Source organism: Herbiconiux daphne (assembly GCF_024979295.1).
Classification (GTDB): Bacteria; Actinomycetota; Actinomycetes; order Actinomycetales; family Microbacteriaceae; genus Herbiconiux; species Herbiconiux daphnes.
The window spans coordinates 113284-225335 of record NZ_JANLCJ010000001.1 but is presented as its reverse complement, the minus strand read 5'-3'; the positions used below and the strand labels follow the sequence as shown (position 1 = coordinate 225335).

Annotated in this window: 115 protein-coding genes and 3 tRNA genes (2 of these 118 only partly in view); 63 read left to right on the top strand and 55 right to left on the bottom strand. The window is 69.5% G+C overall.

Features of this window, described 5'->3' with window-relative positions; all coding sequences use genetic code 11:
- The 11 genes from N1032_RS01150 to N1032_RS01100 form a co-directional block, all read right to left on the bottom strand.
- Positions 1-344 carry the beginning of a Rossmann-like and DUF2520 domain-containing protein gene (locus N1032_RS01150; RefSeq protein ID WP_259536943.1) on the bottom strand. Its footprint begins 361 nt before the window's first position, so only the first 344 of its 705 coding nucleotides appear in the window; the start codon lies at positions 342-344; the stop codon falls past the left edge of the window.
- A 51-nt stretch (positions 345-395) separates the two neighbouring features.
- The gene (locus N1032_RS01145; RefSeq protein ID WP_259536942.1) at positions 396-2018 is read right to left on the bottom strand and encodes a PH domain-containing protein; all 1623 of its coding nucleotides are present in this window, start codon (positions 2016-2018) and stop codon (positions 396-398) included.
- Positions 2015-2533, bottom strand: a complete 519-nt coding sequence (locus N1032_RS01140) for a PH domain-containing protein (protein WP_259536939.1) — start codon at positions 2531-2533, stop codon at positions 2015-2017. The genes N1032_RS01145 and N1032_RS01140 overlap by 4 nt, the downstream gene beginning before the upstream one ends.
- Before the next feature lie 7 nt (positions 2534-2540).
- Positions 2541-2993 carry a DUF3180 domain-containing protein gene (locus tag N1032_RS01135; RefSeq protein WP_259536937.1) on the bottom strand — a complete coding sequence of 151 codons (453 nt, stop codon included), beginning with the start codon at positions 2991-2993 and terminating at the stop codon, positions 2541-2543.
- Entirely contained in the window at positions 2990-3535 is a 546-nt protein-coding gene (gene folK / locus N1032_RS01130; RefSeq protein WP_259536936.1) for a 2-amino-4-hydroxy-6-hydroxymethyldihydropteridine diphosphokinase, read from the bottom strand. The genes N1032_RS01135 and folK overlap by 4 nt, the downstream gene beginning before the upstream one ends.
- On the bottom strand, positions 3532-3963 hold the full coding sequence (gene folB, locus N1032_RS01125) for a dihydroneopterin aldolase (protein ID WP_259536935.1): 432 nt from the start codon (positions 3961-3963) through the stop codon (positions 3532-3534). The genes folK and folB overlap by 4 nt, the downstream gene beginning before the upstream one ends.
- Positions 3960-4781 (bottom strand): dihydropteroate synthase, encoded by an 822-nt coding sequence (folP, locus tag N1032_RS01120; RefSeq protein ID WP_259536934.1) that lies wholly within the window; start codon positions 4779-4781, stop codon positions 3960-3962. The genes folB and folP overlap by 4 nt, the downstream gene beginning before the upstream one ends.
- Positions 4778-5401, bottom strand: coding sequence for a GTP cyclohydrolase I (gene folE, locus N1032_RS01115; RefSeq protein WP_259536931.1), 624 nt, complete (start codon positions 5399-5401; stop codon positions 4778-4780). The genes folP and folE overlap by 4 nt, the downstream gene beginning before the upstream one ends.
- Positions 5402-5408: 7 nt before the next feature.
- A complete protein-coding gene (ftsH, locus tag N1032_RS01110) occupies positions 5409-7421 on the bottom strand; it encodes an ATP-dependent zinc metalloprotease FtsH (RefSeq protein ID WP_259536930.1) in 2013 nt (670 codons plus the stop codon).
- 127 nt (positions 7422-7548) lie between these two features.
- Positions 7549-8103, bottom strand: coding sequence for a hypoxanthine phosphoribosyltransferase (hpt, locus tag N1032_RS01105; protein WP_259536928.1), 555 nt, complete (start codon positions 8101-8103; stop codon positions 7549-7551).
- A 16-nt stretch (positions 8104-8119) separates the two neighbouring features.
- Entirely contained in the window at positions 8120-9346 is a 1227-nt protein-coding gene (locus N1032_RS01100) for a tRNA lysidine(34) synthetase (protein ID WP_259536926.1), read from the bottom strand.
- Positions 9347-9415: 69 nt separating this feature from the next.
- Between N1032_RS01100 and N1032_RS01095 the strand changes: the two genes are divergently transcribed.
- Positions 9416-9910, top strand: coding sequence for an inorganic diphosphatase (locus N1032_RS01095; RefSeq protein ID WP_259536925.1), 495 nt, complete (start codon positions 9416-9418; stop codon positions 9908-9910).
- Positions 9911-10108: 198 nt separating this feature from the next.
- Here N1032_RS01095 and N1032_RS01090 read toward each other — a convergent pair whose 3' ends face one another.
- Together N1032_RS01090 and N1032_RS01085 are read right to left on the bottom strand one after the other, a co-directional pair.
- Positions 10109-11398, bottom strand: a complete 1290-nt coding sequence (locus N1032_RS01090; protein ID WP_259536924.1) for a peptidoglycan DD-metalloendopeptidase family protein — start codon at positions 11396-11398, stop codon at positions 10109-10111.
- Positions 11399-11411: 13 nt separating this feature from the next.
- Positions 11412-12680, bottom strand: coding sequence for a M23 family metallopeptidase (locus tag N1032_RS01085; RefSeq protein WP_259536921.1), 1269 nt, complete (start codon positions 12678-12680; stop codon positions 11412-11414).
- Between the two features lie 212 nt (positions 12681-12892).
- Here N1032_RS01085 and N1032_RS01080 point away from each other — a divergent pair.
- From N1032_RS01080 to N1032_RS01060, 5 genes are all read left to right on the top strand, one after another.
- Positions 12893-12965 (top strand) — tRNA-Glu (locus N1032_RS01080).
- Positions 12966-13008: 43 nt separating this feature from the next.
- Positions 13009-13085: transfer RNA gene (locus tag N1032_RS01075), tRNA-Asp, on the top strand.
- A gap of 79 nt (positions 13086-13164) precedes the next feature.
- Positions 13165-13237: transfer RNA gene (locus N1032_RS01070), tRNA-Phe, on the top strand.
- Positions 13238-13386: 149 nt separating this feature from the next.
- The gene (locus N1032_RS01065; RefSeq protein WP_259536920.1) at positions 13387-13818 is read left to right on the top strand and encodes a hypothetical protein; all 432 of its coding nucleotides are present in this window, start codon (positions 13387-13389) and stop codon (positions 13816-13818) included.
- A 314-nt stretch (positions 13819-14132) separates the two neighbouring features.
- Entirely contained in the window at positions 14133-14348 is a 216-nt protein-coding gene (locus N1032_RS01060) for a multidrug transporter (protein ID WP_259536919.1), read from the top strand.
- Between the two features lie 48 nt (positions 14349-14396).
- Here N1032_RS01060 and N1032_RS01055 read toward each other — a convergent pair whose 3' ends face one another.
- From N1032_RS01055 to N1032_RS01040, 4 genes are all read right to left on the bottom strand, one after another.
- Positions 14397-15194 (bottom strand): M15 family metallopeptidase, encoded by a 798-nt coding sequence (locus N1032_RS01055; RefSeq protein WP_259536918.1) that lies wholly within the window; start codon positions 15192-15194, stop codon positions 14397-14399.
- A 311-nt stretch (positions 15195-15505) separates the two neighbouring features.
- Positions 15506-15976, bottom strand: coding sequence for a GbsR/MarR family transcriptional regulator (locus tag N1032_RS01050; RefSeq protein WP_259536917.1), 471 nt, complete (start codon positions 15974-15976; stop codon positions 15506-15508).
- A 19-nt stretch (positions 15977-15995) separates the two neighbouring features.
- Complete coding sequence (locus N1032_RS01045) at positions 15996-17627, bottom strand: ABC transporter permease (RefSeq protein WP_259536915.1); 1632 nt, start codon at positions 17625-17627, stop codon at positions 15996-15998.
- Positions 17624-18748: an ABC transporter ATP-binding protein gene (locus tag N1032_RS01040; RefSeq protein WP_259536914.1), complete on the bottom strand. Its 1125-nt coding sequence runs from the start codon at positions 18746-18748 to the stop codon at positions 17624-17626. The genes N1032_RS01045 and N1032_RS01040 overlap by 4 nt, the downstream gene beginning before the upstream one ends.
- Positions 18749-18923: 175 nt before the next feature.
- Between N1032_RS01040 and N1032_RS01035 the strand changes: the two genes are divergently transcribed.
- The 4 genes from N1032_RS01035 to N1032_RS01020 all read left to right on the top strand — a co-directional run bounded on the left by N1032_RS01035 (position 18924) and on the right by N1032_RS01020 (position 22603).
- On the top strand, positions 18924-19442 hold the full coding sequence (locus N1032_RS01035; protein WP_259536910.1) for an anthrone oxygenase family protein: 519 nt from the start codon (positions 18924-18926) through the stop codon (positions 19440-19442).
- Between the two features lie 160 nt (positions 19443-19602).
- Complete coding sequence (locus N1032_RS01030) at positions 19603-21105, top strand: winged helix DNA-binding domain-containing protein (protein ID WP_259536908.1); 1503 nt, start codon at positions 19603-19605, stop codon at positions 21103-21105.
- Positions 21102-21968: a spermidine synthase gene (locus tag N1032_RS01025; protein ID WP_259536907.1), complete on the top strand. Its 867-nt coding sequence runs from the start codon at positions 21102-21104 to the stop codon at positions 21966-21968. The genes N1032_RS01030 and N1032_RS01025 overlap by 4 nt, the downstream gene beginning before the upstream one ends.
- A gap of 53 nt (positions 21969-22021) precedes the next feature.
- Positions 22022-22603, top strand: coding sequence for an SOS response-associated peptidase (locus N1032_RS01020; RefSeq protein WP_259536905.1), 582 nt, complete (start codon positions 22022-22024; stop codon positions 22601-22603).
- 114 nt (positions 22604-22717) lie between these two features.
- Here N1032_RS01020 and N1032_RS01015 read toward each other — a convergent pair whose 3' ends face one another.
- Positions 22718-23740, bottom strand: a complete 1023-nt coding sequence (locus N1032_RS01015; RefSeq protein WP_259536904.1) for a LacI family DNA-binding transcriptional regulator — start codon at positions 23738-23740, stop codon at positions 22718-22720.
- Between the two features lie 240 nt (positions 23741-23980).
- Between N1032_RS01015 and N1032_RS01010 the strand changes: the two genes are divergently transcribed.
- The 7 genes from N1032_RS01010 (at position 23981) to N1032_RS00980 (ending at position 31705) form a co-directional block, all read left to right on the top strand.
- A complete protein-coding gene (locus N1032_RS01010; protein WP_259536903.1) occupies positions 23981-25042 on the top strand; it encodes an ABC transporter substrate-binding protein in 1062 nt (353 codons plus the stop codon).
- 90 nt (positions 25043-25132) lie between these two features.
- Positions 25133-25966 carry an ABC transporter ATP-binding protein gene (locus tag N1032_RS01005; RefSeq protein WP_259536902.1) on the top strand — a complete coding sequence of 278 codons (834 nt, stop codon included), beginning with the start codon at positions 25133-25135 and terminating at the stop codon, positions 25964-25966.
- Positions 25967-25968: 2 nt separating this feature from the next.
- Positions 25969-27633, top strand: coding sequence for an ABC transporter permease (locus N1032_RS01000; RefSeq protein ID WP_259536901.1), 1665 nt, complete (start codon positions 25969-25971; stop codon positions 27631-27633).
- 51 nt (positions 27634-27684) lie between these two features.
- Entirely contained in the window at positions 27685-28383 is a 699-nt protein-coding gene (locus N1032_RS00995) for a purine-nucleoside phosphorylase (RefSeq protein ID WP_259536900.1), read from the top strand.
- Entirely contained in the window at positions 28380-29564 is a 1185-nt protein-coding gene (locus tag N1032_RS00990; protein ID WP_259536898.1) for an adenosine deaminase family protein, read from the top strand. The genes N1032_RS00995 and N1032_RS00990 overlap by 4 nt, the downstream gene beginning before the upstream one ends.
- Positions 29565-29634: 70 nt before the next feature.
- Entirely contained in the window at positions 29635-31038 is a 1404-nt protein-coding gene (locus tag N1032_RS00985; protein ID WP_259536897.1) for a M24 family metallopeptidase, read from the top strand.
- A 157-nt stretch (positions 31039-31195) separates the two neighbouring features.
- Positions 31196-31705 (top strand): GNAT family N-acetyltransferase, encoded by a 510-nt coding sequence (locus N1032_RS00980; RefSeq protein WP_259536896.1) that lies wholly within the window; start codon positions 31196-31198, stop codon positions 31703-31705.
- A gap of 7 nt (positions 31706-31712) precedes the next feature.
- On the opposite strand, the gene N1032_RS00975 is transcribed toward N1032_RS00980, so the two are convergent.
- Positions 31713-32624 carry a LysR family transcriptional regulator gene (locus N1032_RS00975; protein WP_259536895.1) on the bottom strand — a complete coding sequence of 304 codons (912 nt, stop codon included), beginning with the start codon at positions 32622-32624 and terminating at the stop codon, positions 31713-31715.
- Between the two features lie 77 nt (positions 32625-32701).
- On the opposite strand from N1032_RS00975, the gene N1032_RS00970 reads away from it, so the two are divergent.
- From N1032_RS00970 to N1032_RS00955, 4 genes are all read left to right on the top strand, one after another.
- On the top strand, positions 32702-33769 hold the full coding sequence (locus N1032_RS00970; protein ID WP_259536894.1) for a diaminopropionate ammonia-lyase: 1068 nt from the start codon (positions 32702-32704) through the stop codon (positions 33767-33769).
- A complete protein-coding gene (locus N1032_RS00965) occupies positions 33766-34902 on the top strand; it encodes an amidohydrolase (RefSeq protein WP_259536892.1) in 1137 nt (378 codons plus the stop codon). The genes N1032_RS00970 and N1032_RS00965 overlap by 4 nt, the downstream gene beginning before the upstream one ends.
- 256 nt (positions 34903-35158) lie before the next feature.
- Positions 35159-35635, top strand: a complete 477-nt coding sequence (locus N1032_RS00960) for a hypothetical protein (RefSeq protein ID WP_259536891.1) — start codon at positions 35159-35161, stop codon at positions 35633-35635.
- A gap of 468 nt (positions 35636-36103) precedes the next feature.
- Positions 36104-36280, top strand: a complete 177-nt coding sequence (locus N1032_RS00955; protein WP_259536890.1) for a hypothetical protein — start codon at positions 36104-36106, stop codon at positions 36278-36280.
- Positions 36281-36717: 437 nt separating this feature from the next.
- Here the strand turns inward: N1032_RS00955 and N1032_RS00950 are convergent, their stop codons facing one another.
- Positions 36718-36924, bottom strand: coding sequence for a hypothetical protein (locus tag N1032_RS00950; RefSeq protein WP_259536889.1), 207 nt, complete (start codon positions 36922-36924; stop codon positions 36718-36720).
- A 151-nt stretch (positions 36925-37075) separates the two neighbouring features.
- Here N1032_RS00950 and N1032_RS00945 point away from each other — a divergent pair, with 151 nt between their 5' ends.
- On the top strand, positions 37076-37528 hold the full coding sequence (locus tag N1032_RS00945; protein ID WP_259536888.1) for a hypothetical protein: 453 nt from the start codon (positions 37076-37078) through the stop codon (positions 37526-37528).
- A 379-nt stretch (positions 37529-37907) separates the two neighbouring features.
- On the opposite strand, the gene N1032_RS00940 is transcribed toward N1032_RS00945, so the two are convergent.
- From N1032_RS00940 to N1032_RS00920, 5 genes are all read right to left on the bottom strand, one after another.
- Positions 37908-38432, bottom strand: coding sequence for a DUF4265 domain-containing protein (locus tag N1032_RS00940; RefSeq protein WP_259536887.1), 525 nt, complete (start codon positions 38430-38432; stop codon positions 37908-37910).
- A 326-nt stretch (positions 38433-38758) separates the two neighbouring features.
- Positions 38759-38995, bottom strand: a complete 237-nt coding sequence (locus N1032_RS00935; protein WP_259536886.1) for a hypothetical protein — start codon at positions 38993-38995, stop codon at positions 38759-38761.
- Between the two features lie 306 nt (positions 38996-39301).
- Positions 39302-40162 (bottom strand): hypothetical protein, encoded by an 861-nt coding sequence (locus N1032_RS00930; protein WP_259536885.1) that lies wholly within the window; start codon positions 40160-40162, stop codon positions 39302-39304.
- A 104-nt stretch (positions 40163-40266) separates the two neighbouring features.
- On the bottom strand, positions 40267-40623 hold the full coding sequence (locus tag N1032_RS00925) for a hypothetical protein (RefSeq protein ID WP_259536882.1): 357 nt from the start codon (positions 40621-40623) through the stop codon (positions 40267-40269).
- 410 nt (positions 40624-41033) lie between these two features.
- Positions 41034-41615, bottom strand: a complete 582-nt coding sequence (locus N1032_RS00920; RefSeq protein WP_259536881.1) for an RNA polymerase sigma factor — start codon at positions 41613-41615, stop codon at positions 41034-41036.
- 481 nt (positions 41616-42096) lie between these two features.
- On the opposite strand from N1032_RS00920, the gene N1032_RS00915 reads away from it, so the two are divergent.
- From N1032_RS00915 to N1032_RS00900, 4 genes are all read left to right on the top strand, one after another.
- Positions 42097-42324 carry a hypothetical protein gene (locus tag N1032_RS00915; RefSeq protein WP_259536879.1) on the top strand — a complete coding sequence of 76 codons (228 nt, stop codon included), beginning with the start codon at positions 42097-42099 and terminating at the stop codon, positions 42322-42324.
- Positions 42325-43830: 1506 nt separating this feature from the next.
- Positions 43831-44421, top strand: a complete 591-nt coding sequence (locus tag N1032_RS00910) for an RNA polymerase sigma factor (protein WP_259536878.1) — start codon at positions 43831-43833, stop codon at positions 44419-44421.
- The gene (locus N1032_RS00905; protein ID WP_259536877.1) at positions 44418-45191 is read left to right on the top strand and encodes a DUF4179 domain-containing protein; all 774 of its coding nucleotides are present in this window, start codon (positions 44418-44420) and stop codon (positions 45189-45191) included. Before N1032_RS00910 ends, N1032_RS00905 begins: the two co-directional genes overlap by 4 nt.
- 163 nt (positions 45192-45354) lie before the next feature.
- Positions 45355-46101 carry a hypothetical protein gene (locus N1032_RS00900; protein WP_259536876.1) on the top strand — a complete coding sequence of 249 codons (747 nt, stop codon included), beginning with the start codon at positions 45355-45357 and terminating at the stop codon, positions 46099-46101.
- Between the two features lie 423 nt (positions 46102-46524).
- Here the strand turns inward: N1032_RS00900 and N1032_RS00895 are convergent, their stop codons facing one another.
- Together N1032_RS00895 and N1032_RS00890 are read right to left on the bottom strand one after the other, a co-directional pair.
- Entirely contained in the window at positions 46525-46977 is a 453-nt protein-coding gene (locus tag N1032_RS00895; RefSeq protein WP_259536875.1) for a GNAT family N-acetyltransferase, read from the bottom strand.
- Between the two features lie 97 nt (positions 46978-47074).
- Entirely contained in the window at positions 47075-47791 is a 717-nt protein-coding gene (locus N1032_RS00890) for an alpha/beta fold hydrolase (protein ID WP_259536874.1), read from the bottom strand.
- A 109-nt stretch (positions 47792-47900) separates the two neighbouring features.
- On the opposite strand from N1032_RS00890, the gene N1032_RS00885 reads away from it, so the two are divergent.
- Together N1032_RS00885 and N1032_RS00880 are read left to right on the top strand one after the other, a co-directional pair.
- A complete protein-coding gene (locus tag N1032_RS00885; protein WP_259536873.1) occupies positions 47901-48521 on the top strand; it encodes a TetR/AcrR family transcriptional regulator in 621 nt (206 codons plus the stop codon).
- Positions 48522-48605: 84 nt separating this feature from the next.
- Positions 48606-49250: an ester cyclase gene (locus N1032_RS00880; protein ID WP_259536871.1), complete on the top strand. Its 645-nt coding sequence runs from the start codon at positions 48606-48608 to the stop codon at positions 49248-49250.
- Here the strand turns inward: N1032_RS00880 and N1032_RS00875 are convergent.
- Positions 49192-50379, bottom strand: coding sequence for a PucR family transcriptional regulator (locus N1032_RS00875; RefSeq protein WP_259536868.1), 1188 nt, complete (start codon positions 50377-50379; stop codon positions 49192-49194). The genes N1032_RS00880 and N1032_RS00875 overlap by 59 nt on opposite strands.
- A gap of 144 nt (positions 50380-50523) precedes the next feature.
- Between N1032_RS00875 and N1032_RS00870 the strand changes: the two genes are divergently transcribed.
- On the top strand, positions 50524-51012 hold the full coding sequence (locus N1032_RS00870) for a VOC family protein (RefSeq protein ID WP_259536865.1): 489 nt from the start codon (positions 50524-50526) through the stop codon (positions 51010-51012).
- Between the two features lie 2 nt (positions 51013-51014).
- On the opposite strand, the gene N1032_RS00865 is transcribed toward N1032_RS00870, so the two are convergent.
- A complete protein-coding gene (locus tag N1032_RS00865) occupies positions 51015-51923 on the bottom strand; it encodes a helix-turn-helix transcriptional regulator (protein ID WP_259536864.1) in 909 nt (302 codons plus the stop codon).
- Between the two features lie 181 nt (positions 51924-52104).
- Between N1032_RS00865 and N1032_RS00860 the strand changes: the two genes are divergently transcribed.
- The 4 genes from N1032_RS00860 (at position 52105) to N1032_RS00845 (ending at position 56191) form a co-directional block, all read left to right on the top strand.
- The gene (locus tag N1032_RS00860) at positions 52105-52935 is read left to right on the top strand and encodes an SDR family NAD(P)-dependent oxidoreductase (protein WP_259536863.1); all 831 of its coding nucleotides are present in this window, start codon (positions 52105-52107) and stop codon (positions 52933-52935) included.
- Positions 52936-53000: 65 nt separating this feature from the next.
- A complete protein-coding gene (locus N1032_RS00855; RefSeq protein WP_259536862.1) occupies positions 53001-53840 on the top strand; it encodes an alpha/beta hydrolase in 840 nt (279 codons plus the stop codon).
- Positions 53841-53885: 45 nt separating this feature from the next.
- Positions 53886-54734, top strand: a complete 849-nt coding sequence (locus N1032_RS00850) for an oxidoreductase (protein WP_259536860.1) — start codon at positions 53886-53888, stop codon at positions 54732-54734.
- A gap of 92 nt (positions 54735-54826) precedes the next feature.
- Complete coding sequence (locus tag N1032_RS00845; protein WP_259536859.1) at positions 54827-56191, top strand: MFS transporter; 1365 nt, start codon at positions 54827-54829, stop codon at positions 56189-56191.
- 136 nt (positions 56192-56327) lie between these two features.
- Here the strand turns inward: N1032_RS00845 and N1032_RS00840 are convergent, their stop codons facing one another.
- The 4 genes from N1032_RS00840 to N1032_RS00825 are packed head-to-tail and all read right to left on the bottom strand — an operon-like array spanning position 56328 to position 60493.
- Positions 56328-57107 (bottom strand): creatininase family protein, encoded by a 780-nt coding sequence (locus N1032_RS00840; RefSeq protein ID WP_259536858.1) that lies wholly within the window; start codon positions 57105-57107, stop codon positions 56328-56330.
- Between the two features lie 31 nt (positions 57108-57138).
- A complete protein-coding gene (locus N1032_RS00835; RefSeq protein WP_259536857.1) occupies positions 57139-58701 on the bottom strand; it encodes an amidohydrolase in 1563 nt (520 codons plus the stop codon).
- The gene (locus tag N1032_RS00830; RefSeq protein ID WP_259536856.1) at positions 58698-59453 is read right to left on the bottom strand and encodes a glutamine amidotransferase; all 756 of its coding nucleotides are present in this window, start codon (positions 59451-59453) and stop codon (positions 58698-58700) included. Before N1032_RS00830 ends, N1032_RS00835 begins: the two co-directional genes overlap by 4 nt.
- Positions 59450-60493 (bottom strand): LacI family DNA-binding transcriptional regulator, encoded by a 1044-nt coding sequence (locus tag N1032_RS00825; protein WP_259536855.1) that lies wholly within the window; start codon positions 60491-60493, stop codon positions 59450-59452. Before N1032_RS00825 ends, N1032_RS00830 begins: the two co-directional genes overlap by 4 nt.
- Before the next feature lie 64 nt (positions 60494-60557).
- Between N1032_RS00825 and N1032_RS00820 the strand changes: the two genes are divergently transcribed.
- Entirely contained in the window at positions 60558-61775 is a 1218-nt protein-coding gene (locus N1032_RS00820; protein WP_259536854.1) for a metal-dependent hydrolase family protein, read from the top strand.
- Between the two features lie 15 nt (positions 61776-61790).
- Here N1032_RS00820 and N1032_RS00815 read toward each other — a convergent pair whose 3' ends face one another.
- On the bottom strand, positions 61791-62843 hold the full coding sequence (locus tag N1032_RS00815; protein ID WP_259536853.1) for an ABC-2 transporter permease: 1053 nt from the start codon (positions 62841-62843) through the stop codon (positions 61791-61793).
- A 110-nt stretch (positions 62844-62953) separates the two neighbouring features.
- Between N1032_RS00815 and N1032_RS00810 the strand changes: the two genes are divergently transcribed.
- Positions 62954-63712, top strand: coding sequence for a tryptophan-rich sensory protein (locus tag N1032_RS00810; RefSeq protein ID WP_259536852.1), 759 nt, complete (start codon positions 62954-62956; stop codon positions 63710-63712).
- Complete coding sequence (locus tag N1032_RS00805; RefSeq protein ID WP_259536851.1) at positions 63709-65358, top strand: MFS transporter; 1650 nt, start codon at positions 63709-63711, stop codon at positions 65356-65358. The genes N1032_RS00810 and N1032_RS00805 overlap by 4 nt, the downstream gene beginning before the upstream one ends.
- A 5-nt stretch (positions 65359-65363) precedes the next feature.
- Here the strand turns inward: N1032_RS00805 and N1032_RS00800 are convergent, their stop codons facing one another.
- The 3 genes from N1032_RS00800 to N1032_RS00790 all read right to left on the bottom strand — a co-directional run bounded on the left by N1032_RS00800 (position 65364) and on the right by N1032_RS00790 (position 68755).
- Entirely contained in the window at positions 65364-66116 is a 753-nt protein-coding gene (locus N1032_RS00800) for an alpha/beta fold hydrolase (RefSeq protein WP_259536849.1), read from the bottom strand.
- A 138-nt stretch (positions 66117-66254) separates the two neighbouring features.
- Positions 66255-67979 carry a sensor histidine kinase gene (locus N1032_RS00795; protein ID WP_259536848.1) on the bottom strand — a complete coding sequence of 575 codons (1725 nt, stop codon included), beginning with the start codon at positions 67977-67979 and terminating at the stop codon, positions 66255-66257.
- Positions 67976-68755 (bottom strand): response regulator transcription factor, encoded by a 780-nt coding sequence (locus tag N1032_RS00790; RefSeq protein ID WP_310795905.1) that lies wholly within the window; start codon positions 68753-68755, stop codon positions 67976-67978. Before N1032_RS00790 ends, N1032_RS00795 begins: the two co-directional genes overlap by 4 nt.
- 110 nt (positions 68756-68865) lie before the next feature.
- Between N1032_RS00790 and N1032_RS00785 the strand changes: the two genes are divergently transcribed.
- From N1032_RS00785 to N1032_RS00745, 9 genes are all read left to right on the top strand, one after another.
- Complete coding sequence (locus N1032_RS00785) at positions 68866-69618, top strand: GNAT family N-acetyltransferase (protein ID WP_259536847.1); 753 nt, start codon at positions 68866-68868, stop codon at positions 69616-69618.
- 103 nt (positions 69619-69721) lie between these two features.
- A complete protein-coding gene (gene phoA / locus N1032_RS00780; protein ID WP_259536842.1) occupies positions 69722-71635 on the top strand; it encodes an alkaline phosphatase in 1914 nt (637 codons plus the stop codon).
- A 143-nt stretch (positions 71636-71778) separates the two neighbouring features.
- A complete protein-coding gene (gene argG, locus N1032_RS00775; RefSeq protein WP_259536841.1) occupies positions 71779-73218 on the top strand; it encodes an argininosuccinate synthase in 1440 nt (479 codons plus the stop codon).
- Positions 73190-73843 (top strand): DUF1697 domain-containing protein, encoded by a 654-nt coding sequence (locus N1032_RS00770; RefSeq protein ID WP_259536837.1) that lies wholly within the window; start codon positions 73190-73192, stop codon positions 73841-73843. Before argG ends, N1032_RS00770 begins: the two co-directional genes overlap by 29 nt.
- A 175-nt stretch (positions 73844-74018) precedes the next feature.
- Entirely contained in the window at positions 74019-74399 is a 381-nt protein-coding gene (locus N1032_RS00765; protein ID WP_259536836.1) for a PadR family transcriptional regulator, read from the top strand.
- A gap of 2 nt (positions 74400-74401) precedes the next feature.
- Positions 74402-74767, top strand: a complete 366-nt coding sequence (locus N1032_RS00760) for a DUF1048 domain-containing protein (protein WP_259536835.1) — start codon at positions 74402-74404, stop codon at positions 74765-74767.
- Positions 74768-74793: 26 nt separating this feature from the next.
- On the top strand, positions 74794-75606 hold the full coding sequence (locus N1032_RS00755; RefSeq protein ID WP_259536834.1) for an ABC transporter ATP-binding protein: 813 nt from the start codon (positions 74794-74796) through the stop codon (positions 75604-75606).
- Positions 75603-76367 (top strand): ABC transporter permease, encoded by a 765-nt coding sequence (locus tag N1032_RS00750; RefSeq protein ID WP_259536831.1) that lies wholly within the window; start codon positions 75603-75605, stop codon positions 76365-76367. Before N1032_RS00755 ends, N1032_RS00750 begins: the two co-directional genes overlap by 4 nt.
- An 82-nt stretch (positions 76368-76449) precedes the next feature.
- Positions 76450-77430 (top strand): NADP-dependent oxidoreductase, encoded by a 981-nt coding sequence (locus N1032_RS00745; protein ID WP_259536830.1) that lies wholly within the window; start codon positions 76450-76452, stop codon positions 77428-77430.
- Positions 77431-77685: 255 nt separating this feature from the next.
- Here the strand turns inward: N1032_RS00745 and N1032_RS00740 are convergent, their stop codons facing one another.
- Positions 77686-78243: a CGNR zinc finger domain-containing protein gene (locus N1032_RS00740; protein ID WP_259536828.1), complete on the bottom strand. Its 558-nt coding sequence runs from the start codon at positions 78241-78243 to the stop codon at positions 77686-77688.
- A gap of 107 nt (positions 78244-78350) precedes the next feature.
- Between N1032_RS00740 and N1032_RS00735 the strand changes: the two genes are divergently transcribed.
- Positions 78351-79331 carry an EamA family transporter gene (locus N1032_RS00735; RefSeq protein WP_259536826.1) on the top strand — a complete coding sequence of 327 codons (981 nt, stop codon included), beginning with the start codon at positions 78351-78353 and terminating at the stop codon, positions 79329-79331.
- 7 nt (positions 79332-79338) lie between these two features.
- Here N1032_RS00735 and N1032_RS00730 read toward each other — a convergent pair whose 3' ends face one another.
- Complete coding sequence (locus tag N1032_RS00730; RefSeq protein WP_259536825.1) at positions 79339-79932, bottom strand: GIY-YIG nuclease family protein; 594 nt, start codon at positions 79930-79932, stop codon at positions 79339-79341.
- Between the two features lie 189 nt (positions 79933-80121).
- On the opposite strand from N1032_RS00730, the gene N1032_RS00725 reads away from it, so the two are divergent.
- Positions 80122-80334 (top strand): hypothetical protein, encoded by a 213-nt coding sequence (locus tag N1032_RS00725; RefSeq protein WP_259536824.1) that lies wholly within the window; start codon positions 80122-80124, stop codon positions 80332-80334.
- A 7-nt stretch (positions 80335-80341) separates the two neighbouring features.
- Here the strand turns inward: N1032_RS00725 and N1032_RS00720 are convergent, their stop codons facing one another.
- A complete protein-coding gene (locus N1032_RS00720) occupies positions 80342-80734 on the bottom strand; it encodes a hypothetical protein (protein WP_259536823.1) in 393 nt (130 codons plus the stop codon).
- A gap of 336 nt (positions 80735-81070) precedes the next feature.
- Between N1032_RS00720 and N1032_RS00715 the strand changes: the two genes are divergently transcribed.
- Entirely contained in the window at positions 81071-81283 is a 213-nt protein-coding gene (locus tag N1032_RS00715) for a hypothetical protein (RefSeq protein ID WP_259536822.1), read from the top strand.
- Between the two features lie 64 nt (positions 81284-81347).
- Here N1032_RS00715 and N1032_RS00710 read toward each other — a convergent pair whose 3' ends face one another.
- Positions 81348-81944 carry a hypothetical protein gene (locus tag N1032_RS00710; protein WP_259536821.1) on the bottom strand — a complete coding sequence of 199 codons (597 nt, stop codon included), beginning with the start codon at positions 81942-81944 and terminating at the stop codon, positions 81348-81350.
- 29 nt (positions 81945-81973) lie between these two features.
- Here N1032_RS00710 and N1032_RS00705 point away from each other — a divergent pair, with 29 nt between their 5' ends.
- Positions 81974-82642 carry a phosphoribosyltransferase gene (locus N1032_RS00705; protein WP_259536820.1) on the top strand — a complete coding sequence of 223 codons (669 nt, stop codon included), beginning with the start codon at positions 81974-81976 and terminating at the stop codon, positions 82640-82642.
- A gap of 65 nt (positions 82643-82707) precedes the next feature.
- Complete coding sequence (locus N1032_RS00700) at positions 82708-83670, top strand: zinc-ribbon domain-containing protein (protein ID WP_259536818.1); 963 nt, start codon at positions 82708-82710, stop codon at positions 83668-83670.
- 66 nt (positions 83671-83736) lie between these two features.
- On the opposite strand, the gene N1032_RS00695 is transcribed toward N1032_RS00700, so the two are convergent.
- On the bottom strand, positions 83737-84633 hold the full coding sequence (locus N1032_RS00695) for an SDR family oxidoreductase (RefSeq protein ID WP_310795904.1): 897 nt from the start codon (positions 84631-84633) through the stop codon (positions 83737-83739).
- Positions 84634-84779: 146 nt separating this feature from the next.
- Between N1032_RS00695 and N1032_RS00690 the strand changes: the two genes are divergently transcribed.
- Positions 84780-86672 (top strand): glycoside hydrolase family 15 protein, encoded by a 1893-nt coding sequence (locus N1032_RS00690; RefSeq protein WP_259536816.1) that lies wholly within the window; start codon positions 84780-84782, stop codon positions 86670-86672.
- A gap of 37 nt (positions 86673-86709) precedes the next feature.
- Here N1032_RS00690 and N1032_RS00685 read toward each other — a convergent pair whose 3' ends face one another.
- From N1032_RS00685 to N1032_RS00675, 3 genes are read right to left on the bottom strand one after another with little or no spacing between them, the layout of a single operon-like run.
- Positions 86710-87468: a glycosyltransferase gene (locus N1032_RS00685; protein WP_259536814.1), complete on the bottom strand. Its 759-nt coding sequence runs from the start codon at positions 87466-87468 to the stop codon at positions 86710-86712.
- A complete protein-coding gene (locus N1032_RS00680; protein WP_259536812.1) occupies positions 87465-88988 on the bottom strand; it encodes a PIG-L family deacetylase in 1524 nt (507 codons plus the stop codon). The genes N1032_RS00685 and N1032_RS00680 overlap by 4 nt, the downstream gene beginning before the upstream one ends.
- The gene (locus tag N1032_RS00675) at positions 88985-90385 is read right to left on the bottom strand and encodes an acyl-CoA dehydrogenase family protein (protein WP_259536811.1); all 1401 of its coding nucleotides are present in this window, start codon (positions 90383-90385) and stop codon (positions 88985-88987) included. The genes N1032_RS00680 and N1032_RS00675 overlap by 4 nt, the downstream gene beginning before the upstream one ends.
- 192 nt (positions 90386-90577) lie before the next feature.
- Here N1032_RS00675 and N1032_RS00670 point away from each other — a divergent pair, with 192 nt between their 5' ends.
- Both N1032_RS00670 and N1032_RS00665 read left to right on the top strand, forming a co-directional pair.
- A complete protein-coding gene (locus tag N1032_RS00670) occupies positions 90578-91378 on the top strand; it encodes an SDR family NAD(P)-dependent oxidoreductase (protein ID WP_259536809.1) in 801 nt (266 codons plus the stop codon).
- Positions 91379-91464: 86 nt separating this feature from the next.
- Positions 91465-91818, top strand: coding sequence for a gamma-glutamylcyclotransferase family protein (locus N1032_RS00665; protein WP_259536808.1), 354 nt, complete (start codon positions 91465-91467; stop codon positions 91816-91818).
- A 21-nt stretch (positions 91819-91839) separates the two neighbouring features.
- Here the strand turns inward: N1032_RS00665 and N1032_RS00660 are convergent, their stop codons facing one another.
- Positions 91840-92469, bottom strand: a complete 630-nt coding sequence (locus tag N1032_RS00660; protein WP_259536807.1) for a hypothetical protein — start codon at positions 92467-92469, stop codon at positions 91840-91842.
- Between the two features lie 61 nt (positions 92470-92530).
- Complete coding sequence (locus tag N1032_RS00655; protein WP_259536804.1) at positions 92531-93112, bottom strand: helix-turn-helix domain-containing protein; 582 nt, start codon at positions 93110-93112, stop codon at positions 92531-92533.
- A 57-nt stretch (positions 93113-93169) separates the two neighbouring features.
- On the opposite strand from N1032_RS00655, the gene N1032_RS00650 reads away from it, so the two are divergent.
- The gene (locus tag N1032_RS00650) at positions 93170-94117 is read left to right on the top strand and encodes an NAD(P)/FAD-dependent oxidoreductase (protein WP_259536803.1); all 948 of its coding nucleotides are present in this window, start codon (positions 93170-93172) and stop codon (positions 94115-94117) included.
- Positions 94118-94154: 37 nt separating this feature from the next.
- Here the strand turns inward: N1032_RS00650 and N1032_RS00645 are convergent, their stop codons facing one another.
- Complete coding sequence (locus tag N1032_RS00645) at positions 94155-94979, bottom strand: SDR family oxidoreductase (protein ID WP_259536801.1); 825 nt, start codon at positions 94977-94979, stop codon at positions 94155-94157.
- 148 nt (positions 94980-95127) lie between these two features.
- On the opposite strand from N1032_RS00645, the gene N1032_RS00640 reads away from it, so the two are divergent.
- Positions 95128-96351 carry a multidrug effflux MFS transporter gene (locus N1032_RS00640; RefSeq protein WP_259536800.1) on the top strand — a complete coding sequence of 408 codons (1224 nt, stop codon included), beginning with the start codon at positions 95128-95130 and terminating at the stop codon, positions 96349-96351.
- 6 nt (positions 96352-96357) lie between these two features.
- Here the strand turns inward: N1032_RS00640 and N1032_RS00635 are convergent, their stop codons facing one another.
- A complete protein-coding gene (locus N1032_RS00635) occupies positions 96358-97017 on the bottom strand; it encodes a TetR/AcrR family transcriptional regulator (RefSeq protein ID WP_259536798.1) in 660 nt (219 codons plus the stop codon).
- Positions 97018-97093: 76 nt separating this feature from the next.
- Here N1032_RS00635 and N1032_RS00630 point away from each other — a divergent pair, with 76 nt between their 5' ends.
- From N1032_RS00630 to N1032_RS00620, 3 genes are all read left to right on the top strand, one after another.
- Positions 97094-98389 (top strand): glycosyltransferase, encoded by a 1296-nt coding sequence (locus N1032_RS00630; RefSeq protein WP_259536797.1) that lies wholly within the window; start codon positions 97094-97096, stop codon positions 98387-98389.
- Between the two features lie 133 nt (positions 98390-98522).
- On the top strand, positions 98523-101054 hold the full coding sequence (gene cofG / locus N1032_RS00625; protein ID WP_259536796.1) for a 7,8-didemethyl-8-hydroxy-5-deazariboflavin synthase CofG: 2532 nt from the start codon (positions 98523-98525) through the stop codon (positions 101052-101054).
- A 13-nt stretch (positions 101055-101067) separates the two neighbouring features.
- On the top strand, positions 101068-102612 hold the full coding sequence (locus N1032_RS00620; RefSeq protein WP_259536790.1) for a flavin-containing monooxygenase: 1545 nt from the start codon (positions 101068-101070) through the stop codon (positions 102610-102612).
- Positions 102613-102666: 54 nt separating this feature from the next.
- Here N1032_RS00620 and N1032_RS00615 read toward each other — a convergent pair whose 3' ends face one another.
- The 5 genes from N1032_RS00615 to N1032_RS00595 form a co-directional block, all read right to left on the bottom strand.
- Positions 102667-103518 (bottom strand): PPK2 family polyphosphate kinase, encoded by an 852-nt coding sequence (locus N1032_RS00615; RefSeq protein ID WP_259536789.1) that lies wholly within the window; start codon positions 103516-103518, stop codon positions 102667-102669.
- Between the two features lie 90 nt (positions 103519-103608).
- On the bottom strand, positions 103609-104160 hold the full coding sequence (locus N1032_RS00610) for a hypothetical protein (protein ID WP_259536784.1): 552 nt from the start codon (positions 104158-104160) through the stop codon (positions 103609-103611).
- Positions 104157-105182: a nitronate monooxygenase gene (locus N1032_RS00605; protein ID WP_259536782.1), complete on the bottom strand. Its 1026-nt coding sequence runs from the start codon at positions 105180-105182 to the stop codon at positions 104157-104159. Before N1032_RS00605 ends, N1032_RS00610 begins: the two co-directional genes overlap by 4 nt.
- 80 nt (positions 105183-105262) lie before the next feature.
- Complete coding sequence (locus tag N1032_RS00600) at positions 105263-105727, bottom strand: GNAT family N-acetyltransferase (protein ID WP_259536781.1); 465 nt, start codon at positions 105725-105727, stop codon at positions 105263-105265.
- A gap of 68 nt (positions 105728-105795) precedes the next feature.
- Positions 105796-107253 (bottom strand): amidohydrolase family protein, encoded by a 1458-nt coding sequence (locus tag N1032_RS00595; RefSeq protein ID WP_259536779.1) that lies wholly within the window; start codon positions 107251-107253, stop codon positions 105796-105798.
- Between the two features lie 92 nt (positions 107254-107345).
- On the opposite strand from N1032_RS00595, the gene N1032_RS00590 reads away from it, so the two are divergent.
- From N1032_RS00590 to N1032_RS00575, 4 genes are all read left to right on the top strand, one after another.
- A complete protein-coding gene (locus N1032_RS00590; RefSeq protein WP_259536771.1) occupies positions 107346-108032 on the top strand; it encodes a histidine phosphatase family protein in 687 nt (228 codons plus the stop codon).
- Positions 108033-108034: 2 nt separating this feature from the next.
- Complete coding sequence (locus N1032_RS00585) at positions 108035-109237, top strand: acyl-CoA dehydrogenase family protein (protein ID WP_259536770.1); 1203 nt, start codon at positions 108035-108037, stop codon at positions 109235-109237.
- Positions 109238-109382: 145 nt separating this feature from the next.
- On the top strand, positions 109383-109652 hold the full coding sequence (locus N1032_RS00580) for a hypothetical protein (RefSeq protein ID WP_259536767.1): 270 nt from the start codon (positions 109383-109385) through the stop codon (positions 109650-109652).
- Positions 109653-109930: 278 nt separating this feature from the next.
- Positions 109931-111079, top strand: coding sequence for a VIT1/CCC1 transporter family protein (locus N1032_RS00575; RefSeq protein WP_259536766.1), 1149 nt, complete (start codon positions 109931-109933; stop codon positions 111077-111079).
- Between the two features lie 107 nt (positions 111080-111186).
- On the opposite strand, the gene N1032_RS00570 is transcribed toward N1032_RS00575, so the two are convergent.
- Positions 111187-111762 carry a 1,2-dihydroxy-3-keto-5-methylthiopentene dioxygenase gene (locus tag N1032_RS00570; protein ID WP_259536765.1) on the bottom strand — a complete coding sequence of 192 codons (576 nt, stop codon included), beginning with the start codon at positions 111760-111762 and terminating at the stop codon, positions 111187-111189.
- A 168-nt stretch (positions 111763-111930) separates the two neighbouring features.
- On the opposite strand from N1032_RS00570, the gene N1032_RS00565 reads away from it, so the two are divergent.
- Positions 111931-112052, top strand: the beginning of a protein-coding gene (locus N1032_RS00565) for a substrate-binding domain-containing protein (protein WP_259536763.1). It continues 979 nt past the right edge of the window; only the first 122 of its 1101 coding nucleotides appear in the window; the start codon lies at positions 111931-111933; the stop codon falls past the right edge of the window.

Sequence of the window (112052 nt, the reverse complement as noted above, 5' to 3'; positions counted from 1 at the left end):
CGGGCGGGCGCGAAGATGTCGATGCCGAACTCCGGCGCGGTGTGCAGCACGAGCTGCCCCATCTGCCACGTGCCGGTTTCGGCGAGCCCGGCGATGAGCGAGGCCAGTTCGCGCGACGGCACCGCGAGCACGACGAGTTCGCTGCGCTCGACGAGCTCGGGGATGGTCAGCACGGGAACACCGGGGAGCATGGCGTCGGCGCGCTCGCGGCTCTGCTCGGAGATGGCCGAGACGCCCACGATGGCGTGCCCGGCTCCCGCGAGCGCCGCGCCGAGCACGGGGCCGACGCGGCCGGCGCCGATGATGCCGACGCCGAGGCGGCCGGTGCGTTCGGAGGGCTTCATGCTGTCGGCCTCATCTCGGGGGTCTCATCTCGGGGGTCTCATCTCGGGGTCTCATGGCTGGGGGCTCTCGGTCGCGGCTCCGTCGGGCGCTTCCGCCCAGCGATGCGATCGGTCGCTCGAGCCCGCGGCCACCACCTCGGCCGACCAGCGCTCGAACGCGCGGGTTCCGGTGGCGCGATCGACGGCGGCGACGGATGCCCGCACCGGCCCGGCGACCGTGTGCACCGCGAGCTCCACCAGGTCGAGCAGCCGCAGCACCGGGCCCTGCGACACCCGCAGGCTCTGCACCCGGGCGAGCGGCACCACGGTGAGATGCCGCCACACGAACCCCGAGCGCAGCAGAATGGCGTCATCCGTCTCGGCGAAGCCGGTGCGGCGCCAGCTGAACGGGCGCAGCGGCCAGGCGCGCCGCGGGGCGTCGGTGAATCCGGCGCCGCTGGGGGCCGTGAGCCCGGCGAGCACGAGTTCGCGGGTGTGCTCGCCGGCGAGGCCGGGCAGCAGCAGCCCGAGCACCTTGCGCACGTCGTCGACCGTGCCGACCGGCAGCATGGTCGTGCTCGTCTGGGCCGAGCCCTCGCCCGCGGCTCCCGCGCGGTTGATGCGGATCATCCACCACCGGGCCGGCCGCCAGAGCAGGGGCTGGCTCACCTCGATCGCGTGGATGCGCCCCGGCGGCAGCGTGTCGTTGCTCGTCGAGAGCAGGCCGAAGCCCACCCGCACGCCGTCGGGCGTGGCGGCGATGCTGTAGCGCAGCGACTTGGTGAAGCGGTTGAAGTAGTAGCCGATGGCGGCGAGCGCGCCGGGCAGAATGAGGAACAGGAAGAACTCGCGCCGGCCGAGCAGCGAGCTCACCACGACCACGGCGGCGACGAGCACCAGCACCACCGTGAAACCGCTCAGCACGAGCGAGGCGATCAGCCGGGCGGGCGGAATGCGCACCACCGACTCGGGCGGCGCGATCGAAGGGTCGAGCTCCGGGGCGAGCAGCTCGCGCACCCGCTGGTTGACCAGACCGGCGGATGCCGCGGCGGCGGTGTCGGGGTGCGCGCCGGTCGCGGCATCCGGAGCGGTCGCGGCATCCGGAGCGGACGCGCCATCGGCAGCGGTCAGTGCCGCCGCCGGGGCCGCCGGGCTCACCTCGGCGCGTGCGCCCGACGCCAGCACGAGCACGTCGTGCCGCAGCCGGTCGGCATCGGAGCTGCGCAGGTAGGCCAGCTGCACCTTGGCGTCTTGCCCGGCGACGCTGATGTCGAACTTGGCGGCGCCGAACAGCCGGGCGAAGAGCGGGCGGCTGATCGCGATGCCCTGGATGCGGTCGAGCCGCGCACGCCTATGGGTGCGGAACAGGATGCCGCTGCGCACCTCGACCACGTCGTCGCCGACCCGGAAGCTGTGCATGCGCCACGACGCGTAGAAGCCCACGATGCCCACGATCAGGGCGACGACCACCACCACGACGGCCCAGCCGAGCTGGCCGCGCTCGTAGGCGGTCTGCAGCGGGTCGCCCGGCAGCTCGGGCGCGCCGAACACCCAGTCGACCAGGCGCTCCCGAAAGTTGGCGAGCACGAACCCCAGGATGGCGACGAGGATGATGCCGCCGCGCAGCAGGGGTGTGGCGGGGTGGAGGCGGTGCCACTGCCCGTCGGTGAGGTCGCCCGCGGCCGGCTGGGTCACAGCCCGACCCGGCGCGTCTCGGCCAGGCCCACCAGCTGGTCGCGCAGGTCGTTGGCGTCGGAGTCGACCAGGCCGGGGATCGACACCCCCGTCGATGCGGCGGCCGTCACGAACTTCAGTTCGGCCAGGCCCAGGGCGCGCGCGACCGGGCCCCGGTTGATGTCGATCAGCTGCATGCGGCCGTAGGGCACCGAGACGACCCGGTGGAACATGATGCCGCGCCGGAACACCAGGTCGTCGGCGCGCAGCTGATAACCGATCGAGCGGACGCGCCGGGGGGCGAGCACCAGCATGACGGCGGCGATGACCACGGCGACGCCGAGCAGGATCCAGCCGAACCACGCGCCCATCACCACGAACACCACGGCGACCGCGCAGAGCACGAGCCCGCTGATGATGCTCGACACCACCTCGACGCCGACGTATTTCGGGCTCACGCCCTGCCACTCGCCACCTACGAGGAGCCGCTTCGAACCGGAGCCGTCGGCGGGGTTCAGGTCGTCGGGGGTGGACACTCGACTCTCATTTCGCATCGGGTTCATCGGGCGGCAGTGTGCACAACCGCTCCGCGACGATGCCGGCCGTGAGAAGCACGGCCCCGGCGATCGCGGTTGCGATTCCCGGCCACAACGAGCCTACATCGGCCACCACCGGGCGGGTCAGCAAGAAGGCCACCACACCCACGCCGAACCCCGCGATGAGGCCGCCCACGAGGCTGGAGGCCTTGGCCAGCACCACGATGCGCATGGCCCGGAACGGGTTGATGCGGGTGTTCGACACCCCGCGGATGGCGCGGCGGATGGGGATGGCGAGCACCACCACGATCACGGCCGCGGCCACGAGCGTGATGGTGAGCGTGTAGGGCGGAATGAGAACGGGCTGACCGGCGGCCGCGAGCCCCACCTCGAGCACGAAGCCGGCGGCGAGCCCGACCACGGTGAAGATCACCACGGTGAGCGGATGCGTGTGCCTCACCGGCTCTCCCCCGCATAGATGCGCAGCGTCGATTGGGGAATGGCGGCGAGCAGCTGGTCGGCTCGCCCGTAGCCCTGCAGCGTGGCATCCGGATCGATCTCGAGCCACGGCACCAGCACGAAGTCGCGCTCGGCGGCGCGCGGGTGCGGCAGGGTGAGCCGTTCGGTGTCGCGCACGATCGAGGCGAAGGCGACGATGTCGATGTCGAGGGTGCGATCGCCCCAGCGCTCGGCGCGCACGCGGCCGTGCTCGTGCTCGATGCGGTTCACGGCCTCGAGCAGCTGTTCGGGCTGCAGGCTCGTGCGGATGAGGGCCACGGCGTTGAGGTAGACAGGCGCGTCGTGGTCGATGCCGTCGGGCTTCACGGCGGCGGTCTGATAGAGACGCGAGACGCTCACGACCTCGATGCCGTCGGTGGCGCGCAGGTCGTCGAGGGCCGCGCGGATGGTGCCCTCGCGGTCGCCCAGGTTGCTGCCGAAGGCCAGCACGGCCGGCAACCGGATGAAGCGCCGGTCGACACTCGGAATGGGTCGCCCGTTCATGCGGCGGCCTCCCCCGCGCTCGAGCCGGGGCGGGTGCGGCTGCGGGTGCGCGTGATCGCGATCGTGACGTCGGCGAACGACACGGTGATCGGCGCATCCGGTTTGTGCACCACCACCCGGGTGCGCTGAACGGCGGCGTGCGCGAGCACGACCTGTGCGATGCGCTCCGCGAGGGTCTCGATCAGGTCGACCGGGTCGTTCGACGCCGCCTCGACGATCTCGACCGCGAGTTCACCGTAGTGCACCGTCTGGCCGAGGTCGTCTCCGGATGCCGCGGCGGCGGTGTCGAGCCACGCCGAGACGTCGAGCACGAAACGCTGGCCCTCGGCCCGTTCGAAATCGAACACACCGTGGTTGGCGAACACCTCGAGCCCCGTGAGGGTGAGCACGTCGAGGTCGTCGTCGTGCGCCGTGTGTGCCTGCGTCATGAATCTCCTCTTCCCCGGGCCCCTGATCCCCGGGCCCATGCGTCGGTGACGTCGAGCGCGGCGCGGGTGATCGACACGTCGTGCACCCGCACTCCCCACACCCCCTCGTGGGCCGCCAGAGCGGCCACGACCGCCGACGCGAGATCGCGCTCAACCAACTGTGCCCCACCCGGCAGCAGATCGCCGATGAAACGCTTGCGCGACGCACCCACCAGCACCGGCAGCCCGAGCGCGGCGAGCCGGTCGAGGTGGCCGAGCAGCTGCCAGTTGTGGCCGCCGTTCTTCGCGAACCCGAGCCCGGGGTCGACGATCAGCTTCGCGGGGTCTGCTCCCTTGACGATGAGTTCGGCGACGCGGTATTCGATCGCGCCGACCACATCGGCCACCACGTCGTCGTAGCGCGCGAGGTCGTTCATGCCGTCGCTGTGGCCGCGCCAGTGCATCACCACGAACCGGGCACCCGAGTGCACGGCGAGGTCGTCCATCTCGGGGTCGGCGAGGCCGCCCGAGACGTCGTTCACGATCGTGGCTCCCGCGTCGAGGGCGGCGGAGGCGGTCTGGGCGTTCATGGTGTCGATGCTCACGGTGACCCCCTGGCCGACCAGCTCGCGCACGACCGGCAGCACACGCCGCTGCTCTTCGGAGATCGCGACGCGGGCCGCACCCGGGCGGGTGGATTCGCCGCCGACGTCGATGATGTCGGCGCCGCGGGACACCATGCCGAGCGCGTGCCGCACGGCGGCGTCGCGATCGAGCCACAGCCCACCGTCGCTGAACGAGTCGGGCGTCACGTTGAGGATGCCGAGGATCTCGGTCACTGCTCGCCTCCTCTCGCGGCGGCGATGAGCGCGGTCACCTCGGCCCGGGCAGCGGGGTCGGCGAGCGCGCCGCGGGCGGCGAGCGTTACGGTGGTGCTCGAGGTCTGGCGGGGGCCGCGTGCGGTCACGCAGCCGTGTTTCGCGTCGATCACGACGAGCACCCCGCGGGCCGCGAGACCGCGGTCGATGGCGTCGGCGATGTCGTCGGTGAGGCGCTCCTGCAGTTGCGGGCGTGACGACGCCGATTCCACCACCGACACGATCGAGCCGAGCCCGGCGAGCGTCTCGCCGGGCAGGTAGGCCACGTGCACGACGCCCTCGAAGGGCAGCAGGTGGTGTTCGCACACGGAGCGGAACGTGATGTCGCGCATGAGCACGAGGTCGTCGGTGGCGCCGGGGCGTGCGGTGGCGGCATCCGGGGTCTGCTCGGCAGCGGGCGCCGCGAACGACGTGCCGAGGGCCGCGGCCGGGTCGACGCCGACCTGGCCGAACAGCTCGGCGTAGAGGTCGGCGACGCGCCGCGGGGTGTCGGTCAGGCCGTCGCGCCGAGGATCTTCGCCGATCGCGGCGAGGATCTCGGCGACCGCGGCCTCGATCCTCAGCCGATCGACATGTGCCACGGTGGGCCTAGGCGGTGGCGGGGCGGGGCTTGATGCGCGGAGCGCGCTTGGGCTTCGACTCGGGCTCGGGGTCGGAGTCGACTCCGCCGTCGACGGCCTGGCCGTCGATGGGCGCCTTGGCCGCGGGGAACGCGACCGGAGGAAGCGTCGACACCGGGCGGTTCTCGCTCGAGAGCCACTGCGGGCGCAACGGCAGCTTCTTCACGCCCTCGAAGATGGCGGCCAGTTCGTCGTGGTCGAGCGTTTCTTTCTCGAGCAGCTCGGCGGCCAGGCGGTCGAGGATGTCGCGGTTGTCGTTGAGCACCGCCCACGCTTCGTCGTGCGCCGACTCGATCAGGGCGCGCACCTCGGCGTCGACCTGCTGGGCGAGGCTCTCGGAGTAGTCGCGCTCGTGGCCCATGTTGCGGCCGAGGAACATCTCGCCCGACGCGCTGCCGAGCTTGACGGCGCCGAGGGTCGCGGTCATGCCGTATTCGGTCACCATCTTCTTGGCGGTGCCGGTGGCCTTCTCGATGTCGTTCGACGCGCCCGTGGTGGGGTCGTGGAACACGATCTCCTCCGCGACGCGGCCGCCCATGGCGTAGGCGAGCTGGTCGAGCAGCTCGTTGCGGCTCACCGAGTAGCGGTCTTCGAGCGGCAGCACCATCGTGTAGCCGAGGGCACGGCCGCGGGGCAGGATGGTGACCTTCGTGACCGGGTCGGTGTAGTTCATGGCCGTGGCCACGAGCGCGTGGCCGCCCTCGTGGTAGGCGGTGACGAGCTTCTCCTGGTCGCGCATGATGCGGGTGCGGCGCTGGGGGCCGGCGATCACGCGGTCGATGGCCTCGTCGAGGGCGCGGTTGTCGATGAGCTGCGCGTTGCTGCGCGCGGTGAGCAGCGCGGCCTCGTTGAGCACGTTGGCCAGGTCGGCGCCGGTGAAGCCCGGCGTCTTGCGGGCCACGACCTCGAGGTCGACGCCGGCGGCGAGCGGCTTGCCCTTGCCGTGCACCTCGAGGATCTTCTTGCGGCCGTTGAGGTCGGGGGCATCGACGCCGATCTGGCGGTCGAAGCGGCCCGGGCGCAGCAGGGCGGGGTCGAGGATGTCGGGCCGGTTCGTGGCCGCGATAAGGATGACGTTCGTCTTCACGTCGAAGCCGTCCATCTCGACCAGCAGCTGGTTGAGCGTCTGCTCGCGCTCGTCGTGACCGCCGCCCATGCCGGCGCCGCGGTGGCGGCCGACGGCGTCGATCTCGTCGATGAAGATGATGGCGGGGGAGTTCTCTTTCGCCTGCTGGAACAGGTCGCGCACGCGGCTCGCGCCGACGCCCACGAACATCTCGACGAAGTCGGAGCCCGAGATCGAATAGAACGGAACGCCCGCCTCACCCGCGACGGCGCGAGCGAGCAGGGTCTTGCCGGTGCCGGGAGGGCCGTAGAGCAGCACGCCCTTGGGAATGCGCGCGCCGACGGCGAGGAACTTCGCCGGCTCCTTCAAGAAGTCTTTGATCTCTTCGAGCTCTTCGAGCGCCTCTTCGGCGCCGGCGACGTCGTCGAAGGTGACCTTCGGCGACTCCTTCGTGACGAGCTTGGCCTTCGACTTGCCGAACTGCATCACGCGGTTGCCGCCACCCTGCATGCCCGAGAGCATGAACCAGAAGAACGCGGCGATGAGGATGATGGGCAAGAACAGGCCGAGCGCCGAGAGGAACCAGTTGGGCTGGGGAACCTGGTCGTTGAAGCCGTCGGACGGATTGGCATCCGTCACCGCGTTCACGACCTCGGTGCCGCGGGGCGCCACGTAGTAGAACTGCACCTTCGAGCCGTACTTGTCGTCGGCGCTCGAGAGCGTCATGTCGACGCGCTGCTCACCGTCGATGATGGTGGCCTCGGAGACCTTGCCGCTCGAGAGGAACCCGAGCCCCTCCTGCGTCGTCACCTGCTGGTAGCCGACGGCGGTGATCAGACTGAAGCCGATCCACAGCGCGATCGCACCCAGGAGGATGTACGGAATGGGAGATCGAAGGATGCGTTTCGCGTTCATGTCTCTTCATCGCTTTGGTGCCGGCAGGGTCGGCACGGTGCTTATGTCGTGGTGCAAGGGTACCCGTCGCGCACTGGGCGCCGCCTCCATGTTCCCCGTGGGCGTAACGTGTGCCGCTGCGCGCCGGCTACGAGTAGACGTGGGGGGCGAGCACGCCGATCGACTTGAGGTTGCGGTAGCGCTCGGCGTAGTCGAGGCCGTAGCCGACGACGAAGGCGTTCGGGATGTCGAAGCCGATGTAGCGCACGTCGATCTCGACCTTCACGGCCTCGGGCTTGCGCAGCAGCGCGCAGATCTCGACGGATGCCGCACCGCGCGACCGCAGGTTGGCGAGCAGCCACGACAGGGTGAGACCGGAGTCGATGATGTCTTCGACGATCAGCACCTTGCGGCCAGAGATGTCAGTGTCGAGGTCTTTGAGAATGCGCACGACGCCGCTCGACTGGGTGCCGGAGCCGTAGGAGCTCACGGCCATCCAGTCCATGTTGAGCTGCACGCGCAGTTCGCGGGCGAGGTCGGCCATCACCATCACGGCACCGCGCAGCACGCCGACGAGCAGCAGGTTGTCGTCGTCGGTGTAGTCGGCCTCGATGCGGCGGGCGAGGTCGCCGATCTTCTCGGCGATCTGCTCCTCGGTGAGCAGCACCTCGGTGATGTCGGACTGAACGTCGCTGATGTCCATGAACTCTTCTCTCTCGCTACTCGTCGCCGGCCGCGGTGTCGCCTGCCGCGGCATCGCCTGCCGTGGCGCCCGGATGCACCCGGGAGAACTCGAGACGGCCGGCCTGCCGCACCACTCTAATCCCTGGCAGGTCGACGCCTTTCTGGCCGTGCCAGTCGGTCACCAGTGCGACCGCCGCGAGGGTCTGCGCACGCGACAGCGACACCCCGAACTCGCTCTCGACCACATATCGGATGATGCGATTGCGCAGTGCCGGAGGGTTCGCCTCGAGGGCGCCCACCGACACCGCGATGCCCGCCTCGGCGTGCTCGACGAGGTCTTCGATGGTCTCGATCGCCACGTCATGGAGGGTGTCGTCGTCTTCGCGCAACTGGTCGGCGGTGCGGGCGAGGGCCTCGGCGATGCCGGGCCCGAGCTCGGCCTCGAGCACGGGCAGCACGCTGCGGCGCACCCGCACGCGCGCGTAGTCGGGACTGTCGTTGTGGGGGTCGTGCCAGGGCGTGAGCGAGGAGTCGGCGCAGAACGCCTCGGTGGTGGCCCGACGGATGCCGAGCAGGGGGCGGATGCGGGTGCCGGGCGCGACGTGGGCGGGCCGGGTGGGCGCGGGGGTGACGCCGGCGCTGCCAGCCGCGGCGGCTGGAGCGGCGGGGGCGGGGGCGGGGGCGCGACCGTGGTCATGGTGCGCGTCGGCGGCAGCTCCGGGTGGCGGGGTGAAACGCGCCATGCCGGTGAGGCTCGCGGCCCCGGCACCGCGGGCGAGGCCGAGCAGCACGGTCTCGGCCTGGTCGTCGAGGGTGTGCCCGAGCAGCACGGCCCGAGCGCCTGTCTCCACGACCGCCCGGTCGATCGCGGCATAGCGGATGTCGCGGGCCAGCGCCTCCGGCCCACCACGGGTTCGCTCGGCACCGAACGCCGACGCGCGGGCGACGGCACCGACCTGCACGCGGGTGACGAGCACGGGCGCGAGGCCGAGGGAACGTGCCTGGTCGGCGGCGCGGGAGGCGACGGCATCCGACCCCTCCTGCAGGGAGTGGTCGACGATGATCGCACCGGCCCGCAACCCGGCGCGAGGCGCCTCGAACGCGGTCGCGGCCGCGAGCGCGAGGGAGTCGGGGCCGCCGCTCAGGGCCACGAGCACGAGGTCGTCGGGCGCGAGTGCCGCCTCGGCGAGCGTGTCGCGCACCGCGCGACGCACGTCGGCGATCGCGGGCGTGAGGCGCGGGCGGCGCTCGGGCGGGTGCATCCAGTAACGTTATTGCAGTTTCGGGCGCCGATTCGAGCGCTGCAGATCACACACGAGGGAGCCCCACCTATGGCCGCGTACGACGTCGTCGTCGAAATTCCCAAGGGAAGCCGCAACAAGTACGAAGTCGACCACGAGACCGGCCGGGTCTACCTCGACCGCGTGCTGTTCACGAGCTTCGTCTACCCGACCGACTACGGGTTCTTCGAGAACACGCTCGGCCTCGACGGCGACCCCGTCGACGCGCTGGTGCTGCTGGAGTACCCGACGTTCCCGGGCGTGGGCATCAAGGTGCGCCCCGTCGGCGTGCTCAACATGAGCGACGAGGCCGGCTCCGACGCCAAGGTCGTCGTGGTGCCGTTCAAAGACCCGCGCTGGTCGCACATCCAGGACATCGATGACGTTCCCGAGCAGACCCGCAAAGAGATCGAGCACTTCTTCGCGCGCTACAAAGACCTCGAGCCGAACAAGTTCGTGAACATCGAGGGCTGGGGCAACGCCGCCGAAGCCGAGGCCATCGTCGAGGCCGGCTTCAAGAAGCTCGCCGAAGAAGGTAGCCACTAGCTGCCGTGGGGGCCGTGCTGCGCGCGGCCTCCACGGGACGCGCCGGTCCCTGCCCGGCGCGTCGCGACATGTGAGGCCGCGGTCGCTCGCGCGGCCACGGCCTCACCCTGGGTCGTCGGGCGCGGCCCGCGGCCTGAGCTGCCGTTGCCTCGCGTGTCGGTAGATGCGGAGGAGCCGCGCGCGTCCCTCCCGCCAAACTCAAAATCCCACGTAGTTTCTCGGGTTCTGGGGGGAGCCGTTGACGCGGGTTTCGAAGTGCACGTGGCAGCCGGTGGAGGAGCCGGTGGTGCCTGCGTAGGCGATGATCTCGCCGCCACCGACATCCTGACCTCGGCCGACGTTCAGTGACGAGTTGTGGCCGTAGACCGTGGTCAACCCGCCGCCGTGACTGATGGTGACCGAGTTGCCGAGGCCGCCGTTGTAGCTGGCCTGGATGACCGTGCCCGCCGCCGCCGCATACACCGGCGCCCCGCAGGTGCGGCCGCCGCTGTAGCCGAGGTCGATGCCGGCGTGCAGTCGCCACTCGTGGAAGATCGGGTGGAACCGGCTGCCGAACTCGTCGGTGACCCGGGCGCCCGGGAACGGGCTCGACCAGCCGTTGACCGATGGGCCGGGTCCTCCGCCCGCCCCCGCTGCCTCGGCCGCCGCCGCTGCCGCGGCTGCGCGGGCGGCCGCCTCAGCGGCGAGCCGCGCCTCTTCGGCCTTGCGGCGTTCTTCGACGCCCTTCTCGTATTCGACCTCGGTCTTCGCCGTGGCGGCGTTCAGCGCCTCGAGCTGCTCGGCCAGCACGGCGCCCTGCGCCTGCTGCTCGGCGAGAGCCGCCTCCACCCGCTCCTGCGCGGCCGTGGCCTCGGCGAACGCCAGCTCGGCGGCCACCTTGAGATCGCCGAGCGCGGCTTCGGCGACGACCGCCTGGTCGGTGAGCGAATCGGCGGTGTTGCGATCCTGCGTCGCCTGCTCGTAGAGCTGACCGGTCTTCTGCGACAGCTGGCTCATGGCGCCCAGCTGGTAGAGCAGATCGTCGCTCTCGTCGCCCGCGACGATGAGGTTGAGCGTGAGATCGGCGCCGCCCGCCCTCGTGAACTGGGTGATGAGCAGCCCGGCCTGCTTGTTCGACGCGTCGGCGCGAGCCCGGGCCTCTTCGGCCTGCCCCGCGAGTTCGCCGGCGCGGAACGAGGCGAGGTCGTAGGCATCCTGCGCCGCCGAGTATTCGTCGGCCTTCTGCACGGCGAAGGCCTGCGCGGCCTCGACCTCGGACTGCAGCTGCCCGATCAGGCTCTGGATGCGATCGACCTCGGCCTGCTTCGTCGCCTCGCTGCTTCGGGCGGCGAGCACGTCGTCCCACGTGGGGTAGTCGACCGCCGCGGCGGATTCGCCGCGCAGCACGTCGACGGCGAGGATGCCGGCGGCGAGCGTCACGGCGGCCACGAGCCTCGACAACGGTCGGCGGCGGGCGGGCGGGGCGGGTCGTCGGGTGTCGAGCGTCATGTGGTGATGGTCTCTATCCGAATTCGATGCCTTGGGCGGCCATGAACGGTCGCGGATTGATGGCGGTGCCGTTCTCGCGCACCTCGAAGTGCAGGTGGCAGCCGGTGGAGTTGCCCGTGGTGCCGGCGAGCGAGATGGGCTGGCCCACCTGCACGTAGTCGCCGTTGCCGACCAGCAGCTGCGTGTTGTGCCCATACGCCGTGGCGATGCCGCCACCGTGGTCGATCTGGATGAAGTTGCCGTAGCCGCCGTTCCAGCCGGCGAAGTTCACGAGGCCCTCGGCGGCGGCGTAGACGTAGGCGCCGCAGGTGCCGCCGTTGTAGACCAGGTCGATGCCCGAGTGCAGTCGGTAGCCGCCGTCGACCGGGTTGACGCGCATTCCGTATTCGTCAGACGAGAACGCGCCCGGGAACGGGCTCGCCCACCCGCTCGCCGCGATGAACGGCAGGGTGGCGAGACCGGATGCCGCGGCGGCGCGGGCGGCGGCCGCTCGAGCCTCGACGCCCTTCTGGTAGTCGGCCTCGGTGGCGGCGCGGTTCTCTTGCAGCACCGTGAGCTGCGCCGAGAGTTCGACCTGATGGTCTTCTTGTTCTTGCAGCGCGGCCTCGGCCGCCTGCTGCGCGGCCACCGCTTCGTCGCGCAACCGGGCTGCTTCGTCGGCGAGTCCGCGCAGTTCGTCTCGCGCGACGGTGGCTTGGGCCGTGAGCGCCGTGGCCGTGTTGCGGTCTTGCTCGGCCTGCGCATAGATCTGCGAGGTCTTCTCGGTGAGCTTCGACATCGCGCTGAGCTGGTAGAGCAGGTCGCTCGAGAGTTGATCGCCGCCGACGAAAAGGTTGAACGAGAGGTCGTTGCCGCCGGTGCGGGAGAGCTGGGCGGCGAGCTGGCCGGCCTGCCGGTTCGAGGCATCCGCCCGGGTCGACGCGTCGGCCGCCTGGGCCTCGAGCTCTGCCGCCACGTAGTTCGCCGTGTCGTATTTCTCTTGGGCCGCCTGGTATTCATCGCCGCGCTGGGTGGCCACGGCCTGCGCCTCGGCGACCTGGGAGTTCATGGTCTCGATCAGGCCCTGGATGCGGGTGACCTCTTCTTGCTTCGACGACTCGCTGGCCTGGGCGTTCTTCACGTCGTCCCAGCTGGGATAGTCGTCGTCGGCGTAGGCCGGGCCCGACACCACCCCGGCGGACAGCACGAGCGCCACCGTGGCGATCGTCGTCGCCACCGTGTCGCGAATTCGCCGGCGGATTCGCGTGCGATTCGGCTTGCCGGCCGTGGTGCTGGTGATCATGTCTCCCTGACGTGCGGTGCGGCACCGATTTCGCGGCGTCGGTGCGCGATCTCGACAGGCGAGGCTGCGCATCCGTCACATCTGTCACAGTGCTCCCGCCAATCTAAAGCGTGGGCGGCGAGAACGCACGGACATTCCCGCGAATGTGCACAACTCGAGCCGAATTGGTTCCGGTGCAGCAGTTGTGGCATACTCGATGAGTTGTCGCGCGCGGCCCCATCGTTTAGCGGCCTAGGACGCCGCCCTTTCACGGCGGTAGCACGGGTTCGAATCCCGTTGGGGTCACAAGCACGATCGCGAGAACACATACAATAGGAACAACACATAAGGCCCTGTAGCGCAGTTGGTTAGCGTGCCGCCCTGTCACGGCGGAGGTCGCGGGTTCAAGTCCCGTCAGGGTCGCCAGGCGAAAGCCCTTCCACACCGGAAGGGCTTTTCGCTAGAAGCGACGACATGTCGGCAACGACACGAGAATCGCCGCTTCGGCTCTGTAGCTCAGTTGGTAGAGCGTTCGACTGAAAATCGAAAGGTCACCGGATCGATGCCGGTCGGAGCCACGGGAACCCTCGCCTAGCTTCTACATGGCGGGGGTTTCTTTTATGTCGGTCGCGTCCTGCAGTGTATCCGAAGGTGTATCCGAAGGGCTTCCGGTGCCAGCGCGACTGCACGGGTAGGCTGCCCCTCAGCATTTCTGAGGGGGAATCACATGAAAACGAAAATGATCGTATCCGCGACGGGCGCCGCCGTCCTCGGTTTACTGCTTTCGGGCTGTGCAAGCAACGCCCAAGCCCAAGCTGCGTACGACGCATGCTCCGGCGATGACGATTACGGCATCATGAAGGTCGACGGGTCGTCGGTCCTGGTGGAACTCAAGGGCGACAACGCCCGCATTGCGTCTTCACTCGGCGACGACCTGAACGATGCCCTATCCGGGAACGGCAAGCCAAAGACAAGCGATAGCCCGAGCTCGCTTCAGATCGCGCTGACCATGCTGGGCGACGTGGACTGCCTGACCGAGCAGACCAACTATCCGGGGGCTTCTGACGATCTTTCGGATGGCGAGGAGTGGGACGGCTGGAAGTACTCCTACGAAAAAGGAGCGGGGTCAGAGGAAACGCACCGCTTCACCGCGCGCTGAGAGACTCTGACCGTCCCGTCGAATTCAGCCTGGCGTGTAGTCGACGCGCAGCGCAGATACCCGGTCCGGTGCCGGATGCCACCCTTGTCTCCATGTTCGGCACGCTCCTGAGCGCCGATCTGCACCTTTCGACACCGGTGCCTGGCACGATCCTCCTGGCGATCACATCGTTTCGTCATCTCTACCGGGCTGCTCGCAGGTCTGGCGTTCTGCACCGAGCAGACGACGCCGTCGAGCGCACCCGACCGGCTCGTCGAAGCTCGAAAGAAGAACGCTGATCGGCGCGGGAGTCGCATCCGGGCCAGGATGGAGCCATGACCGTGAGCGACGACCGTGAACTGAGCGACGAACCGGATGCCGCCGAGAAGCGCCATGACCAGCTGACGTCGGCGCCGAAATCGACCGAGGCGGATGCCGCGCCCCGCATCGATGTGAGCGTGACGGCCGACGGCACCAAGCGAATCGACTGGCGCGACGACGCCCAGTTCCGGCCCGGCAAGGGCCCCGACGAGAACGACGACGACGACTGAGCCGGCCCCTGCGCTACGGCGCTCCTCCCGACTCGTGCTCCTTGTTCCTTATTCTTTGCGCCGCACGGGCGCCTCGATCACCGAGAGATCCGGTTCGATCGCGACATCCGGAAGCGTCGCATTGACGATGTCGATCTGACGCTGCACCTCACCTACGTCGTCGGCGACCTCGTTGAGCACGCGCGCCACCATCGATCGCAGCCCGGCGTCGGGATTCTCGTTGCCGGTGAGCGCCCACTTGTTGATGCCGATCCAGGTGAGTGCCTGGTCGAGCTTGTTCTCGATGCGGTAGAGCCTCACCATCGCATCGACGATGCCGCGGTTCGTGGCCTCGGCGAGGCGCCGGTCGTCGTCGTTGAACATGTCATCCTCCGGAATGATCGCGATGATGCTGTTGAAGGCCGGCGCGATGACCGCCGGCGATCCGATGTAGTGCCAGTGCCAGGGCTCGTCGTCGACGTCGTCTCTGAAGCCGTAGGCCTCCATGACACCGCTGAACGTCTGGAACAGGGCGGTCGAACTGTCGCCGTAGGTGCTCCAGTCGTTGATGTCGACCGCGAGCGCCCGGCCGTGGTTCGACGTGCCCGGAACGGCCGCGCGGGGCGACCCGTACATCTCGAACCAGTACCACTGCGTGTTCACGGTGCCGGCCGCCAGATCGCCCGGGGCCCCGAGCGGCCGGTAGCCCTCCGACGACGAACCCGATGAGCCGGTCTGCGACTCGTAATCGGCCAGCGCCCCTCGATATTGCGCCGCCGCCTCGGGGCGAAGGAAGATTCCGGGCTCGACCTGGGCCAGTGTGGCCAGGTCGTAGCGCCCGTTGGGCACCGCGTCGAAGTCGACCATCTGCCTGCCCCCTCAGCGGCGCACGAGAACTTCTTGACGCCGAGCGTAGAACTCCGGCGCGGCGACGTAAAGCACCGAAATAATCGGTGGCGTTTTGGGTTTGGGTATGCGATATTGAAGTCTCAAGTTGCATCGGGAATCGGGACCGGATGCAGCGGACTCGTCTGACTGGGGCGGGGGGTCGGATGCGGTGCTCGCGGAATACCGGGGGCGCCGCATCCTCCGTTAACCGGCCGCGGCAGATCGACCGCTTGCAGAGTGCGCCATCGGCGCGGGTGCGCCACCGGCGCGGATACGTCGAGGCCCGCTCCTCAGCGGCCCAGACGCTGCTCTTCCCACTCGGCCATCAGTTCGGGCAGCCTCGCGTCGAGGAACCGGTAGAACCTCGCCATCTCGTCGACCCGGGCCTTCGCCGCCGACGCCGGCTCACCGATCGCCGCCGAGGCGTTCTCGGCGAGCGCGGCGAGGCGCGCATACATCGGACTCGTCTTGAGCGACGCCGTGTACCAGGTGTCCTCGACGAGCTCGTAGCGATCGCGACGGCTGCCCGAGCGCGCGATGCGCCGAATCGCGCCGAACGTCTGCAGGTAGCGCACCGCCCCCGAGATCGCGGCGGCGCTCACCCCGAGGGTCTCGGCGAGTTCCGACGCCGTGAGCCCGTCGTCGTCTGACACGAGCAGCGTCATCAGCACCCGGGCGGGCATCTTGGGAAACCCGGCCGCGATGAGCACGGCCGCCGACTGCTCGACGGCGGTGCGCAGCGCGTCTTCGTCCCGTGCCATCTGCTCAGCCTCTCACGGGTCACGCGGTGTTCAGTTCGCGGTGCCGCATCAGAACAACGGATGCCGCCCCCGCCACGACCGCGACACCCATGAGCCACGCTCCCCCACCCCAGTCGGGCTCCGCCGCGGAGACCACCGGGGTGTGGGTGAAGGGAGACAGGTCGCGCACACCGTCGGGCAGGCCGAGCAGGCCGCCGAAGTTGCCCACCACGACGCCGAACGCGACGAAGGCCCAGCCCACCGCGACGGTGGCCTTCGGCATCAGCACGAACAGGAGTGCCAGCAGTCCGAGATAGCTGAGAGCGGCGGGCAGCTGCGCGGCCGCCGTGGCGAACGACTGGCCCACGAGACTCACGTCTTCGCCCGCCGAGAGCAGCCCGGCCGTCGCGGCCGCGGCCGCGACGACGAGCACGATCGCGATGGCGGCGACGCCGAGGGCTAGGTAGTCGACGAGCCAGCGCACGCGTGAGAGCGGGGTCGAGAGCAGCAGTTCGGCGGTGCCCGCCGACTCCTCCTGACGCAGGCGGATGACCGCCTGGGTGGCGCACGCCGCGGCCAGAACGCCCACGAAGCTGAACAGCGCGGCGATCAGGGTCTCGGTCATCGATCCTCCCGCCCCCGCGACGCTCTGCAACGAGTCGGCGACCGCCGCGTCCTGCGACGCGGCCTGTTCGACCAGGCTCGCCAGGGTGCCGGCGAGCAGCCCGAAGGCGGCTCCGCCCGCGGCCCACGCGACGATCGCTCCGCGCTGCAGTCGCCAGGCGAGGCCGAACGACCCCGAGAGCGCCGCCGCGGCATCCGTTCGCCCCCGCCGCTCGGCCACGAGGCTCGCGCCGCTGTCGCGATGGGCCTGCAGCACGAACACTACGGTGACGCAGACGGCCGCGAGCGCCAGGTCGAGCAGCAGGGGAACGAGGGTGTTCGACGTGTAGGCGCCGGTGTGCTGGGCCCAGCCGATGGGTGACAGCCAGCTGGGCCAGGCACTCTGGAGTTCGAGCGGGCCCGTCGGCGTGCCGAGGGCGTCGCCGATGCCGCGCAGCAGGAATGCGGTGCCGACGAGGGCGACCGAGAGGCCGTTGGCGCCGCGGGAGGTGCGCAGGAATTGGGCGGCGAGGAGCCCGACGGCGACGAAGGCGATGCCGACCGCGGCGGTGGCGGCACCGGTGACGAGCGAGCCGTCGACGGCCATTCCACCGAGGGCGAGGCCGGCGAACACGGCCGCGCCGAGCACGAGGTTGGCGAGCACGCCGTGCACGAGGGTCGCGACGGTCGGCAGAGATCGGGCGGCCGGGGTGCTGGCGATGAGTTCGGCGCGACCCGACTCCTCTTCGCCGCGGGAGTGGCGCACGGCGAGGAAGGTGCTCATCAGGGCGGCAAGCAGGGCGAGGTAGGTGAAGATCTCAAAGAACACGAAGGCGTCGAGTCCGCCGCCCTGGGGGAGGCCGCGCAGGATGAGGATGGCCGGGCTCGAGATGGCGAGCGCGAGGATCTGGTTGCGCTCGGTCTCGTCGGCGTAGCTGTCGGCGACCGCGACCGCGGCGAAGAGGGCGAGCAGGGCGGTGCCGAGGATCCAGAACGCGAGCTGCCAGCGGTCGCGGCGCAGGCGCTGGCGGAGCAGCGCCGGGAGGAGGGCGAGGGCGTCAGCGTTCATGGTCGGGGGTCGGTTGTCGGGGGGATGGTGGGGGCAGGAGCTTGCCGGTCGGCAGGGTCGGGCCGCGCGGGGTGGTCGCCGTAGTGGCGCAGGAAGAGCTCCTCGAGCGAGGGCGGAGCCACCGTCAGGCCGCGCACGTCGAGTCGGGCCAGGGCCTCGAGCACCGGGGGCAGGGCATCGCTGTCGACGGTGAAGTGCGCGCGGCCGGCGTCGATGGCGAGATCGTGGGCGCCGGGGAGCGCGGCGGCGAGGTCGCGCAGGTCGGACTGCGGTCCGGCGTGGCGGTGGGCGGCGGCTTCCCGCGGGGCGGGCGCCGCGGCCTGCAGGGAAGCGGGCGCGGCGCCGGGCGCGGCGGCGGGGCGAGCATCGGGGGCGACGGCATCCGGGGAAGCGGGCGCGGCGGCATCCGGAACCCCGTCCACGGCGAACGAGACCTCGGTGCGGGTGAGGTGGCGGAGGTCGGCGAGGGTTCCCGTCTCGGCGGTGCGACCGGCCCGGATGATCGTGACGCGATCGCAGAGCTGCTCGACCTCGGAGAGGATGTGGCTCGAGAGCAGCACCGTGGTGCCCTCGGCGGCGGCGCGGTGCACCTCGGTGTCGAAGACGGCTTCCATGAGGGGGTCGAGTCCGCTGGTCGGCTCGTCGAGGATGAGCAGGTCGGCGGGGGTGGCGAACGCCGCGATCAGAGCGACCTTCTGCCGGTTGCCCTTGGAGTAGGCGCGCCCCTTCTTGGTGGGGTCGAACTGGAAGACGTCGATGAGGCGCTGCTTGCGTTCGCGGAAGGCCGTCTTGTCGGCGGTGCCGCCGCGCAGGCGACTGATCAGATCGATCGCCTCGCCGCCCGAGAGGTTGGGCCAGAGGTTGACGTCGCCAGGAACGTAGCCGAGGCGGCGGTGCAGGGCGACGGCGTCTGACCAGGGGTCACGGCCGAACACGCGGGCGGTGCCGGCGGATGCGCGGGCGAGGCCGAGCAGGATGCGGATCGTGGTCGACTTGCCGGCGCCGTTGGGCCCGAGGAAGCCGTGCACCTCCCCCGCCCGCACCGAGAGGTCGAGGCCGTCGAGTGCGCGCACGCGGCCGAATCGTTTCTCGAGGCCCGAGACCTCGACGACGGTGTCCATGGCAGCACGCTACGCTTGTTTCACAAATTTGTGAATTGTCGGACGCGACGGATTTGACTGGCGCAAGTAGCTGCGACGCCTCCTGTCGCATACCCGAGACGACAGGAGACGTCTTGCTTCCCATCAAGGCACTCGTGATCGAGAATGACAACATGATCGCGTGCAGCCCCGGCTCGTGAGCCAGACCTCCGTGAGCCTCGAGATCGTCGCCGCGCTGTGCGGCGCGACGGCCCTCGGCGCGGCCGTCGTGGCCGGGGTGTTCTTCGCGTTCTCGGGGTTCGTGATGCGCGGCCTCGAGCAGGCGCCGGCGGCATCCGGGCTGGTCGTGATGCAGTCGATCAACCGAACGGCCGTGCGCCCGCCGCTCATGGTGACCCTCTTCGGCACGCTGCTCGCGGGGCTGGCCGCGTGCATTCTGCTCGCGGTGACGGGGTCCGGCCTCGCGTTGTGGTGGGCGGTCGCGGGCGAGGCGGTCTATCTGATCGGGGTGGTGGCCGTGACCGTGGGGTTCCACGTGCCGCGCAACAACGCGCTGGCGGATGCCGATGCCGCCACTCCTGCGGGGCTCGACCTGTGGCGGCGCTACGCCCTCGAGTGGACCCGCGGCAACCACGTGCGCGCGCTCGCGGGGGCCGTGGCGGCGGTGCTGTTCGGCGTGGCGGCCGCGCTCGTGCTCGTGGGCCTGCCGAGCTGAGCGGCCGCGGGCGGGCGCGCGGTCGGGCGCTCGCGCCCGCCCGCCCTCGAGAAGTCACTTTTGGGTGCTAAGTAGTCGCTTTTGGCACGGATTCTGACTTCTCGAGGGGGATGGCGGCCGCAACCGGCCGGAGGTCGGCGGCGAGCGGCATACTGGGCGCATGGTGAGTGGTGCGGGAGCGCGAGCCGCGCGCGAGTTGCTGCAGCGGCGGCTGGAGTCGCAGTGGATCGCGCCGCCGCGCGCGGGCACGGGCAGCATGGGCACGGGCACCGGCACTGGCACGAGCAGCGGCGCAGGCGAAAGCACCGGCACGGGCGCGGGCACGGGTAGTGATCCAGATCGCACGGTCGCGGGGGCGGTGCGGCAGTTGCTCGCGGTGCAGGCGCAAGACTTCGGGCAAGGAGTGTGGGCGCTCGGCGTGCGGGCGCCCGGGTCGACGCGCGCTGACGTGAACGATGCCCTTGACCGCGCCGAGGTGGTGCGGTCGTGGCCCATGCGCGGAACCCTGCATTTCACCACCCCCGACGACCTGCGCTGGATGCTCTCCCTCACCGCCCGGCGCACGGTGTCGAGCACGGCCGCACGACAACGGCAGCTCGGCATCGACGACGCCGTGATCGACCGGGCCCGCGAGGTCGCCACGAGCGAACTGCGCGGCGGCGCCGCCCTCTCGCGCGACGAGTTCTTCGCCCTGCTCGAGTCGGCGCGGGTGGAGACCACGGCTCAGCGCGGCGTGCACCTCATCTGGCTGCTCGCCCACGAGGGCCTGGTGTGCTGGGGCCCCACCCGCGGAACCCAGCAGGCACTCGTACTGCTCGACGAATGGGCGCCACCCCGCTGGCAGCCGAGCCGCGACGACTCGCTCGCCGAGTTCGTGCTGCGCTACTTCACGGGCCACGGCCCGGCAACGCTCAAAGACTTCTGCTGGTGGTCGAAGACCTCGGTCGCCGACGCCAAACGCGGTCTCGAGCTAGCGCGCGACCGCCTCGACGAGGTGCGCATCGGAGAGACCGACTACTGGGTCGCCTCCCCCACCCCTTCGGCGCCCACATCGACGGCGACCACGGCGACGGATGCCGCGCCCTCGCGCCGCGGCCGGCCCGACGTGTACGCCCTGCCCGGCTTCGACGAGTACCTGCTCGGCTACCAGAGCCGGTCGCCGGCGGTCGCCCCGGAGTTCGCCGACCGGGTCGTGCCCGGCAACAACGGCATCTTCCTTCCGATGATCGTGTCGCGGGCCGAGATCGTGGGCACCTGGAAGCGATCGGTCACCACGACGAAGGCCACCGTCACCGTCGAGCCTTTCACCACGCTCACCGCCGCCGAACACGCCGCCCTCGAGCGCGAGGTGCACCGCTACGGCGACTTCCTCGGCATGGCCGCGACCCTCACCGCCGCCGGCCCCGATGGCGCCCACACCCGCGCGGCCACGAGTTCAACCCCGACCGCGGCCACGAGCATCGACGCCGGTGGGGACGCGGTTGAAAGCACCGCCTCGGGCGACCGCACGACCGCGGCTCCCGGAGTCGCCCCCGACGATGCGCCGAAGACCACCACCACCGACGGGCCCACCGGCGCAGCTCGCAAAGCTGCCGTCGGCGGCACTCGCGCGGCGAAGAGCTCCGCCACGGGTGGGGGCAGCGCGAGGAAGGCGAGCCGGTGACCCGCGCGCCCGGCCCGAGCGGCGCGGCGGCGGCATCCGGGGCGTCCGGAGTATCCGGAGCATCCGGGCCGTCCAAAGCATCCGGTGCATCGACGACGCTGCACCCGAGCGGCGACCTCGCCGAGATCGTCGCCGATCCGCTCGTGCCCGGATCGTTCGTGCTCTCGATCGCCGCGTCGGCGCAGTCGCACGTGGCTCTCGACGACCCCGGAACCCTCTTCTACGACTACATGCGCCGCATCGGCAACGTCGTCGACCGCCTGCGCTCCCCCGGCGAACCGGTGACGGCGGTGCACCTCGGCGCCGGTGCACTGACGCTCGTGCGCTACCTGCAGGTGACGCGGCCCGACTCCGAGCAGCACGTCGTCGAGCTCGAGACCGACCTCGTGCCCTTCGTCGAAGAGCATCTGCCGTTGCCGGCCGGCACCGATCTCGCGGTGCATCCGGGCGACGCGGCCGAACGCGTCGCCGACCTCGCCCCCTTTCTGGGCGGTCAGGCCGATCTCGTGGTGAGCGACCTCTACCACGGCACGACGACGCCGGCGCATCTGCAGACCACACCGTTCTTCGCCGGCATCGAGCGCCTGCTCGCCCCCGACGGCGTGCTCGTGATCAACATCGCCGACGACGACGAGCTGCCCGCCCTAAACCGACAGTTGCACGCTCTTGCGCCGGTGTTCGCGCACGTGCTCGTGCTCGGTCCGGCATCGGTGCTGACGGAGGGGTGGGCGGGCAACGCGGTCGTCGTGGCCTCGCGATCGCCGGCGGTGTTCGAGTGGGCCGACGCCCTGCGCCGTGCGGGTCCGCACCCGGGAGTCGTGCTCTCGAGCTGCGACGGGCCACTCGATCCACCGGGGCACTGAGGCGCGTCGGGTCGACTCGGCCCGGCGACACGTCGGGTCCGAAAAGAGTGAAGATGGAGAGAGCCCGAAAGCGGGCGAGCGTGCGCGAGATCGACTCCGCCACCTGGGGGCTGAAACCCGCCTGGGCGAAACCCGGCGGCCCGGCGCCGATCAACGCGCGCCTCGAGAGCGTGGCGACGAACGGCCTGTTCCGCAACGCGTTCGCGCAGCGGCGCTGCATCGTTCCGATGAACGGCTACTACGAGTGGGAGCAGACGGCGAACGGCAAGCAGCCGCACTACATCCACGGCCCCGAGAACATCCTGGCCGCCGCCGGCCTCTACGAGCTCAAGAAGGTCGACGACGAGTGGACGCTCTCGTTCACCATCATCACCCGCGAAGCAGCGGATGCCTCGGGCGAGGTGCACGACCGCATGCCCGTGTTCCTCACCCCCGACGTATGGGACACCTGGACCGAGCCGCTCAAGATCGACGACTCCAAGGAGAAGGACGGCCTCGTGGCGATGCTCGACCGCTCGTCGCTCACCGTCGCCGGCACCATCACGACCTACCCGGTGTCGAAACGGGTCAACAACGTGCGCGACACCTCGGTGCCGAAAGACGACGCGACCCTCATCGAGCCGATCACGGTCTGACCGCCGGGCCCGCGGCAAGGCCAACGAGCTGGCGCCGCCCGCGAGCGCGCCCCGTCTGCGTCTCCGCGCCGGTCCTGACGGGCGGGGCGGAACAACAAGGGCGCGCCCGTCACCTCACTCGCCCGCCACGGGGCCGGTCGACCCGCGCACCACGAGTTCGACGGGCAGGGTCACCGACGGGATGCCGCGCATGCTGCCCGCGTCGAGGCCCTCGATCAACAGTTGCGCCGATCGCCGGCCGATCTCGAGCATGTCCTGCCGCACGGTCGTGAGCCCGGGTGTGATGACGCCCGCGATGTCGACGTCGTCGAAGCCCACGACCGACACGTCGTGCGGCACCCGCAGCCCCGCCTCGTGCAACCGTCGCATCGCACCCACCGCCATGTAGTCGTTGCAGCCGAACAGGGCCGTGAACCCCACCCCCTGCGCCAGCAGCTCGTCGACCAGGTCGTAGCCCGACTGCAGTTCGAAGTCGCCGTGCACCACGATCGCGTCGGGGAACGACTCGCGGATGCCGGCCACGCGCTCCACGGTCGACCGCAGCCCCGCGAAGCCCGCCACGATCACGGCGCGGGTGTGGCCGAGGGCGCGCAGGTGCCGGCCGAGGGCCTGGGCCCCGGCGAAGTTGAGCGACGTGACCGAGGGCACGCCCGGCAGCCCCACCACCTCCTCGTCGGCGAGCACGATGGGCGAGCTCGACGACGCCATGCGCATGAGCTCGTCGGTGGGCGAGATCTCGCGGCTCGCCGTGTAGACGAGGCCCTCGATCGAGCGGGTGCGCAGCAGGTTGAAGTAGCGCTTCTCGCGCCGCGGGTCGCTGTTCGACGTGCTGCAGATGATGAGCCCGTAGTCGCGCTCGTTCGCCAGCTCCTCCACGCCCCGCGCGATGCGGCCGAAGTACCAGTGCGAGATGTCGGGCACGGCGAGACCGATCATGCCGCTCCGCCCCGACTTGAGCCGCCGCGCGCCGGCATCCGGAACATAGCCGAACTGGTCGATCAGGCCCCGGATGCGCAAGGCCGTCTCGCTGCTGACCGGGCGCTTGCCCGAGAGGGTGTGCGACACCGTCGTCACGCTCACGCCGGCGGCAGCGGCGATCTGCTGCATCGTCCAGGGCTTCGAGGAGGCGTCGTTCACCGGTTCAGAGTAACCGAGCCGACAGCCGTCGACGGCGCATCCGGTCGAATTGCGCAAAACGAATTGCGCTCAATGAAATCAACGGTCGTCGTGCAGCGCCGGCGGGTTTACACGGAGGTAACAGGGCGAAACCGGTTGGAAACAGACGCCACGTAATGTCGTGCGCACACCAAGACGCAAAACGGTTTGCTCGTGCAAGCCGACTTCCGGCTCCATCCCGATCGCCCCAAGGAGAACGTCATGACCTTCCGCCTCACCCGCCGCCGCAGCATCCGCGCGGCCGCCACCGCCACCGCGTTCGCCGCGTCGGTGGCCCTGCTGGCCGGCTGCGCCTCGTCGTCGAGCGGTGACACCGCTTCCGGCAGCGACGAGCCCACGCCGCTCACCCTGCAGACCTCCTGGATTCCCCTCGTGCAGTTCGGCGGCAGCTACGTCGCCGACAAGGAGGGCTACTACGAGAAGAACGGCGTCTCGGTCGACATCCTCCCCGGTGGCCCCGACGTCGACTCGATGGCCGCGGTCGCTTCGGGCCAGGCCGACATCGGCATGGGCAACGCCGACACGGTCGCCCGCGCGAACGAGCAGGGCGCCGACCTCGTGATCATCGCCGCCGGGTTCCAGAAGAACCCGCTCGCCATCCTCTCCAGCCCCGACAAGCCCATCGCCGACCCGAAGGCGATGGAGGGCATGAAGATCGGCGTGCCGTCGGGCGACGAAGCAGCCCAAGACGCCATCATCGCGGCCAACGACGTCGACGCCTCGAAGGTCACCTCGGTGCCGGTCGGCTTCGACGTGGCGCCGCTCGTGTCGGGCGAGGTCGACGGCCTCTGGGTGTTCTACTCCGAGCAGCCGATCGCCTATGAAGAGGCCACCGGAAAGGCGGGAACCGTGTTCCTCACCGCCGACTACGGCCTCGACGTCTACGCCCAGGTCTACGCCGTGAAGAAGGAGACCCTCGAAGACGCCGACAAGAAGGCCGCCATCGAGGGCTTCCTGAAGGGCGAGATCGAAGGCTGGCAGGACTACGTGGCCGACCCGACCGAAGCCGTCGACCTCACGGTCAACGACTACGCGAAAGACGGCGGCCTCACCATCGAGGAGCAGACCAAGCAGGCAGAACTGCAGATGGACCTGCTCGTGACCGACGAGACCAAGGAGCACGGCCTGCTCTGGATCTCGGATGACGGCATCCAGAAGAACATCGCCACGCTCGAGTCGCTCGGAATCTCCGGGGCCGACGAGTCGCTCTTCGACACCTCGCTGCTCGAAGACGTCTACGCCGGCAAGAACACGATCGAGTAGACCGGCCCGCGGCGTGGGGCCGTCCTCCTCGGCCCCACGCTGCGACCACCCCTCAGCACCCACCACCCCGCGACACCACCGGAGGCCCTTGTGAACGGCTCAGGTTTCACCCTCACCAACCTGACGAAGGTCTACTCGTCGAAGAAGAGCGACGTGCTCGCGCTCGACGACATCTCGCTCGCCGTGCCCGAGGGATCGTTCACCGCTCTGCTCGGCCCCTCCGGCTGCGGCAAGTCCACCATCCTGCGCATCCTCGCCGACCTCGAGTCGTACTCGGCCGGCGACGTGACCATCCACGGCGACAGCCCCGCCGCCATCCGCAAGGCCCACCGCCTCGGCCTCGCCCTGCAAGACCCCTCGCTGCTGCCCTGGCGCAGCGTGCGCGACAACATCCGCCTTCCCGGCCAGGTCATGCGCACCTCGATTCCGAAGAAGCGCATCGACGACCTCATCACCATGGTGGGGCTCGACGGCTTCGCCGATGCCCGCCCCGCGCAGCTCTCAGGCGGCATGCGGCAGCGCGTCGCGATCGCGCGGGCCATCGTGGCCGAGCCCGAGATCCTGCTGCTCGACGAGCCGTTCGGCGCGCTCGACGAGATCACCCGGCAGCGCATGAACGAGGAGCTGCAGAAGCTCTGGAGCGCGACATGCGCCACCGCCCTGCTCGTGACCCACTCGATCTCGGAGGCCGCCTTCCTCGCCGACCGCGTGATCGTGATGTCGCCGAGGCCCGGCCGCATCGTCGGCGACCTCACCCTCGACTTCCCGCGGCCGCGCCGACGCGACCTGCTCTCGACGCCGGAGTTCCACGCCATCTGCGACCAGCTCAGCGCGATGCTGCACGCCGGAACCGACGGCAGCGACGACGACGACGATCTGCAGAGCGACGGCGAGCTGGCCTCGGTCGCCACCCAGGAGGCCTGAGGATGTCGGCCACCACCGCCTCGGGCACGGGGCGCGACGCCGTGCGCGCGACCGCGATCGCCACCGAACGCGCCCGTGCCGGCCGCGAGGCCCGCCGGTCGTCGATCAGCGGCTGGATCACCACGGTGATCGTCAGTCTCGTGCTGCTCGTGCTGTGGGAGATCGCCGCCGACCTCTGGCTGACCCGGCTCGGCGTGCTCGCCTCGCCGACCGCGATCATCCAGAGCCTGATCGAGAACCCGCAGCTCTACTGGGGAGCGGTCACCACCACCGCGTGGGTCGCCGTGCGCGGATGGTTCTGGGGCAACCTCGCCGCGATCGCCGTGGCCACCCTGTTCGTGCAGGTGCCGATCTTCGAGTCGCTCTTCCTGCGGCTCGCCCTCGCGCTGTTCTGCCTGCCATTGGTGGCCGTGAACCCGCTGCTGCAGCTCACCTTCGACCCCGACACCGCGAAGGTGGTGCTCGCGGCCCTCTCGGTGTTCTTCACCACGCTCGTGGGCACCATGCTCGGCCTGCGCTCCGCCGACGGCGGTCCGTTGACCATGGTGACGGCGTGGGGCGGGCGCAGCCTCAGTTCGCTGCGGTTCGTGCGGCTGCCCTCGGGCATTCCCGCGATGCTCACCGGCCTGCAGATCGGCGCCGCCGCCGCCGTGCTCGGCGCGATCTTCGGCGAGTTCATCGGCGCGAAGGCCGGGCTCGGCGTGCTGCTCATCAACGGGCTGATGTCGCTCGACCTCGCCCGCGTGTGGTCGGTCGCCCTGCTCGCGACCGTGATGGCCGCCGTACCCTACGGCATCTTCGGCCTGCTGCGCCGCTGGCTGACGCCCTGGTCGGCGTCGATCTCGAACGCCCAGCAGCTCTCGGCCCCGAAGCGCGGGTCGGTCGCCGGGCGCCTGGCCAGTGCCGTCGCCTGGACCATCGGCTCGATCGTCGTCATCCTGCTCGCCTGGTGGGCCTACCTGATCGTGTTCGACGTGTCGCCGTTCGTCGGCAAGAGCCCGATCGACGTGGTGAACTACCTCTTCGCCTCCGACGAGGCCGCCGCCAACCGCGCGATGATGCTCGACGCGCTCGACGTCACGCTCGTGCACGCCGGTGTCGGCTACGTGGCAGGGCTCGTCATCGGCATCGCGGCGGCCGTGTCGTTCGTGACCTTCCCGGTGGTCGAACGCGTGCTCACCCCGCTCGCCGTGGCCCTGCGCTCGGTGCCGATCATCGTGCTGATCCCGGTGCTCATCCTCGCCCTCGGCCGCGGGCTCGGCGGCGTGGTGGCGATCACCGCCATCGTCACCTTCTTTCCCACCCTCGCCAACACGCAGGGCGGCCTGAAGCGCGTGCCGACCGACGCGTTCACGCTGATGCGCAGCTACGACTCCTCGACCTGGTCGACGCTGTGGCGCCTGCAGCTGCCCTACACGCTGCCCGCGATCTTCGCCTCGGCCCGCATCGCGGCGCCCACGGCGGTGCTGGCGGCGACCCTGGCCGAGTGGCTCGCCACCGGCGACGGCCTCGGGCACGTGATCGTGAGCTCGCGCGCCCACTCCGACTACACCGGCCTCTGGGCGGCGGCGGCCATCCTCACCGCGGTGTCACTCATCTTCTACAGCCTCGTCAGCTGGGCCGAGCGCGTCGTGCTCTCACGCTACGCGCCGTCGCAGGTCGGCTGACGACGACGCCCGGCTTTCCGTTCCTCTGAACCACCCTCGAAAGGACCCACGATGGCAACACCCCACATCGGCGCCGAACCGGGCGACTTCGCCCCCGACGTGCTCATGCCCGGCGACCCGCGGCGCGCGAAGCTCATCGCGGAGACCTTCTTCGACTCCCCCCGCCTCGTCACCGAGGTGCGCGGCATCCTGGGTTACACCGGAACGTTCAACGGCAAGCCCGTGTCGGTGCTCGCATCGGGCATGGGCATGCCCTCGATGGCGATCTACTCCACCGAGCTGGCGCGCTTCTTCGACGTCAAACGCATCGTGCGGGTGGGAACGATCGGCGGCATCGCGCCGTTCCTCGGCCTCGGCGACGTGATCGCGGCATCCGCTGCTCACACCAACTCGGCGATGACAGCCGAGTGGGTGCCCGGCGTGACGCTCAGCCACGCGCCCGACTTCGCGATGCTGCGCAAGGTCGTGGAGCACGGCGAGGCCACGGGCAAGACCATCCACGTCGGCCCGTTGTTCACCACCGACAGCTTCTACAACCCCGACACCTCGCTCGTGCCCGGGCTGCTGAAATACGGCACGATCGGCATCGACATGGAGGCCGCCGGCCTCTACGCCGTGGCGCGCAAGGAGGGCTTCGACGCCCTGATGGTGGGCACGGTGAGCGATCTGCCGGGGTCGGAGATGACCGCGGCCGAGCGCGAGGCGACGTTCGAGAACATGGTGTCGTTCGGGCTGGCGGCGTTCCAGTGAGCGGCGCTCCCGTAGTGCCGGCGTTCGAGGGCTTTCCGCGCTGGTCGCAGTCGTTCGAGCCCTACGCCACGTTCCCGAAGGTCACGCTGCACGACCACCTCGACGGCTCGCTGAGGCCTGAGACGCTCATCGAGCTGGCGGCGCTGCAGGGAGTGACGCTGCCCTACGACGACCCCGACACGCTCACCAAGTGGTTCACCGGCGAGATCACGGTGCCCACCATCGAGAACTGGGACGAGAAGTTCGGCCTCACCACCCGCGCGATGCAGACCGAGGAGTCGATCGTGCGCGTGGCCCGCGAATGGGTGCTCGAGGCGGCGGCCGACGGCGTCGTCTACGGCGAGACCCGCTGGGCGCCCGAGAAGCACATCCAGGGCGGCCTGCCGCTGCGGGTCGCGGCCGAGGCGGTGGCTGCCGGGCTCGCCGAGGGCGAGGCGCTGGTCGCGGCGACGGGCGGATCGATCCGCGCGCGGCAGCTGATCTGCGGCATGCGCACGTCTCCGCTGAGCTTCGAGATCGCGCGCCTGGTGGTCGACACCTACGGCGAGTGGGGCGGCAGCGTGGCGGGTTTCGACCTCGCCGGCGCCGAAGACGGCTTCCCGATGCGGCACCACCTCGAGGCCACCACGCTGCTCGAGCGCGAGGGCATCCCGTTCACCATCCACACCGGCGAGGCCGACGGCGAGCACAGTGTCTGGGAGACGGTGCACCTGGCCCACGCCCTGCGCCTCGGCCACGGCGTGCGGGTGATCGAAGACGTGAGGCTCAACGGGCGGCCGCTCGGCGTGAAGACCGCGGTTCAGGATGTCGCCGCCGCGCGGGCGGCCGGCACCGCGTCGCTCGAACTCGGCCGCACCGCGCAGTGGGTGGTCGACCGCCGCATCCCGCTCGAGGTGTGTGTCACGTCGAATGCCGGAGGCGTGGTCGACGGAGTGGCGAACCACCCCATCGACCTGTTGCGCGAGCTGGGCTTCACCCTCACCGTGAACCCCGACAACCGGGGCATGTCGACCACCTCGATCAGCGCCGAGATGCGCACCATCGAGGCCGAGTTCGGCTGGGGCCCGGCGGAGTTCGCCGAGGCGGAGTTCGCGGCCGTCGAGGCCACCTTCCTGCCCCGCACAGAGCGCGAGGCGCTGCGCGAGACCGTCGAGGCGGGCGTCGACGCCTTCGTGCGCTGACGCCGGCCGACCGTCCGCGGCCCAGAAACAGAGCCACCGAAATACAGAAACCCGGAGCCCCAGGTCACCCATGTCGATCGCCCCCGTTCATCCGCGCGCCTCCGAGTTCGAACTCGCGCCCGTCGAGCTGCCGCACTACGAGCTGCCGGTCGAGCAGCCCGTCGTGCCGGCCGCCACCTACGAGGCGCGGGTGGCCGCCGCGCTGGCAGCCGCGACCGCGACCGGGCTCGACGCCCTCGTCGTCTACGGCGACCGCGAGCACTTCGCGAACATCGCCTACCTGACGGGCTTCGATCCGCGGTGGGAGGAGATGCTGCTCGTGCTCGTGCCCGGGCGCACCCCCATGCTGCTCGCGGGCAACGAGAGCATGGGCTACGCCGATGCGATGGCCATCGAGGCCGACGTGATCCGGTTCGCGAAGTTCAGCCTGGTCGGCCAGCCGGATCCGGAGCAGTTGGATCTCGCCGACGCCTTCCGGCTCGCCGGACTCTCAGCCGACTCGACGCCCCGCATCGGCACGGCCGGCTGGAAGTTCTGGGACGCCCCCGGGTTCGAGCACTGGATCGAACTGCCGAGCTTCATCGTCGACGAGCTGCGCTCCGCCGGCTTCACGCTCACCAACGCGAACGCCCTCTTCACCGGTCATGGCACAGGCCTGCGCCTCATCAACGACGTCGACCAGATCGCCCAGTTCGAGTTCGCGGCCTGCCACAGCTCCGAGTCGCTGCGCCGCATGATCACCGGTGTCGAGCCGGGCATGACGGAGTTGCAGGCATCCGTTCTCTACGGCGCCACGATGCTGCCGTTCTCGTACCACCCGACACTTCTGAGCGGCGAGCGCGCGGCCTACGGCGTCGCGAGCCCGAGCAGTCGCGTGCTCGCGGTGGGCGACGCCATGAGCGCCGGGTTCGGCCATTGGGGCAGCAACTCGGCGCGCGGCGGGTTTCTGGTGTCGTCGGCGTCGCAGTTGCCTCCGGATGCCGCCGACTACGTGCCTGCGCTGGTGGCACCCTATTTCGCAGCGGCCACGGCCTGGTACGAGACCATGCGCATCGGCGTCACCGCGGGCGAGATCCACGCCACCGTGCACGGCGTTCTCGACGACCCGTTCTACGGCGTCTATCTCAACCCCGGCCACCACATCCATCTCGACGAGTGGCCGTCGTCGCCCGTCTCGGCGGGTTCACCGGTGGTCTTCACCTCGGGCATGGCCCTTCAGCTCGACATCATCCCGGCCACCGGCACCGTCTACGGCTCGTCGAACATCGAAGACGGCATCGTGCTGGCCGACGCCGCCCTGCGGGAGTCGCTCGCCGCCCGCTATCCCGACGCCTGGGCCCGCATCCAGCGGCGCCGCGCGTTCATGGCCTCCGTCGGCATCACGCTCGACGAGTCGGTGCTGCCGTTGTCGAACATCGCCGGCTGGCTGCCCCCGTTCTGGCTCGCGCCCGACCTCGCGATGCGGCGGGCGTAGCGGCGCTGCGGGGGCGAGTGGGTGAGCCAGGCCCGAGTCCGTCAGCGCCACCACGACGGCGCGGATACTGACCGTTATGTCAATAGCGACAGACTCGTCAACTCTCTAACGCCTGCCCAAAATGACCGTGAAATGCATGTGCTGGGAAGGTGAGTAGGTGCATCACTCGAACGACGCCGCGAACACGGTCCGATCAGGCATGCGACATGACGTCGCTGCCTGCGTTTCCACGTGGGTCTCCGCCTGCGCCGCCCGTGACGGTCATGCCTTCGACGGTGTCGCCGAGCGGGCGCGACCGAAGTTCGATGACGCCATCGTGTGGCTTGTGGCTGGTGACGCTGAGGATGTGGACGGCTTCGTGCTCGTCACTGCGCCCGGAAGCGGAACGACGGATGATCCAATTGACGCGGCCGTCGTAGGACTGCTGGCGGTACGGCCGGATAGGCAGGCTCGCGGCCTAGGCCGGGCGTTGCTGCTCGCCGCGCAGCAGCAGCTCGTTCACCTCGGCCACGAACGGGCCGTGCTCCACACGCTGGACGACAACGCGGCTGCGCTTCGACTGTATGAGAGCGAAGGATGGCGGCCGTACGGTGATCCTTTCGAGCACACGCTGTTGAAGCGGCCGGCGCGGACTTACATCCGAGACCTGCCCGGGCCTGCCCGCTGAGGGTCCGCTAACGGGCGGCGTGCAGCGCTTGGGTCACGGCGGCGATGACAGGGCTTGTTCCGCTTCCGGTTCGGATCGAGAGGTCGATCGTGCGGGCGGCGCCGGTGGGGATGAGCTGGAGTTTGCCGCTCTTGTGTGTGCTCAGACCCGGGAGGAATGAAGCGGCGAGACCGTTCCCAGCGAGCTCGGCGTGCAGGTAGACGTCGGCGGACTCGAATGCGACCCGGGGCGAGAAGCCGGCTTCACCGCAGAACGCATCGGTCCAGCGGCGAACGCTGCTGCCGGGATGTTCCATCACCCAGGGAGTGTCCGCGAGGTCGGCGATGGATCGCGCGGGCCACGACGTGGATATCGCCAACATCAGCGGGTCCGTCATGAGCGGTTCGGTCACGACACCTGCGAGGGGTGTGGGCGGCTCGCCGGGATAACGCTCGGACAGGACGACGTCGAAATCCCGGGCAAGGAGACCGGGCACAGCGGCATGGGCCGGGACGTGCGAGAACGCGATCGTGAGATCCGGATGTGCGGCAGTGAGCTGCCGGACGACGGCCGGCAGGAGCACGTGCGCGGCGGTCTGAAAGGTCGCGATCCGCACCGCGCCGGCGACCTCCGATCTGCTCGACGCGACGCCCGCTTCCGCTCGCTCGAGCTCGGTCAAGATCATCTCGGTGTGAGCTACGAGCTGATGGGCCACGAGGGTCAGCCGCACTCCCCTGCCTGCGGGTTCCAACAAAACGGAACCGACCTCACGCTCAAGAACCGCCAGTTGGTGCGAGACGGCGGACGGGCTGTAGCCCAGGGCCTGCGCGACGGCGGCGAGGGTGCCCCTGAGGCTCAGCTCCCGCAAGAGTCGGAGCCGGTGCAGGTCGTACACGGCCACCACCCATCGATCTGATTCATCAATACCGGTCGTAATCATGCTATCGATCGGTCGCTCCGCACGAGAGACCATGTCGTGGTGACTACAGATCCATACCTGACCCTGGCTTCGACCGCATGAGCGTCATCTACTCAAATCCGGATGCTCGGACGTGGCGCACCCATCCCGCCCCCGATGTGTTGCGGTTCCATCAGAGCCTCCCCGGGTACACCCCGACACGGCTTGTCGAGGTGCCCGCGCTGGCCGAGGAACTCGGGGTCGCCCGCGTGTTCGTAAAGGAGGAGGCATCCCGGCTCGGCCTCCCGGCATTCAAAGTGCTCGGCGCGTCCTACGCCATCTCGCGGGCACTGTCCGCACGGACCGGTCACGACGAGGCGCTGGACTTCGATGCTCTGCGATCGATAGCACCAGCGGTGCGCCTGGTAGCGGCGACCGACGGCAACCACGGCCGGGCGGTCGCGCATGTCGCTCGTCTCCTGGGCCTGCGTGCGGAGATCTACACCCCGGCCGGCATCACGCGCGCCGCGAAAGACGCGATCGAGGCCGAAGGCGCCCACCGCATCGAAGTGGATGCCCCGTACGACGACGTCGTCCGAACCGCCGCAGCATCGGTCGATGATGATGCGGTCCTGATCCAGGACACGTCCTGGGACGGGTACGAAGAGATCCCCGCCTGGATCGTCGACGGCTACTCGACACTCCTGGCCGAAACAGACCAGCAGGCCACAGCCGCCGGCAGCGTGCCCTTCGACGTCGTGTTCGTTCCCGTCGGGGTGGGCTCTCTCGCGGAAGCCGTCCTGCGCCACTACCGCTCAGGCGAATCCGCCCCCTCCGTCGTGAGTGTGGAGCCTGCGGCAGCGCCGGCCATACTCGCCTCGCTTCACGCGGGCCGACCGGTGACCGTGCCGACCTCGGACACGATCATGGCGGGGTTGAACTGCGGAACGCCCACAGAGGCCGGGTGGCCGACTCTCCAAGCCGGAATCGACCGCGCCTTGACGGTGACCGACGACCAAGCCGCGACAGCCGTCCATGATCTCGCTGCGCTCGGCATCGACGCCGGCCCGTGCGGTGCCGCGTCGCTCGCCGGCGCCCGGAGCCTGGGCTCTTTGCCCGCGGATGCGACGGTCCTCCTGCTCTCGACCGAGGGCCGAGCGGCCAATCCCCTCCCCGACCGCTCATGACCGACATCGGCACCGTCATCGAGTGGCGGCACAAGCTGCACGAGATCGCCGAGACCGCGTTCGCTGAGCACCGGACGGCCGCGTTCGTGGCCGACGTGCTGCGCTCGCTCGGCCTGGACGTCGCAACCGGCATCGGCGGAACCGGGGTCGTCGGCACCATCGACCGCGGCAGCCACCCGATCGGCTTCCGCGCCGATATGGACGGACTGCCCCTGCCCGAGAGGACGGGTCTGCCCTACTCGTCGCACACCGACGCGATGCACGCATGCGGCCACGACGGGCACATGGCCATGGTGCTCGGTGCCGCAGCCGCCCTCGTCGACGACCCCACCCTCGACCGCACCGTGCACGTCGTGTTCCAGCCGGCCGAAGAACCGGGCAAGGGCGCCGCCGCGATGATCGCGGACGCGCTCTTGGACCGCTTCCCGATGGACGCGATGTTCGGCCTCCACAACATGCCCGGCATCCCCGCGGGCCACCTCGCCACTCGAACCGGCCCGATCATGGCCGGCGAGGACAACTTCACCATCACCGTCACCGGCCGCGGCGGCCACGCATCCGCACCCCACCTGCTCGTCGACCCGATCCTCGCTGCCGCCCACATCGTGACGGCCCTGCAGAGCATCACCAGCAGGAACATCGACCCTGCAGCATCCGCCGTCGTCTCCTGCACCGACATCAGCACCGACGGCGCCCGCAACGCGATCCCCACCATCGTGCGCATTACCGGGGACACCCGCAGCTTCGACCCCACCGTTAGCCAGCTCATCGAGGAGCGCATCCGGGCGATCGCCGAGCACACCGCCCGCGCCCACAACGCAAGCGCCGACGTCGTCTACACCCGCGAATTCCTCCCCTCAGTGAACAACCCGGCGGCGACGGCCGCCGCCATCCACGCAGCCGCCCAGGTCGGCCAGGCGGATGCGGATTGCGCCCCCGTCATGGCCAGCGAAGACTTCGGCCTCTACGCCGATCACGTGCCCGCCAACTTCACCTTCATCGGCAACGGGATCGCCGGCCACACCGGCGGCATTCCCCTGCACAGCCACGACTACGACTTCAACGACATGGTGCTGCCCGTCGGCATCCGCTACTACCGGAACCTCGCTACAGACGCAAGACGCACCTACTAGCTTGGCTCCATTGTGCTTGGGCGCCCCCGCGCGTAGCGTCGCTGCGACCCAACCCGTGAGTCAACTACCAGCCACATCAACCTGCCCGAAATTGGCTGTGATAGCTGGTTGAGAGGGTCGCCCGCTTCATGACCTCCTCTGGTCTGTCGACTGGCTCATAGACGTGTTGGGCGACGCCCACCCGGCGCACGCTCAGGCAGCTATTGCATCTGCGGCCGTGCACTTCACTCTCACGAATTCACCGGTGGAGGTGTACGTGAACGATGAGGGCGATCACCGCCTCCGGCGCCGCCTGCCAGAGGGGGTCGAAGAGATCGCGCAGGAGGCCGCGGACGACTCCGGAAAGGCCGGCCGACTACTGAGCGAGGCGTGGCGAGCGGCCTACGCCTTAGAGCCGAATCCGGGGGAGGCAATGCAGCTTGCGACGCGTGCAGTGGAAGCCGCGGCCGCACCGGTCGTCATCCCGAAGAGTCTTCGGCAGCGGATCGGCATGATTGCCGACACCCTCCAGAATCAAGCCGGGTGGGAGCTGATTCTCTGGCGAGACGACAGCGGGTTTCCTGACCATCAGCAGATGCTCGTCACAATGCTGCGGACGCTACAGAAGGCGCAAACGGACCGGCACGGCGACGGCGCCGCGCCGACCCCTGAAGAGGCCCAGGCCCACGTGCAGCTCGCTTCGACGCTGGTGGCCTGGTTCGCCGCGGGCGCGGTGCGCAAGCGCAGCTCCTGATGGACAGCTAGGCGTAAACCTGGGTGACGCGCCGAGGGTACTTGACTTAAGGGTGGACAACGGATTGCTAGGCTGTTACCCAGTAGGGCTGTGCCTCGGATGTTTCCGGGGCATTTTTCGTTTGCGCGTGTCGCTTACGTTGTGTTCAGCCACTGCGGTAATCTGACCATGCGCTCCAAAGCTATGCCTCGAACTTGTTCGGGGCTTTTTTGTTGCCCGCCAACATCTGCAATTCGAGCTTGACAGCTACGGCACTTCACACTCAGACTCGAGAGTGCCTGATTTGTGCGCGCCAGGCCGCCGGATTTTTTATCCGGCTTTTTTTGTGCCCAGATTGAGCACCACCCGCTCTCTCGGCCCCCTCCTTGATCAGCCACACCCGCGGCTCGTCCCGCGGCTCCAGCTCACCACGTCACCAGGCGTGGTGTCACCGGCGCGCTCGCGCGCCCTCACCCAGCGGAGGCTCGAATGCTCGACCTGCTGCTCGAGAAGCTCGGGGAGGTGAACCCCAACATCCTGATCGCGCTCGTTTTCGCGCCCCTCGTGTACATCACGATCCTCGGCAAGAGTGACAAGCCGGCGAAGCGCATCACGATGATCGTCAACGGGTTCGCCAACCTGCTGCGCCGCACGCCCAAGGCGTAGCGCTCTCGAAAATCGCATCCTCCCTGGGTAGGGAGAAGTCTGCCCAAAATTAGCTCTAACGACTGTTTTCGAACAGTCGCGATATAGCGGATAACGCATCTTATGTAAATAGCCGAACGGCTAGGCGATCATGAGGGCCTCTCAGGCCAACCTGGCCGCTATTACCAGTGCCCCGCTGCGACCGCGACGATCCCGAATATTAAAACTAGTCGCTCAGACACGTGCCACCGAGGATCTCGTGGCGATCTAGCCGACACACGCTTGCGTCGCACGATCTGAAACACGCCGGCCGCGACCAACACGACGCCCGCCGCCAAGCCGAGCCACCAACTGAAATCCCCCGCCCAAGCAATCTATGCCGCTCCTGCAGTGACGGACCTACAGCCCGGCCTCGAGTTACGACCACGGAAAGTGGTCGTTATGTCAATAGCGACGGATTAGCCCTCTTCAGGCACCTGGTGGCCGAGATCGCGCAGGAACTCTCGCCAACGGTCGTCGGCGTCGGCTCCCGAGTCGAATTGCCCCAGGGAGGCATCAGAGGCGGGCGTGCCGACGAGCTTGATCTCGACGCGCAGAATGTGGTGGGTGCCGTCCCGGCGGACCTTCGGAACGAGCGACACGATGTGGTCGGGACTGATCCACATCCGGGCGCTGCCGGCAGGGCCGTCCCGGTCTGGCAGGGGGACGAAGCGCGGCAAAGGCCCAACTGTGCCGGGCTCACCCCTCGATCTGCAAGCAGTCCTCCCCTCGGAGTGCCAAGACGTGTATGGCGGCGCATCCCGATAACGTGTGACCGTGGAGCTCGCCGCATTACGATCGCTGAACGACCAAGCCCGCTCAGGCCGCGTTCGGCTATTCCACGGCGGCTTCCCTGGCTTACAGGAAGGCGCGTTCATCCTCCCGCCCGCAGAGTCGGGTTCGTCCAGCATGAGAGGCGACTCCGAGCGCGCCGGCTTCCGTCGAATCACCACGGCCGCCGAGCTGGTCTACGTCACCACTGAACGATCACTTGCTGCCGCGGCCGCGGCCTACTGGGCGAAACGCGAACCAGGGAAAGGCCGCGGGTGGCTCTATCGCGTCGAACTGGACGATGACGATCTCGTACCTGACGATGATCTCCCGCGCGGACCCTTCATCAGCTTTCAGCTACCCCGCGCCCGCATAGCAGCCGTGCTTGATCGGGGCGTCGATCCGGACGCTCCCCGCCATCTCCGTGAGTTGCAGCGGTTCGTTGCCCTGATCGGCTGACGTCGATCGAGCGGCGAGCAGTGTGCCGCACCTCTCCCCCGGCGTAGCGTGGGGCTATGGGTGGACGGTTCGCAATCGAGGACAAGGTCAACGATGCGATCACCGCCTACCTCCACTCGGAGGGAGGCCGCACGATTGGCGCCCACCTGACCGGGCGGCGAATTACAACGGCGCCCCTACGAATCCGTAGGTGATCGTTCGCGACCGCGTCGACGACCCTTCCGGCGAGGTCCACCGAGAAGTCGACTGGGATGCGGCCTGGGACTTCAGACCGCCGTGGTTGAACACCCCGGCACTGCACCACTTGTGCCGACATCTTCGCCTACAACTACCAAGTCACCGCAAGCCGCACGGAAAGAACTTCGCTGAATCGCGGGCCTCACCGCGCCGATTGCGGAAAAGAACTTTCCTCCCAAATCAGACCTGACTCTGACGCCTGCGATTCAAGAGCATCGCGGACCGACGTGACTCGGTCCTGCGGGCACGCAAGCGCAACCAACTTCTCCGAATAGACGTCGATGAGGCAGCCAAGTTCCGCATACTTCTCGGCAACCGATTTCCATCTGGCAGCAAGCGCCTCATCTTCACCGAGCCAGATCCGGAACGCTCCGAACGAACCCCGCTCACAAATCTCGTTCACTAAAAGTGGACCCTCTGCGGAGCGGATCACGCTCACCCTGTCACCAAAGGCGACACCATAGGCGAGGGCCGGAGCAGCACGAACCTCGACGAGCCCGGTCTCAGTGAGCCGGCCATTCAGCGCTTCCCAAATCTGGTCTCCTTCGCCCTCCCGAGGGAGAGCGAACCAGACCTCGGAATCGGACTCCGCAGCCAGTGGCGATGGCACGAGTTCCCGCCCAGACCACTCCGCAGTCTTGCTGGCGTGACGGCGATAGATCGGCATCTCTGGACTCTAACGAACGCCCTCGAACGCCAATGCGCCAGGATTACCCTTGACTCGAATATTGCTCGTTGCCAGCACCCGAATTGGTCAGGCGATCATGAACGCGACTCAGACAAATCTGGACGCTATCGACCTCAACTCACTCGCCACCCGAAACCGAGCCCTCGACGACCTTTGTCACCGCCATGCCCGGACCACTCGTCACGGACCTCCTCGCCTACAGCTACCAAGTCGCCACGAAACACGCCAACGAGAACGCCGCCGAATACGCCACCTACGCCAACTCCGTCGCTCCGCTGAGGGAGTCTCCATGGCCGCGATTTTCATTAGTGGCCGTGACGAATCAACCGGATCGAGGAGATGACAATCCCGATCGATAGTGCCAAAACGAATGCGACGGTGATCCACAGGCCACCACTGACATGGCCAGTGAGCAGTACCACGGCGAAGGCGACGATAACAACTGTAACCAAAGCGAGCTGAATCCAGCCTCGTTGCTTTGTGGCGCCTAGTGGCACGGGGAACATGCGGGCGAGCGGCCCCCCACGCGCCGGCCCACCCATCGAGCCCTCCCCTTCGCTAGCGCTTCCAGGATCCTACTCCGCTGCCTGAGTCAGAGGTGCCAGCGGGCGTGACCGAATATCGGCCGAATCAAGAAGGACTGCAGATAGCGAGCGTCGGCTCGTTGTGCCTGGCACCTGCTAATCATTTCGATAGTTTCATGCTGCGATCACCCGCGGTATCGATATCTGCCCCCATCTCAGCGACAGTTCTCAGCGCGTTTGGCGCAAGATATTTCGAGAGGTTGTTTGGGGATGATCCCCCTTTGCTGCTGGGCGATCATCCCCGAAGACGGTGGCGGCTCGTGCCTAGCCGCGTTCAGCCTTCTCAATTGATGCAGCAATCTCTGCTTGAGTATCTGTTCCGACAACGGTGAATTCGCCGATCACCGTCGTGGCGTCTAGAGCGTAGACGGGGATGATGTGGTCGAAATTCTCCTCCGTTGCTTTGTACGACGCAATCTGCGTTGAGCTTGTGAACCCTATAGCGAGATCCCCGCCAGCGGCCTTATCGAGCTCCACCTTCTTCACGTATCCCCTTTCGCCATTGGTAGCTGTTGCAGCGATAAGGTCTGGTTCGTCAGCCGGAGAGGCTGCTCTCATGGCGTTGCCGTAGGTGAGACCGGATTCGTTTGCTGGCCACGCATCGGCGGTCAAGGGTTCCAAGCCCTCGAACAATGCGCCTCCGGCCGGGGCAGCCTTGCTGCCGTTGGCCGTCACGTACCCAGTTGTTTTCGTGTAGAACGAAGACCATGTACAGCAGGCATTGTAGGCGTTGAAGGCGTAGGAGACGCCTTGCGAATAGAACGAAGGCCCGCCGCCCATGTTGCATGAATACGCCGTCGCACCATTGGGGTAAGAGCTGAAGACGTTGCCGCTCTCGCACCACAAGCCCCATTCGTCGAAGGCGCGAGCTCGGGACGCCGCGTACTGGTTTGTGGTTGGTCCGTTGGTGAAGCCTGTATATGTCACGGCTGCGCCTGCAGGAACACCATTCGATACCCATGTGCTGGCCTGAGCGAAGTTTGTGTACACATTTCCGTGCCACCCCCATGTACTAATGCCACTGTCAAGCGCGCTTGCACTGGATGCCCCCGAAAACATCAGCGAAGCACCGAGCAGGGTGGCGGCCCCGATTCCCAGCTTCCGGCTTCTCTTCGACTTCATCATCTTCATCTCCCCCTTTTGTCAACAACGAGTCTCATCTCGTTGGATAAGGAGGACATTGCAGATAGATCTACATGTGTCGAGATCTCAAGGTTGAATTTTGATGTCTAATTTGGGCGGGGTTGCCCTGCGATAAGAAACTCGCCGATGACCGTTTCCCCGTCGGGCTGGTACACCGGAATGTAGTGGTCCTCATATACACCGTTTTGCATCCATTCAGTCACCTCTTCCATGGTCTTGAGGTTGCCGCCAACCGCTTCTTGTTCTTCTTCACGTCTGATGTAGCCCGTTTTGCCGTTGGTGGCTGTTGCGGCGATCAGGTCAGGTTCGTCGGCGGGTGTGGCCGCCCATCCCGCGCTTCCGTATGTTTCGCCGGCTGCGTTGACGCCGAGATCGGTGATGACTTTCTTGCTGTAGGCGGCCTCAATGGACCACTTAGTTCCGGGCTCGGCTGTGATCGTCACTGTGGATTGCTGAGACAACGTCAGAGGCACTGCGCCGGATCGGGTCGCAGGTTGGTTTGCAGCACAAGGAATGCTTCCATACCCGTCCAGTTCAAGGTTGCCCTCACCTTGGCAGGTGATCGTGAAGTGGATACTGTTTGCGCCCTCGGGTGGGGCCCCTAGCTTTAGCGCACCATCTCCCGTGAAGGTGCCGGAGACACTGGACTGCAGCTGCTGGTACGTCGGGGTACCGGGTGGAGCAACGAAGGACGCGGTGGCCACTCCCGCAGCTCCAGTGATCACGAGGAGTCCTGCGAATCCAGCTCCAAGCCAGACCCGCGGCCGCCGTCTGCGTGCTGGGGATTCTGTGGCTACCTTCGCGATGAGAGCGTCCCGGAAGGAGGCCGCGAAAAGGGGATCAATTCGGTCGTTCATGAGTGTTCTCCCTGTCCTGAAGGGGCATATGTGCCGGCGAGGTCAGTGCGGAGGTTGCGCTTGATTCGGGACAACCTGGTCTTGGCGCTACCTGGTGACATAGTGAGCAGGTCGGCGGCATCGCGAATGGGGTACCCCTCGAGGATCACAAGGGTGACGAGGTTCCGATCGAGAGGGTCAAGGGCTTGCATTGCCGATTTCAGGTGTTCGTCAAACGGCTCCAGGCGGTCGACGGCTTCCTCCTCAATAGTTGCCGGCGACTCGCTTCTCGGGAGCTTGTCGAGAAGTTTCCGGTAGCGCGCAGTTGATCGTCGTGCGTTTGATGCCGCGTTGGAGACGGTCACCAGCAGCCACGGGAGCAGCGAGCCGTCGACGATCCTCACGGAATTCCGCCGCCGCCACAGTTCCAGAAACGCGGTTCCTGTGACGTCTTCCGCGTCATGCGTATTGAGCAAGAGTCGGAAAGCATGACGGAAAACCCGATCCTTGTGCAGATCGAAAATCTCCCCAAAAGCGCGGGGATCATTCTCTAGCCCCCTTTGCCACAGGGCAGCCTCAGCCGAATCGTGATCGTCCATAACCTGTATTGTCCAGATCCTGCCGAAAGGTTACAGGCCTACCCGACTTTGCCGAACGTGATTTACCGGCACCTGAGAGGCCGACGTTGGCGAATGGGCTTCCCGGAGAATCAGCTTCGCCAGCACGCTGGGATGACCGGCAGTAGGCGCCCACGGAGACGACTCAGATGAATCTGGACGCAATTATGAGTGCCCCAGCTGCAATCGCGACGGTCCCGAAGATCAGAACTAGGCGTTCGGACATGTGCCACCGGGGATCTTGTGACGACCGGGCCGATACACTCCTGCGCCGCACGATCTGAAATACGCCGGCTGCTACCAAGACGACACCCGCCGCCAGACCGAGCCACCAACTGAGATCCCCCACCAAAGCAATCTATGCGGCTTCCGATAAGGCGGCCACCGCAGCTGAATCCGCCCGCAACGGCCGCGGCTGGTGCGCGCACCCGGAACGTCAGGACGGTGACAGGATGGGACGATCATGATCGTCATCGGGATTTTCGTCATCACCGCCGGGGTCCTAATGATTCTCAAGCGCACCCCGATCTCACGCCAGTACGTCAAACAATATGAGAAGTTTTACGGAAAAGCCGGGCGTCTGGCCGTTCAAGCCGGAATGGCGTCACCGGGCTTCATCGGTCTTACCGGCGTCGGTTTCACTCTCATCGGTGCAGTGCAGATCCTCGTGGGAATCGTCTCGATCCTCTGACATCACCACCCGCACCACAGTGCTGAATAGTGACGCGCCGGGACTTGGGGTGCTCGAGGCCCTGCCTCCCCCAGTCCTCGAAGATCGACCCTGATCCGAAGAACGCGATCCACTCGTTTACATCAACCGATCCGTCATGTGAGCAGAGCTTCATCATGACCAAGACCTCTGAAAAGCGAAGAACACCACCATCCCTCGGGGCATTCTGGCGTCCAGAATGTGGTCTCCGTCCAGACTCGAGCAACTCGTCTGACTCCGAGGCGCCACTAAACTTGCGTAGTGAATCAGCCGCCACCCCATCCGCCTACAGGTAGGCCACGTCGGCCACCTTCTCCGCAGTTTCCGATCGCACTTCAGATCGTGCTGGCAGTACTCGGATTGGGACTCGTGGCACTAGCGGTCTTCGTTTTGATACCTGCGGCTTTATCCGCTGAAACCCCGTTTTCGCAAATCGGAGCGGGACGAATGCACCGCACCGCGATAACCACGCTCATTATGGCCGTGTTGTGCGTCGCAATGGGCGGCGGCGTTGTCGTTCTCGTTGTGCGCAACTTGTTCAAAAAATTACGTTCTAGGGAACCACAGGACAGAGCCACACATGGTGGCTAGTGATCGAATTGGACAGGTGAGTTGAGTCCAAAGTCATCAGCCAGATCCTCGAGCGAGTCAGCTCCCACTGGAAGAATCGACCACCATTGGTCCCCGTAAAGCGATAGCGCCAGCGGTTTCGTCAAACCCTGCACATTCACCAGCAAGGCGGCGTGAGGCCAGGGATTCCATTGCCGCCCTATGGTCGTCGAGGTCACCTCGAGTGGGATCGACGCGTATGGGCTGTCGCCCGCTCGGTTCCAAAACTCGAGGTTGCCTCCTCGAACGCACACCACAGGGTAAAGCGGGCCTCCGTAACCTTCGATTGTCCGGAGCTGACCGAGTCCTCCGGTGACGTCGGTCATTACCACCAAGGCTCGAGCACCCGTGAGCTCGCGGACACGCTTGGCGCCCCTCTTGAGGACCCCTACCGCAGCCGCGACAACCGCGAAGAGGCCCCCGATGACTGCTATCGTCCACACGAGCACTGAGATCGCCTTACTGGATGTACCGTCCGTGAGCCCGATGAATTCACTCACCACAACGATGACCGGCAGGCAGCAACTCGCTAACAATACGGTTAGCGGTCCGCCCGCGTACTTATCTACGCGCACAACGATCACACGAGCGCGAGTACACGTCAAAAAAATCCCAAAGGGATCCCATTCATTCATGTGGTCCGCGTGCCTGCTGTGATTCGGACGCATTGAGGCGCAGCACCTGCCATGTCATTCCCAGGGCGGTGAACCAACCCCGGCGTCTCGGGACAACCCTTAGTCGGCTTCCCTCGTTTTCTGACAACGAGAGATAGAACATAAAAGCGTGTTCCCGGCGCGCAGCTGGTGAGGCAAAGACAAGATCTGAACACCAATCCTTGGCACTCTGTAACATTCCTGGGTCGAGAGGACATAACAGGGTATGGAGCATGAAGAAGAATCCGCGGAGCTCAACCTCTGGGCGCGAGCTCGAGCCGGCGATCAGCCCGCCTTCGGTTCACTCTTCGACCTCCATAAGGACCGCATCTTCCGCCACGCGTTCCGGCTCCTAGCAGATCGAAGCGATGCCGAAGACGTACTCGGCACTGTCTTCTTGGAGCTCTGGCGCCGGCGCGACGACGTGCGCGTATCCGACGGGTCCATCCTCCCGTGGCTGCTGGTCACCACCACGAACACGGCGATGAACTTGCAGCGCGCCACCCGCCGCTATCGGCACCTCCTGAGCAGGATCCCGCACGAACCCCCGGAGCTCTCTGCCGAGGAGAAGGCGTTCCTCCGGTCCTCGGAGATCGACCCTGATCTGAAGAACGCGATCCACTCGTTGAATCCAACGGACCAGGGGCTTCTCACCCTCGTCGTGATCGAGGACTACACGATCACAGATGCCGCGGCGGTGCTCTGCCTCCGAGTCAGCACCGCCCGAACGCGATTTTCACGCCTGAAAGCAAAGCTCCGAGCCAATCTGAACGGTATCTCCGCCCACAGCTTTACCGTCGAAGGGAACCGATCGTGAACGACCTAAAGGTCAGACCCGCCTACGCCGATGAACTTCGCACCGTGCTGCTGGAGAACGTCGCCTCAAAGAAGCACGCTCGACGGCGGCGCTGGTGGATCGGCGCGACCGCCGCCGCCGTGCTCGCTGTCTCCGGAACAGCGGGCGTAGCCGTTGCCCAGCTTGCCTTCCCGCCAGGCACCCCGATTGTCACCGAGTTCAGTGAGCAGATCACCGGCACCTTCACCGGGACCGACACCCTCGACCTCGGTCCCGTTCCTGCCGGCGCCAACGGCATCGAGATCACCGTCACCTGCCTCACCCCAGCACTGTTCACCCTCGGCGAGTTCGACACCCTGGTGTGCGGGAACGGAGGCAACAACACCGTCTCATGGGGCGCGGTGCCCCTCACGCTCGAGCAGCAGTCGACCGTGACCATCGAAACCACCCCGGACGCCAAGTGGTCAATCGTCGCCCAGTACACCAAGACGATCGACACTGACTGGGGCGTCAACGAAGCCGGCCAGACCTACGGCGCCCCAAAGGGCCCTGAAAACCCGGATCTGGTTCCCGTCTCGGCCACCAACTGCCGGCGCGGATACGCCTACGCCGCCGACCTTGAGTCCCCAGGTCCTGACGGCATGACCTGGGAAGAAGCACAGGAATACATCAACGGGCCGAACCGCTTAGACCGCCACATCCCCGTCTACGAAGCGGACGGCACAACCGTGATCGGCGAGATCATCGACCCCGGTACGGACTCACCCCAGGTCACCCAACACTGCGAATAGCAAACGAAGAGGTTCACCAGGAATTTGATAGACAAGTGTAGATTAGACGCGCCAAGATAGCTCTCATGTTGAGTCATATCGGCTCGACGAATGAATGGGGTTTGAAATGTCGAAGGCACTCAGCGGTGAACGAGCTTCAAGGTCAAGAGCCCGGCGATTGATCATGACGGCAGTCGCGGCGACGGCGGTCATGGGATTCTCAATGACGTCGGTGGCAGCCGCGCAAGCCACCACCGGGTCACTTACGATCTGGTCGTCAGGGCCAACCAACTACGTCTACTTCAACCAGATCAACAAGAACTCGTCCGGTACAAGCGCCGTCACGTTCTCGGGCGTTTGGGGTGGGGCAACGCCGGTTCAGTGGGCCGTTGCAAAGGCGGAACTCCGCGACGAGTTCGGCTTCATCTGCAACGGCCCTCAGAACTTCAGCTCATCGTCAGATGGCGTCGCATCTACCTCGTGCCTCGACTTTAGAGGAGAAGCTTCAAAGGGCACCGTGTGGGGGTGGAATGGGGCTACCTGGATTCAGCACACCACGAACACAGTGTGGTGGGACCCTAACAACCCCAACCGCGCGGCGTCGGTCGAGAACCCCGAGTGGCCCGTGAACGCGGCCGGGCAGACGTACGGAAACTCCGCACTCGCAGATCCGTCAAATTCTCCTGACCTCATGACCGCAACTGCAACAAACGGAGCCAGGGGCTATCTCCTCAAGACCGACATGGACAGCGCCACCGCCAATGACCTATTCGCCGGCGGCGCAAGCCCTGCGACGATCCAAGAATGGATCGATACCGTAGGAAGCGTCGATCGCAGTATCCCGGTTTACGCAACAGACGGCACGACCGTTCTAGGCGAGTACCTCATCCCTGCCGTGAACCAAGAAACTGCGATTCCCACGTTGGAGTAGGCACGCCTCTGCTTTCGCCTTCGGGGTGGCTTACCCAGCGCGGGCCATCCGGAGGTACAGAATATCGCGCATGTGGCCGCTGACCGGCGGCTCGGCGGCCACATGCACAAATGGCTCTCACGATGGTTGGCACGCCGCCCTGATTAGATCGCAACCGTCTCATGAGGCGTACTTGGCACAATATTCGCGTCTCGGAAAGCAAAAGTTTTCGAGACACCCGATTTTTGAACAGGCACTACGTCACTCCCCCGCAAACTCGGCGCCGCTTCTTGTCTTGCAATGTCATCTCATCGAGCGGGGTGTCTCAGAGGCGATCCTTGGGCTCAGCGAGACGGCATCGCGGGATGAGGCTCCGGGGCTACACCCGTGTCAACCTGCGTTGACCGATCATCCAACGGAGCGGCTTCAGCGCACTCGCGCCGGTCAGACGTGCTCGAGCTGCTTCTCGAAACAGCGAACCGCAGGGTCGTGTTTCCAGTAGCCGTAGCCGGGAATCGGGGTGTAGCCGGATCGGGCATACAGGCCCATCGCCTCCGGCTGCTCGGTGCCCGTTTCAAGGCGTAGCGTCGTGACTCCTTCGCGGCGCGCGAGGTCTTCCGCGGCGTTCAACAGCAGCCGGCTGTATCCCTTGCCTCGCGCCGATTCATCGAGGAACATTCGCTTGATCTCACCGAACTCTTCCCCGGGAGCCATAACCACACAGCCCACCGCATCCTCGCCCAGGTAGAGAAGCACCGTCGGATCGGTCGCGCCGGGGCTGGGCCCAGGGTCGTCCTCGCCGTATCGTCGCATCACTTCTCGTTCCTGAGCAGCAAACAGCGCCGCCGCTGTGGCGTCAGCAGCTGTGCACTCGACGAGACGGGGCTCGATCTCCATGGCAGCACTCTAGGACAGCGCCCATCGCACCGCAGAACGATCCACACAGCAGGACAGCGGCGACGTCCGTCATCCGGGCCCGCAGGCCGATCTCTTCCTACGCTCGACGCGTGAACCAGTCGACTAGGGCAGTGTTGACGAACTCGGGTTGCTCGAGGGTCGAGGCGTGCCCGCTCTGGGGAACGATCATGAGCGCGGCGTCAGGGATGCCGGTCGCGATCTCTTCGGATCGGGCAGGAGGCGTCAGGGCATCGCTGTCACCGACGAGCACCAGGGTCGGCACGGCGATGGCCCCGAGGTCGGGCCGCGAGTCGGGCCGGGTCATGGCCAGCTCGGTCTGTGATCTGAACCCTTCCAGGCCCACCGCTGCAGCCATCCGCTCGTTGACTGCGCGGAAGTCGGGGCGCTGCTGCCGGTCCGGGTGTAGGACTGCCATCAGCCCGTCGACCGCGGTCTTCAGGTAATCGGTCTCGGCAGCAGTGAGCATGGCGCGGCGCCCTTCGGATTGCTCGGGAGAGTCGGGCAGAGCCGACGTGTCCACCAGCGCGAGGCGTTCAACCCGATCGGGAGCTTGCCGGAGGATCTCGAAGCAGATGTAGCCGCCCAGGGAGATGCCAGCGAGTTGGAAGCGCGCCGGAGCGGCGTCGAGGATCTGCGCGGCGACATCTTCGACCGTGTTTCCCCCGAGCGTCGAAGCGACCTGAACCGACAGGTGACGCCAGAGCGCGGTCTGCTGCGGGGCCCAGATCTCGGTCGAACAGAGAAGTCCGGGAACGAGCAGCACGGGGTTCATGGTCGATGGCCTCCATCTCACGGTTGTGTTCATTCAACCCCGCACCGCTGACACCGGTCCTAGTGCTCGGAGTGAACACGTCCGGCGCTCTGTCGCCAGTCACCTGCCCTGCGAAGTTACTCTTGCAGCCATGACGTCAGAACGAAGACGCACGTACGACTCCACGAGGCGGCGCGGTGCCGCCGACGACACGAGGGAGTCGATCCTGAACTCGGCGTTGGCGCTCTTCGCCGCCCAAGGCTACGCGAATGCCACGGTCGCAGAGGTCGCCACCCGCGCCGGAGTATCCCTCCGCACGGTCTACTCGAGCGTTGGCGGCAAAGCCGAACTCCTCGCCGCCATCATCGCACGAGCCGAAGCCGAGTCGGGAGGGGAAGAGGCCATCGAACGGGTGAAGGAGCTCCGCGACCCCGCAGCCGTCCTCGCCGCTCTCGCATCCGGAACCCGCGCTGGAAACGAGCAGAGTCAAGCGATCTTCGAACTGGCCCGCTCGACCGCGAGCATGCCCGAGGGAGCCGGCGTGCGCACCAGACTCACCGGCCAGTACAGTGAACTCCTCGATGTCGCCGCCCACCATCTCGCCGACCTGCACGCCCTCCCCGCTGCTCTCTCGAGCGCTGAGGCCGGAGAAGTTCTCTGGTTCTGTTTCGGTATCGACGCCTGGACGACTGTCACCCGAGACCTCGGCAAGTCGTGGGAAGAGGCAGAGCGCTGGCTGCTGGCTCGAGCCACCGCTCTCCTCCTCAGCTGACACTCGGCGCCCGTTAGCAGGCTTTGCTGAAAGCGGCTCTCATATTCAGTGCATAGAGTGTGCAGCGAATACGAGAGGATCCACATGACCACGTTGCAGCCCACCGAAACCGCCGAGGCTCTTTTCCGAGTGCTCGAATCGGGGAGCGCCGAACTGGCTCACCAGGTCGTCGCCGACGACTTCCACAACCCCACCGCCATCAACTCGCCTGTCGCATGCCAGACCGCCGGCCCCCGCGGCGTGCTGGCCTCCAGTGCTTGGCTTCGGTCGGCATTCCCCGACCTCACCTTCTCCATCGTCAGCTCATCTGCGACCGACGATCAGGTTTGGGTGCGACTTCGTATGCGCGGTACGCATACCGGGCCGTTCGTGCGCTTCGAAAACGGCGAGGCGGCCCAAGTCATCCCACCGACGGGGCGCCCCATCGACGTCGAGCAGATTCACATCGTGTCGTTGACCGCCGGCAGGGTTGCGCACCACGATGCTCTTCGAGATGACCTCGGCATGCTCGAACAACTCGGCGTCTTCCCACCTGGCCCGAGCGCGTTGCGAATGGCCTGGTGGAAGATCTCGGGTCGCGCCGCCCGAGCTGCCCGCGACGTGAGCGCGACGGCGAGAGATGCCGCAGAAGCGTCGCCACGCCCTGATGCAGCCGACGCCCGCGGGGTGGTCATCGATCGTGAACGGCCACTGTCACATCCGACCAGCGGGTCTCCATCCGAGCCGTGATCTCCAGCGCCCAGCTCAACTCGACGATCGTGGCGGTTGCGTCGAGTGGGCGCCCGGTCAGTTCTTCGAATCGCCGGAGGCGGTAGCGCAACGTGTTCACGTGCACGGGCATGCTGCGGGCGGCCTTGGGGATGCTGCGGTCGGCCGCCAGATAGGCCCGGAGGGTGTCTTCGATCATGCGACCGAACGTGCCGTATCGCCTGAGGGGCTCGAGGTACCGTTCAGCAAGGATGGCGTTGGCGTCGCCGGCGTGCGCCGCCGCCATCTTCCAGCCCAGATCCACAGCGGAGACTACGCCTGTCATGCCGATGAGAGCTGCAGCGTTGCGAGCCACCTCCGCCGAGCGGAATGACGCGGCCGCGTCGAGCAGTCCGACGTAATCGCCGACACCCACGAGGTGCGCGGAGCCGATGATCCCGGGCCGCGTGTCGGTGACACCGAGAAGCTCGGAGCCGGTCACGGCGTAGAGGGCGGACCCGCCTCGGCGGATGGCATCCTGCTCCAGTTCGAGCCGGAGCCGGTCGGCTTCGTCGCCGTCGTCGATACGCGCCCGTACCGCGGCGTACGTCCCATCGGTGCGGAGTCCCAGTTCCCGCGCGGGACGCTGCATTCCGGCCTCATCCTCGACTCCGTCAGCGAGATCCCGGAGAAATTGTTGGGTGCGCCGCGCCCGATGCAGAGCACGATCGATGACGGCCGTCTGGAATGCGGTGATCTGACTGGTCGTGTAGGCGTCGCTGAAGCGCCAGAGTGTATCGGTGACGAGCACCATCTCGGCCGCCGGGATCTCCTGGTCGGAGACCAGCTGGAGCAGCGACTCGTGGATGCCCCCGATCGTGAAGCGGAAAGCTCGCATGATGTCCTGAACGGGAACGTCCTGCTGGGCGCGGGCAGCGGCCGATGTGCGCGCTTGGACGATGTCGTCGGGGGCCGGCACGATGCCCGATCGCACCACCTCGGCGACGATCGCGATGATCTGCCCGATCGACTCCGCCAGCTGTTCCCGAGGGACGACCCGGTACGACGGCATGTTGTCGTAGAGCCGGCCGATCACGGTCTTCGTGACCGTTGAAGCCCTCCCGTTGAACGCGTGCAACAGCGCATCTCGTGATCCTGTTGTCCCACTCATCAGCCCTCGACTCCTCAGGGTTTCGTATCCAGCTACAAAAGCATCTCGCAGAACCTGTCATCGCATCCAGTGACCACGGGGTCGGATTCTCCCTACGGTGTCGTCACGTACAAAGCATCCGTACGTTCTGAAAGGAGCACACTCGTGCCATTGCCCGCCGATCCCGCCCCGAATCCGTCGTCGCCATTCGCGTCGATGCGAGGGCATCACACCGGAATCCGCTACCCGGACTTCGAAGACGCCAGGTCGTTCTGGGTCGACAAGCTCGACTGGCGCGTGCTGCAGATCTGGCCCTACGGCGATCTGACCCTCGCCTACGTGAGCCCGCCGAATCAGGACGAGTTTCACCTCGAAATTCTTGCCGGGCCGGGTGCGGAACCCCAGGCCGAATACGCCGACGTCGACGCGAGTCTCGTCGTGAACGGGTACAACCATGTCTGCCTGTCGGTCGACAGCGTCGACGACACTCTCGCCGAACTCCGTCGCCGCGGTGTCGACGTCGTGAACGAGCCGTTCGAGCTCGACGACATCAGCGCCCGGTTGGCATTCTTCCGCGACCCGTGGGGCAACATGTTCGAGCTGTCGGAACGTCTCCCGGGCGCGCCCGCGACTCACACCGCCCCCGGCGCCTGATGTCAGGCCGGTTCGTCGACCGCCGATTCGGCTCCGGTTGCGGTCTCGGGATTCCGTCCGGCTGCGGCCGGGGCCGATCCGATCCAGCTTCCGAGCAGCCCGAGCTTCTCGGCGGCCGGCGAGCCGGGGGGTGCGTGATACACGTAGATGGTCTGGTCCTCGTCACCGGGCAGGGCCAGACCCTGCCAGTCCAGCTCGAGGTCACCCACCAGTTCGTGGTGGAAGCGCTTGACGCCGTGGGTATGGGCGGTCACCCGCTGATCGGCCCACCAGCCCGCGAACTCCTCGCTTCGCACCACCAGTTCACCGACGAGGTCGATGATCGACGGATCGTCGGGATGACGGCCGGCCTCACGACGGAGCGCCGCCACCATCTCCGACGCCACGCTTTCCCAGTCGCGGTAGAGCACGCGGGCGTGAGGATGCAGCATCAGCCAGCGAAGGTAGTTGCGCTCCGCCGGAGGCAGCGTGCCGAAATCGAACAGGAGCGCGCGGCCGAGCGCATTGGTGGCAAGCACGTCGAGGCGTCGACCGAGCAGCAGGGCGGGCTGATCAGCCCACGACTCCATCAGCTGGCGGGTGCTGGCGCGCACCCGCTGCGCCGGCGGCGTGCGCGGTGCGGTGACCGACCCAACCGGGCGGGCCAGGTCGAGAAGGTGCTGCCGGCCGATCTCATCGAGGTGGAGAGCGCGGGCGATGGCGTTCAGCACCCCCTCCGACGGCGAGTCTTTTCGGCCCTGCTCCAAGCGCGTGTAGTAGTCGGTGCTGAGCCCGGCCAGGCGAGCGACTTCCTCGCGGCGCAGCCCGGGAACGCGGCGGGGAACCTGATCGGGCGCGAGCCCCACATCGGCTGGGCGCAGGCGCGCCCGCTGAGCCTGAAGGAAGGCGCCGAGTTCGGATCGTTCGATCATGAGACCTCATTATGCGCCTCGCTCACGCGACCTGATCGGGACAAGGGGGGTCTGACGGACCCGGGCAGAACAGGCCCAGGCACGGGCCCCACACAAGCGCCATCGACCGGTTGACTCACGTCGTGCCCCGGCTCAGGTCAGGGCTCCCCATCCGTAACGACCGTCAAGAGGACACCACCCCATGAGTACTTGGTTCATCACCGGAGCATCGCGAGGATTCGGCGCAGAGCTGACCCGAGCCGCCCTCGACCGAGGCCACCAGGTCATCGCGACCGCACGCAACGCCCAGCAGGTTCGTGACCGCTTTCCCGACGCCGGCGAGAACCTCCTTCCGGTCTCCCTCGACGTCACCGACGCCGACCAGATCGACGCGGCGGTCGCGGCAGCTGTCGCTGCCTTCGGCACCATCGATGTGCTCATCAACAATGCCGGGCGCGGCCTGCTGGGTGCCGTCGAGGAAGCCACGGATGCCGACATCCGGTCGATCTACGAGGTCAACGTCTTCGCACCACTGGCGATCGCCCGTGCTGTGCTACCCGTCATGCGCGAGAAGGCCCGCGGCACTGTGGTGAACATCTCCTCCGTCGGCGGCTTCGCCAGCGCCGTCGGCTTCGGCGTCTACTGCTCGACCAAGTTCGCCCTCGAGGGCTACACCGAGGCGCTCCGGGACGAGCTGGCTCCGCTCGGCATCACCGCCGGCATCGTCGAGCCCGGCTACTTCCGCACCGACTTCCTCGACGGCTCCAGCCTCGCCGTCTCGGCCGGCATCAGCGACTACGAGTCCGGTCCGGTGGGGGATGTGCGCACCATGGCTGCCGGCGCGAACCACAACCAGCCCGGTGATCCCGTCAAGGGTGCCGAGGCCATCGTCGACGCCGTCGACCGCGGCGGCTTTCCCGCTCGTCTTTTCCTCGGCAGCGACACCCTTGCGGCCGTCGGCGCGAAGGCCGACGAGGTGCGCGCGGAGCTGGACCGTCAGCGGGTGTCGGCTGCCGCCACCGACCTGGCGTGAACCGGCCACCAGCACGACCACCATTCCTCCCACCCACCACGAAGACGACCGCGAAGGACGAACCGATGCCCACGAACTTGCCACCGATCGTGCTGATACACGGCCTCTGGATGACGCCCGCCAGCTGGGACGGATGGGCTGAACGTTTCCGCGCCCGCGGTCACGAGGTGATCACCCCGGCGTGGCCCGGGATCGGCGACCGTACTCCAGCCCAGGTGCGCGCCGACCCTCACGCACTGGAGGGGGTCGGCCTCCTGGAGGTCGTGGACCACTACGACCGCATCATCCGCGCCCTGCCCGAGCCGCCGATCATCATGGGTCATTCGTTCGGCGCCATCTTCACCCTGATGCTCCTCGACCGAGGCCTCGGTGTGGCGGGGGTGGCCGTCGAACCCGGAAACACCGCCGGCGTGCTCACCCTGCGCGGGTCCACACTGCGCACCGGAGCGGCCGTGCTGACGAACCCGTTCCGCAAGAACTCGGCGACCCCCATCACCCCGGGTCGGTTCCACTACGCGTTCGGCAACGACCTCAGCCGCGCCGAATCGGATGCGGAGTGGGAGAAGAATGCCATCCCCTCGTACAACAGGCTCTTCTTCGAGGGCGTGCTGGCCATCCCCCAGGCGAAGAAGGGCATCACCCGGGTCGACTTCCTCAAGCCGGATCGCGCCCCCCTGCTGATCATCGGCGGTGAGATCGACCACGTCGCACCCCTGGCGGTGCAGAAGGCCCTCCTGCGGCGATACTCCGAGGGCCCGGCCGTCGTCGAGTATCGGGAGTTCCCCGGCCGCTCCCACCGCATCGTCGGGCAGCAGGGATGGGAGGACGTCGCCGACGTCGCCGTGGAGTGGGCCGCTCAGCACGCCCAGGCGGTGCGGGACTCACGTTCCGGAGACCCCGCGTGACCCTGCGACTGGCACGGTCCCACCACCCCAAGAGAAGGAGAAATCATGTCCGTGTGGTTCATCACCGGAGCGTCCCGCGGCTTCGGCATCGAGATCGTCCGTCAAGCCCTTTCGCGCGGCGACCAGGTCATCGCCACCGCCCGCCGCCCCGAGACCATCACTGAACAGTTTCCCGACGCGGCCGACGTACTCCTGGCGCTTCCACTGGATGTCACCGACGCCGGCGAGGTCGCACAGGCCGTCGAGCAGGGAACCAAGCGCTTCGGCCGCATCGACGTTCTCGTCAACAACGCCGGCCGTGGTCTGCTCGGCGCGGCGGAAGAAGCCAGTGACGCCGAGGTGCGTGCCGTCTTCGAGGTCAACGTCTTCGGGCTGCTGACCGTCACCCGGGGAGTGCTGCCGACGCTTCGGCACCAACGCTCCGGCACCATCATCAACATCTCCTCCGTCGCAGGCTTCGTGTCCAGACCCGGCTGGGGTGTCTACGCGTCGACGAAGTTCGCCGTCGAAGCGATCTCGGAAGGACTCGGCAAAGAGCTCGCACCCCTCGGCATCAGCGTGGTCGCCATCGAGCCCGGTGCGTTCCGCACCAACTTCCTCGACAGCTCGAGCCTCGTCGAAGCCGCGACCTGCATCCCCGACTACGCCGACACTGCGGGCGCGACGCGTCGATGGGCGGCCGACACCAACAATGCACAAGAAGGCGACCCCGTGAAGGCTGCAGCTGTCATCGTCGACCTCGCCCACCGGGGCACAGTGCCCGAACGCCTCCAGCTGGGTGCCGACTCCTTCGCCACCGTGTCGGCGAAGGTGGCTCTGGTTGCCCGCGAACAAGCTGAATGGCACGACGTGTCGCACTCGACGGCAGTCGGCGACACGCAGGCGGAGGATTGAAGCCCCCTCCGACGGCGTCGGATGGGTCGACCGGCCCCCGTGCGGGAGCGCACCATTTGCGCGCGGGCCGGTCGGCCCTGTACGACGGAGCGATGACCACCATGCCCGCCACGCCCCGCCAGCTTCGGCGAGTCGTCGTGGGCAGTGTCGTCGGCACAGCATTGGAGGCCTACGACCTCTACCTCTACGGCACCGCGGCCGCGCTGGTGTTCGGGCCGCTGTTCTTCTCCGCATCCGACCCGACGACCGCCACCCTGCTGTCGCTCTCGACCTTCGCGATCTCCTTCATCGGCCGTCCCCTCGGCGCGATCGTGTTCGGGCACATCGGTGACCGTCTCGGTCGCCGGCGCACCTTGATCATCACCTTGATGCTCATGGGCGTCAGCACGTTCCTCATCGGGGTGCTGCCCACGTACGCGGCGATCGGCGTCAGCGCACCCGTCATCCTCACCGTGCTGAGATTCGCGCAAGGCTTCGGGTACGGCGGGGAGTACACCGGCGGCGTGCTCATGCTCGCCGAACACGCGCCCCCCGACCGGCGAGGGTTCTACACGGGACTGAACAACGCGGCCCCCGTCGCTGGCTTCGTCGCGTCATCCCTGTTGTTCATGATGATGGGCGCGATTCTTCCGGCCGAGCAGTTTCTCGACTGGGGCTGGCGCGTGCCATTCCTCCTCAGCCTCCTGCTCATCGCCGTCGGACTCTACGTGCGCAGGCACGTCAGCGAGTCGCCGCTGTACCTCCAGGCAGAGGCACGCCGACACGACCCGGAGCGCCGGCGACCACCCCTGCTGGAGGTGCTCCGCCGGTATCCGAAGGAGATCGCGATGGTCGCCGGGGTCAACGTCAGCCAGTTCGCCACCTTCTACCTCATCGCCACCTTCGCACTCAGCTACGGCACCACGGTGCGCGGCTTCGACCGCACCACGATCTTGTCCGCCCTCATCTTCGCGGTTGCCACGAACGCCCTCATCATCCCGGCAGCAGCCGCGCTCTCCGACCGGATCGGACGCCGCCCGGTGATCATCGCCGGTTCCGTCGCGATGATCGCGTGGGCGTTCCCCTTCTTCGCACTCTTCGACACCGGAGAATTCGCGCCGGTCCTTATCGCCCTCATCGGGGGCATGGCCTCCTACGGGGTGGTCTACGCCCCGCTCGCGGCCTTCACCAGCGAGCTGTTCGGCACCTCCGTGCGGTACACCGGGTCTGCCTTGGGCTACAACCTCGGCGGAATCCTCGGCGGCGCGCTGACCCCGATCATCGCCGCCACCCTCTATTCCACGTTCGACAGCACGATCCCGATCTCCCTCTACCTCGTCGCCGTCGCAGTGATCTCCCTGACCGTGATCCTCGTCGCCCGCGAGACTCGGAACGCCGACCTCAGAACCGAACGGGCGCCCACCGCCGCCAGTCGTCTGCGAGAAGCGCAGAAGCCCAGCCCTGTCGTCAAGAACTGATCTCCCGATATGAGCGCTGCATCGATAGCGTCTCTCCGCTACCTGACCTCAGACTGGTCACCAATGTGAGCTCGGTTACCCCCGGCGGCCATCGGGCGCTAGCTTGTCGAGCGCCTCGTCGAGCACCACGGTCGGGTCAGCTCCGCCCGGGCAGCCCCTCCACGAAGTCGGCGAGCACCGCGAGCGACCCCTCGACCGTGGCGGCGAGAATCGCCTCGCCCTTGGCGGCGGTGGCCGATGACGGGTCGCCGAACACCCCCGACTCCGAGAACGGATGCAGCTGCATCGGGCGGGTGCCGAAATCGCTCGGGAACACCGGATACGACGACACGTAGCGGTCGACCCGCACGGTCTGGGGCGCGACGGCGAGCATGATCGACGTCTCGACCTCCTCGGCGTGATTGAGACCCGGAGCCGCCCCGGCGCTCTCGCGCACGCGCTCGATCGCCGAGTCCATGCCCGGGTAGTCGAGGGCGATGGTAGCAAGCACGCCCTCGGCGTTCAGCCGGCGCACGGCGGAATAGAGCGGCTGCCGGTTGCCCCAGTCGCCGTTCACGATCACGAGCCCGCGGGCGCCCGACCCCACGAGAGACCGACCGATGTCGACCGCGATGGCGGTCACGGTCTCGGGCGAGAGCGACACCGTGCCCGGGTAGCCGGCGTTGTTCCAGGTGTCGCCGTAGTGCACGGGCGGCAGCAGCACGGCGTCGAGCCGCTCCGCGAGCCGCCGGGCCACCTCCACGGCCGTCGCGGTGTCGGTGCCCAACGGCAGCTGGGGGCCGTGCTGCTCGAGGGCCCCGAACGGCAGCAGGGCCAAGCCGGATGCCGCCGCGGCGGTGTCGCCGGGCGCGGCCCTGCCGGCCCGCTCGAAGTGGGCCGCCACGTCGACCCAGGGCGTCGAGTAGGCCTCGATCACGAGCCCGCCCCCCCCGCCCGCGCGACGGCGCTCACGGTGCGTACTCCTGGATCGACCCGCGCGAACGATCGGTCAGCTCGGGGATGCGCCGTGTGAGTTCCTCGGCCGCGGCATCCGTGTCGATCGTGGTCAGACGGCCGTTCTCGACCACGACCCGCCCGTCGACCAGCACCGTCGTCACGTCGCTCGACTTGACGCTCAGCACGAGGGCCGCGGCCAGGTCGTGCATCGGCTGCAGGTGCGGTTTGCGCACGTCGATCAGCACGATGTCGGCACGGTAGCCGGGCAGCAGCGAGCCGAGCGAATCCTGCAGCCCGAAGGTCGCGGCGCTCTGCCGGGTGGCGATGTCGAGGGCGTGCGCCGAGGTGAGCCAGGTGGCGTCGAGCAGGGCGTCCTTCTGCTTGAGCGAGAGCATGCGCATGCTCTCGAGGACGTCGAGGGTGTTGTGCGACGCCGGCCCGTCGGTGCCGAGGCCCACGGTGATGCCCGCGTCGTGCAGCATCCGCACCGGGGTGGTGGTGTGCGCGTGCTTCATGTAGACCTTGGGGCACGACGCCACGGCGACGCGGTCGGCGTAGGGCACCAGCCACTCGAGGTCGCTCTCGACGATGCCGGCACCGTGGGCGATGATCGCCCCGGTCTCGAGGATGCCGGTGTCGTGCAGCACCTGCACCGGTGTCACGCCCCGCTTCGCCAGGCTCGACTCGGTCTGGCCCAGGCTTTCGGCCGCGTGGATGTGGGTGCGCACGCCGAGCCGGCGGGCGTGCTCGGCGGTGGTCACGAGATCGGCGTCGTCGACGGTGTAGGTGGCGTGCGGCCCCATGGCGGTGGTGATGCGGCCGCCCGCGGCTCCGTTCCAGCGCTCGGCGAAGGCGGCCGAGCGCTCGACGCCGGCCGGCCCTTCCGACGAGAAGAAGGTCGAGGCGAGCAGGCCCCTGGCGCCGCTCGCGGCCACGACCTCGGCGATCGCGTCGGTCGAGAAGTAGTGATCGGCGAAGTTCGTGACCCCCGCGAGCAGCATCTCGCCGACCGCGAGCTGCGCGCCGAGCATCACGTCGCGCTCGGTGAGGTTCACCTCCATCGGCCAGATGTGCTTGTTGAACCACTCGTTGGTCGGCACGTCTTCGGCCGACCCGCGGAACATCGTCATCGGCGAGTGGGTGTGCGAATTCATCAGCCCCGGAATGGCGACCTGGCCGTGGGCGTCGATGACGGCGGCCTGGGCGAGCACCGCGACCTCCACCTCGTGGGTGGGCACGACCCACACGATGCCCCCGTCGCGGATGCCGATGGCGTGGTCGGCGAGAAAGGTCGCCGTTCCCCGCGCCGCGGTGTCGTCACGGGGCAGGTCGGGGTAGCCGGGTGCCGGGCGGGTGGTGCGGGCGAGCACGGTCGCGTGCGTGATGACGGTGTCGACGGTGTCGGAGCCGCTCGCGATGGTGACCGAGTCGGCGTGCGCGCCGTCGTCGATCCGGGCGGTGCCGGTTCGGGCGGAGCCGGTTCGGTCGGTGCCGGTTCGGGCGGAGCCGGTTCGGTCGGTGCCGGTTCGGTCGGTGCCGGTTCGGTCGGTGCTGGTTCGGGCGGTGCCGGTCATGCGAGTTCCTCTCCTGCCAGCCAGCGCACCGTTCGGTCGAACAGCGGCCCGTAACCATCCCACTCCACGAACCCGGCCGGCGCCCAGTGCGGCGCGATGTCGGAGGTGAACGCGCCCGAGCGGCCCCGGCCGTAGTCGCCCACCACGAGCAGCGGATGCCCCGCGCAGGTCGCGAGCTCGGTGGCCGTCTCGCGCACCGTCACCTCGTTGAGGCCGAGCAGGTTCGGCCACACGGTCGGCAGCCCGGCGGTGATCGGGTGCGGGGCCCGGGTCTCGGCGGCCGCCCCGGCCGGCAGCTCGACCCGGTCGTCGCGGTCGAGCACCGTGACCGGCAGCGCCGCCGCCAGCGGGGTGCGCCCCCACCGCGCCTTCGCGTCGACCCCCGAGAACGTCATGTAGCCGCCCACCATGAGCAGTCCTCCGCCCTGCTCCACGAAACCGCGCAGGGCCTCGGTGCGGTCGGGCTGCTGCTCGGAGCGGGTGAACGTGGCCGGCGGCAGCTGGAACGTGTTCGCCCCGACATCCGACACCACGATCACGTCGGCGATCGCCCCGAGCTCTGCAGCCGTGCCCGGCACCCGGGTGGTGATCTCGTGGCACGGAACGTGGGTGACCTCGTGGCCGGCGGCGCGCAGGGCGGCGACGAACTCGACGCCTCCGAGGGTGAACTCGGAGGTCGTGAACGAATCGAACCCCTTCTGGTGGATGGAGTGGACGAACCACGATTCGCCGACGAGGAGCACACGGGTCACAGGCGGGCCTTTCCGGAAGGGGACGGGGAGGACGGGGAGGGGGGCGGAGCCGTGCTCGCGCGCACGACGAGCTCGACGGGGCACGGCGGCACCGCCGAGGGCGCGTCGCCAGCCACCAATTCGAGCAGGGTCTGGGTGGCCTGCCGCCCGATCTCGTCGACGGCCTGGCGCACGGTGGTGAGGGCGGGGGCGATGCGGCGGGCGAGTGCCACGTCGTCGAAACCGACCACCGAGACATCCGTCGGCACCGCCAGACCGGCGGCCGCGAGCGCATCGAGCACCCCGAAGGCCGCGAGGTCGTTCGAGGCGAAGATCGCGGTGGGCGACGGATGCCGCCTGGCCACCAGCTCGGCCGTGCGGGCGAACGCGGTGGCCTCGCTGAAGTCGCCCGCGAGCACCTCGGCGTCGGGGAAGACCTCGCGGAACCCCGCCACCCGCTCCTCGGCCGACCGCAGCCCGCTCGGCCCCGCGAGCACGGCCGCCGAGGTGTGCCCGAGGTCGCGCAGGTGTGCGCCGACGAGCCGCCCGCCCTCGCGGTTGTCGGAGGCGATCAGCGGGATGCCGTCGAGCCCTTCGACCCACTCGTCGGCCAGCACGATCGGGAACGACCGCGCCAGCTCGGCCAGCTGGTTGTCGCGCCGCAGCGACCCGGCCACATAGATGAGCCCGTCGATCGACCGCGAGCGCAGCAGGTTGAAGTAGCGCGCATCGCGGGCCGGCGCGCCGTTCGAACTGCTGAGCACCACGCCGTAGTCGTTCTCGTCGGCGGCGCGCTCCACCGCCACCGCGAGCCGGCCGAAGAACGGGTCGGACACGTCGGGCACCACCAGCCCGAGCATGAACGTCTTGCCGGCCTGCAACGTGCGGGCGGCCGAATGCGGCACGTAGCCGAGGGCGTCGATGGCGGCCTGGATGCGCTCGGCGGTCTCGGCGTTCACCGGCCGCTTCGCCGAGAGAGCGTGCGACACGGTGGTCATGCTCACCTGTGCCACCCGGGCGACGTCTTTGATCGTCGCCGAGCGCGGGCGTTCCGAGGTCATGGCAGAACTCTACCCATCCACAAAACGTTTTGCACGCACGATTCCGCCGCGATACCCTGCTGGAATGAACCGCATCACCGACATCGCCCTCTGGGACGGCGAGGCCCCGCGCGGCACGAGCACCCTGGAGTGGGCCCTCGACGGCACCGACGGCGTCATCACCGACGTGCGGCCCGCGGATGCCGCGACCGAGGCATCCGGCGAGTTCAGCGTCATCCCGGGCCTCATCGACACGCACGTGCACCTCGTGGGCAACGCGGGTTCGCGGCCCGCCGACTTCCTCACCTGGCCGCTCGTGACCCGGCCCGAGGAGCAGACGCTGCACGGCCTCGCCAACGCGATGACGGCGTTGCGCGCCGGCGTCACCACGGTGCGCGACCTCTCGGCCGACGACATCCAGTTCTCGATGCGGCGGGCGATCGACGACGCCGTCGTGGCGGGGCCGCGGGTGCTCGCGCACGGCATGGTGAGCATGACCGCCGGGCACGGCGACCTGTTCATCCCTCCGGCCTTCCCGCTGCGCAAACCGCTCGCCGACGGGCCCGACGAGTGTCGCAAGCTCGTGCGGCACTGGGCCAGAGCGGGGGCCGACGGCGTGAAGATCGCCACCAGCGGCGGCGTGCTGTCGGTGGGCGACAAGAGCGCCTGGCGCAACTACACGAGCGCCGAGATCGACGCGATCGTCGACGAGGCGCACGCGCTCGGCCTGCGGGTGGCCGCTCATGCGCACACCGCCGCCGGCATCGATGCCGCGCTCGAGCACGGGGTCGACTCGATCGAGCACGGCACCCTCCTCTCTCACGAGCAGGCCCGCCGCATCGTCGATGCGGGAATCACCGTCGCGCCCACCCTCTTGATCAACGACCGCATCGCGGGGGGCGAGAACGGCGTCTCGCCCGAGCAGTCGGCCAAGGCGGCCGAGCTGGTCGAGCAGCGCGACGCCCTGATGCGCGCGGCCGCCGACGCCGGCGTCGACTTCGTGCTGGGCACCGACGCCAACGGTCACCACGTGCGCTTCGGCGACCAGATGGCCGAGGTGCGGCTGATGGCCTCGATCTTCGGCTGGACCCCCGGCCGCGCCCTCGAGGCCGCGACGACCCGGGCCGCTCGGGCCATCGGCCGCGAGACGCGGGTGGGCCGTCTGACGCCCGGGCACCTCGCCGACTTCATCGTGCTGCGCGGCCGGCCGTGGGAGCAGATCGACGCGCTCGACACCGCGAACATCGTGGCCGTCGTCTCGCGCGGCCGCGTGGTGCAGGGCGAGCTGCCGGCCCGCGGCTGAGTCGGTCAGCACCCGTCAGGGGATGCGCCCGAGACCGTACTTGCGCCGCCGCACCATGACGAACGCCACGATCGAGGCGACGAGCCATCCGCCGAGCACGAGGTAGGGCTCCGGATGCGGGCTGCCGGGAAAGTAGGTGAGGTCGCGCAGCGCCCGCACGGTCGCGCCGGTCGGCAGCCACCGCCCGACGAACTCGAAGAACGGCGGCTGCAGCTGCGAGGCCACCGCCCCGCCCGACGACGGATTGCTGATCAGCACGAACAGCACCCAGGTCGGCAGGAGCGCCCACTGGCCGCCGATCGCCACCCGGAAGAAGCTGTAGACCGTTCCCGCCACGAAGACCGTCGCGGTGAGCACGGCCCAGACGGGCACGAACGGAAAATCGTCGAAGTGCAGGATCGGTCCGATGGTCAGGGCGACGATGCCGCCGACGAGCACCGCCCGCACGGCGTCCCAGGCGAGCTCGCCGCCGAGGGTCAGGTGCGGCGCGTTGACCCGGGTCTGCACGGCCCCGACGAAGCCGAGCACGATCGAGCCGAGGGCCACGTAGAACATCACCAGGCCGTTCGGGTCGTTGGGGTTCAGCGGGTTGAGGTCGGTGACGGTGATCGTGACGCCGAGCTTCTGGCCGAGGCTCGTCGCGTCGTCTTCGATCAACCGCGCCACCGACGCGCCCGAGGCGCTGGAGACGTAAAGGTCGGCCGCCGACGGGGTGCCCGCCGGGGCGCCATCGGCCGCTCCGGCCGAGCTGTCGAACACCGCGTAGATGAGCTGCTGCTCCACGGCGGCCTTCGCGGCGTCGAGCGACGGATAGCTCGACACGTCGAACGAGGTGCCGCTGACGTCTTCGAGCGCCTCTTCGAGCTGATCGGCGCTCATCGGCCCCGTCACCTCTCCGATCGGCACGTCGTGCGGCTGCGGATCGCCGAGCGCCAGGCTGTACGACGCCACGAAGAGCGCCGCGAACACCGCGACGATCAGCGCCACCACGAAGGCGGGGCGGTTGGGGCCCGAGACGAGGCCCCGCGCGAACGACCAGCCGCGGGCCGACGGCGAGGGAGCGACCATGCCCCACGGTACCCCGCGGCGCGATCGGCTCGACAGCGGCAATGCCGTTCAGTGAAGAAGTAACTAAGCTGGTTAGCGAATTGTCCGAGACGCGAACCGGAGGACTCGCCATGCCCCAGCCAGCCGATGTCAGCACCAGGCCCGACGAGGGCCCCCACTCCGCGGCGAACGGCCCGGTGCGGCCGGGCGACCGCGTGCGCCAGGTCGTGGTGGCCGCGAGCGCGGTGATCGCCGTCGTCGGCGCGTTCGTCGGCTCCGGGGCCGCCGGCGGAACGCCGATCCAGGATGCCGCGGGAGGCGCGCTCGGCGCCGACTCCACCCTGATCGCCCCCGCCGGTCCGGCGTTCTCGATCTGGAGCGTCATCTACGCCGGGTTGCTCGCCTACGCCGTGTGGCAGTTCCTGCCGAAGCAGACCGCCCGCGCCCGGCAGCGCGCCCTCGGCTATCCCGTGGCCGTCACCCTGCTGCTCAACGCCGCCTGGATCCTCAGTGTGCAATCGATCGTGCTCGACGGCACCGTCGGTCTCTACCTCGGCTGGGTCTGCGTGGCGACCGCCGCCAACCTCACCGCCGGACTGATGGTGGCGGGCTTCGACGGCTTCTCGTGGCCGCCCGACGGCTGGGGCATCGCCGTCGTCGTCGTGGCGGGCCTCGCCGGCATCGGCCTCGCCGCCTACGGCCGGGGCCGGCTGGCTCCCGCGCTCTCGTTGGCCTGGGGCCTCGCGTGGCTCGCGGTCTCGCGCACCACCGGAGAACTCGTCTCCGCCCCGGTGGCGTCGACGGCCGTCGCGACCGCGGCCGCCGTGCTCGTGGCGACCGTCGTCATCCGCATCGCCGCCGTGGCCGCAGCCCGGAAGGCGCGCGCATGACCGCTCGCCGCCGGTGGCTGGGCCTGGTGTTCATCAGCATCGCCGTCGCGCTCATCATCGTCGACTCCACCATCGTCAACGTCGCCATCCCGTCGATCATCGACGACCTGGGCATCACGTCGACCCAGGTGCAGTGGGTGCAGGAGTCGTACACGCTCGTCTTCGCCGCGCTGCTGCTCGTGTTCGGCACGCTGGCCGACCGCTACGGTCGCCGGCGCATCCTGCTCGTCGGCGTGGCCGTGTTCGCCGGCGCGAGCGTGTTCGCCGCACTCGCCCAGTCGGGCGACCTGCTCATCGGCGCCCGGGTCATCCAGGGCATCGGCGGCGCCATGGTGCTGCCCACCACGCTCTCGATCATCAACGCCACGTTCCGCGGCCGCGAGCGCGCGATCGCGTTCGCCGTGTGGGGCTCGACCATCGGCGGCATGACCGCGGTCGGCCCGCTGCTGGGCGGCTGGCTCACGACCTACTTCTCGTGGCGCTGGGCCTTCGGCATCAACATCCCCCTCGGTGTCGTCATCATCATCGGCATTCTGTTGTTCGTGCGGGAGTCGCGCGAACCCGCCGCCGTCGACGACACCGGCCGCCCGCTACCCGGCCGGCGGGTCGACGTCGTCGGCGCCGTGCTCTCGGTGATCACGAGCGCCACCCTCGTGTTCGGGTTGATCGAGGGCCGCACCTACGGCTGGTGGCTGACCGACACGCCACCGACGGTCGGCGGCGCCACCTGGCCGTTCGCCCTCTCGCCCGTGCCCGTCTCGTTCGCCGTCACCCTCGTCGCCGGCACGGCGTTCGTGCTCTGGGGCCGTCGCCGCCTGCGCCTCGGCCGCAGCACCATGCTCGCATTCGACCTCTTCCGCATCCCGAGCTTTCGCAACGGCAACCTCGCGGCGATGATCGTGTCGCTCGGCGAGTTCGGCATCATCCTCTCGCTGCCGCTGTGGCTGCAGAACGTGTTGGGCTTCGACGCCCTGCAGACCGGATTCATCCTCGTGGCGCTCGCCATCGGCTCGTTCGTGGCCTCGGGCTTCGCCGGCGCCTTCGGCAACCGCATCTCGCCCGTGGTCATCGTGCGGGTCGGTCTCGGCGCCGAGATCGTGGGCATCGCCGGCCTCGGCCTCGTGATCGCACCCGACACCGCCTGGGGCCTGCTCATCCCGTTGCTGTTCGTCTACGGCTTCGGCGTGGGCCTGGCCACCGCCCAGCTGACCGGCGTGGTGCTGAAAGACGTGCCGGTCGAGCAGAGCGGGCAGGGCTCCGGCACCCAGAGCACGGCGCGGCAGATCGGCTCGGCGCTCGGCATCGCCATACTCGGCACCGTGCTGTTCACCACCGCGTCGGCCCAGCTCGATGCGGCCCTCGCCGACAGCGGCGTGCCCGATGCCCAGCGCGATCAGCTCGTGTCGCAGATCGTCGACAGCTCGGGCGCGGCCATCGCCGGTCTCGAGAACGATGCCTCGATGGCCGGGGTCGTCACCGACGCCAAGGCCGCCTTCTCCGACGGCACGAAGTACTCGGCCTTCGCCGCCGCGGCCTTCCTGGCCGTCGGGTTCGCGGCCACCCTCTCGCTCGGCGGCGGGCGCCCGACGTCCCCCCAGCCCTCAGCCCGCCCCGAGGTGGAGCCGATGCGCCGCCGCACCACCTGACGCGCTCAGCGCGAGACGTGCTCGACGATGTGACGTGACACCACCGAGGCATCCGTCACCATCGTCTCGTGGCCGCGACCGGCGATCTCCACCAGCCGCGCCTCGGGAATCGTGCGCGCCACCACCTGCACCCACGCTCGCGGGCAGACGTAGTCGACCTCGCCCCGCACCACGAGCACCGAGGCCCGGATGTGCGGCAGCGACTCCTCCACCCGGTGCGCCAGCATCGTGCGCAGCTTCTTGAGATACCACCGCGGCCCGGTCTTGAGGTAGTGCACGAGCCCGATGCCGATCACGCGCGGGTGCTCGATGGCGAGGTCTTGCGCGAGCCGGGCGGCCTGCTGCCAGAGGGTGCGCTCGGTGGCGTTCACGGTCGGCGCGATCAACACCGCCCGGTCGAAGAGCTGCGGATGCCGCGCCAGTGCCTCGACCGCCACCTGCGACCCCATCGAGTGCCCGACGAGCACCGGGCGCTCGATGCCCTCGGCCTCGATGAAGTCGGCGATGAAGTCTCCGGATGCCGTCATGTCGAGCGGCTCCGAGGGCTCGGGTGCGTCGCCGAATCCGGGCAGGTCGACCGCGAGAACGCGCCCGCTGCGCGCGAGGTCGTCGGCCAGCTCACGAAAGTAGCGGTGCCCCATGCCGATGCCGTGCAGCAGCAGGAAGGTGCGGCCGGTCGGCCCATCGACCGACCCCCTCTCGGTGATGAGCATCGTGCGGCCGTCGCGCGTGAAGGCGCGGGCGGCGGGCGAGGTCATCGCCACAGCTTATGACGGAGAGCGAGGCGCGCGACGGGCGGCTCGGCGGGCGGCTCGACGAGGGGCGCGGCGAGCGGCCCGACGACCGGCCCGAGGACCGGCTCGACGACCGGCGCCGCGAGCAGCGCGGCCAGCGGCTCAGAGCGCGACGTGCGTCGACGCGTGCCGATCGCCCTGGCCGCCGGTCGCGCCCTCGGGCCGCGAGGGCGTCTTCGGGCCGGCGCCCGGGTGCGGCCCGAGGCGTTCGAACCGCACGGTGAAGGTCGTGCCCTGGGCGGCGCCCGGCGTCGGCACGGCCACCGATTCGACCTGGATCGTGCCACCGTGCGCCTCGACGATCGACGCCACGATGGCGAGCCCCAGACCGCTGCTGCCCGCCCGCCGCGAGCGCGAGGAGTCGCCGCGCGCGAAGCGCTCGAAGAGCTCGGGCACGAGTTCGGCCGTGATGCCCGGCCCGTTGTCGCTCACCCGCAGCTCCACGAACTCGCGGCCGTCATCACCCGTCACGAGGGTCACGCTCGTGGCGACATCCGTTCCGTCGGGGGTGTGCACGGCGGCGTTCGAGAGCAGGTTGAGCACGAGCTGGTGCATGCGCTCGCGGTCGCCCTGCACGAGGGCGGGCGCGTCGGGCACGTCGGCCGTCCAGTGGTGCAGAGGGGCCGACGCCTTGGCGTCGCTCACGACGTTGATGACGATCTCTCCGAGATCGATGTCGTCGAGATGGAGGTCTTGCCCCTCGTCGAGCCGGGCGAGCAGCAGCAGGTCGCTCACGAGCGAGTTCATGCGCTTGGCCTCGGCCTCGATGCGGGCCAGGGAGTACTCGGTGATGTCGGGCAGGTTCTCGCTGTCCTGCCGGGTGAGCTCGGCGTAGCCCTGGATCGACGCCAGCGGAGTGCGCAGCTCGTGGCTGGCGTCGGTGACGAACCGTCGCATGCGCTTGTCGGTCGCGGCCCGCACCGCGAGCGCGTCGTCGACGTGGGCGAGCAGCCGGTTGAGCGCGTCGCCCACCTTGCCGACCTCGGTGCGGGGGTCGGTGTCGGCCTCTCCCACGCGGGTGGTGATGGCGACCTCGCCGCGGTCGAGCGGCATCGAGGCCACTTCTGCCGCGGTGCCGACGACGCGGTCGAGCGGGCGCAGGGCCAGCCTGACCACCACGATCACGCCGAACACGATGATCAGCAGGGCCAGCACGGCCATGATCGACATCACCACGGTCTGCCGCACGACCGCGGCATCCACCGTCGCCATCGACACCCCGGCGATGAGCAGGTTGCCCTCGCTGTCGGTCTCGGTCGTCACGCGATAGCTGCCGAGACCGGGCAGATCGATGTTCTGGGGCGTGCCGGCCGTGAGGGTCGAGGCCTCGAGCTCGGCCACCACCGCCGGGGGCAGAGCGACCGCGTCGGACTCGGAGAACCGCGCCGAGTCGACGATCACACCGTCGTCTTCGAGGGCGATGATGGCGCCCGGCCCGTGCCCGGTGTAGTCGACGAACGGCTTCACATAGCCCGAGCCCGCGCCTGTGCCCGTGCCCGTGCCCGACGAGCCGGTGCCTGCCTGCGAGCCGGTTCCGGATGCCGCGCCCGCACCGTTGCCGTTGCCGTAGCGCAGCTTCTCGACCGAATGGCGCAGCGCCGACATCGACCCCGTGAGCTGGGTGTCGACCACCTTCGTGATGGAGGCGTTCAGCGAGGCCACGCTCGCGATGCCCACCACGAGCAGCACCACGGCCACGATCGCCGCCGTGCCCACCACGAGCCGGCGGCGCAGGCTCCACGGGCGGCGCCCGAGCGGGCCGCCGGAGGGGTGGGTGGAATCGGGCGCGGCCGGGCCACCGGCGAACGAGCCCCGGCTGGCCGTCATTCGGCCGGCCTCAGCACGTAGCCCACACCGCGAACCGTGTGGATCATCGACGGGCGGCCCGCGTCGATCTTCTTGCGCAGATACGAGACATAGAGGTCGACAATGCTCGCCTTGCCCGCGAAGTCGTAGTTCCAGACCCGGTCGAGGATCTGCGCGCGCGAGAGCACCCGCCGCGGGTTGCGCATGAGGTAGCGCAGCAACTCGAACTCGGTGGTGGTGAGCGCGATCGGGTCGCCGCCCCGGTTGACCTCGTAGCTCGTCTCGTCGAGCAGCAGATCGCCCACCACGATGCGCGAATCCTCGTCGGACGTGGTCATCATCGACCGCCGCAGCAGGCCACGCAGCCGGGCGACGAGCTCTTCGAGACTGAACGGCTTGGTCATGTAGTCGTCGCCCCCGGCGGTGAGGCCGATGATGCGGTCGTCGACCGAGTCGCGAGCGGTGAGGAAGAGGGTGGGTGAACTCTGCTCGACCTCCCGCAGCTGCTTCAGCAGCCGGATGCCGTCGGTGTCGGGCAGCATGATGTCGAGCACCACGACGTCCGGCCGCTGGTCGCGGTAGCGCTGCAGGGCACTCGCTCCGTCGTGCGCCACCTCCACCACCCAGCCCTCGTAGGCGAGGGCCAGCGAGACGAGGCTGGTGAGGGCGACCTCGTCGTCGACGAGCAGCACGCGGATGGCCGTGCCGTCGGCGCGGTACATGCGCGGCAGCTTCGCCAGCACCGCTCGGCGGCGCCCGGAACTGACGAGCTCGTCAGAGACAGGGGAATCCACCATTTCTCCATTGTTCGCTCGCTCGCGCGTGCGGCTCCACGAAACGACCCGATTCATAGAGACCTCAAATGTTTGCACATCAGACACCTGAGCACGGGTCGTAACGTCGCCGCATGACCCACAGCAAGGCCCTCCGGCACCCGACGACCTGGCCGGCGAGCGAGTCCTCCGGCCGCGCGTCACCCCTGCCTAGACGACTGCGCGACGCCCTCGCGTCGGCCGGCATCCGGCGCCCCCGCTTCACCCGTGGTGCCCGCACGGAGCGGCCCTTCGACGCCCCGGTTCTGCGCACCGCGCGGCTGGTGCTGCGCCCGCACCGGATGTCGGACGCCGACGCCTGGTTCGAGCTGCAGTCCGACCCGGAGGTGTCGAGGTTCTTGCCGTGGCCCCGGCGCGACCGGCGCCTGTCGGCCCGCCACCTGCACGACCGCACCGGCCACACGCGGCTGTGGCAGACGAACGACTTCCTGGCGCTCGCCATCGAGAAGGACGGCCGGCTGATCGGCGACGTGTCGCTGCACCTCAGGGCGGTCGGGCCGGCCGACCGCTCGGTCGAGATCGGCTGGGTGCTCGATCCGTCAGAGGCCGGCAACGGCTACGCCACCGAGGCCGCCCGCGCGATGCTCGAGTTCGCGTTCGGCGTCGTCAAGGCACGCGGGGTCACGGCCGTCACCGACCGCCGCAACATCCCGTCGGTCGCGCTGGCGAAGCGGCTCGGCTTCGTCGAGGTGCAGGCGCCGCACGCCGGTGCGACGCCCGCCGACGCGGTGTTCCTGCTCGCGCGGGGCGCCCACGAGGCGGCGGTCGCTCTCGAGGGCGAATCGCTTCACCGCGCTGCGCCCGATCGAGGCACTCGCCACAGGTGATTCACCTGCCGGCCACCGGGAGTTCAATTGGGTTTCGTGTTCGGCCGATGGGCTGGTCGAGGCATCCGGGGCGGGTGCCGTCCTCACGAGCACGGAGCACGAAATGGCGTTCAACGCACACACCAGCGGGGGTCGGCGACGCTCGCTGATCATCGCCTCGGCGGCCCTTCTCGCGGCCGCGAGCATCAGCCTTCCGGCGGCGGCCTTCGCCGACACCGGCGACGACCTGTCGGTCAACGGCGGCGCGACCCGCAACTCGACCGACAACGACACCAAGGCGCAGGCGCTGCGCGACTCGATCGTCGACGGCCCGGCCAAGAACGTCATCCTGCTCATCGGCGACGGCATGGGCGACTCCGAGATCACCATCGCCCGCGACTACGCCTACGGCGCCGCCGGGTCCCTTCCGGGCATCGACGCCCTGCCGCTCACCGGTCAGTACACGACCTACTCGCTCTTCAAAGACGGCGACATCAAGGGCAAGCCCGACTACGTGCCCGACTCCGCAGCAACGGGCTCGGCCTGGGCAACCGGCACGAAGACCTATGACAACGCCATCTCGGTCGACATCAACGGCGCGCCGCAGAACACCCTGATCGAGATCGCGAAGGCCAACGGGCTGAAGACCGGCAACGTGTCGACCGCCGAGATCCAGGATGCGACGCCCGCGGTTCAGATCGCGCACGTCGACGCCCGCAGCTGCTACGGCCCCGACAGCGCCACCTGTGGTGACGACGCCCTCGTGAACGGCGGCCTCGGCTCGATCAGCGAGCAGCTGCTCGACACCCGCGCCGACGTCACGCTCGGCGGCGGCTCGGCGAGCTTCGAGCAGACCGCCAAGGCCGGCCAGTGGAACGGCGAGACCCTCTTCGCCCAGGCGGAGGACCGCGGCTACCAGCTCGCCGACGACGCCGCGAGCCTCGCCGCCGTCACGAAGGCCGACCAGACCGAGCCGCTGCTCGGCCTGTTCACGCCGGGCAACTTCCCCACCCGCTACGCGCCCACGCCGGCGACCGTCGGTGGCGCGGATGCCGCTCCCGTCACCTGCCAGCCGAACCCCGAGCGCCTCGACACGGGCCTCTCGCTCGAGTCGCTGACCGACAAGGCCATCGGCCTGCTGAACACGGGCGACGACGACAAGGGCTTCTTCCTGCAGGTCGAGGGCGCCTCGATCGACAAGCAGGACCACGCCGCCAACGCCTGCGGCCAGATCGGTGAGACCCTCGACCTCGACGAGGCCGTTCGCGCGGCCCTCGACTTCGCCGAGGCCGACGGCAACACGCTCGTCATCGTCACCGCCGACCACGCCCACTCGAGCCAGATCGTCGACTCCACCCCGCCGACCAGCCTCAGCGCCGCGCTCACCACGGTCGACGGCACCACCCTCAAGGTGTCCTACGGCACCGCAGCACTCGGCGGCTCGCAGCAGCACACCGGCACCCAGCTGCGCATCGCCGCCTACGGCCCGGGCGCAGCCCAGGTCGTCGGCCTGACCGACCAGAGCGACAACTTCTTCACCATGGCGAACGCGCTGGAGCTGAACCGCGACACCGCGTCGCTCAGCTCGGGTGCCAAGGCCACGCTGTCGGCGACGACGGTCGAGCCCGGCGCGGAACTCGACCTCGCGGCATCCGGCTTCAACGGAGACCGCCAGCTCGGCTCAGAGGTCGGCTCGACCGACCTCGGTTCGCAAGACGTGATCGACGGCACGGCGGGCTACACCTTCACCGCACCGACCGAGCCGGGCAGCTACAGCCTGACGCTCACCGGGCGCCAGAGCGGCAAGGTCGTGACGGTCGCGTTCGCGGTCGCCGCGGCCGACCCGTCGAGCCCGGCGCCCACGACGACGGCGCCGGCCGCGATCGTCGGCTCGGGCAGCGGTTCCGGCGGCTCGGGCGCCTCGGCTCTCGGGTCGACCGGTGCGGTCGTGGCCCCCATCGCGGTGCTCGGCGGGCTGCTGCTCGCCGCGGGCGCGGTGCTCGTGCTGCAGCGCCGTCGCCGGCACCACGCGGCCTGACGCCGGCCCTCAAAGCCCGCATCACGCGGACAACGACAAGCGTCGCGTTCACCAACCTCGTATTCGCAGGAGGTGGGCGCGACGCTTGTCGTTGTCCGCGGCCCGGTTAAGGCGGTGGGAGACTCCCCCGTAGAATCGATGTCGTGTCCAAGGTCTTGAGCAGTCTTCCCGTCGGCGAGCGCGTCGGCATCGCCTTCTCCGGAGGTCTCGACACCTCCTGCGCCGTCGCGTGGATGCGCGAGAAGGGCGCTGTGCCGGCCACCTACACGGCCGACATCGGGCAGTACGACGAGCCCGAGATCGACAAGGTGCCGGGCCGCGCGCTCGAATACGGTGCCGAGATCGCCCGCCTGGTCGACGCGAAGGCGGCGCTCGTCGAAGAGGGCCTCGTGGCGCTGGCGTGCGGTGCGTTCCACATCCGCTCGGGGGGCAAGACCTACTTCAACACCACGCCGCTCGGGCGCGCGGTGACCGGCACGCTGCTGGTGCGCGCGATGAAGGAAGACGGCGTCGACATCTGGGGCGACGGCTCCACCTACAAGGGCAACGACATCGAGCGGTTCTACCGCTACGGCCTGCTCGCGAACCCGCGCCTGCGCATCTACAAGCCCTGGCTCGACTCGCAGTTCGTCTCGGAGCTCGGCGGCCGCACCGAGATGAGCGAGTGGCTCGTGGCGCGCGGGTTCCCATACCGCGACTCCACCGAGAAGGCCTACTCCACCGACGCCAACATCTGGGGCGCCACCCACGAGGCGAAGCGGCTCGAAGAGCTGAGCTCGGGCCTCGAGATCGTGGAGCCGATCATGGGTGTGGCCTCGTGGCGCGACGACGTCGAGATCGCCACCGAGGTCGTGACCGTGCGCTTCGAGGCCGGCCGCCCGGTCGCCCTGAACGGGCAGGAGTTCACCGACGCCGTCGCCCTCGTGCTCGAGGCCAACGCCATCGGCGGCCGCCACGGCCTCGGCGTCAGCGACCAGATCGAGAACCGCATCATCGAGGCCAAGAGCCGCGGCATCTACGAGGCGCCCGGCATGGCCCTGCTGCACATCGCCTATGAGCGGCTGCTCAACGCCATCCACAACGAAGACACCATCGCCAACTACCACGCCGAGGGCCGCCGGCTCGGCCGCCTGATGTACGAGGGCCGCTGGCTCGACCCGCAGTCGCTCATGCTGCGCGAGTCGATCCAGCGCTGGGTCGGTTCGGCCGTCTCGGGCGAGGTCACGCTGAAGCTCCGCCGCGGCGACGACTACACCATCCTCGACACCACCGGCCCCGGCCTCAGCTACCACCCCGACAAGCTCTCGATGGAGCGTGTCGGCGACGCCGCCTTCGGCCCCGACGACCGCATCGGCCAGCTCACCATGCGCAACCTCGACATCGCCGACTCCCGCGCCCGCCTCGAGCAGTACGCGGCGGCCGGCATCGTCGGCGGCGCGACGGCCGCCCTGGTGGGCGAGCTCGAGCAGGGCGAGGCCGACGAGATCTTCGAGAGCGCGCCGGGCACGGCCGCCGACGAGGCGCTCGAGCGGGCGACCGACCTGGCCTCCGAGGGTGCGGCGTTCGACGCCGGAACCGACTGATCCCGGCCTCGTCGGCTCACCGCATCCGGCCGCCTCTCGTGCCATGACCCGCTACGTCGCCCTCCTCCGTGGGGTGAACGTCGGCGGCGTCACCGTGAGGAGCGCCGACCTGGCCGCTCTGTTCACCGAGCTCGGGTTCGGCGCCGTGAAGACGGTGCTCGCCTCGGGCAACGTGCTGTTCGACACGGATGCCGCGGACGCGGCTTCGGGGTCGGCGGGTTCGGGCTCGGCGGGTTCCGGGTCGGCGCGCGCCGCGGCATCCGTGAAGCAGACGATCGAGCTGGGTCTTCGCGACCGTTTCGGCTACGACGTCTGGATCGTGCTGGTCGAGCACGCGGCGCTGGCGGCGATCGTCGACGCGTTCCCCTACGACGAGGTCGACGGCATGCAGCCCTACGTGGTGTTCGGGTCGGATGCCGCCGTGCTGCGCGACGTGGCGCGGTTCGCGGCCGAACTCGACCCCGCCACCGACGGCGAGCGCGCCGAGCCGGGCGACGGCGTGCTCTATTGGGAGGTGCCGAAGGGCCACAGCGTCGACACCGCGCTGGCGAAACACCTGGCGAGGCCGGCCCTCAAGTCGTCGACCACCACCCGCAATCTCCGCACTCTGCGCAAGTTGCTCTAGCCTTCCCGCGCACGCGATCCCCCTCGCCCGCCGGCGCCTTGCTTGCCGGCGTCGCGCACCCTCGCGCGCCCTCGCGCGCCTCGGCACATCGTCGGTATTCGCTCTTGCTAAGTACCGGTAGTTGGCGTTACTATCTACTGGTAGTCAGCAACACCGAGTAGATGAGGAGGGCGCCATGGCGAAGCAGATGACCGAGATGCTCAAGGGCACGCTCGAGGGCATCGTGCTCGCGATTCTGGCCGTGCAGCCGGCATACGGCTACGAGATCACGGCGAGGCTGCGCGATCAGGGCTTCTCCGACATCGTCGAGGGCACCGTGTATGCGCTGCTGGTGCGCATCGAGCAACGGGGGCTCGTCGACGTGGCGAAAGTGCCGTCGGAGAAGGGCCCACCGCGCAAGGTCTATTCGCTGAACGCTTCGGGGGCCGAATACCTCGAGGAATTCTGGCGGTCGTGGAGTTTTCTCGCCGGCCGGATCGAGCACCTGCAGCACCAGATCGACAACCACCCCCACCCGAACGAGAGCGCGGATCAGCCGCGCGAAGAAGGAGAGTAATCATGGCCGTGAAATGGATCGAAGCCCTCACCGGGTCACTCGAGCAGAAGAAGCAGTACAAGCAGTCGATGGCCCGCGTCGAGGCTCTTCCCGAGCCCTACCGCGCCGCTGCGAAAGCGTTCAACCGCTACTTCCTCTACTACGCCGGCGTCACCGACGGCGACACGCTCGTCACGATGATCGGCGACCATGCCGACCTCTGGGAGCGCGCGGCGGTCGACGGCACACCGGTGCGCGCCATCGTCGGCGACGACCCCGTCGAGTTCGCCGAGGAATTCGCCCGCGCCTACTCAGGCACCCAATGGATCGACAAAGAACGCAAACGCCTCACCGACGCCATCGATCAGGCCACCGCCGCCGAGGCGTGAGGCCGTTCGAGAAACGGAGAACCATCATGACCACCGACCACGCCCTCGAACCCGCCATCCGGGTGCAGGGCATCACCAAGTCGTTCAAAGACCTGCATGTGCTGCAGGGCGTCGACTTCGACGTCGCCGCCGGCAGCATCTTCGCCCTGCTCGGCTCGAACGGAGCCGGCAAGACCACCCTCGTGCGCATCCTGTCGACCCTACTCAAGGCCGATGAGGGCAGCGCGACCGTGCACGGCTTCGACGTCGCCACCCAACCCGGCGACGTGCGGGAGTCGATCAGCCTCACCGGGCAGTTCGCCGCGGTCGACGAGGTGCTGACCGGCCGCGAGAACCTCGTGCTCGTCGCCCGGCTGCGCCACCTGAAGAGTCCGGGAGCGATCGCCGACGACCTGCTCGCCCGGTTCTCGCTCACCGACGCCGGCAACCGCAAGGCCGCGACCTACTCCGGAGGCATGCGGCGGCGCCTCGACATCGCCATGAGCCTGATCGGCAACCCGCCGATCATCTTCCTCGACGAGCCCACCACCGGACTCGACCCGCAGGCCCGCATCGAGGTGTGGCAGACGGTGAAACAGCTGGCCGGCCGCGGCACCACGGTGCTGCTCACCACGCAATACCTCGACGAGGCCGAGCAGCTCGCCGACCGCATCGCCATCCTGCACCGCGGCACCATCATCCAGAGCGGCACCCTCGCCGAGCTCAAGCGGCTGCTGCCGCCCGCCAAGGTCGAGTACGTCGAGAAGCAGCCGTCGCTGGAAGACGTGTTCCTGTCGCTGGTCGGCGAACCGGATGCCGCATCCGCCACCGTCACGCCGTCACGAAAGGACCTCCGATGACCACCCACGTTCTCAGCGACACCGGCGTTCTGACCGGTCGCTCGCTGCGCCACATCCTGCGCAGCCCCGACACCATCATCACCACCGCTGTCACACCGATTGCGCTGATGCTGCTGTTCGTGTTCGTGCTGGGCGGGGCGATCAGCACCGGCTCCGACCAGTCCTACGTCGACTACATGCTGCCCGGCATCCTGCTGATCACCATCGCGTCGGGCATCGCCTACACCGCCTACCGGCTCTTCCTCGACATGCAGGGGGGCATCTTCGAGCGGTTCCAGTCGATGCCGATCGCGCGGTCGAGTGTGCTCTGGGCCCACGTGCTCACCTCGCTCGCCGCCAATCTCGTGTCGGTCGCGATCGTCACCGGCGTCGCGTTCATCCTGGGCTTCCGCACGGGAGCGTCGTTCGGGGCCTGGCTCGCGGTGGTCGGCATCCTGGTGCTGTTCACCCTCGCCCTGACCTGGATCGCCGTGATCGCGGGCCTCTCAGCGAAGACCATCGACGGGGCCAGCGCGTTCAGCTACCCGCTGATCTTCCTTCCGTTCATCAGCTCGGCCTTCGTGCCCACCGATTCGATGCCGGGGCCGGTCGCCTGGTTCGCCGAGAACCAGCCCGTCACCTCGATCGTCGACACCATCCGGGCCCTGTTCGCCGGAGAGCCCGTGGGCGCCGACATCTGGATCGCGCTGGCCTGGCTCGTCGGCATCCTCGTCGTCGCCTACGCCCTGGCCATCGTGCGCTACCGCCGCAAGATCAGCTGAGCGGGCACGGATCCGCGAAAGCGCTGGACTCCTTCGGTTGCACTCCGTAGCCTGAGCGCAACCGAAGGATGAGGTGGTCGCGGTGAAGAAGCCCGACAAGACCCGTGTCATCGAATACGACCACCCCGGCGATGCCGACGTGTTGCAGAGTCGCGTTCGGCCCCTGCCGCCACCTGGACCGGGAGAGGTCACCGTCGAGGTGATGGCCGCCGGCATCAGTCACATCGACGCCTTCATCCGCAGCGGCACCGAGACCGACTGGGCCGACGGGTTCCCTCGGGGCTCGGGCAGCGACTTCGCCGGAGTGGTGGTGGCGTCGGAAGACAAGCGATTCAGTCGTGGCACGGATGTCGTGGGGCACGTGCGGTGCGGAGCGCACGCCACCTACCTCACCGTGCCCGGTGCCGCGCTCGTGCGAAAGCCTGCGGCGGTGTCCTGGGAAACCGCCGGAGGCCTCTACCTCGCCGGAGTCACCGCGCTCGACACCCTCGACGACCTGCGGATCGGCGAGGGCGACACGGTCGTCATCTCGGCGGCAGCGGGCGCCGTCGGAAGCATCGAGGCGCAGATCGCCCGCTCCCGGGGCGCCACCGTCATCGGAACCTGCGGCGACCGCAACTTCGACTACCTGCGACAGCTCGGCATCGTGCCGGTGAAGTACGGCGAGGGGATCGCCGACCGCATCCGCGCGGCCGCCCCCAAGGGCATCACGGCGTTCATCGACAACTACGGGCAGAACGGCCACGAGCTGGCCCGCGAGCTCGACGTGCCCGATGCCCGCTACCGGTCGAGCGCCGACCGGCGCGACCGGGAGCTCGCCCTGCTGCGCGACGATCCCGAGTCGGTGGCGCACGGCACGCGTCAGCTGCAGACCCTGGTCGATCTGGCCGAGAAACACTCGTTCAGCCTGCTCATCTCGGGCTTCTACCCGATCGGCGACGTCGGTCTCGCCTATGCCGATCTGCAGAAGCTGCACTCGCGCGGAAAAGTGGTGCTCGGCACCCACCCCGTCTCCACCTACCGGCCGCTCAAGGCCAGAGATGTGGCCGACGCCCGGGATTGACGGGCAGTCGCGACGTGCCTCGCGAACGGCGAGGGGTGGGTGTCGCCCGGCGCGGGAGGTCGGGTGGCCGCGGGAGGGGTGCCGTTTGGCTGCGGGAGGGAGGCCGTTGGCCGCCCACCCGCGCCTCGGGAGGCCGAAACGGCCTCCCGACGGCCAAGTGGCCTCCCGAACGTGGGGGCAGCCGCCGCCCCCGGGCCAGGTCGGGCACGGGCCCAGACTCGGGGCTCGGGCCGGGCCAGGTCGACTCGGGCCGGGTCAGGCCTCGGCGGCCTGACGGGCGCGGTAGGCCAGCACGTTCATGCGGTTGCCGCAGTTGCCGACGTCGCAGTAGCGCTTCGAGCGGTTGCGCGAGAGGTCGATCAGCACGGCGTCGCAGTCGGATGCCTCGCACTCGCGCAGACGGTCGGTCTCGTCGGTGCGGATCACGTCGATGAACGCCATCGCCACCTCCACCCGCATCCGCGTGGCGAGCGGGGCCTCGGCTGCCGTGGCGTGCAGGTGCCAGTCCCAGTCGCCGTGGCGCACCAGCTGCGGCAGGGCGTTCGCATCGCGCAAGATGCGGTTCACGAGCTCGACGGCGGTGTCGCGGTCGACCTCCCAGAACCGGTGGAACTCCCGCCGCAGGGCGCGCACCTCGTCGAGTTCCGCCTCGTCGTGGTCGCGTCGGCCAGAGTATTCGTGCCCGTCGAGCAGCCGTTCGAGCGAGTCGACATCGGTCAGCTCGTCGTCGCGCGAATGGGATGCGCCTGGCAGGGTGTTCACGAGGGCGCTCGCGAACACCAGGGTCGCCTCGGTGTCATAGGCAAAGACCATGTTGACTCCTGACTTCGTGGGTCGGTAGTGTCATTAGCGTAATAGCTTTCACTCCTGACAGGCGAGTGAACCCCCGCACCGCACGACCGACTCCTCCAGGAGGCGCCATGAGCGACCACCACGCCCACACCGGCGCTCGTCGTGCCACCGGGCTGCTCTTCGCCATCGCGGCCGCGGCCGCCTTCGGCACCAGCGGACCGTTCGTCAAGCCGCTGCTCGACGCAGGCTGGTCGCCCTCGGCCGCCGTCGCCGTGCGGGCCGGTGCCGGTGGGCTCGTGCTGCTGCTCCCGGCGCTCGTCGCACTGCGCGGGCGCTACCGGCTGCTCGCCGAGAGCTGGAAGCTGCTGCTGGCCTACGGTTTCGTCGCCGTCGTCGGGGCCCAGGTGTTCTATTTCGCGTCGATCGAGCGAATGCCGGTGGGCATCGCGCTGCTCATCGAGTACACCGCGCCCATCCTGCTCGTGCTGCTGGCTTGGGCCCGCACCCGGGTACCTCCGGCCGTTCTCACCATCGTCGGCGCCGTGCTGAGCATCATCGGACTGGCGCTCGTGATCAACCCCTCGGGCGACGGCGGCATCGACCTGCTCGGCCTCATCTTCGCCCTGGCGGCGGCCGTCTGCCTCGCCGGCTACTACCTCATCTCGGCGATGCCGTCGGGCGACCTCCCCCCGGTGACCCTGGTGAGCGCCGGTCTGCTCATCGGCGCGGCCGGACTGGCCGCAGTGGGGGCGACCGGCTTGCTGCCCTTCACCGCGTCGTTCGACGACGTGGTGCTGCCGGGCTTCGGCCAGGTGTCGTGGATGGTGCCGATGGGCGTCATCGTGCTCGTCGCCACGGCCTTCGCCTACCTGTCGAGCCTGCTGGGGGCGGTGCGGCTGGGCTCGCGCGTGGCGTCGTTCGTCGGCTTGATCGAAGTGCTGTTCGCCGTGCTCTTCGCGTGGTTGCTGCTCGGCCAGGTGCCCACGATCCTGCAGGCGCTGGGCGGCGCGTTCATCGTGGCCGGCGTGATCTTCGTGCGCCTCGAACGCGAGAAGGGTGCGCCGCTCGATCTCGCACCCGAACCGGCGGCGGTCGCGCGCGACGTGTAGGCCGCGTTCACCGCCCCGACGCCACTCGCTCGCTCACCCACCGCCGGTGCAGGTTCCACGGGTCGCCCACGCCCGCGCTCAGCACCCGGATGTGCTCGAGCAACTCGTCGTTCACCTCGAACCACTCGCCGCCGGCCCGATGCGCCGCGAACTGCGCGTGCCGGTGCTGCTCGAGCGCCCGGTCGCCCCGCTCGAAGGCGAGCACCTCGTCGTAGAGCAGCTGGGCGAGCCGCCCGCGCGGGTTGCTCGACGTGCCGATCTTGATGAGGTCACCACGACGGATGTAGTAGACCACGTCGACCCGCCCGGCCCCCAGATCGTAGTCGGGGCGATCGCCGAGGTTCCACTCGCACACCGCACACAGCCACCCCGAGGGGTAGTGCACCCCGAGCCGCGAACCGCACGCCGCGCAGGGAACGGGCGCGACATCCGTCACCCCCACCTCACCCACGACGTGCTCGTAGGCCTGCAGCAGGTGTCGCGTGCACAGCGCGAGCGGTGCGGATGCCTCGACCTCGCGCCCGCACGCGCTGCCCCCCGCCTCGACGATGCAGCACCGACCCGGGCTCGCCACGGCGTCGTGCTTCTCTGCCGTCGTCACGCCCACCTCCCGCCGCTCGTCTCGAACCCTACGCCGCACCCCCGACGCTGCGCCCCCCGGCACCGCGCATCCCGCGCCGGTTTCACGCCCACATCTCGACACCGCCGCGCACCGCGTCTACCCTTGACGCAACTCTCGCTGCAGCCCAGACCCCGCCTGACCGCGAGACCGACGGAGCACGGAGCGGGGATGACTGACAACTACTGGACCGATGACGTCACAGCGATGGCGCTGGTGACGCCGGTCGATGAGATCCGTCTCGATGAGATCACGTCGGAGCAGCTGCGCCGGCTCATCGAGATCGTGGAGGACATGCGCCGCCATCAGCCGCGCGATTCCGACGACTACGAGAGTCGCTACTGGCGGATCAGGCGCCTGCTGGAGGAGAACGAGACCGAGTAGCGAGCGCTCACGCGGGGCCGATGAGCCGCACGACCTCGTCGACGTCGACGCCCAGCACCTCGGCGATGTCGTCGGCGGTCATGCGCTTCGACCTCAGCAGTCGCGCGGCACGGCGGCGCTCGACGGCGGCGACGCTCGCGAGTCCGTGCGCATCGCACTGCTCAGCGCGGGCGAGGCACACGGCCACGTCTTGCGGCATCACGTAGGTGAGGCGCACGTCGGCCTCGGCGAGCCCCTCGGCGAGCCCCTCGGCGAGATCTTCGGCGAGTCGACGCACGTCGCGCGTGCTGGTCGCGATCAGCTCGTCGCCCTCCCCCACATCGATCTGCCATCGCGCGAACCGCCATCGGGCCCGCACCTCCCGCGTGGCCGGCGATTCGGCGGCGTCACGGTCTGACATGATGCACCCGCTCACAGCCCGGGCGGATCGTTCCTGTCGGGCGGCGACGGCTCCGTGCAGCGGGCGGAATGCGCGCGAGCGGAATGCAGACGGGTTTGCGGGCGAATTGGTGTGAACATGGCGACCTCGATCCGTGCAGCGGACGCCAGAAACGCGAGGTCCAGGCTGAGATCTGAAAGTCCTGTGGTTCTCAGGGTAGGCCTCATCCGGCGCCGGTGTCGAGACGGTGAGGTGGTTCCCTCCGTCGCGTCAGAGGCATAGTCTGAAGCCCATCGTCCGGCCCCGGGGCGGCCGGCACGACGCAACCGCAACATGGATCCGACGATGGAGTCACCCATGATCAAAACGGAGCTCGTCGCTCTGGCGACCGCGGCCGGCTACGAGACCATCGATTTCCGCAGCATGCGCAACGACGACCTGCGCCAGTTGCAAGACACGATCACCGAGATCTGGGTGCGCCTCGACGAGACCGAAGACCTCTCGATGCGATTCGAGTGGCTCGCGCCCATGATCGACGCCGAGCTACGGCATCGAGAGACCACCACCTGACCCGGATGCCGCCCCTCGCGCCATGGCCGTCACGCCCGCTCGAGCACCGCTCGTCGCCGCCGCCTCAGCCGGCAGCGACCGCCGCCACCGCGAATCCCGCGGCCGAGGCCAGCAGCCAGATGCCGATGCTCAACACGTAGTCGGAGGCGCCGGCGTGCTGGCTGCCGTCGGGCGCGTAGAGCCGGCCGCGCGCATCCGATCGGCCGAGGAACACCACCCGCGGAACCGTGAACAGCAGATAACCGAGCGGCACGACGCCCATCACCACGAAGACGATCCCCACGATCAGCCCCACCGGGTCGCCGAAGCCGAAGAACGCCTGCAAGAAGAACACGCCCAGCCCGCCGAAGAGCAGCAGCCAGCCGAACCCGATGAGCGACACCCCGAAGTCGGGCGCGAACACGATCATCGCGACGATTCCGAGTGCCGCCGACACGAGCGCGAGCGGAACGAGCAGTTCGACTCCCGGCGGGCACGGCACCGCGATCTCGTAGGGCCCTCCGCTGGCGCAGCTGCCGCCGACCGCCATCACCCGTGCGGTGACCGCGAACAGCAACCCGGCGCCGAGCGACACGAAGAACCACGACGACGCCGATCCCGCGACCCGGGCGGGCATGCGGCGCCGCCACGTCGACGCGGTGCGGGCGCGGGGCGAGGTCATGAGCACACGGTACGGCACGGCGGCCGGCCGTGGTGAACGGATATTCCGACCGCCGGGAGGCCGGCCGCCGGCTCGGGAGGCTGCTGGCCGAGCGCCGGCTCGACGGCGTGGTCGTGATCGGCCTGCCCCGCGGCGGGGTGATCGTGGCCGCCGAGGTGGCTCGGGCGCTCGGGGCTCCGCTCGACGTCGTGGTGGTGCGGAAACTCGGGCTCCCGATGGCACCGGAGGTGGCGATGGGAGCGATCGCGGAGGGCGGCATCCGCTCTCTCGACACCGACCTCATCGCGCGCCACCGGGTGGCCGCCGACGAGCTGGCGCTGGTGGAGCTGCGCGAGCGGCGAACGCTCCTCGCGCGGTCGGCGCTGCTGCGCGGAGGCCGAGCAGCCGAGCCGCTCGATGGGCGGGTTGCCGTCGTGGTCGACGACGGTGTCGCGACCGGCGCGACCGCCCGCGTGGCGTGCCGCGCGGTGCGGCGACGGGGGACCGCGCGGGTGGTGCTCGCCGTGCCGGTGGCCGCGGCATCCGCTCTTCGCCAGCTCGCGCTCGACGGCACCGGTGGAGCACCCCACGAGATCGTCTGCCCGCTCGCGCTCGAGCCGTTCGGGGCCGTCGGGCGGTATTACGCCGGTTTCGAGCCCGTCGACGACGACGAGGTGGTGCGTGCGCTGGCGGAGGCCGGCGGTGGCGTCAGACGGTGAGCCCGGCCATGTCGGTGTCGGTGGGCCCGATTAGTCTTCGGCTGGAGAGTCAGAACGGAGCGGCAGTGCCCGAGAGCATCGAGGCGTGGTGGGAACGCCGGCAGCGGTCGAAGGGCATGGCCGTGCCCTACGCCATCGGCACCTACCGCAGCGCCTGGGCGCGCTACCCCATGCTCGTGCGGCAATATCACCCCGACCTCAACCGCGACATCACGCTGAGCCAGATTCCTCCGGCGGCCGACGTCTACCTCACCTGGCAATGCGACGCGGGCCACCTCTTCGTGGCCACGCCCGACGAGCAGCGCGGTCGCCCCGGGCGCACGCGCCGGCGATCGGCGTGGTGCCCGGTGTGCGCCGAGCTCGCCGTTCCGCGGCGGCCCCCCGTGCCGGCCCGGGGGCAAGCACCGGCGCTTGCACCGCCAACCTCACCGGCCCCAGCACCGCTGCCGGCATCGGCGTCGGCCTCCGCGGGCGAGCGCCCCGGCCCGCCCGCCCGCTCGGCGGCGAGGCCCGCAGCGGGCTCCGGGCGGCCACGCTCCGGCCTGCCGCACAGGCCAGGCACCACGAAGCACCCCGTGACGGCCGGCATCCGCCCCGGCACGGCCTTCCACAGCGCGCACGCGCCGAAGCCGGCCTCCGCCGTCGAGGCCGACCTGCGTCAACGACTCGGCGCGCGCCTCGACGTCGACCTCACCGTCAACGCCGTCGGGGTGGGCCGCCCGTTCTTCGAGCGTCGCGAGGTGTGGCCCGACATCGTCATCGGCGAACTCGCGGTGGCCCTCGAATACGACACCGTCGGCCGCTTCGGCCTCGAGCACGTCGGCGGGCGCGAAGACACCGACCGGCGCAAAGACCGCCTGCTGCGCGAGGCCGGCTGGGAGGTGGTGCGCATCCGGTGCCGCCCGCTGCTCGCGCTCGGCCCCCATGACATCGTCACCTCGGGTGTGACCGAGAAACTGCTCGACCAGGTGCTCGAGACGCTCCGTGGCATCCGGGGCGACCTGATCGTGAACGCTTACCTGCGCTGAGCGCGGGCAGGCGTGACGGTGCCGGGCGCGCTGACCCCATCTCGCGCGCCCGGCACCCCCGTGCACTCAGTGCACGGGCATGCCGCCGGTGACCGCAATGGTCTCACCGACGACATAGCTCGACTCCTGCGAGGCGAGGAAGACGAACGCGGGCGCGAGCTCGACCGGCTGGCCGGCACGCCCGATCGGGGTCTGCGACCCGAACTCCTCGATCTTCTCGTTCGGCACGAAGGCCGGCTGCAGCGGCGTCCACACCGGTCCCGGCGCGACGCCGTTGACCCGGATGCCGCGTTCGATCAGCTGCTGCGACATCGCGCGGGTCCAGTTGGCGATGCCCGCCTTCGACACCGCGTATTCGGCGAGCGACGGCGATGGCTGGAAGCCCTGCACGCTCGATGTCGTGATGATCGACGCGCCCGGCTCGAGGTGCGGCGACGCCGCTTTGGTGAGCCAGAACAGCGGGTAGATGTTCGCTTCGAGCACGTGGTCGAGCGTCTTCGTCTCGAAGTCGTCGATGCTGTCGACGGTCGGCATGGTGCCGGCGTTGATGACGAGCACGTCGAGCCCACCGAGCCCCTCGACCGCGTCGGCCACGACCTGCACGTTGGTCTGCTCCTGCTGCAGGTCGCCGGGCAGCAGCACCGCGGTGCGGCCGGCATCGCGCACGAGCTGGGCGACCTCTTCGGCCTGAGCCTGCTCTTCGGGCAGGTAGCTCAGTGCGACATCCGCTCCCTCGCGTGCGAAGGCGATGGCGACGGCGCGCCCGATGCCCGAATCGGCTCCGGTGATGAGCGCTTTGCGGCCGGGCAGGCGCCCGTTTCCGACGTAGGTGGTCTCGCCGTGATCGGGTGCCGGATCCATCTTGTGGATGTCGCCCGGCCCCTCCTGCTGCTGCGGCGGGAACGGCGGCTGGGGGTATTGGGTTCGCGGGTCTTGCGGGGTGTACATGTTCTTCTCTGACATGCTGCCCACCGTACGACGGCCGCAACGACACCGCGCGGGGTTGACAGAGTTCGCAGGCGGCGTAGTCTCCACGCCCATCGCACACACAGCAACCGCTCGGGTGGCGGCCCTGTGCGGCGGCGGCGACCCCTGTCAGGATCGAAGCAATGTCCCGCGACACGAACAGCCCCGAACCCGCCGACCAGCCCGGCCGGCCAGTCCAACCCGGCCGGCCAGACCAGCCCGGCCGCGCCACCCGCTACGTCGACCTGAGTGACTACGCCGCGATCGGCGACGGCCGCACGGTCGCCCTGATCGCCCGCGACGGCCAGGTCGACTGGATGCCGGTGCCCGCGTTGCACTCCCCGCCGGTGTTCGCGGCCCTCATCGACGGCGAGGCCGGGGGCCGGTTCGAGCTGCGGCCCGACACCGACGAGTTCGAGTCGACTCGCGAATACCTCGAGGGCAGCAACGTGCTCCGCACGACCTTCCGCACCGCCGACGGCGCGGTCACGGTCACCGACGCCCTCGTCACCGGGGTCGCCGGGCGGCTGCCCTGGCTCGAGCTCGCCCGCCGCATCGACGGGCTCGACGGCTCGGTGCGCCTGCGCTGGGCCGTCGTTCCCGGCAACGTGCTGGGCGATGACGACGATGAGGTGAAGCGCCTCGACACCGTCCACGGCCCCATCCTGCGCGCCGGCCACATCGACCTGGTGCTCGTCGGCTCCGATCATGGCCGTCTCGACCCGCACGAGCCGGGCGACGGCTTTCCCGACGGGCCGCTCTCGTTCTTCGGCGAGTTCGTCACCTCGCCCGGGTCGCGGCACCTCATCGCACTGTGCGGCACCGACGACGAGCCCATCCACGTTCCTGACCCGGCCAACGTCGACCGCGGCATCGACCGCACCATCGCGAACTGGGAGGCCTGGGCCGACGAGTTCGACTACGAGGGCCCCTGGCAGCAGGCGGTGCAGCGCAGCGCGCTGGCGCTCAAGCTGCTCATCTTCAGCCCCACCGGTTCGATCGCCGCGGCGGCCACCACGGGTCTGCCCGAGAACCACTCGGGCGGAAAGAACTACGACTACCGGTTCGCCTGGGTGCGCGACCTGGCCTACACGGTGGGGGCCCTCATCCGGTTCGGTCTGCGCGAAGAGACCCATGCCGCCGTGTCGTGGGTGTTGAAGACCCTCAAGCAGCACGACGGTGCGATGCCCATCTTCTTCGAGCTCGACGGGTCGATGCACGACGAGGTGCACGAGACGACGGCGAGCGGATGGCGCGGCATCGGCCCCGTGGTGGTGGGCAACGCTGCCGGCGACCAGTTGCAGCTGGGCGTCTACGCCGATGTGCTCGGCATCATGCGACGCTACGTCGAGGCCGGCAACATCCTCGACGAGCGCACGAGCGAACTGCTGGTGGAGTTCACCGACCAGGCCTGCCGGGAATGGCCGAAGAAGGATTCGGGCATGTGGGAGCTGCCCGAACAGCAGCACTACGTGACGAGCAAGATCGGCTGCTGGCAGGCGCTCGACGACGCCATCCAGCTGGCCGAGCTCGGCGAGATCAAGCCCGACGACGACGACCTGGCGCTCTGGCACAAGAACCGCACGCTGATCGAGGAGTGGATCGACCGCAACGGGTGGTCGGCGAAGCGCGGTGCCTACGTCATGCACCCGGGCAGCGATGCGCTCGACGCCTCGATCCTGCTGCACTCGCGGCGGGGATTCGGCCCGCAGGAGCGCATGGATGCCACGATCGCGCTGATCGACGAGGAGTTGTCGGCGGGCCCCTTGCTCTACCGCTACAGCGGGGTCTCCGAGGAGGAGGGCACCTTCGTGGCCTGCGCGTTCTGGCTGGTCGAGGCGTTCGCGCGCACCGGCCGGCTCGACGACGCGGTGCGCCGCATGGACGCCCTGGTCGCTCTGGCCAACGACGTGGGGCTCTACTCCGAGATCATCGGCGCCGACTACGGCGAGTTCCTCGGCAATCTTCCGCAGGGGCTCAGCCACCTCGCCCTGATCGACGCGGCACTCAGCATCCGGCAGCAGCAGCAGGGCTGAGGCGGCGCGGCCTCCGCGCCGACGCGGCCGCCCGCCGTCACTCCACGAATTTGCGCAGGTAGCCGGCGAAACCGCCCGGCGTGCGGCCGTCGAAGCGGCCCGAGGTCTGCACGACCGAGCCGAGCAGCTCGACCACGCGGGCCGGCGGCTCGAGCGTGTGCACGCCCGGCTCGTCGCCGAGTGCCGCGTCGAGCTCGAGCTCGTCGATCGAGCGCACGAGGGCGACATCCTCGCCCACTGATCGCGCGCTGAAGCCGCCGACGCGGGTGTAGGCATCCGCCCGCACCCCGAGGTTCGCGCCGAACACGTGCCGGGTCTCGCCGGCGTGCACCGCGCTCCAACGGTCGACCACGTGCTCGCCCAGGTCGGCGCGCCGCGGCATCACGCGCCCGACGGCCGCGAGCGCCCCCGACTGCGCCGCGTCGAAATGCTCGCGCAGCCAGCTGGTGGGCACGTCGGTGTCGGCGTCGGTGTTGCAGACCCAGTGCCGGGTGGGCTCGACACCGGGCGTCAGCCCGATCAGGTGCGCCACCCCGGTCGCGCGAGCCCGGCCCACGTTGGCGAGATCGACCTCGAGCACGGCGATGCGGTCGCCGAACGACCGGGCGATGGCGGCCGATCTGTCGGTGCAGGCGTCGAGCACGACCACGACGCGGCTCAGCACGGCGGTCGACTGCGAGGTGGCGGCGAGGCCGCGGAAGAACGCCTCGCGACTCGCGAGCACCGACTCGAGCGAGCCGCGCAGCAGCAGCTCTTCGTTGCGGGCGGGAATGACGACGTCGAGGGCCTCGATCACACGATCCCCTCCCGCCGGGCGACCGAGATCGCGGGCGGGCGCACGAACACGTCTAGCAGGAAGTCCTCTTCGACGTGGTGGGCGAGGGTGGTGAACTCGTCGCGCTGCACGAAGACGGCGTGCACGGTGTCGCCCGAGAAGGCGCGCCCGGCCACCGGATGCCGCCAGTGGCACACCACCAGGGCGCCGTCGCGGGTGAGTGAGCCGAGGATGCGCTCGATCAGCACCGTCAGTTCGTCCTCGTCGAGGAAGTAGCCGATCTCGCTCACGACCACGAGGTCGAACGAGCCGTCGGGCCACTCGGAAGGCACGCGCATCCGCTCGAACACCGCGACCGGCCGGTCGGCGTTGCGCTGCCGGGCCCGCTCGATCGCGACCGCCGACACGTCGACCCCGAGGAATCGCGCGGAGGTGCGCTCAGCGAGCTCGCGCGACAGCACGCCCGTCGAGCTGCCGACCTCGAGCACCGAGGCGTAGGCGGGGTCGGGCAGGCTCGCGAGCAGCAGGGCCCGTTTGCGCTCCTCGTACCACCGCGACTCGAAGCCCCAGGGGTCGTCGGTGCGGTCGTGGAGCCCGTCGAAGTAGTCGGCGGCGGCGTCGCCGGTGAGGTCGGCCGGGATGCCGCCGGCGTCGGCGCCCCCGGCGGTCCCGGCGCTCTCGGCGCCCTCGGCGCCCTCGTCGCTCGCGCCGGTGCTGGCCGCCGATTCGTCGACGAACACCTCGAAGGCGCGGGCGAAGTGCTCGAGCATGCCGGGATGCAGCAGCGCCTCGTCACCCGGAAGCCCGCTGAGCGGCGCGATCTGGCTGGTGTGCGCCGACAGCGCGTCGGCCTTGGCTGCCGCACTCACGAGGTCGAGCGGCAGCACGGCGAACGCCGGCCACGGCACGTCGGCGGCGGCGGGGTCGGCCCAGTGCCAGAGCCAGATCGGGTAGCTGAAGAACCGCGCACCCGTGATCGAGGCGGCGTCGCGCGCCGCGTGGGCAGCGGCTTCATGGTCGGGATGCCGGTCGCCGCCCCACGGGGCCACGAGAAGCGTCGACGACCGCGGCTCGATCGGCGCCGGAAGATCGTCGGAGTGCAGGTCGCGCCGTGCCCGGGCCGGCGGCCCGATGGCCTCGGTGACCGCCTCGGAGATCTCGGCCACGTGCTCGGCGAGGCGCCCGTCGGGCAGCCGCAGAAACCGCACGGTCGCCCCCGGGTCGGCCCGCGCGACGGCGTCGACCGTCTCGGCCTCGCGGATGCGCGCCAGCTCGTCGGGGCTGTGGGTGGCCGAATCAGGATGCGAGGCCTCGCCCGAGGTCGCCACGATCACCGTCGCGCGCACCCCGGCGGTGTAGCCGCGCGACAGCAGCCCCGCGGCGCCGAGGGTCTCGTCGTCGGGGTGCGCGGCCACCACCACGAGGTGCCCCACCTCGGCGAAGAATTCGGCGTCGAGCGATCGCAGGGTCGACTGTCGCGCCGCGAAGGCCCGCTGCCACTCCTCTTCGGGTGTGCCGCTGTCGCGATGGGTGAAGGTCATCGTGCGCCCCCTCGCGGGCTCGGAGCTGCCTCGGGGGTCGTACTGACTGCGGGCGCTGCGGGCGCTGCGGGCACCGCCGACGACACGGCCGATGGTGCCGACGCGCGCGCGGACTCGACGGATGCCGAGCCGCCCGCCTCATCGGGTGTCGCGGGCCGCGCCTCGTCGATGTCGGCCGCCGACCGGGCGGCCTCGACGAGCATCCGGCCCGCGCAGGCTTCGTCACGGGCGCCGTGGTCTTGCCGCAGGTAGAGCTCGAGGTCGGCCACGCGCGCCGCGAACCCGGCGTCCATCGCCAGCGGCGCCGGACCCAGCGCATGCGCCGCCTCACGCAGCACCGCCTCACACTCCCGGCGCACGATCGTCCGCGTCACCTGCGCGAGCAGCGCCGCAGCATCGGCATCGCCACCGGCATCCGGTGGACCGACCGGCTTCTGCGCCCGCGGCGGCCGACCACCGTCTGCACCGTCCGGGGTGCCACTGCCGCCGTCGGCCGCCGGCGAGTCGAGCTCGTCGATGGCACGCGCGGCGGCCGCGAGGGCCGACTGCGCGGCGACGACCGAAGCCGCCACCCGGCCGGCGTGCAGGGCCCCGATGTCGTCGCCCTTCGCCACGGCGGCGGCCACGACCCGACGTGCGACGCCCACCGCCCCGCCGAACCAGCACGCGGCCACCCCGATGCCGCCCCACTCGAAGCCCGGTCGGTCGAGATACCAGCCCTCGGCACCCACCGGAACGGCACGAACGACCTCGAAGTCGACCGGCCCGCTCGGAATCGTGGGAAAGCCCCGTGCAACCCACACCTCCGGGTGCGCCACGACCCCCGGCTGCTGCAACGCCACCGCGAACAACCGCCGGCCACCCCCAGAGCCGGCGCCAGCACCCGGAGCGGCACCGACCCCGCCACCCTCGTGTGCGACGTGCGCCGTCACCAGCGCGTGCGTGAGGTCGCCGGCGAGGGAGCACCAGGGCTTGGTTCCGCCGAGCAGCCAGCCCGCGGCATCCGGAACCGCGTCGACCCGCACACCCGCGCCCTCGGCGGCGAACACGCCCCACGTGCTGCCCGGCCCCGCGCCGATGGCGGCGAGGTCGACCGGCTGCGGGCACTGGGCGAGAATGACGGCGGCATCGACGTGCGGTTCCACGACTCGGGCGACCGTGACGTCGGCCGCGGCCAGGGTGGCGAGCGTCTCGAAGTACCCCGCCGTGCCGCCGTGGCCGGGCAGCGCGATCTCGCCGGCCACCGATCGTGCGAGCTCGAGCGAGCTCCGCAGGTCTCCGGATGCCGCCGACGCACGCTCGAACAGGGCGTCGAGTTCGCTCGTGCTCGTGCCGCCGTCGCCCTCGACGAGCAGGTCGGCCACCCGGCCCGGACCCAGCGTGACGCCGTGTGCCATTGCTCTCCGTTCGTCGACTGTCAGAGTCGGCCGCGTGCGCTGCGGGCGGCCAGGGCGCGACGCCGACGACGCTCCTCCCTCCATAGTCGTCCTGACCGGGCCGACGCCCAACCCCTTGACAGGGGAGGCACGGCATCGATATCGGCCGAGCGGCGCGTGCCGGTTGCGCCGGGTCGTCGTACGGTGGGGCGAATGGACCTCGGAATCAAAGGACGAACCGCCCTCGTGAGCGGAGCAGACTCGGGCATCGGCTGGCACACGGCACGGCTGCTGCTCGACGAGGGTGTGACGGTGGTGATGACCGACCTCGACCAGGGCTCGCTCGACGACGCTGTGAAAGAGCTGCCCGGGCGGTCGAACGACGTGCACGCGTTCGCGGCCGACATCACGAGCCTCGACTCGCTCGCCGAGCTGCACGAGAAGGTGCAGGATGCCGTGGGCGAGATCGACATCCTGGTGCAGTCGGCGGGGGTCACCGGCGCGCAGGGGCTGTTCCACGAGATCAGCGACGAGGGCTGGACGAAGACGATCGAGACCGACCTGATCGGCCCGGTGCGACTCGTGCGCGAGTTCCTTCCCGACCTGCGGTCGGGCGGCTGGGGCCGCTTGGTGCTGCTCGCGTCGGAAGACGCCGTGCAGCCCTACGACGACGAGCTGCCCTACTGCGCCGCGAAAGCCGGCATCCTGGCGCTCTCGAAGGGCCTGTCGCGCAGCTACGCGTCGGAGGGCCTGCTCGTGAACGCGGTGTCGCCCGCCTTCATCCACACGCCGATGACCGACGCGATGATGGACAAGCGGGCGAAGCAGCTCGGCACCACGCCCACCAAGGCCATCGAGTCGTTCCTCGCCGAGGAGCGGCCCTACATGGAGCTCGGGCGGCGCGGCGAGCCCGACGAGGTGGCGAGCGTGATCGCGTTCCTCTGCTCGGAGCGGGCGTCGTTCGTGACCGGGTCGAACTACCGGGTCGACTCGGGGTCGGTCGCCACGATCTGAGCCGCCCGATCTGAGTCGCCACGGTCTGAGTCGCCACGGTCTGAGCGGGCGCGGCCTCGCAGCCGGCCTCTCGCTAGGCTCGGAGGATGGCCGAGACCGACGTTCTGCTCTTCTCCTACGGCACCCTGCAGCAGCCCGAGGTGCAGCTGGCCACCTTCGGGCGGCTGCTCGAGGGACGCGAGGCGGGCGTGCTCGGCTACCGGCTCGAGTGGCTCACGATCACCGACCCGCACGTCATCGCCACGAGCGGCAGCGACCGGCATCCGCTGCTCGTCGCCGACGAGGAGGGCGCGACGGTGCAGGGCACGGTGTTCGCCATCACCGCCGACGAACTGCTCGCGGCCGACGACTACGAGGTCGACGACTACACGCGGGTGCAGGTGCCGCTCGACTCGGGCGAGGAGGCCTGGGTCTACGTGTTCGCGGGCGACCGGCGCTAGCAGGGCGGCCGGCGGGGCACGTCAGCGCTCGGCCGGCACCCGGATCGTCGTGACCAGGTCGACCAGGTGCGGCTCCGACGGCGCCGACCCGAACCCGAACCGCACCGGCGGATCGAGCGGCGCGAACGCCCCCAGGTCGACCCCGTCGAGCGACGCGTCGGCCCACACGATGCGCCGGGCCACGGTGACGCCGTAGAACTCGCGTCGGCCGTTGCCCGCGGTTCCGGCCGTGCGCACCCCGGGCACGAGCGTGCGCGCGACCGGGTCGAGCACCTGGAGCCAGGCCGGCCGGGTCGCCAGCGTCGGCGGCACGGCCCGCAGCAGGCGACCGAGCGGCGAGATCGGCCCGATGCGCATCGACGCCGAGAGGTGCCCGGCGGCAACGCGGATGCCGCCGTCGATCCTGATGGCGGCGACGGGCACCACGAGCACCTCGTCGAACTCGTAGGTGCCGCCGACGAACTCGGCCACCTGCGCACTCGGCGCGAACAGGGTGCGGTGACCGCGCGCATCCTCCATCATCACGTCGACGAATGCCCCGAACGGTGATCGCTGCCACAGGCCGATCACCAGACGGATGCCGGAGTCGGTGCCGAAACCGGCGATGCGCCCGGCGAATCGCAGGTCGCGGGTGGCGGGGGTCGGGCTCATGCTCTGAGGCTAGGCCGACCGGCGCGCGACGGCGACCCCTCGGCGGAAGGCCGACCCGCGGTCAGCGGCCCACCCGGCGGTCGGGCTCGGTCTGGGCGCGCACGTGGATGCGTTCGCCGTCGCGGTTGAAGATCGCCATCACCTCGACGGGTTCGCCGTCGGCACTGCCCATCCAGTGCGGCACCCGGGTCGCGAACTCGGCCGCCTCGCCCGGCCGCAGCACGAGATCGTGCTCGCCGAGCAGCAGGCGCAGGTTGCCGTTCAGCACGTAGAGCCATTCGAAGCCCTCGTGTGAGCGCAGCGCCGGCGCCACCGCGGTGCGCGAGATGGTCATGCGCACCGCCTGGTTGGCCGACGTGCGTCGCGAGAGCTGCTGCATCGACATGCCGTCGCCGCTCGACGACCGCGGGCGCACGCGCGGGTCGGGCACCGAGTCGGACACGAGCTCGTCGATCGTGATCTCGAGCGCGGCCGCGAGCGGCATCAGCAGCTCGAGATTGGGCTGGCGCTTGCCGCTCTCGAGGCGTGAGATCGTGCTGGCCGAGATGCCGGTCTCGGCGGCGAGCGCCGCGATCGTGGCCTCGCGCTGCAGCCGCGCCGCGCGCAGTCGAGCCCCGATGCGGGCGCCCTGCGATTCATCCATCGTGCTATTTCAGCACGATGACATGCTGATCGTCCACCTCCTTGCGAGCATGGACCCATGAACGAATCACCCTGGGATGTCATCATCGTCGGCGGCGGTGCCGCCGGCCTCAACGCGGCCCTCGTGCTCGCCCGTGCGCGCCGGCGGGTCGTCGTGGTCGACGCCGGCGAGCCGCGCAACCGGTTCGCGCCGCACATGCACGGCTACCTCACCCGCGACGGCCTGTCACCGCTCGATTTGCTCGAGCTCGGCCGCGCCGAAGTGCTCGGTTACGGTGCCGAGATCGTCGAGGGGCGTGCCGTGTCGGCGTCGGGCGAGGCGGGAGCGTTCACCGTGACCCTCGACGGCGGACGGATGCTCACGGGCCGCCGCCTGATCGTGGCCACCGGTCTGCGCGACGAGCTGCCCGGCATCCCGGGCCTCGCCGAGCAGTGGGGAACGGGCGCGGTCGCCTGCCCCTACTGCGACGGATGGGAGGCCCGTGACCTGCGCATCGGCGTGATCGCCACCTCGGCGATGTCGATCCACCAGGCCTCACTCGTGCGGCAGTGGTCGGCTCACGTCACGTTCGTCGGGCCGCCGACCACCGAGCTCGACGCCGACACGCGGGCCGGCCTCGAGGCCCGCGGCACCCGCATCCTGCCGAACGCCGTCACCGCGGTGCTGGCCGACGCCGAGGGCCGGCTGACCGGCGTCGCCCTCGACGACGGCAGCACGATCGAGCTCGACCGCCTGTTCGTGGGCCCGCGGCCGGTGGCGCGCGATGAACTCCTGCGTCAGCTCGGCGCCGAGCAGATGACGACGCCGATGGGCGAGTGGACGGCATCCGACCCCTTCGGCGACACCTCGGTCGCCGGCGTCTGGGTGGCCGGCAACTCGGCCAATGCGGGCGCCCTGGTCATCGTGGCCGCCGCGGCCGGAGCCACCGCCGCCACCGCCATCAACGCCGACCTCGTGGCCGACGACACCCGCCGGGCCGTCGCCGAGCTCGCCGCCGACCGGTGACCGTCGAGCGCCGAACCCTGAACCCCGCGGGGCCAGGTCAGCCCTGGGCGATCTCCGACACGTCGTTCCACTTCTCCCACAGGGCGATGCGCGAGGCGTAGTCCTTCTTCGCGGTCTCGAGCGGGCCCACCCCGAAGAACACCCGCAGCGGCGGCTCCTCGGCGTCGACCACCTCGAGGATGGCCCGCGCCGACGCACTCGGATCGCCGGGCGCACCGAACCGGGCCTTGCGCGCCTCGGCCGCGGCGGCGTGGGCCGCCTCGTAGTCGGGCAGCGGCTCGGCGCGCTTGGCCGACGCTCCGCCCCAGTCGGTGCTGAAGCCGCCGGGCTCCACCAGGGTGACCTTCACGCCGAAGGGCGCGACCTCCTGGGCGAGCGCCTGCGAGAAGCCCTCGAGCGCCCACTTCGAGGAGTTGTAGATGCCGATGTTGGGGAACGCCGAGATGCCGCCGATCGACGACACCTGCACGATCAGACCGCTGCCCTGCTCGCGCAGGAACGGCAAGGCGGCCTGCGTCACCCAGAGCGCGCCGAACAGGTTGGTCTCGAACTGGTCGCGCACCTCTTTCTCGCTGAGTTCTTCGATGAAGCCGAATTGGCCGTAGCCGGCGTTGTTCACCACCACGTCGAGCCGGCCGAAGAAGTTGACGGCCTCGGTGACGGCCGCGAAATCGGCCTCGCGATCGGTGACGTCGAGCTGCAGCGGCAGCAGCCGGTCGCCATAGGCGTCGACGAGCTCGGCGAGCGTCGACGTGTCGCGGGCCGTGGCCGCCACGCTGTCGCCGCGCGACAAAGCCGCCTCCGCCCACTCCCGGCCGAAGCCGCGCGATGCGCCGGTGATGAACCAAACCTTCTGAGCCATGGGGGAATCCCTTCGATGCGTCGTCGCGTGCCGCGACCCTCTCGCATCGAACGTAGACCCGTGCCACGAACTTCCCGTGCGCCGAAAATCGGAATCCTGGATACACTGACCGCACTGCCGCCGCGGGGGCGCGGACTCAGGGGGCTCGATGACCGACCACACCAGCACGCGCATGCCGAACCGCCGGCTGCTGATCGCCATCCTGCTCGGGGTCATCCCGCTCAGTCAATTCCCGATCGACGTCTACACTCCGGCGATCCCCGACATGATCCGCGAGTTCGGCACCTCGGCCACCCTGGTGCAGAACTCGGTGTCGGCCTACGTGCTGGGCATGGCCATCGGTCTGCTGCCCGTCGGCATCATCGCCGACGCCCGTGGCCGCAAGCCGACCCTGCTGATCTGCCTGGCGCTGCTCGTCGTGGCGAGCCTCAGCATCGCCGCCACCACCGACATCTGGGTGCTGCTCGTGCTGCGGTTCGTGCAAGGAGTCGGCGGGTGCGCCTGCATGGTGGTCGTCTACGCCATCGCCGCCGACACCTCGCGTGGAAAGCAGTTGACGTCGCTGAGCGGATGGCTCGGCGCATCCTGGGGCCTCGCCCCCGTCATCGCGCCCGCGATCGGAGGGCTGCTCGTGCAGTTCGTCTCGTGGCGCGGCATCTTCGTGCTGATCGCGGTGCTGGCCGCGATCGCGGGGGTCGTGGTGTGGCGGTGGCTGCCCGAGACGCTGACCGCCGCGGCGGCCGTTCCCGTGCGGCCGGGGGTGATCGCCCGCGTGCTGGCCTCCACCCTGCGGCACAAGCTCTTCATCGGCCTCACCCTCGTGTTCGCCGTGTTCGCGAGCGCGCAACTGCTGTTCGGCGTGGTCGCCCCGTTGCTCTACGAGGTCGAACTGGGGCTCTCCCCCGCCACCTACGGCCTGATCGCCCTGCTGATCGGGGCCGCGAACCTCGGTGGCGAGCTCGCCACGGGGTCGCTCGCCACCCGCGTCTCGTCGCGACTGCTCGGCTTCTCGGCGCTGGCGTCGTTCACCGTGGGTGCCGTCATCCTCACCGCCAGTGGTCTGCTGGTGGGCCCGGATGCCGTCTTCCTCACCATCGGGGGCATGTTCGTGATGCTCGGCTGCGGTGCCCTCTGCCCGATGGCCTACGGTCTGGCCCTCGGCCTGTTCGACCGCAACCTGGGCCTCATCGGCGGGCTCACGAGCGCCGTCTGCTACCTGTTCGTGGCGGTCACCATGGCGAGCGCCGCCACCCTGCCCGACGACAGCCAGGCCCCGATCGGCCTCGTCTATCTCGGCTGCGCCGTGGTGGGCGGCATCGTGCTCGCCCTGTGCCTGCCGCGACGCGCGCGCACTCCGGCGGTGGTCGTCTGATCGTCGCTAGCGCGTGAACACCACCCGGCCGAGCGTGTCGCGCAGCCACGATTCGTAGTGCTGCATGCTCCACCCCGATTGCCCCACCAGTTGCTCGTGGCTCTCGGGCGACACGAGGAACGACATCGCGTCGGCGAGTTCCTGGCGCCGGTCGTCGTCGATGGCCGGGTCGATCAGGCCCCGCCGTTCGAGCTCTGCCACGGCCGCGCGGAAGTCGACGCGGCGACGCGCGAGCAGGTCGTCGAGCGACTCGCGCACGAGCGGGTCGCTCGACGCGGCGCTCAGGAAGCTCGCCCACAAGCCGCTCGTTCGCCGATTGGCCTCGGCCACGAAGTGGATGTAGCCGGCCACGAACTCCTCGTCGTCGGCCACGGCCCTGATCTCGCGACCGACCTCGCTCTCGGCGATGGTCTCGCGGCTCTCCGACCCCGAGAAGGCCTGCTCGAAGGCGCCGAGCAGCAACTCGCGCTTCGGGCCGTTGAGCTTCACCGTCTCGACCGACACCCCGGCTTCCCCGGCGATGTCAGCCAGCGACGTGCCCGCGTAGCCCGAGCGCGCGAAGCAGGCCGCGGCGGCGTCGAGAATGCGCTGGCGTGTGCTCGCGGCCTGTTCGGCGCGCAAGGTCGAGTTGTAGGCGCGAGTGGCGGAAGTTCGTGAGTCCGGCATATTGACTATCCTAGCGGTGCAGTGAATACTACTTCGGTATAACCAAGTTTACGTCACGAACATCGAAGGTCAGGTCATGTCATCGTTCCTCCTCTGCAGCACTCCCGTGCACGGCCACGTCGTGCCCCTGCTCGCGGTCGCCCGCCACCTCGTCGCACAGGGTCACTTCGTGCGGTTCCTCACCGGAGCGCGCTATCGCGTCGCGGTCGAGTCGGCCGGAGCCACCTTCCTCCCGCTCCCGGCCGAAGCCGACTACGACGACACCGACATGGATGCCGCCTTCCCCGACCGCGTGGGCCTCAAGGGGCCGGCCGGCATCCGTTACGACATCTCGACCATCTTCCTGAAGCCGGCTCCCGCACAGCTGCGCGCGGTCGACGCGGCCCTCGCGGCCGAACCCACCGACGCGGTGCTCGTCGAGAGCATGTTCATCGGCTCGGTCTTTCTGCTCACCCGGCCCCGCGCATCCCGACCCCCGGTGATCAATCTCGGCATCGTGCCGATGGGGCTCGACAGCGTCGACACGGCGCCGTTCGGCCTGGGGGTGCCGCCGATGGCCGGCCGCCGCGGACTGCTGCGCAACCGAATGCTGAAGCTCATGGCCGAGAGGGTGATCTTCCGGCCCGTGCAGAAGAAGGCCGAGACGATGGTGCGCGAGACCACGGGCACCGAGCTCAGCCAGTTCTTCATGGGCACGGCCTCGATGGCCGACGCGATCGTGCAGTTCACCGTGCCGAGCTTCGAATACCCGCGACGCGACCTTCCGGCCACGGTGCACTTCGTCGGTCCGGTCTCGCGCACGACGCCGTCGACCACTGCGCTGCCCGACTGGTGGAACGAGCTCGACGGCACGAAGCCCGTCGTGCACGTGACACAGGGCACGGTGGCCAACAAGAACTACGACGAATTGATCGCACCGACGCTCGAGGCGCTCGCCGGCGATGACCTGCTGGTCGTGGTGAGCACGGGCGGGCGGGATGTCGCGACCCTTCCGCACCCGCTGCCCGCCAACGTGCGCGCCGCCACCTACCTCCCCTATGACAAGCTTCTGCCGCTGACCGACGTGCTCGTCACCAACGGCGGATACGGGGGCGTGCACTACGCCATGGAACACGGAGTTCCGCTGGTGGTGGCCGGGGCCACCGAAGACAAGGCCGAGGTCACGGCCCGGGTCGCCTGGGCGGGTGTCGGGGTCAACCTGCGCACCAACCGGCCGGCGCCGGATCGCATCCGGGCGGCGGTGCACGAGGTGCTCGCCTCGCCGGCCTACCGCGAGCAGAGCGCCCGCATCGGCGCTGACATCGCCGCCTCACCGGGGCTCGCCGGGCTCGACGAGGTGCTGCGCACGCTCATCGCCACGCCCGCGCGGTGAGGGAGCTCTCGGCGCGATGACCCGATCGCGCCGAGAGCGATACGATGGAGTCACTTGAGATCGGGCCTGGATTTGGGTTCGTGGCGATCTGTTGAACGCCTGTGCCCCTGTCGACGAGCCCGAAAGATGCGACGTGACCTTCTCGACCACTCCCTCCGCCCGTGCGGCGCTCGACGCCCGCGAGGCACTCGATCGGCTCGACGCCGGCGAGCCCGCCGACATCCCGCTTGCCACCGCGCTGCTCTCGGCGCGGGGAGCAGAGCTCGAGCGGCTGCTCGACCGGGCGTCGGCGACCCGCGACGACGGGCTGCAACGCGCGGGCCGGGCCGGCACCATCACCTACTCCAAGAAGGTGTTCCTGCCGATCACCCGCCTCTGCCAAGACCGCTGCCACTACTGCGTGTTCGTCGACACCCCGGGCGGGCTGGCGAAGAACGGCATCACCACGTTCATGGAGCCCGACGAGATCATCTCCATCGCCCAGACCGGCGCGGGCATGGGCTGCAAGGAGGCACTGTTCACCCTGGGCGACCGTCCCGAGAACCGCTGGCCGGCCGCCCGTCGGTGGCTCGCCGACCACGGCTACGCCTCGACGCTCGACTACGTCGGCGCGATGGCGCAGCGGGTGCTCGACGAGACCGGGTTGATCCCCCACCTCAACCCGGGCGTGATGTCGTGGAACGAGATGCAGCGCCTGCGCCCCGTCGCCGGATCGATGGGCATGATGCTCGAGACCACCGCGAACCGGCTGTGGTCGCAGCCGGGCGGGGCGCACTACGGGTCGCCCGACAAAGACCCGGCCCTGCGGCTGCGGGTGATCGAAGACGCCGGCCGCTCCCGCATCCCGTTCACCTCAGGCCTGCTGCTCGGCATCGGCGAGAACCACGCCGAGCGTGCCGAGGCCCTGTTCGCGTTGCGCGACCTGCACGAGCGCTTCGGGCACCTGCAGGAGACCATCGTGCAGAACTTCCGCGCGAAGCCGCGCACCGCGATGCAGAACGAACCCGACCTCGAACTCGACGACTACATCGCCGCCGTCGCCACGGCACGAGTCGTGATGGGCCCCGACGCCACCGTGCAGGCGCCCCCGAACCTCACCGACTTCGAAGAACTCGAGTTGCTGCTGCGCGCCGGCATCAACGACTGGGGCGGCATCAGCCCGCTCACCGCCGACCACGTCAACCCCGAGCGGCCCTGGCCCGACATCGACGTGCTGGCCGGCCTGACCGGGCAGAGCGGCTACACGCTCGCCGAGCGGCTCACCGCCTACCCCGCCTACCTGGCCGATGCCGATCGCTGGCTCGACCCCGCCGTCACCCCGGCCCTCCACGCGCTCATGAACCCGGCCACGCTGCTCGCCGAGGAAGGGGCGCGGGCCCGCCCCCGGGTCACGGTCGCGCCCGCTTCCTCCGGCGACCCGAGCACCTCGGCCCCGGATGCCGCCCGCCGCCGCATCTCGCGCGCGACGGGTTCGCCCACCCGCGTGCTGCGCGGGGCACTGGATGCCGCCTCCTCCGGCGACCCGGGCGCGATCACCGACCGGCAGGCCACCGCCCTGCTCGGCGCCCGCGGCGACGACCTCGCCGAACTGGCCACCCTCGCCGACGCCGCTCGCCGAGCCACGGGCGACGACGCCGTCACCTACGTCGTCAACCGCAACCTCGACACCGCTCTGCTCACCACCACCCCCAGCGACGACCCGGCCACTCCCGCCCTCACCCTCGAGATGGCCGCAGAGCTGGCGGCCGAGGCGGTGCAGCTCGGCGCCACCGAGATCTGCCTGCAGGGCCGGCCCGATCCGTCGCTGCCGGGCGAGGTCTACCTCGACGTGGTGCGGGCCATCCGTGCCGCCGCGCCCACGGTCGCGATCCACGGCTTCCGTCCCACCGAGCTCCGCGACGCCGCCCGCCGGCTCGGCCGAAGTGTTCCGCAGACGCTGGCCGACCTGCGGGAGGCCGGCCTCTCGAGCGTTCCCGGAACCGCCGCGTTCGTGCTCGACGACGACGTGCGCGCCCGCTTCAGCGCCGGCGCCCTGCCTCCCGTCGCCGAGTGGATCAGCGTCATCGAATCGGCCCACCGCGCCGGCCTCGGCTCGACGTCGACCCTCGTCTACGGCCATCTCGAGACGCCCGAGCAGATCGTCGCGCACCTGCGCACCCTCGCCGCCGTTCAGGCGCGCACGGGCGGGTTCACCGAGTTCATCCCCATGCCGTTCGTGCCCGGCGACGCCCCGGGCCCGGTCGCCGGGCTCGTGCGCGCGCGGGCGGCCGCGAGCGCGGCCGGCGCCTCGGCCCCCGGCGCCGCTGGCGCTGCCGGCGCCGCTGGCGCAGCCGGCCACGTCTCCCCGTTCGGCCCCTCGCCCGAGCAGTCCCGTGCCGTCGTCGCCGTGGCGCGCCTGCTCCTGGCGTCGTCGATCGACCACGTGCAAGCCGCCTGGACCAAGCTCGGCCTCGGCACCACCGCCGAGGCCCTGCGAGGCGGAGCCGATGACGTCGGCGGCGTGCTGCTCGACGGCTCCCTCTGGCCCGAGGCCGGACCCGAAGCGCGACTGACGCTCTCGGCCGCCGACGTCGAGTCGCTCGCCCGCGCATCCGGTCGCGCCGCCCGCCAGCGCGACACCGCCTACTCCGTGGTCACGCCCCCCGCGGCCGCCCTCGCCCGCTGACTCCCCACGCCTGATGAACACCGACCCCGCCACCCCCGAGCGCACCGCGCCAAAGCCCGGCGCCACTGTGACCGACGTCGACGCCATCGTGGTGGGCGCGGGCATCGCCGGCATCGCGGCGGCGGCCCGCCTTCGCCGCAGCGGCGTCACCGACGTGCTCATGCTCGAGCGCGGCCACGACATCGGCGGCACCTGGCGCGACAACGTCTACCCCGGAGTCGCCTGCGACATCCCCTCGCACCTCTACTCCTTCTCGTTCCGCCCCAACCCAGGCTGGAGCCGACGATTCTCGCCCGGCGCCGAGATTCAGGAGTACCTGCGCACCGTCGTGCGCGATGAGGGGCTCACCCCGCAGATCCTCCTCCGCACCGACGTCACCGCCATGACCTGGCATGACGCCGACGCCCGCTGGCTGCTCACCACGAGCCGGGGCGACTACCGCTGCCGCGTGCTGATCGTGGCGGCCGGCCGGCTCTCCGAGCCCCACCTGCCCGACCTGCCCGGACTCGACACCTTCACCGGAACCGCCCTGCACAGCAGCGCCTGGATTCCCGACCTCGACCTGTCGGGCGCCCGCATCGCGGTCGTCGGCACCGGCGCATCCGCGGTTCAGCTGGTGCCCGAGCTCGCCCGCGTGGCCTCGCGCACCACGGTGTTCCAGCGCACGGCACCGTATGTCGTTCCCCGAGCGGATGCCGCGATCCCACCCGATGCGCGGGCCGAGTTCGCTCGGCATCCCGATGCCCTGAACACGCATCGCGAGGCGCTCTTCCACGAGTTCGAGGCCGGGCACGCCGCGCGCGTCGCCGCAGGCCCGGAACGCGACTCGCTTCGCCGCCTCGCCCTCGACCACCTCGCCGCCCAGGTTCCCGACCCGCAACTGCGAGCCCAGCTCACGCCCGACTACGAGATCGGCTGCAAGCGGGTGCTGCTCTCCGACGACTACTACCCGGTGCTGGCGTCGGATGCCGCGCACCTCGAGCCCTCGGCGATCGTCGCGGTCGACGGCGACGAGGCCGTCGCCGCCTCCGGCCGGCGTTTTCCGGTCGACGTGATCGTTTTCGCCACCGGTTTCGCCTCGACCCGGCCCCCGTTCGCCGAGCGCGTGCGCGGTCGCGACGGCGAACTGCTCGCCGACCACTGGGCCGAGGGCATGACGGCGTTCGCGTCGATGCTCGTCGCCGGCTTTCCCAACCTGCTCGTGCTCGACGGCCCCAACGCGGCGCTCGGGCACAACTCGGCCTTCGCCATGATCGAAGCGCAGGCCGAGGTCGCCGCCGGCCTCATCGCCCGCCTGCTGGCCGCAGGCGCCGACGACGCCCGCGACGGCACCGAGCTGCTCGAGACGTCCGTCGCCGACGAGGCGGCCTGGACGCAGCAGATCGATGCCGCCGCCTCGGGCACCGTGTGGCTCAGCGGATGCCGCAGCTGGTACGTCGACGAGCGCAGCGGGCGACTGACCCTGCTGTGGCCGGGCACGGCGACCGAGTTCCGCGACGCCCTGCTCGTGGCCGCGGAGCAGCTCACCGTGAGCGCCCGCCCGCTGCCTGCAGCGTGAGGCCGTGAACGCGAGGCCCTGAACCTGAGGCCGTGAACCTCGGGCCCCGCCCACTCAGGTCGCGAGCAACCGGCGCCGCTGCTCGTCGACGTCGTAGTCGGGCTCGGGCCACGAGAGCTCGAGCCCCTGCAGCGCCTCGACGAGCAGTTGCTGCACGGCGAGCGCCGAATACCACTTGTGGTCGGCGGGCACGACGTGCCACGGGGCGTGAGCCGTGCTCGTAGTGCTCAGCACCACCTCGTAGGCGTCTTGGAACAGCGGCCAGAGCGTGCGGTCGTCGACGTCGCCGGGGTTGAACTTCCAGTGCTTGTCCGACCGCTCGAGCCGGCGCAGCAGCCGGTTCTTCTGCTCGGCCTCGCCCAGGTGCAGAAACGCCTTGATCACGGTCGTGCCGCCATCGACGAGCCCCTTCTCGAACGCGTCGATCTCGGCGTAGCGCTCGGTCAACTGCTCCGACGTGATCGTCTCGTGCACCCGCGGCACGAGCAGGTCTTCGTAGTGCGACCGGTCGAAGATGCCGATCTGGCCCGGTTTCGGCAGTTCGCGCTCGACCCGCCACAGGTAGTGGTGGGCCAGTTCCTCCTCGGTGGGCTTCTTGAAGGCGTGGTAGCGAATGCCCTGGGGGTCGACCGCCCCCGCGACCCGCTTCACCACACCGCCCTTGCCCGACGTGTCCATGCCTTGCAGCACGATCAGCACCGAGTTGCGGCCGCCGTAGAGGCTGTCGGCGAAGAGCTGCTCCTGCAGTTTCGACAGGGTGCGCGACGAGGCGTCGAAGATCTCGGCGGCGGCGTCTTTGTCGAGCACGCCCGGCGTGCCTCCGGTGTCGATGGCCGCCAGGTCGACCGGCGCCTGCACCGACAACCGCCGGCTCCAGCTGTTCTTCTGCGATCGGCCGTGGCCCATGCGCTGCTCCCTTGCTCTCGGTCGTGCGGTTCGTGCGGTTCGTGCGGTCGTGCGATTCGTGCTGTCGTGCTGCTCGATCGAGCGGTGCGCTCAGAGGTCTCGACCCTCGAGCGAGCCGCCGATCACGTCTTGCAGGGCGAACAGCTCCTCGCCCCGCGAAGACGGGTCGTTCGTCGTGATCACCCAGCGGTTGCCCACCAGAAAGGGCTGTGGCTCGGTGCTGGCCGCCGAACGCTCGACGAGCGCGTCGGCCGCGGCCTGATCGGCGAACACGAAGATGCCGATCTTCGACTCCTGGCACCACCCGCCGCTGCCGCCCTCGACCGGGGCATCGGTGAACGTCGTGCACGTCAGCCCCGAGTCGGCGACGGTGCGCTTCAGCTGATCGAGCGTGTAGGCGGGAATGGCCGGGGTCGGTTCGGGGTGGTCGAGCGGGCTGTCGGATGGCGCGGCCGAGGCATCCGGCGACGTCGGCGTCGCTCCCGCCGAGGCCGGCCCACCCGTGCCCGAGCCGGTTCCGGTTCCGGTTCCGGTGCCGGGTGTGCACCCCGCGAGAAGAGCACCCGCGGCGAGCACGACGGCCGCCGCGGCGACGGCTGCGCTGCCCCGTTGCCGGGGGCCGAAGACGGTCTGACGGGTCATCGGCGGATTCCCTTCGCGAGGTGACGCACGATCTCGAGGGCGCTCGCCTGCCGCGCGTCGCGGTAGCCCTCGCCCGCCCACAACGCCATGTTCTGGGCGTCGCCGGCGGCGAGCGCCGCGGCGCGCAGCGGAGTCGTGAGCTGATTGACCTCGGGGTAGCCGAGCGGCGCCGTGGCGTCGTGCCGGCGCAGGAAGTCGTTCACGAGACCCCGCGCGGGCCGCCCCGAGAACGCATGGGTGACCGCGGTCTGCGAGAACTCGGGCGACGCGAGAGCCGCGCGGTGCACGGGATTGGTTCCGGCCTCCCGGGCGAGCAGGAAGGCGGTTCCCGCTTGCACGGCCACCGCTCCGCGCGACAGCAGGTGCTGCACCGACTCGGGCTGCATGACCCCGCCGGCCACGACGAGCGGTGTGTCGGTGTAGTGGTGGATGCTTCCGAACAGCGTGTCGAGATCGGCGGTGGGCGGCGTCGCCGCGGCATCGAAGGTGCCCCGGTGGCCGCCCGCCCGCGGGCCCTGCACCACGAGCGCCGGGGCACCGGCGGCGAGCGCCGCCTTGGCCTCGCCCACGGAGGTCACGGTCACGAGCACCGCGATCTCGGCCTCGGCGAGGGCCTCGAGCACGGCCGCCGTCGGGGTGCCGAAAGTGAACGACACCACGGCCGGGCGTAGGTCGAGCACGACCCCGAGCTTCTCGTTCCATCCGTCGTCGTCGGCATGGGTGACGCCCGGCTCGACTCCGTAGCGCGCCGCATCCGGAGCGATCTCGTCGGCATAGCGGGCGAGCTGCTGCGGGTCGGCGATCGAGGGCTGGGGCACGAACAGGTTCACGCCGAACGGCTGCCCGGTGAGCAGCCGGGTGCGGTGCAACTGTCCCGCGACATCGGCGGCCGACCGGTAGCCGGCGGCGAGGAATCCGAGCCCCCCGGCATTGCTCACCGCCGCGGCCAGTTCGGGTGTCGACGGTCCGCCGGCCATGGGCGCCTGCACGATCGGAACGCGAAGAGCACGGAAGTCGAACATCGCCCTCACCCTACTCGCGGGGGCGCGTCACGTCATCCGATCGGCGTGGGCCGCGGGGAGCGCGCGAGGGCGGCATCCGGTCAGAGCGTCTTCGCCATGTTGATGGCGGTGGGCTCGTAACCGAGCGAGGTGTAGAGGTTCTGCGCCACCCGGTTGTGACCGAACACGTTGAGGCCGAGTTTCACGGCCCCGAGCCGGCGCGCTTCGCTCTCGGCGAGCAGCATGGTCGCCCGGCCGAGGCCCTTGCCCCGGTGCGGCTCGTCGATCGCGATGTCGAACACCCACCACTCGTGCGGACGCTGCAGTGACACGGGGCCGATCCAGAGCACGCCGACCACGTCGTCGCCGTCGACGACCTGGTAGACCTGCTGGCCCTCGGCGGGACGCCCGTCGGGAAAGTACTCCGCGTCGGCCTCGTCGGCCCGCTGCTGGGCGTATTCGGGCGAGTCTCCCGCGGCGATGCGCTCGCGCAGGTACTCGTCGTGGCTGGAGGCGAGCCACGGCCCGAGAACGTCGGCGGGCATGGGGCGAAGAGCGGCGACCATGCGCCTACGTATCGCCCCGATCCGGCGCGGCGGGCAGGGTCAAGCGGCCCCCGCGGGCGCGGCGGCGCCTACCAGGCCAGGCGCGAGGTGCTGCGCTCGGCCGAGCGCCGGGCCACCTCCCGCACCCGTGCGTGCAGTTCGCGCGACGCTTCAGCGGCCCGCGGATGCGTCGACTCGCCGTTCTGCGACACCAGCGCACCGCCGACGTAGACCCGCTTGAGGTTGCGCAGCCCGCAGGCGAAGGCGTAGTGCGCATAGACGTCCCACACCGGGCCGGTGTCGGGAGCGGCCGGGTCGACCACGAGCAGGTCGGCGAACTTGCCGATCTCGAGCGAGCCGACATCCGCCGCCACCGACGGCCCCATCGCCTCGGCCGAGCCGAGCGTGTGCAGCCGGATCATCTCGCGCGGCATCACGACGGAGGCGTCCTGATGAACGGCCCGCTGCGTATATGCCCCGATGCGCATGTTCTGGAACGGGTCGGAGACGTCAGTGCAGGACTGGTCGTCGAGGCCGACGCCGATCGGCATGCCGAGCTCGCGGTAGCGCGGGATGTCGGCCACCCCCGACCCGAGCCGGCCGTTCGACGTGGGCTGCCAGACCATGCCGGCGCCGCGCTCGGCGGCGACCTGCGACATCTGGGCGTCCGGATGCACGAAGTGGCCGAACAGGAAGCCGGGCCGCAGTGCCCCTGCGTCGGCATACCAGCGGAACTTCTCGCGCTGCTGGTCGAGCGCCTCGGCGGTCTCGAGGAAGTGGGCCTGGTTGCCGATGCGGTGCTCGTCCATGGCGCGCACCTCATCGCGCGCGGCCTGCTCGGTCGCCGACCACTGCACGGCCCCGAACACCGAGGCCCCGAGGTTGAGGTCAGGCGGAACGGTCGTGTCGACATAGGCGACCGCCCGGGCGAACACCTCGAACGCGCCCTCGACCGGCTGGAACTCGCTGTCGAGCCGGATGGCGTTCATCGTGCGCAGACCCGCGTCGCGGGCGGCGTCGACCTGGCGGTGCAGGTAGTCCTCGGGCCGGATGGCGAAGATCTCGCGGGTGTCGGTCTCGGCGTCGTATTTTCCGACCACGCGCGAGTCGGTGAAGTTGTAGGCCGAGGTCACGCCGTTGCCGAGAAAGTCGAGGCAGCCGTGCAGCGTGAACCAGTAGATGTCGTCGGCGTCGGCGCCCGAGATGAAGGTGCTCTGCTCGCCCACCCAGCCATAGAGCTCGTCGCCCGGGGTCATGCCGCGCATGCCGCTGGTGAAGATGTGGCTGTGCGCCGAGATGAACCCGGGGGCGACGAACGCCCCTTTCGCGTCGAAGACCTCGCCCGACCCGATGAGGCCTTCACCGGCCTCGGCCCATGGCGTGGCCGCTCTGCCGGCCGGCGGATGTCCCTCGCCCATGCCGCTGATGCGCCCGTCGTCGCCCACGCTCAGCCAGCCGCGGAACCAGTCGACTCCGTCGGCCATCGGCAGGATGACGGCGTTGACGATGGTGAGGGCGGGCGCGGAGGCCCGTGGCGCGTCGGTCATGCGACCATCTTCGCGCCTCGACATTGCGCGCAGGTTTCGCGCGTCCGGCGCGCGATATCGTGGAGGCACACCCCCGAGCGCACAAGGACCCGATGAGCCTCTCCGACGAACCACGTTCCGCCACGCCGATCGAGACGCCGGGTGCGATCGTCGAGCCGCGCCAGGCGGGCGACCCCGCACCCCGAATCGTCATCGTGCGGCACGGCGAGACCGAGTGGAGCCTGAGCGGGCAGCACACCGGGCGCACCGACATCCCGCTCACCGCCCGGGGCGAGGAGCAGGCCCGGGCGGTCGGCCGCGTGCTCGCGGGCCGGTCGTTCGGGCTGGTGCTGACGAGCCCGTTGCAGCGGGCCACCGCCACCGCCGCGATCGCCGGATTCGGCGACGTCGCCCAGGTCGACGAGAACCTGCGCGAGTGGGACTACGGCGCCTATGAGGGCCTGACCAGCCCGCAGATCGCCGAGGCGTTCGGAGGCCCGTGGAACCTGTGGGAAGACGGCGTGCAGCCCGACGCCGAGGGCCGCGGCGAACAGGCGGCCGACCTGATGCGCCGCGACACCGCCGTCATCGAGCGGGCCCGGCGCACCCTGAACACCGGGCACGACGTGCTGCTGTTCTCGCACGGCCACCTGCTGCGCACGCTCACCGTCACCTGGATGGGCCTGCCGATCCGCGCGGGCGAGCTCGTGGTGCTCGAGACGGCCTCGATCAGCGTGCTCGGCTTCGAGCACGGAAACCAGGTTCTGCGCATGTGGAACCGCACCCCCTGGGCGGAGTGAGCGTGGCAGCACCGATTCCCACCACCATCACGTCGGCCGAGCAGGCGATCGAGGCGATGGAGCGGCTGGCCGCCGACCTCGCCGAGGTGGCCGTCGCCCGCGACAAGGAGGGCACGGCCCCGTTCGCCGAGGTCGCGGCACTGCGGGCCACCGGTATCCTGCCCGCCCTCGTGCCGACCGCGCTCGGCGGCGGGGGTCTCGACTGGTCGACGGTGTTCGTCGCCCTGAGGCCCATCATCCGAGCGGATGCCGGCCTCGGCCACGTGTTCGCCTACCACTTCGTGAACTCCTGGCGGCTGCAGCTCAACGAGAACGAGGTCGCCATCGAGGGCATCCTGCGCGGCCTCGCCGCCCACCACTGGTTCTGGGGCGGCGCGGGCAACCCGCGCGACGCGGGCCTCGCGCTCACCCCGGTCGAGGGCGGCTACACCGTCTCGGGCCGCAAGTTCTTCGCCACGGGCGCGCAGGTCGCCGACCGCATCACGGCCAGCGGCACCCGGGTCGACACCGGCGAGAAGCTCGCCATCATCATCGACGCCACGCTGCCCCAGGTCACCCACCACGACGACTGGGACAACATCGGCCAGCGCCTCTCGGCCTCGGGGTCGGTGTCGTTCGACGCGGCGCCGGTGCCCGAGTCGCATGTGCTCGGCTACGGCGAGCAGTCGGGGCCGAAGTACCGGCCTCGGGCGTCGCTGTCGATCCTGCTGTTCCAGCTGGCGCTCGACCACATCCACGTCGGGCTGGCCGAGGGCGCCCTCGCGGCCGCGGCCGACTACGTGAACTCCACCACGAAGCCGTGGTCGACCAGCGGGCTGGAACGAGCCGTCGACGACCCCTACATCCGCGAGCTCATCGGCGAACTCACCGCCAGCACGAGAGCTGCGGATGCGCTCACCTGGCGCGCCACCGACGCCCTCGTCGCGGCTGCCGACCGCGGGTGGGCGCTCACCGACGCCGAGCGCGGCGAGGTGGCGGTCGAGATCGCGGCGGCGAAGGTGGTGTCGACCTCGACGGTGCTTGAGGTGACCTCGCGGCTGTTCGAACTCACCGGCGCCCGGGCCACGGGCGAGGCCTACGGCTTCGACCGGTTCTGGCGCAACGCCCGCACCATCACGCTGCACGACCCCGTCGCCTACAAGGCGCAGGAGGTCGGCGACCACGCGCTGCGCGGCGCCTATCCGACGCCCTCCGGCTACAGCTAGGCACCTCTCCGCACCTTCCACCGGGCGCCCGGCAGTTCTGCACAGCGTGCGGTCGCCGCTGGCGGGCTCGGGCGAGTTGTGGTGGGGTGGTGACATCCGTGGGCGGCATCCGCCGTTCAGGCCCCGCAGCGAAGGAGTGCGACCCGTGACCGACAGCACCACACCCGACGGAGAGTCCGACCCCGATTTCGAGCGCCTCGCCACCGACGCCGACTCGAACCAGATCGTGACGAACGACGCCGTGGCGGGCGAGACCGTCTACCCGGGTGCCGGCGACGGCAACGAGGGGCCCACCGGTGGGTCGCCGCGTGAGGCGGAGCCCGACTGGCAGAACTACGCCCCCGGCGAGGAATACGCCGACGAGTCGCAGCCGTTCGGCGACAAGGCGCCCGACGACCTCGACGACGGCAGCTGAGGCGGGCGGTTTCGGTGGGGCCGGCGGTTTCGGCGGTTTCGGCGGCTCGAAAAACTGTGAGTAGCGGCCTCCGGGCCGCCTCGGCGGTCATCGGCTGCCACAATGGAGGCACCGAAGGGGAGTAGTTCCAGCGCCTGCGCAGCGGGCAGCGGACCTGTCGACACACTGGCCATCACGATGATCGGCCCGGCATTCCACCCCGGCCCGAGCGGCCTGGGCGAACGAGACCTTCGATCGACCTGGCGCCCGCTCGTGCGACGCCGCCGATCTGGAGCCTCATGACCGACCTCGCCACGCCCTTCGGCACGCCCGCCCCGCCTCCCACTCCCTCCGAACTGCGGCGCTGGCGTCAGTACCTCGCCGACGAACGCGCCGAGGCGCAGGTCTACCGTGAGCTCGCCCAGCGCCGCACCGGCTCGGAACGCGACATCCTCGAGGCCCTCGCCGAGGCCGAGGGCCGGCACGAGAGCCACTGGCTCGAGCTGCTCGGCGACCAGGTCGGCAAGCCGAGGCGTGCGGATGCGCGCACGCGACTGCTCGCGGTGCTCGCCAAGCGCTTCGGCTCGGTGTTCGTGCTCGCCCTCATGCAGCGCGCCGAGGCGCGGTCGCCCTACGAGTCGGATGCCGACGCCACTCCCGCGATGGCGGCCGACGAGCGCATCCACGGCGAGGTCGTGCGCGCCCTCGCGGCCCGGGGGCGCAGTCGGCTCTCGGGCACGTTCCGGGCGGCGGTGTTCGGCGCCAACGACGGACTGGTGTCGAACCTGGCGCTCGTGCTCGGCATCGGCGCCACCGGCGTGGCGCCCGGCGTCGTGCTCGCGACCGGCATCGCCGGGCTGCTCGCGGGCGCCCTGTCGATGGGCGCGGGCGAGTTCGTCTCGGTGCGGTCGCAGCGCGAACTGCTCGCGGCCTCCACTCCCGACCCCGACGCCCACACCGCGGTGCCGAGCCTCGACGTCGACGCGAACGAGCTGGCGCTGGTCTACCGGGCCCGGGGCATGAGCGAGCAAGACGCCGAGGCGAAGGCGCACGACGTGTTCGGCGGGCTGACGACCACCACGTCGGCCATCCGCATCCAGCGCGTCGGCGACGCCGGGATCACCGCGCCCGAACTGTCAGCTGCCGACGTCGCCGACGATCACGAAGAGATCGGCACCGCCTGGCAGGCCGCTCTGTCGTCGTTCTGCTTCTTCGCGTCGGGAGCCATCATCCCGGTGCTGCCCTACCTGTTCGGGCTGTCAGGCCTCGGCGCCGTCGTGCTGGCGGCCGGCCTCGTCGGCCTGGCCCTGCTCGGCACCGGCGCCGTGGTCGGCCTGCTCTCGGGCGGCCCTCCGCTCCGCCGGGCCCTGCGCCAACTCGCCATCGGCTTCGGCGCGGCCGCCGTCACCTACCTCCTGGGCCTCCTCTTCGGCGCCACCCTCGCCTAGGTCACACTTCGCCGAGTTGCGCCAAAATGCCCCTCCGGCACGCCGGGAGGGGCATTTTGGCGCAATTCGACGAAAGAGCTTGAGGGGCCGAGAGCTGGGGCCCAGGGCTAGGCGGAGACCGAGGCCAGCTCGTCGTAGGTGGCGAACTTCGTGGCCACGTCGCTGCCGGTGAAGTTGCCCACCCAGCCGTCGTCGTCGTGGAAGAAGCGCACCGACACGTAGTCGGGGTTCGTGCCCATGTCGAACCAGTGCGTGGTGTCTTTCGGCACCGAGAGCAGGTCGCCGGCCTCGCAGAACACCGCGTAGACCTTGCCGTCGACGTGCAGGTAGAACACGCCCGAGCCGCGCGCGAAGAAGCGGTCCTCGTCGTCGTCGTGCTGGTGCTCGCTCAAGAACTTCACGCGGGCGGATGCCGCCTGCTCGCGGTATTCGTCGGTGTCTTCCGGCGTGATCGTCACCACGTCGACCAGCGAGTAGCCGTAGGCGTCGTTCACGCCGTCGATCTCGGTGCGGTAGAGGTCGAGCACCTCGTCCTGGGTCGGGTCGGCCGACAGCTCCTTGAGCTCCCAGCGGCTGAAGCGCGCGCCCAGCCCGGCGAGCACCTCACGGATGGTGTCGGCATCCCGCGTCTGCAGTTCGGGAGTCGAGGGGTCGTTGTCGTTCCACACGGTCAGGAGGGTCATGGATCAATGCTAAACCTCCACTCCTGCACAATTCCGGTCGAGGTCGCAGAAAGTAACAGAGCGCAACACAATTGGGCGGAAGACGCGCCCGAGAGATTGAATCGACCTGCAATCACACAGCAGCTTCGGGCCCGGCCCGACGTCTTCCTCTTCCCGAAGGAGCCTTCCATGGCCATCATCCGCCGAGCCGCCGTCGTCACGGCCCTCGCCGCAGCGGGCATCCTCGCCCTCTCCGCGTGCTCCCAGTCCAGCAGCTCCACCTCCGACTCCGCGGGCGATTCCAGCGCCGC

Coding starts and splice junctions, on each gene's coding strand:
- folK (WP_259536936.1), bottom strand. CDS start 3,535: ATGAACGGGCGACCCATTCCGAGTGTCGACCGGCGCTTCATCCGGTTG.
- folB (WP_259536935.1), bottom strand. CDS start 3,963: ATGACGCAGGCACACACGGCGCACGACGACGACCTCGACGTGCTCACC.
- ftsH (WP_259536930.1), bottom strand. CDS start 7,421: ATGAACGCGAAACGCATCCTTCGATCTCCCATTCCGTACATCCTCCTG.
- hpt (WP_259536928.1), bottom strand. CDS start 8,103: ATGGACATCAGCGACGTTCAGTCCGACATCACCGAGGTGCTGCTCACC.
- N1032_RS01100 (WP_259536926.1), bottom strand. CDS start 9,346: ATGCACCCGCCCGAGCGCCGCCCGCGCCTCACGCCCGCGATCGCCGAC.
- N1032_RS01095 (WP_259536925.1), top strand. CDS start 9,416: ATGGCCGCGTACGACGTCGTCGTCGAAATTCCCAAGGGAAGCCGCAAC.
- N1032_RS01090 (WP_259536924.1), bottom strand. CDS start 11,398: ATGACGCTCGACACCCGACGACCCGCCCCGCCCGCCCGCCGCCGACCG.
- N1032_RS01085 (WP_259536921.1), bottom strand. CDS start 12,680: ATGATCACCAGCACCACGGCCGGCAAGCCGAATCGCACGCGAATCCGC.
- N1032_RS01065 (WP_259536920.1), top strand. CDS start 13,387: ATGAAAACGAAAATGATCGTATCCGCGACGGGCGCCGCCGTCCTCGGT.
- N1032_RS01060 (WP_259536919.1), top strand. CDS start 14,133: ATGACCGTGAGCGACGACCGTGAACTGAGCGACGAACCGGATGCCGCC.
- N1032_RS01055 (WP_259536918.1), bottom strand. CDS start 15,194: ATGGTCGACTTCGACGCGGTGCCCAACGGGCGCTACGACCTGGCCACA.
- N1032_RS01050 (WP_259536917.1), bottom strand. CDS start 15,976: ATGGCACGGGACGAAGACGCGCTGCGCACCGCCGTCGAGCAGTCGGCG.
- N1032_RS01045 (WP_259536915.1), bottom strand. CDS start 17,627: ATGAACGCTGACGCCCTCGCCCTCCTCCCGGCGCTGCTCCGCCAGCGC.
- N1032_RS01040 (WP_259536914.1), bottom strand. CDS start 18,748: ATGGACACCGTCGTCGAGGTCTCGGGCCTCGAGAAACGATTCGGCCGC.
- N1032_RS01030 (WP_259536908.1), top strand. CDS start 19,603: ATGGTGAGTGGTGCGGGAGCGCGAGCCGCGCGCGAGTTGCTGCAGCGG.
- N1032_RS01020 (WP_259536905.1), top strand. CDS start 22,022: ATGGAGAGAGCCCGAAAGCGGGCGAGCGTGCGCGAGATCGACTCCGCC.
- N1032_RS01010 (WP_259536903.1), top strand. CDS start 23,981: ATGACCTTCCGCCTCACCCGCCGCCGCAGCATCCGCGCGGCCGCCACC.
- N1032_RS01000 (WP_259536901.1), top strand. CDS start 25,969: ATGTCGGCCACCACCGCCTCGGGCACGGGGCGCGACGCCGTGCGCGCG.
- N1032_RS00995 (WP_259536900.1), top strand. CDS start 27,685: ATGGCAACACCCCACATCGGCGCCGAACCGGGCGACTTCGCCCCCGAC.
- N1032_RS00985 (WP_259536897.1), top strand. CDS start 29,635: ATGTCGATCGCCCCCGTTCATCCGCGCGCCTCCGAGTTCGAACTCGCG.
- N1032_RS00975 (WP_259536895.1), bottom strand. CDS start 32,624: ATGATTACGACCGGTATTGATGAATCAGATCGATGGGTGGTGGCCGTG.
- N1032_RS00970 (WP_259536894.1), top strand. CDS start 32,702: ATGAGCGTCATCTACTCAAATCCGGATGCTCGGACGTGGCGCACCCAT.
- N1032_RS00965 (WP_259536892.1), top strand. CDS start 33,766: ATGACCGACATCGGCACCGTCATCGAGTGGCGGCACAAGCTGCACGAG.
- N1032_RS00955 (WP_259536890.1), top strand. CDS start 36,104: ATGCTCGACCTGCTGCTCGAGAAGCTCGGGGAGGTGAACCCCAACATC.
- N1032_RS00950 (WP_259536889.1), bottom strand. CDS start 36,924: ATGTGGATCAGTCCCGACCACATCGTGTCGCTCGTTCCGAAGGTCCGC.
- N1032_RS00940 (WP_259536887.1), bottom strand. CDS start 38,432: ATGCCGATCTATCGCCGTCACGCCAGCAAGACTGCGGAGTGGTCTGGG.
- N1032_RS00935 (WP_259536886.1), bottom strand. CDS start 38,995: ATGGGTGGGCCGGCGCGTGGGGGGCCGCTCGCCCGCATGTTCCCCGTG.
- N1032_RS00930 (WP_259536885.1), bottom strand. CDS start 40,162: ATGATGAAGTCGAAGAGAAGCCGGAAGCTGGGAATCGGGGCCGCCACC.
- N1032_RS00920 (WP_259536881.1), bottom strand. CDS start 41,615: ATGGACGATCACGATTCGGCTGAGGCTGCCCTGTGGCAAAGGGGGCTA.
- N1032_RS00915 (WP_259536879.1), top strand. CDS start 42,097: ATGATCGTCATCGGGATTTTCGTCATCACCGCCGGGGTCCTAATGATT.
- N1032_RS00910 (WP_259536878.1), top strand. CDS start 43,831: ATGGAGCATGAAGAAGAATCCGCGGAGCTCAACCTCTGGGCGCGAGCT.
- N1032_RS00900 (WP_259536876.1), top strand. CDS start 45,355: ATGACGGCAGTCGCGGCGACGGCGGTCATGGGATTCTCAATGACGTCG.
- N1032_RS00895 (WP_259536875.1), bottom strand. CDS start 46,977: ATGGAGATCGAGCCCCGTCTCGTCGAGTGCACAGCTGCTGACGCCACA.
- N1032_RS00885 (WP_259536873.1), top strand. CDS start 47,901: ATGACGTCAGAACGAAGACGCACGTACGACTCCACGAGGCGGCGCGGT.
- N1032_RS00880 (WP_259536871.1), top strand. CDS start 48,606: ATGACCACGTTGCAGCCCACCGAAACCGCCGAGGCTCTTTTCCGAGTG.
- N1032_RS00875 (WP_259536868.1), bottom strand. CDS start 50,379: ATGAGTGGGACAACAGGATCACGAGATGCGCTGTTGCACGCGTTCAAC.
- N1032_RS00865 (WP_259536864.1), bottom strand. CDS start 51,923: ATGATCGAACGATCCGAACTCGGCGCCTTCCTTCAGGCTCAGCGGGCG.
- N1032_RS00860 (WP_259536863.1), top strand. CDS start 52,105: ATGAGTACTTGGTTCATCACCGGAGCATCGCGAGGATTCGGCGCAGAG.
- N1032_RS00855 (WP_259536862.1), top strand. CDS start 53,001: ATGCCCACGAACTTGCCACCGATCGTGCTGATACACGGCCTCTGGATG.
- N1032_RS00850 (WP_259536860.1), top strand. CDS start 53,886: ATGTCCGTGTGGTTCATCACCGGAGCGTCCCGCGGCTTCGGCATCGAG.
- N1032_RS00845 (WP_259536859.1), top strand. CDS start 54,827: ATGACCACCATGCCCGCCACGCCCCGCCAGCTTCGGCGAGTCGTCGTG.
- N1032_RS00835 (WP_259536857.1), bottom strand. CDS start 58,701: ATGACCGGCACCGCCCGAACCAGCACCGACCGAACCGGCACCGACCGA.
- N1032_RS00825 (WP_259536855.1), bottom strand. CDS start 60,493: ATGACCTCGGAACGCCCGCGCTCGGCGACGATCAAAGACGTCGCCCGG.
- N1032_RS00820 (WP_259536854.1), top strand. CDS start 60,558: ATGAACCGCATCACCGACATCGCCCTCTGGGACGGCGAGGCCCCGCGC.
- N1032_RS00815 (WP_259536853.1), bottom strand. CDS start 62,843: ATGGTCGCTCCCTCGCCGTCGGCCCGCGGCTGGTCGTTCGCGCGGGGC.
- N1032_RS00810 (WP_259536852.1), top strand. CDS start 62,954: ATGCCCCAGCCAGCCGATGTCAGCACCAGGCCCGACGAGGGCCCCCAC.
- N1032_RS00805 (WP_259536851.1), top strand. CDS start 63,709: ATGACCGCTCGCCGCCGGTGGCTGGGCCTGGTGTTCATCAGCATCGCC.
- N1032_RS00800 (WP_259536849.1), bottom strand. CDS start 66,116: ATGACCTCGCCCGCCGCCCGCGCCTTCACGCGCGACGGCCGCACGATG.
- N1032_RS00795 (WP_259536848.1), bottom strand. CDS start 67,979: ATGACGGCCAGCCGGGGCTCGTTCGCCGGTGGCCCGGCCGCGCCCGAT.
- N1032_RS00790 (WP_310795905.1), bottom strand. CDS start 68,755: ATGGTGGATTCCCCTGTCTCTGACGAGCTCGTCAGTTCCGGGCGCCGC.
- N1032_RS00785 (WP_259536847.1), top strand. CDS start 68,866: ATGACCCACAGCAAGGCCCTCCGGCACCCGACGACCTGGCCGGCGAGC.
- phoA (WP_259536842.1), top strand. CDS start 69,722: ATGGCGTTCAACGCACACACCAGCGGGGGTCGGCGACGCTCGCTGATC.
- N1032_RS00765 (WP_259536836.1), top strand. CDS start 74,019: ATGGCGAAGCAGATGACCGAGATGCTCAAGGGCACGCTCGAGGGCATC.
- N1032_RS00760 (WP_259536835.1), top strand. CDS start 74,402: ATGGCCGTGAAATGGATCGAAGCCCTCACCGGGTCACTCGAGCAGAAG.
- N1032_RS00755 (WP_259536834.1), top strand. CDS start 74,794: ATGACCACCGACCACGCCCTCGAACCCGCCATCCGGGTGCAGGGCATC.
- N1032_RS00750 (WP_259536831.1), top strand. CDS start 75,603: ATGACCACCCACGTTCTCAGCGACACCGGCGTTCTGACCGGTCGCTCG.
- N1032_RS00740 (WP_259536828.1), bottom strand. CDS start 78,243: ATGGTCTTTGCCTATGACACCGAGGCGACCCTGGTGTTCGCGAGCGCC.
- N1032_RS00735 (WP_259536826.1), top strand. CDS start 78,351: ATGAGCGACCACCACGCCCACACCGGCGCTCGTCGTGCCACCGGGCTG.
- N1032_RS00725 (WP_259536824.1), top strand. CDS start 80,122: ATGACTGACAACTACTGGACCGATGACGTCACAGCGATGGCGCTGGTG.
- N1032_RS00720 (WP_259536823.1), bottom strand. CDS start 80,734: ATGTCAGACCGTGACGCCGCCGAATCGCCGGCCACGCGGGAGGTGCGG.
- N1032_RS00715 (WP_259536822.1), top strand. CDS start 81,071: ATGATCAAAACGGAGCTCGTCGCTCTGGCGACCGCGGCCGGCTACGAG.
- N1032_RS00710 (WP_259536821.1), bottom strand. CDS start 81,944: ATGACCTCGCCCCGCGCCCGCACCGCGTCGACGTGGCGGCGCCGCATG.
- N1032_RS00695 (WP_310795904.1), bottom strand. CDS start 84,633: ATGTCAGAGAAGAACATGTACACCCCGCAAGACCCGCGAACCCAATAC.
- N1032_RS00690 (WP_259536816.1), top strand. CDS start 84,780: ATGTCCCGCGACACGAACAGCCCCGAACCCGCCGACCAGCCCGGCCGG.
- N1032_RS00680 (WP_259536812.1), bottom strand. CDS start 88,988: ATGACCTTCACCCATCGCGACAGCGGCACACCCGAAGAGGAGTGGCAG.
- N1032_RS00675 (WP_259536811.1), bottom strand. CDS start 90,385: ATGGCACACGGCGTCACGCTGGGTCCGGGCCGGGTGGCCGACCTGCTC.
- N1032_RS00670 (WP_259536809.1), top strand. CDS start 90,578: ATGGACCTCGGAATCAAAGGACGAACCGCCCTCGTGAGCGGAGCAGAC.
- N1032_RS00665 (WP_259536808.1), top strand. CDS start 91,465: ATGGCCGAGACCGACGTTCTGCTCTTCTCCTACGGCACCCTGCAGCAG.
- N1032_RS00660 (WP_259536807.1), bottom strand. CDS start 92,469: ATGAGCCCGACCCCCGCCACCCGCGACCTGCGATTCGCCGGGCGCATC.
- N1032_RS00655 (WP_259536804.1), bottom strand. CDS start 93,112: ATGGATGAATCGCAGGGCGCCCGCATCGGGGCTCGACTGCGCGCGGCG.
- N1032_RS00650 (WP_259536803.1), top strand. CDS start 93,170: ATGAACGAATCACCCTGGGATGTCATCATCGTCGGCGGCGGTGCCGCC.
- N1032_RS00645 (WP_259536801.1), bottom strand. CDS start 94,979: ATGGCTCAGAAGGTTTGGTTCATCACCGGCGCATCGCGCGGCTTCGGC.
- N1032_RS00640 (WP_259536800.1), top strand. CDS start 95,128: ATGACCGACCACACCAGCACGCGCATGCCGAACCGCCGGCTGCTGATC.
- N1032_RS00635 (WP_259536798.1), bottom strand. CDS start 97,017: ATGCCGGACTCACGAACTTCCGCCACTCGCGCCTACAACTCGACCTTG.
- N1032_RS00630 (WP_259536797.1), top strand. CDS start 97,094: ATGTCATCGTTCCTCCTCTGCAGCACTCCCGTGCACGGCCACGTCGTG.
- N1032_RS00620 (WP_259536790.1), top strand. CDS start 101,068: ATGAACACCGACCCCGCCACCCCCGAGCGCACCGCGCCAAAGCCCGGC.
- N1032_RS00615 (WP_259536789.1), bottom strand. CDS start 103,518: ATGGGCCACGGCCGATCGCAGAAGAACAGCTGGAGCCGGCGGTTGTCG.
- N1032_RS00610 (WP_259536784.1), bottom strand. CDS start 104,160: ATGACCCGTCAGACCGTCTTCGGCCCCCGGCAACGGGGCAGCGCAGCC.
- N1032_RS00605 (WP_259536782.1), bottom strand. CDS start 105,182: ATGTTCGACTTCCGTGCTCTTCGCGTTCCGATCGTGCAGGCGCCCATG.
- N1032_RS00600 (WP_259536781.1), bottom strand. CDS start 105,727: ATGGTCGCCGCTCTTCGCCCCATGCCCGCCGACGTTCTCGGGCCGTGG.
- N1032_RS00595 (WP_259536779.1), bottom strand. CDS start 107,253: ATGACCGACGCGCCACGGGCCTCCGCGCCCGCCCTCACCATCGTCAAC.
- N1032_RS00590 (WP_259536771.1), top strand. CDS start 107,346: ATGAGCCTCTCCGACGAACCACGTTCCGCCACGCCGATCGAGACGCCG.
- N1032_RS00575 (WP_259536766.1), top strand. CDS start 109,931: ATGACCGACCTCGCCACGCCCTTCGGCACGCCCGCCCCGCCTCCCACT.
- N1032_RS00570 (WP_259536765.1), bottom strand. CDS start 111,762: ATGACCCTCCTGACCGTGTGGAACGACAACGACCCCTCGACTCCCGAA.